A 113,302-nucleotide genomic window follows, 5' to 3' on the forward strand; every position below is an offset into this window, starting at 1 on the left:
TGAAACACCTTCCCCGGAAGCCTCCTCACGTGAGCCCTCTCCCTCTGAAACGACGGTGGGCAACGGAACATCGGGAACCAGTGCGGTCAATCCCGAGCTGCTGCGGTGGCTGGCGGAGGCGTATGGCGTTGGCACGTCCTACCAGGGGTGGGACGGGCAGCCGCATGACGTAGCGGCAGATACCCTGGTCCGGGTCCTGGCCGCACTGGGCGTCGAGGCCCACACGGACCAGCTCATCGAGCATGAACTTGCCGAGGTGGAACTGGCGCCGTGGCGCCGGATGCTGCCGCCCGCCGTCGTACTTCAGGAAGGGGCGCCGGGGCAGGTGAGCGTCCATGTTCCGCACGGTGCGCCAGTCCGGATGTGGGCCGTCACCGAGGACGGTCGAGAGCTGGAGGCTGTCCAGGAGGACGTCTGGGTGGAACCCCGTGAGGTGGACGGCACCCTGACCGGCCGGGCCACATTCGCCGTGCCCCAAAACACCGGCCTGGGGTGGCACACGCTGCGCGCCGAGGCAGCCGGAGTGGTTGCGGAGGCCACGCTGGTGGTGACTCCCGCCCGGCTGTCCACCGCGGCCGACCTTGAGCAGCGCAGGGGCTGGGGGCTGGCGACGCAGCTTTACTCTGTCCGTTCCAAGCGGTCCTGGGGTGTGGGCGATTTTGCCGACCTCGCCGAGCTCGCAGCGGTGGCCGGAGCACGCGGGGCCGACTACGTGCTGGTCAATCCGCTGCATGCGGCCGATCCCGTGCCGCCCCTGGAGCCGTCCCCCTATTCACCGTCGACCCGCCGGTTCTTCAACCCGCTGTACCTGCGGATCGAGGCCATTCCGGAACTGGCGTACCTGAAGCCGAAGAAGCAGTCCCTGGTCCACAGCCTCATGAAGCAGGCGCGGAAGCTGAACAAGGACGCCATCAGGCTTGACCGGGACAAGGTCTACTCCGCCAAGCTGGCCGCGCTGGAGCTGGTCTTTGGCGTCCCCCGTTCGCCGTCGCGGCAGCTCGCCTTTGAGGACTACTGCCGTCGGGCCGGCGCGGGGCTGGATGACTTTGCCCTTTGGTGCGCCATCCGCGAGGATCTCGACGCCGATGACCCGTTTTGGGCCGACCCCGCGGCTGCGCTCGGTTCACCTTTGGCGGAGAAGCTCAGGGGTGAGCTGGCCGAACGGATTGAGTTCCACCGCTGGCTGCAGTGGCTCTGTGACGAGCAGCTCGAATCCGCCCAGCAGGCTGCACGCAACGCCGGTATGCGCTTGGGTGTGGTGAACGACCTTGCCGTCGGCGTGGACCTCCAGAGTTCCGACGCCTGGACGCTGCAGGGCGTCCTCGCTCCCGGCGTAAGCGTCGGTGCGCCGCCGGACATGTACAACCAGCTGGGGCAGGACTGGCACCAGCCGCCGTGGCACCCCACCCGTCTTGCCGAGGCCGGCTACAAGCCGTTCCGGGAGATGCTGGCAACGGTCCTGCGGCATTCGGGCGGCATCCGGGTGGACCACATCCTCGGCTTCTTCAGGCTCTGGTGGGTGCCGGAAGGGAACTCGCCGGTGGACGGCGCCTACGTCCGGTTCGACTACGACGCCATGATCGGCATCCTCGCCTTGGAAGCGCACCGTGCCGGTGCCGTGGTGATCGGCGAGGACCTCGGCACCTTCGAGCCGTGGGTCCGGGACTACCTCGCCGCGCGGGGCATCCTGGGCACCTCGATCCTGTGGTTTGAGAACGACGGCGACGCTCCGCTGCCGCCCGAACGGTACCGGCTGCAGGCCCTCTCCAGCGTGAACACCCACGACCTGCCGCCTACCGCCGGCTACCTCGCCGGCGACCACGTGACGCTCCGCAACGCCTTGGGGCTGCTGGAGCGTTCTGCGGAGGAGGAGCGTCTGGAGCACAATGCCAAGCTGGAGAAAATGATGGACCTGCTCCGGCAGCGCGGCCTCCTTTCGTCCACCGACGCCGGCTCAGAACAGGAACGGATCGAAGCGCTGCACCGGCTGCTCGCGCAGACCCCGTCCGTCCTACTCGGGGTGGCCCTCGTGGACGCGGTCGGCGAACGGAGGGTCCAGAACCAGCCCGGAACCACCTCGGCCCAGTACCCCAACTGGCAGGTGCCGCTCGCCAACTCCGACGGGGACTCCGTATTGATCGATAGCCTTGAGGGCGACGAGAGGTTCAGTTCCCTGCTCGCTGCGGTCGAGGAGGCCATGCGGGCCTGAGCCCGGGCCTGGGCCAGGGCCGCCCTGCGGCGCGTGAGCCCGGGGCTACTGCCTGGCTGGCAGTACCCCGGGTTGCCTAGCCTGCCGTGATCACGTGCGTGGTGTGGCTGTAACGGAAGGTGACAGCTCCGCCGTCGTGATTCAGCACGATATTGGAACCGTTCGGCGCGCCGTCCTGGCCATAGTTTTCATCCCAGGAGCCGTTGATGGCTGCCTTGAATTCGTACTGCCCGGCTGGAAGGTCTGCCGTGAGTTTCCAGAGACGGTCAGCCGGATCAAAGGCCATGAACGCCGACTCGCACGCGGGCTGCCAGTCATCCGGGCAGCCCATCTCGCTGTTCAGGCTTCCCGCCACGGTGACCGAGTCGGGCTGGGCCGCAGCGCCCACCACCACTGTCCGGACGTTGCTCAGCACGTTCGATCCGTCGAGCTTTGCCCGGTAGCGTACCTCGGTGCCGTCGGCGAGATCCAGGGCGGCCAGGTCGTCCATCACCGTGTACGCCGGCGACGAATCATCGCCGGAGCCGATGGCTGTCCACGGCCCGCCCGCGACGCTGCGCTCAAACCGCACCACGCGGCTGGCCTTCTCCGGATCCGCGATGGCCACGACTTCCACATTCCCCTGGACGGTGCTGCCCTCACCCGGCTCCTGGACGGTCAGCACCGGGTCCGGCACCACCGCGGATCGGGAAGCGCTGACAGACGTGCGGCCGGCGTTGTTCAGGACGACGGCCCGGTACTCCAGGGCGGTGCCGGGAATCAGTGCCGAAACGTCGTGGAAGACCCGGTAGGGTGCGGTGTCATCGGTGCCCACGCGCGCCCACTTGCCGCCCGGCGTCCGGGCCTCAAAGGTGACCTCATAGAACGAGCTTCCGTCGACGTCGGCCGTCACCTGGATGCGGCCGTTATCCCCGGCGGAGGCGGCGGTGGCCGCAGCCGAAAGGGGGGCCTGCAGCGCGACGGCGGGTGCCGCCTTCTCGCGGGGAATCCGGCCGGAGGACTGGTAGACGACGGCGGACAGGGGCGGCACCGTAACGGTTAGCTCGCCGCCGGCTGAAGTCTTGGAGTTCTCGGCGGCGTCGCCGTAGATGAGGCTGTAATTGCGTTTGGCGATGTAGGTGGGAACGGTGGCGGTCTGCGGCTTCTCGCTGTTGTTCAGTGCCACCACGTACTCGCGCTGGTCCTTGGCGTCGGTGCGCGAAAACGCGTAGATGCCGGGCCCGTCTGAAGCGTACCGGTGCTGGTGGGCGCCGTCACGCAGGGCGGGGTGCTCCTTCGTCAGCTCCGCGAGTTCACGGATCTTGGAGTAGAGGGGATGCCCGGTGTTGAAATTGTCGGTGGCGTGGGTGGCGTCCGTGCCGAGCAGGTCGTCGTCGAGATAGTCGGCCACCTTGCTGGCGAACAGGGTCTGGCGGGCGTCCTGGTCCCCGCCGGGTCCGGTGAAGCCCTGCTCGTCACCGTAGTAGACCACGGGGTTTCCGCGGGAAAAATACATCAGCTCATGGGCGAGTTCGTCGCGTGTCACGCGTTCGGCGTCGTCCGCGCCCGGGTTGTCGGTGCTGATGAAGCTGCCGATCCGGCCCATGTCGTGGTTTCCCAGGAAGGTGGGCAGCTGGTAGACGTTCGAATCTGCGTCGGTGTACCAGTCGTCGGCGGCAAAGAAGGCTTCAAGCGCTTTGGCGTTCTGGCTCTTCGAGGCGAAACTGCGCGCCGCATCCTGGAACGGGAAGTCGAGGACGGCCTGCATTTTGTTGCGGGTGGTGAACTGGGAGGTGAAGCTCTTGGAGGTGTCGAAGACCTCGCCGAACATGAAGAACTCGTCTTTGCCGTGCTCCTTGGCGTAGGCGAGGACGTCCGGCCCGAACTGCTGCCAGAATTCGTCATTGACGTGCTTCATCGTGTCGATGCGGAACCCGTCCACGCCGAAGTCCCGGATCCACGTCTCGTAGATGTCCGTCATGCCGGCCACGACCGTCGGGTGTTCGGTGAACAGGTCGTCCAGGCCGAAGAAATCGCCGTAGAAGGAGTTCTCACCGGCGAAGGTGGTGTCGCCGCGGTTGTGGTAGAGCGTCGGGTCGTTGAGCCAGGCCGGAACCTTGAGGTTCTGTTCCGCCGGATCAAGCACCGGTGTGTACGGGAAGGAGGTCCCGGCGTCGAGCTTGGGAAAGTTTGCCTTGCCGGCGAAGTCACGGTCGTCGAAAGCGTTGCCCGACGCGGTGCGGTACGGCTCCTTGTCCTTGGAGACGTAGCCGGTGCGGGCGCCTTCCTTGTAACCGATGACGTCCGCGGTGTGGTTGGTGATGATGTCGAAGTACACCTTCATGCCGCGCGAGTGGGCCTCGTCGATCAGCGCTTTCAGTTCGGCGTTGGTGCCCAGATGCGGATCGATCTGGGTGAAGTCCGTGACCCAGTAGCCGTGGTAGCCAGCGGAGTTGTCTTCCGGCTGCACAGCCTTGTTCTTGAAGCTCGGCGTCAGCCAAATCGCCGTGGTCCCGAGCCCTTGGATGTAGTCGATCTTGTCCAGCAGGCCATTCAGGTCTCCGCCGTTGTAGAAGCCCTTGCGGGTGGGGTCGAAGCCGGAGACCATCGAGTCCGGTCCCAGGCCGCCCTGGTCGTTGCCGGCGTCGCCGTTGCTGAATCTGTCCGCCATGACGAAGTAGAAGTTCTCGCCGGTGACGGGAGTGCGGAGAGAGTGGGTCCCAATTCCCGGTTTGGTGTTCGACGGCGGGCCGGGGGTTTTGGTGGCCGCTGCGGCTTGGACGGGTGCCTTGGTTGGCAAGGCAGCCGTGGTTGGCATGGCCTGCGCGGGTACGGCCGACGCAGACAGCAGTACGAGCGCGCTCGCTGCCGCCAGAGTTGCTCGGGCGGACTTGGCGGGACCGCCGGCGCGGCGCAGGGAATTCAGGCGCAGGAAATTCCGGCGAGGGACGGTGAGCATGTTGGGCCTTCCGCGAAGCAACGCTGCTTGTCCGGGCGGGGATGCCCGGAATCCGTAGGATGCCGACTCGTCCAAGGCAAGCTCATTCACCCGTCACAGCTCCTGTAGTGAAGCGGTATTGGAAATGACTAATCTTGTATTGGTTTTGTCGATTGCGGTTTAGCTTGCCACAATCAGGGCCGTGGGGGAACCCGCAACGAGGCGGTCTATTGGGCCCTGCGGGAGGCCGGTTTGGGAGTCCAGGCGGAAGGTGGTGATGTCGTGGGAGCGTTCATGGGCTACGTGAAGCCATTCGCCGTGGACCAGATGGTGGCGGGGCCAGTCACCGCCACTGGAGAAGTCGCGGACCGGGGTAAGCAGGCTGCCCTCCGCCGACGCCGTCACCTCCAGCACGCTGATGCGGTTGGATCCCCGCACGCCGATATAGGCGAAGCGCCCATCCGATGACAAGGCAATTTCGGCCGCAGAGTCCCCGTCTTTCGCGCCGCCGGAGGTCGCGGGACCCTGGCCGACCAGTTCGAACTTTCCTGATGACGAGGCCGCCCGGGCCGCAAAGACCTCGATGGAATACTCCGAGACCACGAACACCGTTCCATCCGAGTGCTGCACCAGGTGACGGGGACCGCTGTCCTTCGGAAGCACCACCTCGTGGTCCAGGGCCAGGCCCGTCGCGGGGACGCGGTTCCACACGCGGAGGAGGTCGTGGCCGAGATCGGTGGTCATGATGCGGCCGTCTGCGAGTACCAGGCTGGCGTGGGCACGGCTGGAACGATCGTCCCGGTGCGGATCGCTGGATGGTGACGCCGGAAGGCGGCGGGTGATGCCGCCGTCGTCCGTCAGTTCGTACAGCAACACCTGGCCGTCGCCCCAGCAGGCAACGATCAGGAACTTGCCCCGCGGATCGACGGTGACGTGGCAGGCAGCTTCGCCTGCAGGCCAAGGCCTGCCGACGGCTTCGAGGCCAAACTCTCCCCGCCGCCGGTACGCCTGAACGGTTGTAGCGTTCTCCCCGACGGCGTAAACCATCGGGAGTTGCCGGTGCACAGCGACGAACGACGGCGAGTCCGCCTTTGCCGCCGTACCGCGCCAAGTGAGGGTCCCATCAGTGTTGGCCGAGACGGCCCCGATCCCTGCACCGTGGCCGCCGCTGTCTGCAGTGTAGGAGCCAGTCCAGATGAGCGTGTGGGCTTCGCTGTGGGTCATCGTCCCATCCTGCCAATAATTGCCGGCTTGGGTGTCAGATAGCATGGATTTTTGCAGAGCCAATTTCAGGACTGGGAACGTTTGAAATTACGGGAGGTGAGAACAATTCACGCAATTACAGCTTGGGTTCTTCCTGCCCGCCGCCTTACTGACCGCCAAGGCTAGTCGGACGTATGCACGGAGCGCCCATCATTCAACGGAAGGACGCATCCATGCCTGTTCAATCATTGCTCTCCCGCTCCACCGTCATCGGCAGGCTGCGTGCCGCCGGCTGTGTCTTTGCCGAAGATGAAGCGGACCTCCTCTTTGCCGCTGGCCTCGCCCCCAGCGAGTTGGCCAACGCCGTGGAGCGGCGGGTCGAGGGGTTTCCGCTCGAGCATATTCTCGGCTGGGCAGAGTTTTGCGGCCTGCGGATCAGGGTCGGGCCCGGAGTATTTGTGCCGCGACGCCGGACGGAACTGCTGGTCCGCGAGGCGGCTGCGCTCCTAGGTGCCGCGGGGGCAGGGGCCGCGGAGAGATCGCCATCGACCACGCCAGTTGTGGTTGACCTCTGCTGCGGCTCCGGAGCTGTAGGCGCCGCATTGGCGGCGCTGGTCCCGGGGATTGAGGTGCACGCGTCCGACGTCGACCCTGCCGCAGTGCGATGTGCCCGCCTTAACGTCCTGCCCGTGGGCGGTTTGGTCCATGAGGGGGACCTTTACTCGGCGCTGCCTGCACGCCTTCGGGGCGCAGTGGATATCCTTGCGGTCAATGCGCCGTACGTGCCGACAGCGTCAATCAGCAGCATGCCCCATGAAGCCCGCGTTCACGAGCCGCGAGTGTCGCTCGACGGAGGGCACGACGGCCTCGACGTCCAGCGCCGGGTGATCGCGGGAGCGGTTGCCTGGCTCAGGCAAGGCGGGCACCTGCTCATTGAAACGAGCCGGCTCCAGGCTCCCCATAGCGCAGCCGCTATGGCCCATGGAGGCCTGAACCCGCGGATCGCAATGTCGGCTGAATTGGACGCGACAGTGGTGATCGGGCAACTGCTGTAACCGAGGAGCTCTACCGGTTCATGTTTTGTGGTGGTGGTTTTGTCGGGGTTGTTGGCATGGGTCGATGTGGGGCGGGGGTATGAACCAGGGGATTCCGTTGTTGACGTGGATTTTCCACTGTTCTTTGTGGATCAGATGGTGGTGGTGGGTGCAGAGGAGGACGCCGTTGTCGGTGCTGGTGGGTCCGCCTCTGGACCAGTAGGTGATGTGGTGGGCTTCGCACCAGGAGGCGGGGATGGTGCAGTTGGGGAAGGCGCAGCCTTGGTCGCGGGCGTTGAGTGCTTTGCGGATGTGGGGCGGGAAGATGCGGGTGGTGCGGCCGATGTCGAGGATGCGTCCTTCGGAGCCGAGGAGGACGGGGATGATGTCGGCGTCGCAGGCGATTTTGCGGATGGTGGAGGCGGTGACGGGGCCGGTGTAGGTGAAGGTCCCGCTGCCGATAGGACCGCCTGCGGGGGCGCCGGGGAGGCGCGTGGCGAAGAGGTCGGTGTCTGACCAGTTGATGCCGGGGAGGGCAGTGCCTGCCAGGGGTTCGGGACTGCTGGCCTGCCGGATCGCTAGGTCGATGCCCGGTTCGGGGTGGGGTCCTCTGGTTTGCCAGGTGTTCGAGTCGGCGTCCGGCTCGGGCCAGGGCTCGCTGGTCTGCCAACTGCCCGGCAGTTCCGGACCGCTGGCCTGCCAAGCGTCTGTGCCCGTCGGCCGGTCGATGGTGGTCTGCCGCGTATCCGGGCTGGCATCAGCCGGTGGTTCCGTGTCGCTGCTCTGCCAGGTGCCCGGGCCTGTTGGCGGATTGATGGCGGCCTGCCAAGGGGCGGGCGTTCGCCGGGGGTTGCCTGTTTGCCGGGGGTTGGGTTGGTTTCTGTTGTAGCGGGGGCCGCGGCTGGCGGCGGTTTCGATGCTGTTGAGCAGGTCCCGGTAGCCGATGGTGACCATGACTTGGGGGCGGAGTCCTCCGGTGGTGGGCAGGGTACCGGCGGCGAGGGCTGCCTTGGAAGCGCCGACGAGGCCGTCGAGGCGTTGTTGGGCGAGGGTGCGGCGGTCCAGCTCCGGTTCCGGGGCAGGGGCGTTGAACGCCTGGTCCAGGTGGACAGCGGCGCTGTCACTGTTGGCAGCGTTGCCGTTGCCAGGGTTGGTGCGCTCATCGCTGCCGTCACTCCCGCAGTTGGTGGTGTCCGGGGTGGTGGTGCGCGGGTTGGTGGCGGTGTTCATGACGGTGGTGAGGACTTCGTATTGGTCGGTGGTGGCGCGGATTTCGAGGTAGTGGAGGCCGCCGCGTTTGTGGTGGAGGAAGACGCCTTGGCGGTGGCGGAGGTTTTCTTCGGACGGTTCGGTGCCGTCCTGGTCGAGCGCGTCGATCCAGCGGTGGGCGATGCGGGTGAGGAAGTCGTGGTCGTTTTCGATCGCGGTTTGGGTGAGGTTGTGTTCCATGTCGGCGATCAGGCCGGGGTCGGGGATGTGGCGGACTTTGTCCAGGGCGGTGGTGATGATGGTTCCGGCGCGGGAGGAGATGGTCCCGGCGGTGAGGGCTGCGGCGGTTTCCTCGCGTTCCGGTGGCATGGGGCGGCCGGCGAGTCCGGTGCGGGGGAGGGTGGCGTTGGCGAGGGCGAGTCGGCGTCGGGCTTCGGGGGTGCTGATCCGGAGCCGGGTGCGGAGGAACTCGGCGGTGTTGTGGGCCCCGTCATCGGCCGGGGACCAAGCCACCGCAGAGGCAGAGGTAGGGGCAGAAGCAGCGGGTGCCGGGTTTGCAGCCGCGGCGTCGTCGGCGGCGGTTGTGGTGCTGTGGGAGGTGGCGACAGCATCGGCAACGAAGAAGCCAGAGGCTCCAGCCGTGGCGGCGGCAGCCCCGGAGGGGTGAGCGTCGGGAGCCGAGACAGGCTCGGGTTCGGTGCCCCAGCCTGTTGTCCAGCCAGCCGCGCGACGGAAGGCCTCGGCGGCGTTTATTGCCTCGGTCCGCGTCCGGTCCACCGCGGCGGCAGCCTGCAGCTGGAGGTATTCGACGCGGCGGGAGAGTTTCTCGGTAAGTTCCGCGAAATCGGCTGCCTCAAGGAAGTTGGCCGCTGCCAACTCGTCCGGCGCCGCCGTGGTCGCGGTGTCCAGCAGCGCCAGGGCCGCCTTCAGATTGGACGTTGCCAGCGGTGGGGACGCCAGTTCAGTAGTTGCCGTGGCAACTGACTCCGGACCGTCCGTCCGTGGGCCCGGAATGGGAGAGCCGGAATCTGGGGCAGCACCGCCGTCGGACGCGTCCTTTACAAAGGAACCAGAACTGGAACCGGCAGCGGGAGCTTCAGAGGGAACGCTGCGAAGCCGGCGGCCGCGCATCAGAGCGGCAGCACCTAGGCCGGAGACGTCAGTCCCGCCCGTGATGTCCGCTCGATCCTCCCCAAAGGCTTCCATAGGAAAACTATCTCAACGGGGTCTGACATTTTTAGATGTGACCTGGGATGCTGCCGGCATCAAAGCCGGCGGCAGCACCGCCGTCGGACGATGACGTGTCCGCAACGGCGGTGCCGGATCCGGCAGAGGCCGGTCGCCCGGAAGCGGGGATGCAACCAAACAGGACAGCACGCAGGCCGGGCACTGCTGCCCGGCCTGACATACCGTCCGCGCCTCCCCAATGGCTTCCATAGGAAGACATTGTCAGAGGTCTCTGACATTTTTAGTTCTTACCCACACCGCCCAGGATGCAGGCTCCAGCGGCCAACCTTGAAGCTACCGCTTGTCCGGATTGACGTTCGTGGCAGCCCCGGCGGGAGTCGCTCCGCCCTCGTCGGACCAGTCCTGGCCCGTGCTGTCGTTGCGTGCCGGATCGGATTCAACATCGGAGGTTCCAAGGTTGACTGTTTCCGGATGCGTGCTGTGGGCGGGCACGTGCCCGCTGTCCGCCGATGTGCCCGTAGCAGACGCCGTGCCGGCAGAAGCGGTGCCAGCGTCATCCGGCTTCGGTGCCTCCCGGTGCATGGCCGACCCGAGCACGGTTCCTGCCCGGCGCGCGGCTTCAGCCAGTTGGTCAGTGACCTCAGGGGCTTTTTCCTTGACGGCTTCGGTTGCTGCCGTGACCTTGTCCTGGACCGGCTTGCTGTCCCAGATACCTGCGGCGCGTGCTTTGAGCTTGTCGTACGCTGCCCGGCCGGACCTGGATCCGAGCACATAGCCTGCAGCGATTCCGGCGCCGAAAAGAAGTTTGGATTTCATGGTGATCTCCTACTCTTGAGGGGGATCTGTACGATTTGGTTCGGCCCGGTAGGGCCGGGGGTAGGAAACCGGCCCCAGGAGGTTTCCCGGAGCCGGTTCCGGCGCTGCTTTATACAGGGCTCTGTCTAGCGGGCCGAGCGCTTTGTGATCATGCCGTAAACCAGCAGCACGATAAGTGCGCCTCCGATCGCCAGCAGCCAGGTGGACAGCGAGAAGAACTCGTTGATACCGACATTAAAGAGCGCGCTGCCGATAAAGCCGCCGAGAATTGCGCCAACCACGCCAAGCAGAAGCGTGATGAAAATGCCGCCGCCCTGCCGGCCGGGGAGGATTGCCTTGGCTATGGCTCCAGCAATGAGGCCAAGAATCAGAAATGCGAAAAAACCCATCTTTTATCGTTCCTTCTTCATCTAGAGGAGTTACCCGGATTGCCGGGTACGCTTCGTCCTTCTGCTCAATACTAAACATGCTTACTATTTATTTGCCAGTCGCTATCCCGTGAGGGGCTGCCGGCAGGGCATGCCGGGGGCCGGGCGCTAGTGGCCTTGGACGTCGGAATTAACCCCTGCCTCGGGGCCTTCATCGAGGGTGCTGATGGCAGTCAGGTCCTCCTCATCCAGAGCGAAGTCGAAGACGTCGATGTTCTCCTTCATCCGCTGGGGATCGGAGGACTTGGGGATGGCCACCAACCCCTGCTGTACGTGCCAGCGCAACACCACCTGGCTCACCGTTTTGCCGTGTTTGCCGGCGATCCGTGTCAGGACGGGGGCGGACAGCAGCCCCGATCCCGCACCGAGCGGGCTGTACGATTCTGTGGCGATCCCGTGCCGCTCGTTGTAGGCCCAGTCCGCGGAGCGGTTTACCGAGGGGTTGAGTTGGATCTGGTTGACGGCCGGCACCACGTCGGTCTCCCACATCAGCTGTTCAAGATGAGCGGGCTTGAAGTTCGATACGCCAATCGACCGGACCTTCCCTTCGCCCTGCAGCCGCTCGAATGTCTTCCACGTGGAGATGAATTCTCCGCGGCGGGGGAGCGGCCAGTGGATGAGCAGCAAGTCCACGTAGTCCAGGTTGAGCCGCCGCAGCGAGCCCTCAAGGCCTGCCACAGCCAGATCCCCACCCTGGAATTCGCCGTCCAGCTTGGTGGTGATGAAAAACTCCTCGCGGCCCAGGCCGCTGGCCCTGATCCCGGATCCGACGCCGGCCTCGTTCCCGTAGCGCACTGCGGTATCGATATGCCGGTACCCGGCTTCCGCAGCCCGTACGACGGCGTCACTCACCTCCCGGTCGTTCAGCGGCCAGGTGCCAAGGCCGATCTGAGGTATCCGGTTGCCGTCATTCAGCGTGATGACTGGTGCTTGTGCCATGCGGAAGAGTCTTTCTTATCGGGGGCAGTTTGCCCAGACCCCGTATGCTGCCTCGAGTGTCAGTTCTTGCATCTTCCGAGGTCAGCCCGGGGATGCTCCTGGGCCTCCTGTTGTTACGATGAGCGCAAGGAGGCATATGCAGGTCTTGCTCGCTAGGCGTGCTTTGGTGGACGTAGCCGTTGCCATGGCTGGTTTCCTTGTGTCCGGCAGTTGGTTCCTGGCCGCTGCAGGTGCTGAAGCAGCGTATTTCCTTACCGCCATGGGTGCAGGACTGGCGGTGGTGGGAAATGCCGCGGCCTCTGTCCTCGGCCGCAAGCCGCGGCTGACGACGGCTGCGGACCGCGTTACCCTGATTCGCGCTGTGTTGGTGGCATGCTGCGCGGCGGTGACGGTTCCAACGTTGTTCGGCGGAACCGGGCCCGGCGTGCCGGCGCTGGTGCTGGGTGCGGCGGCATTCCTTCTTGACGCGGTGGACGGGGCCGTTGCTCGGCGATTTGCCTGCGAGAGCCCGGCGGGAGGTCGGCTGGATGTCCAGACCGATGCCGCGCTGGTCCTCGTACTGTCGTGCGCGGCTGTGCCTATCGTCGGTCCTTGGGTGCTGGCTATCGGACTCATGTGGTACGCGTTCGTCGCCGCCGGATGGTTCCGGCCTCAGCTGAAACGAACGCTGCCTGTTAAGAGGGTGCGCAAGGTAATTGGCGCGTACCAGCCCTGCGCCTTGTTGCTGGCACTCACGCCGGGGGTGCCCGGTGGAATCGGCGCTACTGCCGTTGTCCTGGCGCTTGTGGCGCTGCTGGCTTCGTTTGGCCGGGACGTCGTCGAACTGGAGCGCGGCCACCGGATGTGGACCGGCCGGCACTCCCGCACCGAACTCGTGAACTGATAGCCTCGGCTGACTGATTCTTCCGCCGCTTCTCGCCGGGCTTGCTGCTCTGGACTAACCATGGCGGCGCTGGTAATCCTTGGAGTGCCCGGCAGGAGAAAAATCCTCGCCTTCCAACAGCTAAGGATCCAGACCATGAGCGAAACGCCCACCGATCCGGAGCAGAACCCGACGGACCAGCCCGAGGATACGGACCAGCCCAAGAGTGGTTCGCCCGAGGGATTCCCCTTCGACCCCAGTCAGGACCCGCCCGCGGACGAACCCGCTGTTCCTCGCCAGGACAACCCGGGGCCACCCACCGGACCGGACGGCGAACCTGACGAGCCGGCGCTGGAGGATCCCCAGCGGCCGCCGGCCCGATGAGAAACGCCCGGTAGAAACCGCAGGGCAGGAAGCCCTCATGATGCCGCCGGAATGGCTGCTCCAGGCCGGCGATGCTAGGCGGGCCGCCGGACCCAGTTGATGAGCGTCTCGCTCATATCCATGAATCCGTGGTCAACCACCTGGAGCTCCGGCTGAGAGCCGTGCCATTGCACCACCTCGCGCGCACCGGTAGAAAACGCCACGGTGGCCGCAAAAGTGGGCACCAGGGTCTTGATTTTGGAATCAAGCTCCACCGCGTGCGCCACTGTCGCGGCGCTGATCACGCGGGTCCGCCGATGAAAAGAAGGTCCAGCGCCGCAGCGCCCGGGGAGCATTCCTGGGCCAACATGGGGTCTTCCGCGCCGGTCACCAGGCGTAATCCTCGGGAGCGGTGCGGTGCCCTGGGAAGATCGCGTCTAGCCGCTTGAGGGCATCCTCGTTCAGCGGCACGTCCACGGCCCGGATGGCGGCGTCGAGCTGTTCCTGCGTGCGGGGGCCCACGATGGGGGCGGTCACGGCGGGCTGGTGAAGCAGCCATGCGAGAGCTACGTCTCCCGGCTCATGGCCCAGTTCCTCGGCGAAGTCCTCATACTCCCGGACCTTGTCGTGGTGTTTCTTCAGAGTTTCTGCCGCCCGCCCCTCAAGGCGCCGGACGCCGTCGCGCTCTTTTTTGAGCACCCCGCCAAGGAGCCCGCCGTGCAGCGGAGACCACGGGATGATCCCCAGCCCGTACTGCTGGGCGGCGGGAAGGACCTCCAGTTCCACGTTCCGGGTCAGCAGGTTGTAGATGGACTGCTCGCTTACCAGTCCGGTGTAGTTGCGGCGGGCGGCGGCTTCCTGCGCCTGCGCGATGTGCCAGCCGGCGAAGTTGCTGCTGCCCGAGTAGAGGATCTTGCCCTGCTGGACGGCCACTTCGATGGCCTGCCAGATTTCGTCCCACGGCGTGTTCCGGTCCACGTGGTGGAACTGGTAGATGTCGATGTAGTCGGTTTGCAGCCGCTTGAGGCTCGCATCCAGGGCGCGCCGGATGTTCAGGGCGGAAAGCTTGGACTCGTTGGGGCGGTCCGTCATGGTGCCGTAAAGCTTGGTGGCCAGCACGGTGCGCTCTCGGCGCTCGCCTCCTTTGGCGAACCAGCGGCCGATGATCTCCTCGGTCCAGCCGCGGTGTTCGGCTCCGCCGTAGACATTCGCGGTGTCAAAGAAATTGATCCCGGCGCCGAGGGCGGAGTCCATGATCGTGTGAGCGGCGGATTCCTCGGTTTGCGGGCCGAAGTTCATGGTGCCGAGGCAAAGCCGGGAAACCTTCAGGCCCGAACGGCCCAGATGTGTGTACTGCATGGTTGGTTGTCCTTTGGCTTAGAGCTGGGAAAAGGCGGCGACGGCGGGATCTGCGCCGATGCGTGACCCGGCCTCCAGTGCGTTGATGGACTCCACTTCAGCGGCGTTCAGTTGAATCGCCGCAGCCGCGAGATTTTCCCGCATGCGGGTGGAGTCCGCGGACTTGGGTATGACGATATTGCCGGAGGCCAGGTGCCAGGCCAGGACAATCTGCGCGGGTGTAACCCCGCGTTCCCTGGCAAGACTGGTGACAGCAGGCGCTTCCAGGTCCGCGCCTTGCCCCAGCGGGCTGTAGGCCTCTACTGCGATTCCGTGGGAGCGGCTTTTGGCGGCAAGAGGTACCTGCTGGAATGTGGGGTGGAGTTCGAACTGGTTCACCGCCGGCACCACCTCTGCGTCCGCCAGAACGGTATGCAGATGCTGCTCCAAAAAGTTCGAGACTCCGATCGCACGGGCCTGGCCGGCCGCGTAGATCTTTTCCAGTTCCTTCCAGGCCTCACCATAGAGTCCCTGCGACGGCACCGGCCAGTGAATCAGGTAAAGGTCAACGAAATCCAGCCCGAGGGCGTTGCGGCTGTTCTGGAACGCCTCGTGAGCGCTGCCCTGCTCACCGTTGCGGAGCTTCGTGGTGATGAAGAGTTCCTCGCGCGGGATGCCCGCGGCGGCGATGGCCGCGCCCACCCCGGCCTCGTTCCGGTAGGCCGCTGCGGTGTCAATGTGGCGGTATCCCGCTTCAAGGGCATCCTCGACGATCCGCTGCGTCTCCTCTGGCGGCACCTGGAACACGCCGAATCCCAATTGCGGGATGGAGACGCCGTTGTTGAGCGCGAGTTGCGGGATCTCCAGGTCCTGTGGCACGGAACGCTGCCGGGACGTGTGAGCGCTGGATTCCGGGGTCTGCGACATGTGATTCTCCTTGTTGCATTTGGGTGGCTGGTTACGAGCCTATGCATCCGGAGCCCCCGAGTCAGCAGCTGTGGCTGTCCCTGTTTTTCCTAGGTTTGCCAGTCCTACCATCGTTGTAGAAAACCAGGTCCCGAAGGCGTCAGAATGGAGTCCATGGGTCAGAGCGCCGAATTCGGCAAATTCCTTAAAGTAATGCGGTCGCGGCTGAAACCGGAAGTGGCCGGCATCACTGACGGCGCCGGGGCAAGGCGCGTCCCGGGGCTGCGGCGGGAGGAGATCGCCCGGCTGGCCGGTGTCAGCACGGACTACTACACCAGGCTGGAGCAGGGCCGGAACATCCACCCGTCGCGGGCTGTGCTGGATTCGGTGGGGCGGGCCCTCAGGCTCGACGCCGGAGAGCAGGCCCACATGATGGACCTCCTGGAACACTGCGCAGAATCGACGCGGTCGCCGCTGCCCGTCCAGGCGGTCCGGCCAGCGCTGCGCCAGCTGCTGGAAGCCGTGGGCGACGTGCCCGCGCTTGTCCTGGGGCGGCGCACGGACGTCCTGGCGGGTAACCGGATAGCCTTCCTGCTGTTTGCTGACTTTCCGGAGCTGTCGCAGGGGAAGCGGAACCTGACCCGCTGGCTCATCCTCGATCCGCGGGCCCGTGAGCTTTTCCGGGACTGGAAATCAGTGGCGGCGGAGGCCGCGGGGGCGCTTCGGGTCGACGTAGGGCGCCATCCCAATGACGCTCAGGCAAACCAGCTGGTGGGGGAGCTGGCCGTGCACAGTGAACATTTCCGCCAATGGTGGGCGGGCCACCGAGTGGCCACCCGTTCGTCGGGCAGCGTGCGGCTCCATCATCCTGCGGTTGGCGATCTGGAACTGAACTTTGAAAATCTGGTCCTACCGGACGACGCCGACCAGATGCTTCGCATTTATTCGGCCAGGCCCGGCTCGCCGTCCGCGGACGCCCTGATCCTGCTGGGCAGTCTCGGCGCGGGCACCACCGCTAACAACAGGGTTGGAAGCACGACGCCGGAGGAGGCTGCCGTTTTCGGCACGCCGGAGGCGGCGTCCAACGCTGACGTTAGGCCGAACCCCACCGGTCCTTGACCGGCTTCCCCGCCGGGCACGCTTCGCGGTCAGACCATCCGGGCTGGACGCCTGTGCTGATGCCCAGCCGGAGCCCAGTTTTCTATTCATTCGCCCATTGGGCCGATGTGGTGCGTTTCATAGCCTTGGAGGAGGAACCTCTACCAGCCCTCCGACCCAAGGATGACATTCGACGATGAAACGCATCGCACTGCTTCGGGAACGCCAGACACCTTCTGCTTCGACCGGTACTCACTGCCCGGCGTCGGGAATGTGGGCCCCGGCCGACTCGCCGGACGAGGCGCACGCCTTTTTTGAAGGACAGGTATTTCCGGCGTTCCGCGGGATTCCCACCGTGTGGCGCCGGAGTGCTGCCGGCCAAGATTAGGAACGTACGCGGGATTAAGCATGTAAGGCGGCGCCGGCTGAATGTCAGCCGGCGCCGCCTTACTTAAATCCGCTGCCGCGCGGTGAAATCTAGTCCCGCTCCAGGCGGAACCCGAGCTTCAGGGTGACCTGCCAGTCCGCCACCTGGCCGTTCTCGAGGTGGCCCCGGACCTCCTTGACTTCGAACCAGTCAAGGTTGCGCAGCGTCTTCGCGGCGTCGGAAATGCCGTTGCGGACGGCCGCGTCAATGCCTTCGGTCGAGGTTCCGACAATTTCAGAAATGCTGTAGGTGTTATTAGACAACTTCGCTCCTCGTGATCGCCATCGATACCCGGCTGCGGGCCGTTCCTGCAGAGTATCGGACGCGGCGCCCGGGGACTAGGCTTCCAGCACGTAGCTTCTGAGGTCGCTAAGAGTCTGCTGCATGTGGGCGTCCATGGCTTTGCGCGCCTGCTGGGGATCGCGGCCAGCCAGGGCCTCGTAGATGTTCTGGTGGTGCCCGATCGCATGCTCCTGGATATCCGGCACCTTCGACGTTTCGGTCCGTCCCTTTTCGAGAACGCGGTGCAGCGGTTCAAAGAGGACGGCCACAAAGACGTTTTCTGACGCCTGCAGTATCTGGTCATGGAACGCCAGGTCGGCGGCAACAAAGCTCGCCACGTCATTGTTCTGGTGCGCCTTGCGCATGTCCGCCACGCAGTCCCGAAGGCCTTCAAGCTCGGCGTCGGTAATGCGCTGTGCCGCGAGTTCGCAGGCACCCGTTTCCAGCATCCGCCGCAACTCGATCAGCTGGACCGCGGCGGCGGGGCCGTTCTGCCCCTCGGAGGTGGCCCGCAGCACTGCCTCGAGAGACGACCAGCGGTTCAGAGGGTTCACGAAGGTGCCGCGGCCCCGTTCCACACTAAGGATGCGCTGCGCCTCGAGGGTCTTCATCGCCTCACGCACCGTCATACGGCTGACGTCGTGCCGTGCGCTGAGTTCCAGTTCTCCCGGCACGCTGCTGCCCGGCGGAAACTCGCCGGCGATGATGCGGTCAAGGAGTTCGTCGGCGACGACGCCCACCAATGATTTGCGTGCCATTTGTTCCGTTCAGCGTGTGCGGCCTCTACAGCCGGAGATGTCTGCACAAAGTGTACTTGCGCACGTGCTGTGCGTTATGCCACACTAGCACCAAACAACAGATGTCTGACATCTGACAAGTCATCCTCAAGACAGTTTCGACACAACGGAGTGCACAGTGCCCCTCGAATCCGACGTTCTGGCCGCCTTTCCCGCCGAGCTCCAGATCCCTGCCCGGCAGGTGGCCGACGCTGTTGCGGCCACGGCTGCCACGTCTCCGCGCGTCCTTGTGGTGCTCGACGACGATCCCACCGGCACGCAGTCGGTGGCGGATCTCCCTGTGCTCACCCGCTGGGAAGTCGAGGACTTCCAGTGGGCCCTCCATCAGGGTAAGCCCGCCGTGTACGTGCTGACCAACACCCGCAGCCTCGACCCTGCAGAAGCGGCTGAGCGCAATGAAGAGGTGGTGCGCAACGCCCTTGCCGCTGCCCGCGACGGCGAAGGAGAGGTCAAGCTCGGCTTCGTGAGCCGCAGCGACTCGACCCTCCGAGGACACTTCCCCCTGGAACCGGACGTCATTGCCGCGACGGTGGCGGCCGAAAGCGGAGAGTCAACCGACGGCGTCGTGATGGTTCCGGCATTTCCCGACGCCGGCCGAATCACCATTGGCGGCGTGCACTACACGCGCGGCCCGGAGTCCGGCGAGCTGGTCCCCGTTGCGGAGACCGAATTCGCCAAGGACGCCACCTTCGGCTTCGTTAACTCCGAGATGGCCAAGTACGTGGAAGAGAAGTCGCAGGGGCGGTTCGCGGCCGACTCCGTGATTGTGCTGGACCTGAACATCATCCGCGCCGGTTCCGCCACCGGGCAGGCCGAGGTGTCTGCCAAGGCGATCGCCAACGCGGTCGAGCCGGCCACGCAGTCCACGCCCATCGTGGTGGACATCGTCACGGAAAACGACATGCGCGCCCTGGCCCTGGGCCTCGAGGAGGCGGAGCGCCGCGGCAAGAAGCTGCTGTACCGGGTTGGCCCGCCGTTCATGCGCGCCCGGATCGGCCAGAACATCAGGCCTGAACTCAGCGGCGAGGAAGCGTACGCGGGCAACACCCCCTCCGAAGCCGGCGGCCTGATCGTCGTCGGTTCCCACGTGGGCGTGACCACCCGGCAGCTCAAGGTGCTCACGGACCGGCACAGCAGTGCGCGCATTGTGGAGATCGACGTCGAAAAGCTCCTCGGTGAGCAGGCAGCCGCGTACCTCGACCAGACGGTGGACACCGTAGTGGAGGCCCTGCACGGCGGTGACGTCATCGTCCACACGAGCCGCCTGCTGATCAAGACCGACGACCCGGCCGAAAGCCTGCGGATCGCGCGCACCGTGTCCGCCGCCGTGGTCGCCGTGGTGAACCGGACGCTGAAAACCTTCCCGCCGCGGTTTGTCATAGCCAAGGGCGGCATCACGTCCTCCGATGTGGCGGCGCACGGGCTTGAGATCCGGCATGCGATCGTCCGCGGGCCGATGCTGCCGGGCATTGTCAGCCTGTGGGAGCCGGTTGACGGCCCTGCCAAGGGGATCCCTTACATCGTTTTTGCCGGCAACGTCGGTGATGACGAGTCGCTCGCCCAGGTCACCAGCAAGCTCAGCAACACCTTCTAGCAACCGCCGGCCGAGCTCGTCGAGACCGCGATTTCGACGAGCTCAAGCACCGGTCCCCTATGCCACTCTCACTGGAGAACATCATGACCTCGAATTACACAGTCACCGTCCTCGGACTGGGCGCCATGGGACTGCCCATGGCTACCCGCCTCGCCAGCCAGCTGACCGTCCACGGCTTCGACATCGCCGAACCGCGCCTGCGCCTCGCCGAGGAATCCGGCGTGAAGACCTTCGCTTCCGCCCGGGAAGCCGCCCAGGACACCGACGCCCTGCTCCTTGCCGTGCGCAACAGCGAACAGCTCGACGACGTCCTGTTCGGCGGGAACGGCGTGGCTTCCGTGCTGAAGCCTGGCGCCGTCGTCATCCTGACCAGCACCGTGGGCACGGAGGCCATCCCGTCCACCGTGGCCCGCTTGGCCGAGTTCGGGGTCGGGCTCGTGGACGCCCCGCTGTCCGGCGGTCCGAAGCGTGCAGGCGAGGGCGACCTGCTGATCGTCGTCGGAGCCGAACCCGCTGCCCTGGAATCGGCGCGGCCGGTTCTGGAGCTGCTCGCCTCCACCCTGACTGTCGTCGGAGACAAGCCCGGTGACGGGCAGGCGCTGAAGACCGTCAACCAGTTGCTGTGCGGCATCCACATCGCGGCGGCAGCCGAGGCCATGGCGCTGGCCGACGCGCTGGGCCTGGACCAGGCGAAGACCCTGGCCGCCCTCGAGGCCGGCGCCGCGGGCTCCTTCATGCTGTCCAACCGCGGCCCGCGCATCCTGGAGGCCTACACCGAGGACGGTGCCGAGGTGCTCAGCCGCCTGGACATCTTCGTCAAGGACATGGGCATCGTGGGCAAGGCCACGCGCACTGCTGGCCTGGCGACCCCCGTTGCCGCCGCCGCCGAGCAGCTGTACCTGCTGGGCCAGGCCCACGGGCTCGCCGCCGCTGACGACTCGGCCGTCATCAAGGTGGTTGCCCCCACCAAGCGCACGGCCGGGGAAGGCTGATGCGGGCACAGCTCGACGATCTGGTGGTTTCCGCCCTCAAACGGGGGTCGGCCGTGCCGGCGTTCACCTGCTACGACTTCACCACGGCCCTGGCCGTGGTGAGCGCCGCGGAGGAAGCAAAGCGCGGGGTGATCCTGCTGGTGGCACCCAAGACCGCCGCCACAGCCAATGGGCTGAGGCTCATTTCCGCGCTCCGGGGACTGGCCGACGCCGCTTCCGTGCCGGTTGCCGTGCAGCTCGACCACGCCTCAGACCTCGACGTCATCACTGCCGCCGTCGCTGCCGGTGCGGACTCCGTCCTGGCCGACGGTTCGGCGCTGCCGTACGAAGAGAACGTCGCCTTGGTGAATGCAGTGCGGTCCGCGCTCGAGGCCCAGGGCCATGCCGGCGTGGTCCTGGAAGCTGAACTGGGCGGCCTGGCCGGCGACGAGGACAAGGCGTTCGGTGCCGAACGGGAGGCCGCGGGCAACGAGGTTGCCGGGCTCACCGACTCCGCCCAGGTGGAGGACTTCGTGGCACGGACAGGCGCGCAGCTGCTCGCCGTGGCCGTGGGCAACGTCCACGGAAAGTACAACGGCGAGCCCCGGCTGCGCTGGGATGTCCTGCAGGACATTGCCGTGCGCACGCACATCCCGCTGGTGCTCCACGGCGCTTCCGGCATTCCGGCGGTCGACCTGGCCAAGGCCCCGGCCATGAACGTGGGCAAGGTCAACTTCAACACCGAACTCCGCACCGGCGTCCTCGCCACGCTCGAGGAGCAGATTCCCGCGCACCGGGCCGACGGCGAGAACCTGCAGGGGCTGCTGTCCCGCTGGAACGCTGCCGCGAAGGACTTCGGCGCGAGCACGCTGGCGATCCTCAGCCGCTGACGATGGAGTTTTTGTCCACGTATCGCGACTTCGGGGGCTCTTAGCGGCCAATATGTGGACAAAAACTCCAGACCTCACATGAGGGGCAAGTTGGCGCACAATGGAAGGTACAACGACGTAAGCGAGTTCCAGTGGTGGGGGCGCCATGAAGAATTCCACGGAGCCGGCGGCGGGGACGGACATCGCCGGGCCCGCCCGGGACCTGGCCATCGATTGCGCGCGCTTAGTCTGCCTCGCCCTGGTGGTGGTGGGGCACTGCATGATGACCAGCCCGGTGCTGCACCCCGACGGCACTGTCACCACGGAAAACACCCTGGCCGAGCAGGACTGGTTCGAGCCCGTCATCTGGGTCTTCATGGTGATGCCGCTGTTCTTCGTGGCCGGAGGCATCACCGGGGTGCAGTCCTGGCGGCGTATGCAGGCGCGCGGCGGCAGCGGCTTTGAGTTCGTCCAGTCACGGCTGCTGCGCCTGGTCCGTCCGGCGGCAGCCCTGCTGGCAGTCATGTTCGTCGGTTTGTGGGGCGCGCTGCTGGCCGGTGTGGATCCGCAGGTGGTGCAGCTGCTGGCCAGCGGGGCCGGCATGCCGCTGTGGTTCCTCGCGGCCTATCTGGCGGCCCAGCTGAACATTCCGCTCCTGGTGGGGCTGCACCGGCGTGCACCGTGGCTGACTCTGCTGGGCCTGGTGGCGCTGGTGGTGACGGTGGACTGCTTCCGCGGGGCTTTCCCGACGCTTGCTTACATCAACATGGTGTTCGTGTGGTGCGCCGCGCAGCAACTCGGGTTCTTTATGGCGGACGGCTGGCTGGACCGGTGGAGCAGGTCGCAGCTGGTGGGGCTTATCGCCGCGAGCAACCTGCTGATGCTCGTCCTGGTGGTGCTGGGCCTGTACCGGGACAACATGCTGGTGAACCTGAATCCGCCCAACCTCAGCCTGTTCCTGCTGGGTATCTCGCAGGCGGCGGTGCTGCAGCTTTCCCGGCCGCTGCTGAATGCACTGGCCGAGGTGCGCTGGATCCGTGCGGTGATGGTCGTCGTCGGCCGGCACGCCATGACGGTCTACCTTTGGCACCTGCCGCTGCTGGCTGCCATGACCGGCCTGCTCCTGCTGACCGACTTTCCCAAACCCGCCTCGGGCAGCGCGGGATGGTGGTGGTCACGCCCGCTCGTCTTCGTCGGAGTGGTCCTCCTCCTGCTGCCGGCGGTCCTCCTGTTCGGGCGGCTTGAGGAACGGCCGACGCCGGCCATGCACTCACGCGGCCGGCCGCCGGCCGCCGTGGTGACCGCCGTCGTCGTCGTTTTTGTCCCGGTGGCTGACGCCGCCGTCAACGGCCTGACGCTGGGACTCTTGGGCGGCGGTACCGCCTGCTTCGTCCTGGCCGTGCTGTTGCTGGGGCGCATTCCAGCGCGCGGAATTCGACCATTGCCAGCACAGCCATTAAGTGCCAATGTCGAACCATGACCGAGAACACGACAGCCGCCGAGGATCAATTCACCCCGGACGTCACCACCTTCCGGAATGATGCACTCCACCGCTACGAATTGCATGTGGGCGGGAAGCTGGCAGTGGAGGTCAGGTTCGAAGACAAGCCCGGGCACGTGGACTTCATCCACACCCAGACGTCCGAGCAGTTCCAGGGCCACGGTCTGGCCAAGGTGTTGATCCACTTTGCCCTCGACGACGTTGTGGCGGCGGGCAAGCGGATCATCCCGCACTGCCCGTTTACGGCCCGTTACCTGCGCAAACACGAGGTGTACACGCAGTGCATCGACTGGCCGGAGGCCGCCGCGCCCAAGCTTCTGGGCACCTGAAGCTCCCCACGCCGCTGGGTCCCACATGCCGTGAACCGGGGTACTTGTGACCGCGGGGACATTTCCGTACGATCGGGCGAGGGCTATGCAGTTGGCCTTCAGACTCGCTATTTTGGGGATCTCCTTGAAAAACAACTGCGTGTGCCGGGGCGATGACTGACGCCGTGATGAACGAAGAAGCCATGCCTGAAGACGCATCCGCCGGTCCCATGCCGGACGAGGAACTGCGCCGTCTTCTGGACGGACGCCTGAACGAGGCCGTGGACCCGGCTTTGGTCCTCGCATCGATGCCAGATGCCGAGTTGTCCCGGCTTGCTGACGGGCTGTACCGGCATTTGGACACGCCCAGCCCTGCTTTCGGCGCGCGTTTCTGGTACGTCCAGGTCACCGAGGAGCTCCGGCTGCGCCACCTTGGCTCGTACCAGTCGGCCGCCATTGTTCCGGGCGCCATCAATGCGGCTGACCCGGTGGCGAGCGAGGTCCCGGCCGGGTAGGTGCGGGTGCTTAACTGTCCGTTCGCGCTGGGCGGGGATTACGACGGCGGGGGCTGCTTTGCCCCGTTCCGTTGCCAACGCGTCCGCTGCCATTGCGCCGCGTGCCAGAAAATCAGGCCAAGGGCTCCGACGAGCCCGGCGAAAAGGATCTGCGGCGCGAACGTGATCCACATGTAGCTGACGGGCATGACCTGCGGCTCGGTGCCTGAATTCAGTGATTCCTGCGCGAGCGTGAAGACTCCGAAGGGCGACACCAGCAGGACCGCCACGAGAACCCACAACGCCGCGATGAACGGGTTCACGGCCAGGCGGCTCCGCTGCCCGAAGTCCGCCGCCTCGTAGGGTCCAGTGCCCGGTTGTGCCGGCCCAAAGCCCGGCTGCCCAAAGTCTTGCCTGCCATGGCCTGCCATCGAAGGGCCGAGTCGTCCGTCACCGGCGGGGATCATGCGCCCGTATCCGGTGGGATTTCCCTGCCGATCGACTTCCCGAAAATTTATCGGATCATGCTCAGTGCCGGACATGTCCCCCTGCTTCCTGCTGCGGTCGACGCCTCGTGCCAGAAACTCTACTCCGCTCGTCCCACCCTGTCCCCGGCGGCACCCGCCCTGTGTCCCGTGGGCATTATGTGCCGTTTCGTCGGGCCGGGAAAGTCAATGACCCCGGAAACGAAGAAATTACCCGGATCTGGGCAGCTCCGCGGAATTACATCACGGAAGTTTGACTAAAAGGTTTACCTAAGTAAGGCTGGCCTTGCTTGGTGCCCGTGCTGGTGCCGGGTGCATATCCCACCGAAAAAAGGATGAACTATGACGCTGCTGCCCGACGTGGACGAGCCATGCGCCGACTTGGAGGCCGCCACCGGAGTTGATGCCCAAAACCCGTACGCCCACGACGCCGGCCCGGCTGCTTCCAGCCTGGACTTCGGGTCCGGCGTCGAACTCGCCCTCGCCGCCAGCAACCAGCTGTTCAACGCCCGGAATGCCCCGCGCTACGTGGCCCAGGTGCTGCAGGGCGTCAACGCCGTGGCCACCAAACTCGAGCGGACCTCGCAGCCGTTCACCGGCGTCGGTCCGGCCGAGATGAAGCGCCGCGTGGCCGCGGTGGACCTGGAGCAGCCGCTGCCGGATACCGCGGCTGCCCTCGAGGAACTGCAGCACACCTACCTGCGGGACGCCGTGTACTTCCATGATGCGAAGTACGCCGCGCACCTGAACTGCCCGGTGGTCATTCCCGCCCTCGTGGGCGAGGCAGTGCTCTCGGCCGTGAACTCGTCCATGGACACGTGGGACCAGAGCGTCGGCGCCACCATGATCGAGCGCCGCCTCATCGACTGGACGGCAGAGCGGCTCGGACTGGGGAATGAGGCCGACGGCGTCTTCACATCCGGGGGCAGCCAGTCCAACCTGCAGGCACTGCTCATTGCCCGCAACCATGCGGTGGCCAGGCTGCGGCAGGATCCGGCGAACGAGGGGCTCCGCCTGCCGCTGCTGCTGGAGAAGCTGCGCATCTTCACGTCGGTGGACAGCCACTTCAGCATCCAGAAGTCGGCCTCCATGCTGGGACTGGGTTTCGATGCCGTCGTATCCGTACCCTGCGCGGCAGACCACCGGATGGATCCGGCAGCCCTGGCCAGCGCGCTGGCTACTGCCCACGATGGCGGCCTGATTCCCATGGCGGTGGTGGGCACGGCCGGGACCACGGACTTCGGCGCCGTGGATCCGCTGGCCGACCTCGCCGCCCTGGCGGGAGCCTACGGCGCCTGGTTCCATGTGGACGCCGCGTACGGCGGCGGGCTGATGGTCTCCAACCGCCACCGCCATCTCCTGGACGGCATCCGGCTGGCGGACTCCGTCACGGTGGACTTCCACAAGACCTTCTTCCAGCCGGTCAGCTCCAGCGCACTGCTGGTCCGCGATGGTGCAGTGCTGCGCCACGTCACCTACTACGCCGACTACCTCAACCCGGAAACCGCGGCCCGCGCCGAGATCCCCAACCAAGTGGACAAGAGCATCCAGACCACGCGCCGGTTCGACGCCCTCAAGCTGTGGCTTACGCTCCGGATCATGGGCGCCGATGCCGTGGGCGCGCTGCTCGACGAGGCGATCGACCTGGCGGCCCGCGTGGGCTCGGTACTTGCCGGCGACAATGACTTCGAGCTGGCGGCCGAACCACAGCTGAGCACGCTGGTTTTCCGGTACCGTCCCGTCCTGACGGATGGGACGCGGCTGTCCGAGGACGCGGCCGATGAACTGAATCCGGCCATCCGCGCGGCCGTGTTCGCGTCCGGACAGGCTGTCGTGGCGGGCACCAAGGTGGCCGGACGGCACTACCTGAAGTTCACGCTCCTCAACGCCGAGGCAACGCTCGAGGACATCGGCGAGATCATCGCCCTGCTTCGAAAGTCGGGCGAGAGACTGCTCGCCGGCTCCGACGCGAACACGGAGGCACCCGCATGAGTACCTCAAGCAAAGCCCGCGTTTACGACTTCGCCGGGATCGGCGTCGGGCCCTTCAACCTTGGGCTCGCGGCCTTGAGTGAACCCATCGACGGCCTGGATGGCGTCTTCCTCGAACGCCGCGACTCGTTCGACTGGCACCCCGGCATGATGCTGGAGCCGGCGCATCTGCAGGTGCCGTTCATGGCGGACCTCGTGACGCTGGCGGATCCGACCTCACCCTACTCGTTCCTGAACTTCCTCAAGGAGACCGGGCGGCTCTACCGCTTCTACATCCGCGAAAACTTCTACCCGCTGCGGGCCGAGTACAACCAGTACTGCCAGTGGGTCGCGGGCCAGTTGCATTCGGTCCGGTTTGGCGCGAATGTCACCGAGGTGACGTACGACGACGGCGTGTACACGCTTGCCGTGGACGGCCCGGCCGGGCCGGAGGTGCTTCGTGCGCGCCGCCTGGTGCTTGGCACGGGAACATCTCCGTACGTACCGGAGGCATGCCGCGGGATTATGGGGGCCGGGGGACCGGTTCTCCACAACGCGGAATACTTGGCGCGCAAGAGCGAACTCCAGCAGCGGCGAAGCATCACCATCGTGGGCAGCGGGCAAAGCGCGGCGGAGATCTACTACGAACTGCTTCAGGACATCGATGTGCACGGGTACCAGCTCAACTGGGTCACGCGCTCGGGCAGGTTCTTCCCGCTGGAATACACCAAGCTCACCCTGGAGATGACCTCGCCGGAGTACGTCGACTATTTCCACGGGCTCCCGCAGGACCGGCGCGACTCCGTGATCAGGAGCCAGAAGAACCTTTACAAGGGCATCAATTCGGAGCTCATCGATTCGATCTACGACCTCCTGTACACCAAGAGCCTCTCCGGCATGGTGGACACCCGGCTGCTCACGCATTCGACCGTGACGGGTGCCGCCTGGAACGCCTCCACCGGGTCCCACACCCTGGGGCTGTCCCACGGGGAGCAGGGCACCGACTATTCGCTGGCGACGGAGGCGGTGGTCCTGGCCACCGGATACGCGTACCGGGAGCCGGCGTTCCTGGCCGGGGTGCAGGAGCGCATTGCCCGGGACGGCGCTGGAAGGTTCGCCGTGCAGCGCAACTACGGCACCGGCGTCCACCCCGGCGAAATCTTCGTGCAGAACGCGGAACTCCACACCCACGGCTTCGTCACGCCGGACCTCGGCATGGCCGCCTACCGTAACTCGTGCATCCTCCGGGAAATCCTGGGCTGCGAGGTCTATCCGGTGGAGCGCAGCATCGCTTTCCAGGAGTTCGGTGCGCCCTCGGAGGCTGCGGCCGGTTCCGCTGTGCCTGCCGGAGTATCCACGAACACGCAGGTGCCGGCATGAGCTTCACCTTCCGGTGTCTCGACGCGGTTGCCGACGCGCCACTCGTCCACAGCTGGGTCACCCGCCAGTACGCCTCCTTCTGGGGAATGCTGAACGCGACGGTCGAGGACGTCGTGGAGGAGTATTCCAAAATCCAGTCCAGCGGACATCACCACGCGCTGCTGGGGATCGACGACGGCGTTCCCGCCTTCCTGATGGAGGAATACCTGCCGGGGTCGTCACCGCTCAACGGCGTCTACGCAGTCCAGCCCGGTGACATCGGCATGCACCTGCTGGTTGCTCCGCCGCAAGGGATGCCGCGCAGCGGGTTCACGGCCGACGTCATGGAGTCCGTCCTGGACCGGCTCTTCCAAAAGCCCGGCGTGGAGCGCGTGGTGGTGGAGCCCGACGCCCGCAACGCCAAAATCCACGTCCTCAACGCGCGGCTGGGCTTTGGGCCCGCCGGCGAGGTGACCCTGCCGGCCAAGCAGGCCCTCCTGAGTTTCTGCACGCGCGAGTCATTCCACTCCGCACGCGCCGCCCGTTCCTCCACCGCGATCAACCAGGGAGCATCACTGTGACCACCATTGAACTTGAAACTGCCGTCACCGCCGGAAATTCGGCAGTCCACCTCACGCCTGAACGCTGGGCGGCGGCCAACCGGCACCTTGTCCGCAAGGCGCTCGCCGAGTTCTCGCACGAGCGGATCCTGGTTCCGGAACGGGTCATTGACCGTGACAATAACCGTGACAGTTCCGGGTACGGCAGCTTCGGGTACCGGGTCCGGAGCGATGACGCCACCGTTGAATACCGTTTTTCCGCCCGGATCCTGCAGCTGGACCACTGGTCGGTCGACGCGGCTTCCATTACCTGCAGCCGCGGTGGCCAGGACGCCCCGCTGGACGCGCTGCGATTCATCACCGAGTTCTCCGGCACCCTCGGCATCCGCCAGGAGATGCTCCCGGTCTACCTTGAGGAGATCAGCAGCACGCTCTCCAGCCACGCATTCAAGCAATGGGTGGGCCAGCCGTCGTCGGCCGAACTGGCGGCCGGCGTGACCCGCGGAGCGGACGTTGCCACGGACTTCCAGACGATCGAACGCAGCATGACCGAGGGGCATCCGTGCTTTGTGGCCAACAACGGCCGGCTGGGCTTCGGAATCGGTGACTACCGTGCCTTCGCTCCGGAGGCAGGAGCCCCGGTGCAGCTGGAATGGATCGCGGTGCACCGCAGCAAGGCGGCTTTCAGCTCCAGCGCAGGCCTGGACTACGCCGCCCATCTTGAGGCCGAACTGGGGCCCGGCGCGCTGGCGTTCTTCGACGCCGAGCTCGGTGCCCTGGGCCTCGACCCGGCCGAGTACTTCCTGATGCCGGTGCATCCGTGGCAGTGGGAGAACAAGCTGACGGTCACGTTCGCGGCCGAGATCGCCCAGCGGCACATCGTCCACCTCGGGATCGGGGCCGACAGCTACCAGGCGCAGCAGTCCATCCGCACGTTCTTCAACACCACGGCGCCGGAGAAGACGTACGTGAAGACGGCCATGTCGGTCCTCAACATGGGGTTCATGCGCGGGCTGTCGCCCGAGTACATGAAGGCAACGCCGGCGATCAATGACTGGCTCCAGGACCTGATCGCCGGTGATGAGGCGCTCCAGGGCCGGGGGCTCGCCATGATCCGCGAAGTGGCGGCCATTGGCTATCACAACGGCTATTACGAGGCAGCCGCCGTGAAGGGCTCGCCGTACCGCAAGATGCTGTCCGCGCTGTGGCGGGAGAGCCCGCTGCCGCTGCTCAAAGACGGGCAGCAGCTGGCCACGATGGCCTCGCTCCTGCACGTCGACGCCGCCGGCAAACCCATGGTGTCCACGCTGATCGAGCAGTCGGGGCTGGCGCCTGGCGCGTGGCTGCGGCAGTACTTCGAGGCGTACCTCGTGCCGCTGGTGCACTGCCTGTACCGCTACGAGCTCGCGTTCATGCCCCACGGCGAGAACGTGATCCTGGTCCTCGAGAACGGCGTGCCGGTCCGCGCCGTCATGAAGGACATCGCCGAGGAGATTGTGGTGATGGGGGACAGGCTCGACCTGCCTGAAGAGGTGTCCCGGATCAAGGCGGACATACCCGACGGCGACAAGGTCCTGTCCATCTTCACCGATGTGTTCGACTGCATCTTCCGTTTCCTTGCCGCCCTCCTGGAGGAAGACGGCGTGCTCGGAGGCGAGGAGTTCTGGCGCACGGCGGCGGCAGCGGTTCGCGACTACCAGGGTGAGCACCCGGAACTGGCTGACCAGTTTGCCCGCCATGACCTGTTCGCCCCCGATTTCGAGCTGTCCTGCCTGAACCGGCTGCAGCTGCGCAACAACCAGCAGATGCTGGACCTGGCCGACCCGTCCGGGGGCCTGCAGAAGGCGGGCAGGCTAGCGAATCCGCTGGCCAACTTCGCCTGAACTCCGCCCACCCGGCGGGGCTGATATCAGCGGTGCGGCGGGCTTAGGCTGTTGGCATGACGTCCAACACCGCCAGACCCACTGTCCTCGTCACCGGCGCCACCGCGGGACTGGGCGCAGAATTCGCCCGCCAGCTTGCCGAACAGGGGAACAACCTCGTGCTCGTGGCCCGCGACACGGCTCGGCTGCAGGCCACCGCAGACGAACTGCAGAGGCGGTACGGAACCACGGCTGAGGTGCTGACCGCGGATCTGACCGACGACGGCGGCGTGGCCGCCGTCGTCGGACGCCTTTCCGACCCCTCACGGCCGGTGGACATGTTGGTGAACAACGCCGGGATCGGGCTGCTGCACAACTTCGACGAGAACCCGATCGAGGATGAGAAGAAGCACCTGAGGCTGCACGTGCAGACGGCCATGGAGCTCAGCCACGCCGCCCTCCAGGGCATGCTGGCCCGCGGTTCCGGCCGGATCATCAACGTTGCCAGCGTGGCGGCTTTCCTGCCCCGCGGTTCCTACTCGGCGGCGAAGGCGTGGCTGCTCAGCTTCAGCCGCTGGGCGAACCTCGCCTACTCGCCCCGCGGTGTGAAGGTGACCGCCGTCTGCCCCGGCTTTGTCCACACCGAGTTCCATGACCGGATGGGGATGGACAAGTCGGTGGCACCGGGCTGGACGTGGCTGCGGCCGGGCCGGGTGGTTCGCGAAGCACTGGCGGACAATGAGCGCGGGAAAGCTGTTTCCATCCCCACCAAGCGCTACAAGGTGCTGGCCGCCGTCGCCCGCGTGGTGCCGGACAGGTTTACGGCAGGGCCGCCGCGCCGGCCGCAGGAGCCGGGCGTCGGTTCCGCCGCGAGCGGATAAGCACCACCACAAGGATTCCGGTGCCGGCCCCGACCACGGTTTCGACGGCGCGTTCGACGATGAGCACTTGCGGGTCCGCCGGGGCCGCCAGCTGGGTCATCAGCAGGATGACCGGAGTGAACCAGACCATCGCCAGCCCGTAGTGCCGGGTCATGAACAGCTCCGTGCCGAACTGGCAGACGATCACCAGCAGCGCCAGCACCGCGGCCTCCGCTCCCGGGAAAAAATGCAGCGGAGCCCAGGGCCCCGGTAGAAGTACGACGGCGACCAGCACCAGCCCGAGGAACGTCCCCATCATCCTGTGGATGCCGCGGTGGACGCTGCTGGGCAGGTCCGCGCCGGCGAGCGGAACCGCGGCGGCCGCCATCGCCCAGTGCGGGTGGCCGCTTCCGGTCAGGACGCCAACGGTGCCGGCGGCCCCGACGGCCAGCACATAGCGGGCCGCGTGTATTGCCGCGTGGCGCCGGAAAGTTCCGTGGAGGCGGACTGCCGGACGGACCGCGCCGGGGTGCCAGGCCCTGCCGCGGACCCAGCCGCCGAATCCCACCAGCAAGGAGAACGCCGCGGCGCCGCCGGCGATGAGCAGCGCAACATACCAGGGCACGGCGGTGGGAACGGAGGCGCAGGCGCCCAGGGCGAGGATCCCGAAGAAGGGGCCGTTGGGCCGCAGGCGCACCTTGTCAGAATAGACAGACCCCACGCCCGCCAGCAGGGCCTCGATGCCCACGAGCCACCAGGAGTGCAGGCCGTTGACCGACAGGACCACGCCCACGGTCACCCCGGACAGCAGAACCAGTGCCGCCTGGAGCTGATGGGTGAGCCGGAGCTGGTGCGGCTCGGAACGGCCGTACATGCCGGTGAGCGCGCCGAACACGGCATAGATGGTGAGCTCCGGACTGCCGAGGAGCAGCAGGACCAGGGAGGGGACGGCCACGCTGATGGCAACGCGCCATGCCGAAAGATGGTCATTGTTGGCGGGGCCAAAGCTGTGCAGCTGCCGCAGGTGGTGCACTACAGACTGCACCGGCCCAACCCCTTTCATCCTACGAAATTAGCATTACAGCAAAGATCTCACCGCGTGCTGCGTCACAAAGTGAGACAGACAACAGGCTGCATCGACTGGGCAACTCTGGCGGCGCAACTCTGGCGGCGCGGGCGGCGTTGCAGCGCGAAGGCCCGCCGGGCGTGCCCCGTGGAAAGGGTCATGCCGGACGGGCCTTCAGTCGCGTCAGCCTTCAGCCGCAGCGGGCTGTAGCAGCATCAGGTGCGGGCGGGCACCTTGTTCAGTTCGTCGTCGAGTTCCTTGTCCAGACCGTTGGCCGGATCCTGTGACCTGTTCAGTTCATCGACGGTCTCGAACGGCAGTTCGTCGAGGTCGATCAGCGGGTTCTCGTCCTGGGTGGCCACCAGTTCACGGGCCTCGGCCGGGGTGTCCACGCTGGGCATGGAGCCGGGCAGCGGGCGCTGGGCGGATTCCTTGAGGAAGTAGATGGCCACGGCACCAACGGCCGAGGTGGCCATCAGGTAGTAGGCAGGCATCATGTCGTTGCCGGTGGCGCTAATGAGGGCAGCCACGATGAACGGGGTGGTGCCGCCGAAGATCGCCACGGAGAAGTTGTAGGCAATGCCCATGGCGCCGTAGCGGCTGGCCGTGGGGAACTGGGCCGGCAACGCCGAGGCGAGGTTTGCAACGTAGAAGGTCACCGGGAACGCGATCAGCGACAGGCCGGCCAGGGTTGACCAGACGCTGCCAATGCCGATCAGCATGAACGCCGGGGCAGCCAGGACCACGGTGCTGACAGCGCCGATCCAGAGAACCGGGCGGCGACCGATGCGGTCGGAGAGCTTGCCGGTCAGCGGAATGCAAAGGCTCATGACCACGAGCACCGGGATGGTGAGCAGCGTGCCGTGGACGGGGTCGTAACCCTTGGATTCCGTGAGGTACGTGGGCATGTAGGAAGTCAGCGCGTATCCGGCGGTGTTGGCCGCCGCCACGAGGATCATGGCAACGATGATGGAGCGCCAGTAGGCCTTGACGATGCCCACCGGGCCCTTTGCCGCGGCCTCATCACCGGAGGCAGCGTCCTTGGCGAGTTCCTCCTGAGCGTCCAGGGTGGCCTGGAACTGCGGGGACTCTTCAATCTTGCTTCGGAAGTACACGGCGATGAGGCCCAAAGGACCGGCGATCAGGAACGGCAGGCGCCAGCCCCAGTCCTCCATGGCGGCCTGGCCCAGCGTCAGCTGCAGCACGGACACCAGCGCGGCACCCAGGGCGAAGCCGAGGTAGCTGCCCATGTCCAGGAAGCTGGCGAAAAAGCCGCGGCGCTTGTCCGGCGAATACTCGCTCACGAAGGTGGTGGCACCGGCGTATTCGCCGCCGGTGGAGAAGCCCTGCACGAGTTTGAGCACCACCAGGAGGGCGGCTGCCCACATGCCAATCTGCGCGTAGCCGGGCAGCAGGCCGACGGCGAAGGTGCTCGCCGCCATGAGCATCAGCGTGGCCGCGAGGACCTTCTGGCGGCCGATCTTGTCGCCTAGCCAGCCGAACACGACGCCGCCGAGCGGGCGGGCGATGAAGGTGGCAGCGAACGTGCCCAGGAGGAACAGCGTCTGCACGCTCTTGTCGGCCTCCGGCAGGAACACCGGACCCATGGTGGTGATGAGATAGCCGAACACGCCGACGTCGTACCACTCCATGGTGTTGCCCACGATGGTGCCGCCGAGGGCCTTCTTGAGCATGGGCTGGTCTACGACGTTAACGTCGGATACCTTGAGCCGGCGCCGCGCGAGCAGCTTTGGTTTTTTCGCACTTTTGGGTGCGGCCTGGTTGTTTCCGCTGGCGTTCCTGGCGCCTGCTGAAGAGTCGGTCGTGCTTCGGTCTGTGGGCATTTGGGCAACTCCTGTGGAGGTCATTTGCTTGCGACTTATAGCTGCCCCGCTCCGGGCAGGCCTTCAATTTTACGGGATTTCCATGGATTTCGAGAGTTCGGTGCCGTATGATCACCCGGTTTAGGGGGCAAAACCGCGCTGAAGCCAGATTTGTTTTGGCGGATCTGGCCCCGCCATCCTGCGGATTTTCCGCCACAGGGGTGATCGTTATCAAACCTTTTTCTGGAACAGGGCTCTTCGGGTCCTAATCCGCGCCGAATCAGCGCCGAATCCACGCGCAATCCGGCCCTCCAGGGGCCCCAATTCCGGCCCAGCCGGGCAGGTGTAAGCGGCGGCGGAGGGGTGCTGATTGAACCGAACAGCGGCGGTACTCGTCTGATTGGTTAGATCCAGGTTCAGGACCCGGCACGGTGGACCGGGGAGGCCAGGACTGAGCGTTCATAACTTCCAGACGGTTTTACTTCCAGACAGGGTGTTCGCCATGGACTACGAGATCAGCGGTTTGCCGATGCATGTGTTGCTCGTCCACGCCACGGTGGTCTTCGTTCCGTTGGCGGCCCTTTGCACGCTGCTCAGCCTTCTCTGGCCCGCCGCCCGACGGCGTTTGGGAATCGTCACCCCGCTGGTCGCCCTGCTGGCTCTGATCCTGGTGCCGGTTACGTCCGCGGCTGGCGCGTGGCTCTTGGACCGTGTTGATGTCACACCGCGGATCAATGCCCACATGCAGCTCGCCGGGATGCTCCTGCCGTGGGTGGTGGGCGTGTTCCTCGTGGCCCTTGCCCAGTGGCTGTGGTTCCGCTACGGCACCTCGCAGGCAGAAGGGATGAGGCGGCGAATGGGCACCGCCGGGTCCCGTATCGCGGGGATTGTCGCCGTCGTGGTCGCCCTGGTGCTCTGCGGCGGTGCCGTAGCCTCTGTGGCGATCATCGGGGAAGCGGGATCCCGGGCGGTGTGGGAAGGGTCCTTCCGGACCGGGGCCGACGACTAGTACTGAGTCTCTTCCCGGACGGCGTGATTCTGCCTAAGGTGGAGCCATGGGAACACTGATCTTCGAGTAATGGACGCGCCATGACGGCCACAGTTCGCGGTTGACCCGCTCACTGCCAACCAGTCCGCTGTTGGCCGCCGTGCCCGGCATTCACCGCCGCAACCAACTCCGCCTTTCAGGTTTCTGCCTTCGCAGTGCTTCTTCGCGGGAGCCCGGCTTCTTTGCAATCCGGCGACGGCGGATTCACGGATCAAAATATGGGGAACAACTTCATTTCATCGCGGAAAGGAAGAACAAATGGCCGACTCCTACAACGGAAGCAGCATCAAGCCGGATGTCGCTGCGCATCTGGCGGAATCGATGGAAAGGCCGGCGCTGCCCACTCCCGAAACCCTGGCCGTCACCGCGGCCATGGGCGGGGCAAAGCAGTGGCCGGACGGCAACGGCAAACGGCGCCACCCCAAGGAACACGGCGCAAGCCCCGGACGCGCGGGACAGGGCGCTGCTGTGACGGCAATCCACCGGACCGGCCGGCCGCAGATACCGCACTCGTCCTGACCAACTGACAATACGAAACAGCCTGGCTTCGCCCAATATCGGGTGTCGCCAGGCTGTTTCTCTTTGGCTGGCGGGCAGGTTCTTCAGGGCTGGTTCATCAGGACGGCGGGGATTCCAGCACCACCTCCGCCGGTTCCTTGTCCAACCGCCAGCCGCGCCATACCGGGTGTCGAAGCTTGCCGCTCCCGGTCCACTCACCGAAGGTCACCTCACCCACCAGGGCGGGGTTCACCCAGCGCGCGTCCGCCGCATCCGCTGACGGAACATCATCGAACGGCGACGTCTTCTGCGCCAGCCCCTCCATCTTTTTCCGCAGCTCCTCCAGTTCACGCATGCTGAATCCGCTTCCCACACGGCCCACATACCGCAGCTTCTTGCCCTCCGGAATGCCCACCAGCAGGGACCCCACGGTGTTGGACCGGTCGCCCCTGCCCGGACGCCAGCCGCCCACTACCACTTCCTGCGTCTGTTCGATCTTGAGCTTGATCCACGTGTGCGTCCGTTGCCCGCTCACATAACGGCTGTCCGCGCGCTTGGCCATCACGCCTTCCAGGCCCAGCTCGCGGGCGCTTTCCAGGATGTGCTCCACCTTCTCGTCGAGGGTCTCCGACAGTTCCACTGGGCACCCGCCGGGCTCGAAGAAGTCGGCGAGGCGATCCCGCCGCTTCCTCAGGGGCAGCCTGCGGAGGTCATCGCCGTCGTCAGCCAGCAGGTCAAAGAGCATCATCCGCACCGGGATGGTGGCACGGGCCCGTTTCACGTCGCCCGGCCTGGTCAGCTTCATCCTTCCCTGCAGGAGCCCGAAGTCGGGCCGCCCGGAAGGCCCGACGGCGAAGATCTCGCCGTCCGCGATGAAGTCCTGCGGGGGCCAGCAGCTTCTGTCCGTGAATTCGGGATAGCTGGCCGACATGTCGTTGCCGTTCCGGCTCAGGAGCCTGATTCGATCGCCGTCCGCCACCACGAGCGCACGGATCCCGTCCCACTTCAGTTCAAAGAGCCACTCGCTGCCGTGCAGGTCCGCCGGGGTTCCGGCCGAGGCGAGCATGGGGGCTGGGTCCTCCTGGAGGGTCTCCTTTCGGGGTGCTGCCGGCCTGGAAGCAGCTGCGCGCGCCGGGCTGGAAGCGCCCGTGCGGGCCGGGCTCGCCGGTTCCTTGGATCTCACCGCTTCCTTGGTGCCGCCCGGCTTTTTCCGTGTTCCCGGGACCCTGTCCATCAGATGGATGAGCCACTGCGACTCCTCGCCGTGGCCCTTCCCGGTATGGATCAGGGCGATCCTCCTGGTGCCGCCAAGCCCGCCGCCCTCACGGCCCGTCAGTGTGGCAATGACTTCCTTGCCGTTCACCCATTTTTCGAGCTCATAGACACCCTTGTCCCAGATGCTGACGCTGCCCGCCCCGTACTCGCCCTTGGGGATGTCGCCCTCAAAATCGGCATAGTCCATGGGGTGGTCCTCGGTCTGTACCGCCAGGTGATTCTTGTCCCCCGACTCCGGCACGCCCTTTGGAAGCGCCCAGGAGACAAGCACGCCCTCATGCTCCAGCCGGAAGTCGAAGTGGAGCCGGCTGGCATGGTGCTCCTGGATGACGAAGATCTCCTTGCCCGCCTGCGACGCAACGCCGTTGGCCTTTGCCGCGTGGTGCTCTTCCGCAGTGAACGGCTCCGGTGTCTTGCGTTGGTCACGCAGGGAGCGGTATTTGTTCAGCCGGGAATCCGCGTGCCCGCCGCCCGGCGGTCCGGCGCTTCTAGTGGGGGCGTGGTCCGGGTGGGCTGTGTTCGCGTTGCCGGCGCCGTCAGGGCGGCCGGTGCCGGTATGGCCTGGGCCAGGGTGCCCGGTGGCGGAACTGACCGGGGCGAAGGGGTCCTTCCCGGCCGCCACCCGGCGCATGACCTCCTCGTAGTCAAGGTGCTTCAGCGACGGCGAACTCAACTCCCGCCAGGTCCGCGGAGCCGCCACAGTGGGGTGCAGGCGCCCGCGGAGTGAGTACGGAACGATGGTGGTCTTCGCGGCGTTGTTCTGGCTCCAGTCCACCAGGACCTTTCCCGTCCTGAGGGTCTTCTTCATGTCGCTGACGGCCAAGTCCGGGTGGTCGGCCTCCAGGGCCCGGGCCAGTTCACGGGCGAAGGCGGAGACCTCATCCGAGGTCTGTGTCCCGTTCAGGACAGCGTACAGATGGATCCCCTTGCTGCCGCTGGTCACCGGAACGGGGTCAAGCCCCACGTCCTGCAGGATGGTCCGCGCCAGCTTGGCCACCTCCACGCATTCGGGCAGTCCCGCGCCTTCGCCGGGATCGAGGTCCAGGACCAGCCGGTCGGGAGGCAGGGCACTGCCGTGGGAGTCCACCGTCCACTGCGGCACGTGGATCTCCAGCGAGGCGATCTGCGCCAGCCAGGTGAGGGTGGCCGGATCATTGACCAGCGGGTAGTAGTTGGTGTTGGTCTTGTGGGTGATGGCGGCGCGGGGCACCCAGCCCGGGGCAGAGTCGTCCAGGTTCTTCTGGAAAAACATCTCACCGGGCTGGGTTTCTGTTCCTACCCCGTGCACCCACCTCTTGCGGGTTGCCGGGCGGTTTCTGGCTGCCGGGATCAGCACCGGGGCCACAGCGGCGTAATACGCGATGATGTCCGCCTTGGTGGTGCCGGTGGCGGGATACATCACCTTGTCGAGGTTCGTCAGGGTCAATTCGCGGCCGCCGACCCGGACGCGTTCCTTACCGCCGGCCACGGGGCTTCACCTCCGGGCCTGCGTGCTGTTGACTTGTCCCATGAGAGCCATCTGGAAAGGCGCCATCGCGTTCGGGCTGGTCAACGTCCCGGTGAAGGTCTACAGCGCCACCGAGGACCATGACATCAGCCTCCATCAGGTGCACAACGCCGACGGCGGCCGGATCCGCTACCAGCGCCGCTGCGAGGTCTGCAGCGAGGTGGTTGACTACTCCGACATTGAGAAGGCCTACGAGGACGACGGCCGGACGGTGATCCTCACAAAGGAGGAGCTCAAGGCCATCCCCGCGGAGAACAGCCACGAGATCGAAGTGGTGCAGTTCGTGCCCTCCGACCAGCTCGACCCCATCATGTTCGAGAAGAGCTACTACCTGGAGCCGGACTCCAAGTCGCCCAAAGCCTACATGCTGCTGCGCAGGGCACTGGAGGACACAGAGCGTGTGGCCGTGGTGCAGTTCGCACTGCGGGACAAGACACGGCTGGGTGCCTTGCGGATCCGCGACGACGTCCTGATGCTCCAGGCGCTGCTGTGGGCGGACGAAGTCCGGGAAGCAGCGTTTCCCGCCCTGGATACATCCATCCGCATCTCCGCGCAGGAACGTGAGATGTCCGCCGCGCTGGTGGAGTCCATGGCCTCCGACTTCGAGCCCGAGCAGTTCACCGACGACTACCAGGCACAGCTTCGACAGCTCATCGAGGCGAAGCTGGAAAAGGGCGACGCGCTGGACACAGAGGAGACGTTCGGTGCCGAGGCCGAGGGCGGCAACGGCGAAGTAATCGACCTGATGGAGGCCCTGAAGCGCAGTCTGGACAAGAAGCGCGGGGGAGGGGCGGCCAAACAAGAGTCGTCTGAAGACGAATCGGATGAGGAAGAGCCGGCCCAACCAGCCAAGCGTGGCAGTGGTAGCCGCAGCGCCAGCGGCAGAGCCACCAGCAGCCGGAGCCGGACCAGCACCGCCAAAAAGGCCGACGGGGATTCCGACGCCGAGACTACCAAGAGCGGTACCTCCGGGACCCGCAGCAGGTCCGCCGCTTCTAAGTCGGGCGCTGCTGCTAAACCCAGCACGGCTTCGAAGACCAGCACGGCTTCGAAGACCAGCACGGCTTCGAAGACCGGGACGGCGTCGAAGACCGGCACCGCATCGAAAAGCGGCGCTGCGGCCAAGTCCACCACGAAGACCGCGTCCACGGCGAAGACCGCGCGAAAGGGCGCCTGAAAGGGCGGGCGCCCCGCCGCGCGGCTGCACGTGCACCCGCCTAGGAATTCCTGAGCGCAGAGACGAGTTCGCTCTTTTTCTTGCCTGAATACCCCTTGAGGCCGACTTCTTTGGCTTTCGCCTTGAGCTGATCAACGGTCCAGTCTTCGTAGTCGCCGGACTTGCCGCCCTTCCGGCCCACTTCGGAGCATCCTTTATTGGCTGCCGCGTTGGAGACGCGCGCCGCTTTCTGTTTCGATGCACCCTCGCCGCGGAGCTCTTCGTAGAGTTTGGGATCTTTCAGGCTGGGATTCTTCTTCTCTGGCATGGCTACCTCCCACTGTCCACTTCGCCTCGGGCCACAGCGGCACGCCAGGCGCCCGTCTCGATCCCGCGGGTTTCGATGAACTCCTTGAACCGCTCCAGGTCGGAGGATACCTGCTGCTCATCAACGTGGGCGGCGGCCCCGGCCCTTTCCAGCAGGCTCTCCGGCTCCCATTCGAGTTCCACGTTCACTCGGCAGAGGTCCTCGCCCAGGCTCTCGAAGGTGACCCGGCCGGCGTTGCGCGGCTTGTCCGTGCTGACCCAGGCGATGCACCGGTCCGGCGTCTGTTCCAGGATCTGCGCATCGTATTCGCGCTTGACGCCCGCCACGCTGGTGCGGAAATGGAGGGAGGTTTCGTCGATCTGCTCGACGGACTCGACCCCCTTCATGAAGCGGGGGAACGATTCGAACTGTGTCCACTGGTTGTAGGCGGTGCTGACTGGTACCTCGACGTCCACGCTTTCCTGCAAGGTTTCCACTCTGTCATTCTCCTTCAGTCCGGCAGTTCCGCCGGTCATTCAATGGCTGGCCACAGTTCCAAGCTAGTAGGGCGCAGAATCAAAAACAAGAAACTACTAAGGTTGCTTACTTAGGTGGGGCGGGCCCCTGATCAGGCACGATGTCCCCCCGGTCACGCACCGGCAGCAAAATCCATCCGGAAACGGCTACGGCCGGCCTCCGCCGGCCGTCCCCTGAGGGGACTGCGGCGGAAACCGGCCGTAAAGCGCGCGGTGCCTATTCGGCGTCGTGATCCGTTTCCAGGATCTGAACCAGACGCTCGAGCGCTGCATCAGCCCCGTCACCCTCGGCCCGGAGCACCACAACGTCGCCGTGCGATGCGCCAAGGCTCATGAGGGAAAGGATGCTGGCGGCGTCCATTGCTTCGTCGGCCGGCTCCCCTTCGCGGGCGATGGTGATGTCGAGGTCAAACTCGCCTGCGGCCTCGGCGAAGATGGCGGCGGGGCGGGCGTGCAGGCCTACGCGGCTGGCGACAGTTGCGTTACGTTCGGACATTTCTGCTCCTTGCAATTGCAGTGCGGGTTGGAATGCTGAAGGACAGCGGGGGTCAGACAGTTACAGGGACGGTCTCCACCGTATCAACGGCCTTGCGGGCAGCCCAGCGTTTGAGGGCCACCACGATGAGGGCTGTGACCACGGTTCCGGCCAGGATGGACACGATGAACATCAGCACGTTGCCGATGGCGAAGAACACGAAGATGCCGCCGTGGGGTGCCTGTGACGTGACGCCGAAGGCCATGGTGAGGGCACCTGTGACTGCGCCGCCGACCATGCTGGCGGGGATGACGCGGAGCGGGTCAGCTGCCGCGAACGGAATGGCGCCCTCGGAGATGAAGGAGGCGCCCAGCAGCCAGGCTGCCTTGCCGTTCTCGCGCTCGGCCAGGCTGAAGACCTTCTTGTCCAGGACGGTGGCCAGGGCCATGGCCAGCGGCGGCACCATGCCGGCGGCCATCACGGTGGCCATGATCTGCCAGGGTGCCTGGTTGGTTGCGCTGCCGGCGCCGAGGCCTGCGACGGCGAAGGCGTAGGCCACCTTGTTCACGGGGCCGCCGAGGTCGAAGCACATCATGAGGCCGAGGATGATGCCCAGGACGATGGCCGAGGCGCCGGACATGCCGGACAGCCAGGTGTTCAGGCCGACGGTGATGGCGGCAATCGGTCCACCCAGGAACAGGAACATCGCGCCGGAGGCGATGATTGAGGCCAGCAGCGGAATGATGACGACGGGCATCAGGCCACGGAGCCAGCGCGGCACTGACCATGTTCCGATCAGGTGGGCGATGTAGCCGGCGAGCAGGCCGCCGACGATGCCGCCGAGGAAGCCGGCGCCCATGAAGCCGGAGACAGCGCCGGCAACGAAGCCCGGTGCAATACCCGGGCGGTCGGCGATTGCGTACGCAATGTAGCCGGCGAGGGCGGGAACCAGGAAGCCCATGGACAGGGCACCGATCTTGAAGAATACGGTGCCGAGGTACAGGGCGAGGTTGCCGTCGGGAAGATTGACCAGGGAGTTGTTGGCCAGGATGTCATTGGCCTTGGTGCCCAGGGCGATGTCGAAACCCGCGAGCAGGAAGCCCAGCGCGATCAGCAGGCCGCCGCCGGCGACGAACGGGATCATGTAGCTGACGCCGGTGAGCAGTGCCTTCTTCAACTTCTGGCCGATGTGCTCACCCTTTTCGGCGGCCTCCCGCTCAGCCTGCTCCTCAGCACCGAAGTGCGGAACCCGGTGGGCGCGCGGGTTGTCTGCCGCGTCCAGCGCTTCCTGGACCATCTTGGCGGGCTCGTCGATGCCGCGCTTGACCGGCGCGTTGATGACCGGCTTGCCCGCGAAGCGCTCCTTGCCGCGAACGTCCACATCGACGGCGAAGATCACGGCGTCGGCAGCGGCGATGACTGCGGGGTCCAGCGGCTTGGCGCCCGAGGAGCCCTGGGTTTCGACCTGCAGGTCCACGCCCACTTCCTTGGCTGCGGCCACGAGGGAGTCTGCAGCCATATAGGTGTGCGCGATGCCGGTTGGGCAGGCAGTTACGGCGACGAGGCGCCGCGGTCCGCCGGAAGCGGCACCGCCAGCAGCAGCACCGGCAGCGGCGGCGCCGGTTGAAGCGGAAGCCGTGGCCGCAGCCGTTTCCGGTGCGGCAGCGGCAGCAGGCTTGTCCGCCAGCGCGTTGTCCACGAGCTCCACGATTTCTTCCCGGGAAGCAGCCGCACGGAGCGAGCCGGTGAAGTCCTTCTTGATCAGCGAGCGGGCGAGCTTGGACAGCAGCTTCAGGTGCTCCTGGTCGGCGCCGGCCGGTGCAGCGATGAAGAAGATGAGGTCGGCGGGGCCGTCCTTGGCGCCGAAATCGACGGGCTGGGACAGGCGTGCCATGGCGAGGGTGGGTTCGGTTACGGCGGCCGAGCGGCAGTGCGGGATGGCGATGCCGCCGGGCACGCCGGTGGCCGTCTTCTGCTCGCGGGCGAAGGCATCGGTGAAGAGGCCTTCAACTTCGCTCGCACGTCCGTTGGCGGCAACACGGCCGGCCAGGTGCCGGATCACGTCCTCGGGCGAATTGCCCAGGTTCTGGTCAAGCTCGACCAGGTCCGCGGTGATGAGCTGAGTCACTGTCAATCCTTCCGGAGGGCCGTGATGGTTACGGCGTCGGGGGTTGTTTGGTGGACTGCCGGAACGGTGGAGCCCGGCAGGGAAGCGGCGGCGGCGCCATGCGCCACAGCCTGGCGGAGGCAGTCAGCCGGGGCGGCGCCCTGGCTGGCGGCCAGCAGGTAGCCGGCCAGCGACGAGTCACCGGCGCCGACCGTACTGACTGCGGTGACCGGCGGATGCGTGGCCAGCCACGCGCCGTCGGCCGTCACGAGGACAGCGCCCTTGGAACCGAGCGTTGCCAACACGGCCCCCACACCGGAACGCACGACAGCGGCAGCTGCCGCGGCGGCAGCGTACGGATCCGCTTCGAGTTCCTCAGCCGTGCTTGCCGAGGAAAAACCTGCTGCTGCGGCCAGTTCCGCCAGCTCCTCGGCATTGGGTTTGAGCAGGTCCGGTTTTCCGGACGCAGCTTCTGTTGCGTCGCCGGCTACGGCCGCTGCCAGGGGAGCGCCGGAGGAGTCGACAGCAATCTTCGGAACGCCCGCCCCGGCGTCGGCATTGCGCAGCCGCCGGGTGACTGTGGCGTAGAAATCAGCGGGAACACCGGGCGGAAGCGAACCGGCCAGGACCACCCAGCTGGCTCCGCGCGAACGTTCCAGGAGCAGGCTGATCAGCGCCTCCTGGGCGTCCGCGGCGAGGACCGGGCCGGGCTCGTTGATCTTGGTGGTCACACCGCCCGGCTCCGTCAGGGCCACGTTGGTGCGCAGCGCTTCGTGGATGGCGAGCGACGCGAAGGGCACGCCTTCTTCCCGCAGGCCCGCCAGCACGGGATCGGATTCCGCGCCGGGCAGCACCGCAAGTGTCTCGAGGCCGGAGGTCACGAGGGCGCGGGAAACATTGACTCCCTTGCCGCCGGACTCCTGGCGGACGGAAACTGCGCGCTGGACTTCGCCCCGCTCGAGCGGGCCGGGCAGCGCCACCGTCCGGTCCAGGCTGGGATTGGCTGTGAGGGTGACAATCATGCGACTACCACCTCCACGCCGGCCTCGGCGAGGGCCGCTGCTAGTTCGGAGCCGGGTTTGCGGTCAGTGATCACGGTATCCAGATCTTTCAAAGAGGCGAACTGGACGAGCGTTTCCGCTTCCAGCTTGGACGAATCGGCGAGGACCACAATGCGGCGTGCCGAATGGACGAAGGCAGCCTTGACTGCGGCTTCTTCAGAATCTGGTGTGCTGAGGCCGAAGGTGGCGTGGATGCCGTTGGTCCCCACGAAAGCGATGTCCGGTCGCAGCCTGCCGGCCGCTTCCACAGTTCCTTGGCCCACGGCGGCCTGTGTGAGCCCGCGGACCCGGCCGCCCAGAATCTGCAGGGCGATGCCGGGTGTGCTGGCAAGCTTGGCGGCGATGGGGACGGCGTGGGTAATGACCAGGAGCTCCTGGGCGGGATCGGCCGGCTTGGCAGGACTTGATGCGCCGCGGCGGGCGAGGAGGTCAGCGAGGACTTCGGTGGTGGAACCGGCGTCCAGGAGGATGCTGCTGGAGGGGCCTTTCGGCAGGAAGCCGAGGGCGGCCTCGGCGATGCGCAGCTTCTGCGCCTGCCGCTGGATGGTCCGCTCGAGGATGCTCTCCTCCGTGGTGCTAAAGCGGTCTGCGGAGACGGCGCCGCCGTGGACGCGGCGCACCGTGCCGGCCGATTCCAGGGCAGCCAGGTCCCGGCGGACCGTTTCGGTGGTGATGCGGAAGCGCTCGGCGAGGTCGGTCACGCTGGCGCGGCCGCTGGCTGCAACGAGCCCGGCGATCTGCTGCTGACGCTCCTCGGCAAACACATACCCTCCATTGCGTACTGACAGCCCTGCATGTCCCGCAGCGCGTCTTTCCTGCATCCGTTGATTGCTTGGATCTGTTCCATCGTGACCGTTATCACAGATCTGCAAGTACTTGACTTTATCTTCGTTCATGTTGCTTTGTCAACGAAAAACCACAGAAAACCAAAAGCGCCGGACCTGACCCGAAGGTCCGGTCCGGCGCTGCCTGATGCGTTCACTGCTGCGCGCTAGTTTCCGCGCCGCGCTAAAGGCCGTTGTCGCGACTTTCGTTCCTGGTGATTCTCTCGCCCGTATTTGGATCCACGACTGAGCGCGTCTCGCTCACGCGGCGGCTCCTGCCCGGGGAAGCAATGACCAGCGAGACGATGAGGCCAATGACGCCGACGGCCATCAGGATGTAACCGATCAGTGTCAGATCCACATTTGGGATAAGGCCCGGCGTGATGGCCCAGGCGAGAATGGCGCCGAGGGCAATAAGGAAGATGGAGGAACCGATTCTCATGACTTGCTCCTTGCGTTCGCGGCTTCCCGCAACTCTGGTTCGTGCGGTTTGCCGGCCTCATTTGCTAAGCATGCTGTCAAGCGTCAGGCTACATCCCGGTAACCCCGGTTTCAATCAAATCCGCAGGTCAGCGAGGGTCCGGCTTTCCGGGGACTCGCTAGGCTGATCGGATGGAGACGGTTGTATGGTCCAAGCCGGAAGAGGAGCGTGCCGGCACCCCGCTGCTGGTAATGATGCACGGTTACGGCACCGACGAATCCAGGATGGTCAATCTCTTCGATTATTTGCCCCAGGATTTCACTTGCGCCGCGCTCCGGGCGCCCATGCCAATCGCGAACGGTTACGGCTGGTTCCTGCTGGATTATTTCCTGACCAACGATTTTGCCGACGTCATCGCGGCCGCCAATTCCGTGTTCTCCTGGATCGACTCGGCCAGGCCGCTCCACACCAGCGTGAGCCTGCTGGGCTATTCCCAGGGGATGGCCATGGCGAGCACCCTTCTGCGCCTGCGGCCCCAGGATTTCCCCGCGGTGGTGGGGCTTTCCGGGTTCGTCCTGAACAACGACCTGCTGGCGCTCAGCGAGTCCCTCGATGAGCGGCCCCCATTCTTCTGGGGGAGGGATAAAGCGGACCTCGTCATCAATGGAGACGCAACGGCCTTCACGGAGGAATGGCTGAACACGCACACCCGGCTCACGGCGCGCACTTATCCCGGCATGGGCCACGCCATGTCCAAGGCCGAGATGGTGGACGTCAGTGCGTTCCTGCGGCATTACGTACTGCGCTGAGTCCGGGCGCCGGCCAAGGGGGCGCCTCACGGAATCAGCAGCGGAAATAAAAACAGTTGCAGGTTAAATCTGCAAGCGCTTACACTCTTCTTCGGCCGGGATCCGGCCATCAGTCGTCCGCCCGGCGGTGGGCGGCTGGCAGTGCACGACTCAAGAGTGTTCGAAAGGGCAGGCCCGCGCCATGCATCCTTGCGCCACCCATCCCGCGGGGATGTTCAGCTGGCTTGCCCTGAACCGCCCGCGCCCCCATCATGGACGTAGGCCAAAAGTCGTGCGCCCGCGCATGCAAGCGTTCTGCCTGGCCCGCAACGCCGCGGTGCAAGCGGCCGAACCGGGCGAATTCACGCGCCGGACATAACCCGGCCGGAACCCAACCAGACCGGCCGCGCAAGCAGCGGGACGCCGCCGTTTGCGGCCAGGGCAACGCAGCCCGGTCCGCGCGAAACGCCGGCCTTTCCTTCAAATTGCAGAATCACCACAACGGAACTTTCCGGGCCGCCGGCGCCCTGGATGAAAGGTTCCGAGCGGCAGGTCCTGCACGCATATCCCTTTGGTCACTGGCGACCACGTTTCCTGGTAATCCCCGACATATTGCTGTCCGACCCCGAAAGGACACGGAACTAAGCATGACCGAAATCCTGAATACCAGCGCTGGCAGCCGGCCGAACAGCTGGACCGGCGCCGCCGCCATCCTCTTTGACTTGGACGGCGTGCTCACGCCCACGGCCGTGGTCCACGAGCGCGCCTGGCAGGAGCTGTTCGACGGGTACCTCGAAACCGTCCCCGAAAAGGTCGGGTACCGGGAGAGCGATTACTTCGACCACATCGACGGCAAGCCAAGGTTCGACGGCGTCCGGGACTTTCTGACGTCCCGCGGCATCACCCTTCCCGAGGGCCCCGCCGATGACGATCCGGACAACACCACGGTCCAGGGCCTCGGCAACCGGAAGAACAGGATCTTCAACGACATTGTCAGCGCCGGGGTGGAGCCCTATGCGGGATCGGTGCGTTTCCTGGAAGCCGCACTCGACCGCGGACTGAAGGTCGCCGTCGTCTCCTCCTCAAGGAACGCCCCTTCGGTGCTGCGTTCGGCGGGGCTGGCGGACCGGTTCCCGGTGGTCGTGGACGGCGTCGTGGCCGCTGAGGAAGGGCTGCCCGGCAAGCCGGACCCGGCAACCTACGAGTACGCCGCCCGGCTCCTGGAGCTGCCCAGCGAGCAGTGCGTCGTCGTTGAGGACGCAGTGTCCGGCGTGCAGGCGGGCAGCGCCGGCAGTTTCCATTCAGTCATCGGCGTGGACCGCGGTGCCGGACGGCAGACGCTGCTCGACGCCGGCGCCACCCTTGTGGTCAGCGACCTCGAGGAACTTCTCTAGTCCCGCAGTCCCGCAGCCCGAGCCCCGCAGCACCGCAGCCCCAGGGTCGCAACCGGGGTACCGCCAGCCTCGTCAGAACTTCCAGCACCATTTTCGACCGCCTAAGGAACGCCTCTCATGGCACTCATCAACGCTGACCGCGTCCGCTTCCCCAATGATCCCTGGAAGCTCGTGGAAACGAGCCACGCACCCGGCGACGCCGGAACGCTCGAAACGCTTTTTGCGCTCGGCAACGGCCACCTCGGTGTCCGGGGTGCCCACTGGGCCGCGGCGGATGCTGCGCTGCCCGGCAGCTTCATCAACGGGTTCCACGAGATCTGGGACATCAAGCACGCCGAGAATGCCTTTGGTTTCGCGCGCACGGGCCAGCGCATCCTTTACATTCCGGATGCCAACAACTTCACCGTGGTCATCGACGGCGAAATGCTCAGCCTTTCCGAGTCGACCGTCCTGGACTACCGCAGGTCCGTGGACTTCGCCACCGGCATCTACGAGTGCTGCATCGTGTGGCAGTGCCGTTCCGGTGCCACAGTGACTACGGTGGAGCGCCGGGCCGTCGGCTTCGAAGCGCGCGGCAGCCTGGGCATCTCCCTGGAGGTCTCGGCCGACCGAGCCGTCTCAGCGGACGTCACCTCGTCCGTCATCAACCGGCAGGACCAACCCGTGGAGGACCACTCCACTCATGATCCGCGCCGCGCGGGCCGGCACGCAGGCCGGGTCCTGCTGCCACTCAGGATGGAGGGCGGAGACGGTTCGCTGCGCCTGTCGTGGGAGGCCGCGGAGTCGAAGCAGCGCGTGGGGATCGCCGTCGACCACTGGACGTCCGCCGGCCACCAGCCGTTCGACACCCTCGTGGACCAGGACGACAGCAGCGTCCGTTATGTGTTGGCGATTGCTGCTGAGGAGCCGTTCCGGCTCGAAAAGAGCGTCAGCTACGCGGTGGCCCGGGGTACCCGGACCGGTCTGCCCGGCGCCGCCGACGCGGAAGCGGGAGAGGACCCGGCGGACGCGGCTGAAGCCGGGCTGAAGCCGGTAGGCGACGTCTTCGCCGAAAGCGAGGCGCACTACCGCAGCTACTGGGCCGACGCCGACATCCAGGTGGGCGGGCAGCCCGAACTCCAGCAGGCCATCCGCTGGAACCTTTTCCAGCTTGCGCAGGCCACCGCAAGGGCCGGCGTCGCCGGTATCCCGGCCAAGGGCGTCACCGGCTCCGGCTACGACGGGCACTACTTCTGGGACCAGGAGGTTTACCTCCTGCCGTACCTGACGTATTCAAACCCCGACGGCGCGCGCCAGGTTTTGGAGTTCCGTCACGAGATGCTCCCGGACGCCAAGATCCGTGCCAAGGAGCTGAGCGTGGACGGCGCGCTGTTCCCCTGGCGCACCATTAACGGACTGGAAGCGAGCGCGTACTACGCTGCCGGCACTGCGCAGTTCCACATCGCCGCCGCCGTTGCCTTCGCCACCAACAGGTACGTCTGGGCCAGCGGCGACTCCGAGTTCAGGGCCGGGATGGGAGCCGACCTGCTCATCGAAACCGCCCGCATGTGGGTTTCGCTGGGCTTCTTCGGCAAGGACGGCGCGTTCCACATCCACGGCGTGACCGGCCCGGACGAGTACACCGCGGTGGTGAACGACAATCTCTATACGAACGTCATGGCACGGTTTAACCTGCGGGCCGCCGCCGCGCTGGACCACCCGGCAGTGGACGACGCCGAGCGGGAGTTGTGGGAGGCGGCTGCGGAGCGCATCCAGCTTCCGTTCGATGAGCACTTCCAGGTGTACTCGCAGGACAACGACTTCATGACCCTCGAGCCGTGGGACTGGACGACGCCGCGCTCCAAGTACCCGCTGCTGCTGAACTTCCATCCGCTGGTGATCTACCGCCACCAGGTGCTGAAGCAGGCGGACACGGTGCTGGCCATGTTCCTGCAGTGGCAGGAGTTCACCGCCGAGGAAAAGCGCCGGGCCTTCGATTTCTACGATCCCATCACCACGGGAGACTCCACGCTCTCAGCGTGCGTCCAGGGGATCATGGCCGCCGAGGTGGGTTACCGGAAGGCTGCCCTGGAGCACTTCACCAATGCCGCGTTCATCGACCTGGACAATACCCACGGGAACACGATCGACGGCGTCCACATCGCCTCCACCGGCGGAGTGTGGAGCTCACTCGTGTGCGGCTTTGCCGGGCTCCGCGACCAGGGACCCGTGCCGTTCTTTGATCCGCGGCTGCCTGGGGAATGGGACACCCTGCGCTTTCAGCTGAGGCTGCAGGGCCGCCCGCTCCTGGTGGAACTCGATCAGGACGCAATCACTCTGACGGTCCTCGAGGGCGAAGCGTTGGACGTGGACGTACGCGGGGTTCGGTTCGCGGTGGCTTCCCAGCCGGTGCGCGTTCCCCTGGATCCTGTGCACGTCCCGGAGCCATCGGTATTCCCGAGCGGGCCGCCGACCGCGAGCCTCCCGGTGGTGCGCGCACGCGCGTGACGCGGGGCTAGTAATGCGGGGCTTGTGAACCGGGCTAGATGGTGGCCTCGGCTCCTGCCGGCAGGTGGCCCAGGCGGTCCAGCGGATGGGCGATTTCATCCGTTGACATCCGGGCCACCAGCAGGGCCGTCACCGCCATGACCGGGCACACCCCGCCCGCCACCAGGAAGATGAGCCAGATCGGGAGCACGGAGGCGGCGGGACCGGCCAACGCCATGGACACCGGCATCAGCGCGAGGGACACGAAGAAGTCCAGACTGGAAACCCGCCCCAGCAGGTGCGGCGGCACGCGCCGCTGCAGCAGTGTTCCCCAGATGACCATGCCCACGCTTCCGGTGGCGCCGGAAATGAAAAGCGCCAGCGCCAGCAGCCAGAAGTTATCCATGAGCCCCACCGCCGCCAGCGGCAAGGTGCCCGCTCCCCAGCACACCATCATGACTGTCAGGTAGCGGCGCGGGAGCCGGACGGACGCCGTGACCAGCGAGGCGACGGCGCTGCCCACTCCCATGACGGCCAGCAGGAAACCGAACATGCGGCTGTCGCCGCCCAGCTGGTCCCGGATTACGAAGGGCAGGAGCACATCGATGGGCCCGATGAGGAACAGCACCGAAATGCAGGCCCAGAGCAGGGTCCAGAGGAGCCAGGGCGTCCTGACGGTGTAGCTGACGCCCTCGCGGAGGTCGGAGAAGAAAGAGGTCTTGGCGGGTACCTTGGCGGCGCCGTCCTCCGGGGTCACTGTGTCTGAATGCTCCGGACCGTCCCCGGGAGCCCGCAGGGCGTGCTGGCCGAGGAAGTTCAGGATGATGAACGCCAGCAGGTGGCATACGGCCACGCCGGTCACGGCGTGCGACGGGGACAGTGAGGCCGCGACGACGCCTGCCGCGGCAGGACCCGCCGCCTGCTGAAGCGTGGGACGCAGGGTCCCTTCCATGCCGTTGGCCGCCAGCAGGTCCTCCGGCGGCAGGATCCGCGGCAGAATCGCGGAGTAGGCCGGGAAGAAGAACGCGGCCCCCACGCCAAGGATGAAGGCACCGGCCGCCAGGTGCCAGAGCTGTAGCCAGCCTGCCATCGCCAGCCCGCTGACGGTTGCGATTACGGCAAGGTTGGTTCCCTCGACGGCGATGATCAGCAGCCGCTGCGGAACGCGGTCCGCCGCGATGCCGCCGGCAAGAACGAACGCCACGAGTCCCACGCTGCCTGCGGCGGCCACGAGGGACAGTTCAAGCGGACCGCCGCCGATGTGGATGACCTGGTAGACCATGGCCACGGCCCACATGCCCGAGCCGAAGATGGATATGGCAAGGGCGCCGATCAGCACACGGTATTCGCGGTGGGAAAAGGGTCGAAGCGCGCGGGGGAGGGCCACACGGCAATCTTAGGCCGAGCCTCTGCCGGGTGGAACGTGTGCCGGCGGGATAGGCTCTAGCCATGGGGAACACACCGGCCAGGCCGGGGCGGCGCAATGTGGCACTGATCGGCGCAAACTTTGGCCTTGCCCTGCATCCGGTGGATAGGAAGGGCATCCATATTCCTGGCGAACCCGCCAGCTGCTTTGCTTCGTTCTGGGTGGCTGACTGGTCCCGTTGGGGAACCGGAACAGTCCTCATGGTGGCCACGCTTCAGGGCTGGCGCAGCTACGGCTCCAACGAATTCTTCGCCTCCTCCCTCGCCACCGAACTGACGCGCTTTTTCCCGGAGGCCGCACGTTTTCCGCTTGCCGGGGTCAGCCATACCCAGGACGAGTTCGACGTCGAACTGGACCTTGAACGCGGGTTCCGGGCCACCGGGCGGCGGGCCGCCCTCGAAATCTCCGGGGTGCTGGACCGGCGGCGGTTCTCCGCACCCGACTTCCAGCTAGGGCCCGCCAGCGCCTCGATGAGCAACATCTACCATCCGTGCAGCACGGGAAAACTCGCAGAGTTCGGCGTCGAATGGCCCGGCGCCCCCACTGTCTACCCCGGCCCGCGCGGTCCCTCCTCCTCCGCGTACATGGCGGTGGCAGAGTCCTGGGCGATGTGACGGCCTGGTTCAGCGGCAGGGTGATCAGCATGCTTGGTATGTTGGTGAGTGGCCTAGTGTTAAGGCTAGACGGCGGCATCCGCTGCCGGTTATTCCGAGGTAGAGGTGATGATGGCCACGCGACGTAACCCCGCGATGAGAATCGCGCAGGAAACAGCCCACAACGCCGTGTTCGACGCTCACGGCAATCCTAAGCCCGGCGTCCATAACGTGCTGCTGCGGGCCGTGGAGATCCAGCGCCCGCTGGTGGTCGCATACATCCGCCGGCTCCAACGCCGCAATCCGCGGGCATCCGCCGCCCAGCTCGCGGACATCCTTGAGCGCGACTATCTCCGGGCCGTGACCGGTGGGGGTGCGCTGGTGGGGGCCACCGCCGTCGTTCCCGGAGTCGGCACTGTGGCGTCGCTGGGCCTCTCCGCGGCCGCCACAGTTGGCTTCCTTGAAGCGACAGCCCTCTACGCCACCTCGCTGGCCGAACTTCACGGGATCCGGATGATCGACCCGGAGAAGGCCAGCACCCTGGTAATGGCCGTCATGCTCGGCGAAGAGGGGACCGCGCTGCTTGGTTCGCTCAGCGGCCAGGCCATGGGCCGGGGCAAGGGTGCCAGCCAGGCCTGGGGAAACGTGCTGGCAGGCCGGATGTCGCAGTCCGGGGCCGGTTTCATCCGCGAGCGCATCCAGAAGGCCTTCCTGCGGAACCTGCTAAGGAGGCAGGGAACCGCCCTGTTCGGACGTGCGCTGCCGTTCGGCATCGGAGCGGTGGTGGGGGGCGCGGGAAACCTGATGATGGGCCGCACCGTCGTGGCGAACGCCAAAGAGGCCTTTGGGCCGATGCCGGACACTGTTCCGGGGGAGCTCAAGCCTTCGGCGGAAGCGGCAGGCCCCTCGTTGGAATCCGGCAAAACGGAACCCGGCAAAACGGACCCTGGCACAACGGAAGGTGGTACCGGTGGATTTGAACGCTGACCTCGGGGAGTCCTTCGGCTCCTGGACCATGGGGGATGACGCGGCCATGTTCGAGCTCATCACGAGTGCCAACGTGGCTTGCGGCTTCCATGCCGGGGACCCCGTGACGATGCTGGACAGCTGCCGCGCCGCCTATGAACTGGACGTCACGGTCGGCGCCCACGTCGGCTACCGGGACCTCGCCGGCTTTGGACGCCGCTCCCTGGACATGTCCTTCGACGAGCTGTTCGGCGACGTCCTGTACCAACTCGGTGCACTGGACGGGGTTGCGCACGCGGTGGGCGCCACGGTGGACTACGTCAAGCCGCATGGCGCCCTTTACAACCGGGCATTCCACGACGCCGACCAGGCTGCCGCGCTGGTGGCAGCCATCCAGGCCTACGATCCCGGCCTGCCCATACTGGGACTTCCGGGGTCCGAGCTGCTGAAGCAGGCCCAGGACGCGGGGCATCCTGTTTTCCGGGAGGCGTTTGTGGACCGCGCCTACCTGCCGGACGGCACACTGGTGCCGCGGTCGCAGGAAGGTGCCGTGCTGCACGACGTCGGCCCGATCGTTGAGCGGGCAGTTCGCCTGGCGCTCAAGGGCGACGTAGTGGCGGTGGACGGGACCGTGGTCCGGGTCGACCCCGATTCGCTGTGCATCCATGGCGACACCCCCGGCGCCGTGGAAATGGCCGCCGCCGTCCGGACAGGTCTTGAGGAAAACGGAGTCGAACTGGCGCCGTTCGCCTAACGCGCCCTTGATCTACCGCGCTTCCCGGCGTGCTTCGATCCGCCGCTCGAGGAGCCGTGCTGTCACCGGCGGATCCAGGGCCGGTGCCACAACGCTGCGCAGGGCGGGCACCAGTCCGGCCGGTTTGGCGGGGGTAAAGAGCCAGGCGTTGAAGAAGCTCCCCAGGTCCTGGCCGGACAGCTCCTGTGCCAGGCCAATAAAGTCTGCACTGGAGACATTGCCGCCGGCATGGGCATCCGTCCACTCGCGGAGGATGTCGAAAAACACGTCATCGCCCACGAGGACACGCAGCGCCTGAAGGGTCATCGCCCCGCGGACGTACACCGGGGGGTCGAACAGTGCCGCGGTGCCGGGATCGCTGATCTTCATGGCCCAGAACGGTGCCTCAGCCGGGATCCTGGCCGCGTAGAAGTCAAACAGCTGCTGGGGCGTTTCCCGGCCCTCGTGTTCACTCCAGAGCCACTCGGTGTAGCTCGCAAATCCCTCATTGAGCCAGATGTCCCGCCAGCCCTTGACCGCCATGTCATCGCCCACCCACTGGTGCGCCAGTTCATGGACTACCACTGAGTCACCTCCCTGCCGGTCCTTGAAGAAGTCTTTGGAGTAGATGGGCCGGGTCTGGTTCTCCAACGCGAAGCCAAGGCCACTCAGGTCATCCACAACTCCGCCGGACGCGCTGAAGGGATACCGGCCGAAGTATCCCGACAGGAAGTCGATGATCTCGGGCTGCCTCTTGAAGGACGCCTCGACACGCTCCCCCAGCGGCGGAGGACCGTCTGCGCCAGCTGACCACCGGACCGTGTTGGGCGGACTTCCCAGGGGCGGCGCCGCAGCAGTCCACCCATCCAATGTGTTCCCGTCATCCTCAAAGGATGTGGTGCCCTGTCCGGTCGAGACGGTGATGTCGTCAACGAACACGCCGTCGAACGGCCCGACCTTGTCACTCATGTAGGTGATGGCTACGTCCACGCTCTTCCCGGCGAAGCGGCCCAGATCGAACGCCCACGGTTCCCAGCCTGCGCTTGACCCGGTCGCGGCCCACCACTGTCCCGTACTCCCGGATGATGTGCACGTCCCGTCGCCCTTGTCGGTCAGATAGTGTTTCAGGAACGGGTGGAGCGCCAGCCGGTCGGGGCAGGCAATTCCCGGGCTGTCCGTGGTGTGTCCGTTGCCGTCCCGCAGGGTGGTCCAGCTTGCCGCGCCAGTCAGCCGTGCTTCAACGAAGGCGAAGTCGAACTGCGGTTCTATATCCCGCTGGAGCCCGAACGAGAGGGTGGCGCCAGACGGCGGCACGTTGATGGTTCTCGTGAGGCGCGTGTAGGAGTTCACGCTGCTGTGGGACCATGCGAAGTTTCGACCCGTTTTGGCCGTCACCACCGGCTTAAGAGGTCGGGATCTATGGCATCAACGTAGCGGATCCGGTCCTTCTTGTAGTGGTTCAGCTGGAACTTGCCGACGCTCGCGGTGGCCAGGTAGGTGGCCATGGGTTCGGCCGCCTGCCAGGTCCACGTCGCTTTGCCATCCTCGGACTCCTCGTCGCGCAGCACGCCGTTGGCTACCACCTCCAGCCCGTCCGGAACAGTGATTTTGAAGGTGAAGGACGCCTTGTCCAACGGATGGTCATTGGCGGGGAACCAGGTGGCCGCCACGTGTGGCTGGCCGATCACCAGGGCGCCGTCGTCGGTCCGAAGGAATCCCGACACCCCGAACTGGTCAACGATCGGTTTCGGTATGCCGTCGTAGTGCACCACGGCCTCGAAGTCCCGGCCGTTCCTGATTCCCTTCCGGGGAGTCACTGTGAGCTCCGCACCGCTGCGGCTGAAGGCGGCGCTCCGGTGGTTGACCTCGATTTCGCGGACAGTCAGCCCCTCCAGGTCCAGGTTGAATGACGAGAGGTTCTGGGTGGCCCGGGCGCGTATGGTGGCGGAGCCTGCGAGGAGCCCGCTGGCAGGGTCGTAGCTGAGCTCCAGCAGGTAATGCCCGACGTCGTAGCCGCCGTTGCCGTCCCACGGATAGTACGGATCACCCAAGCCCGGCGCGCCCGGTCCGAAACCCGTGTCCCCGGTCTCCGCAATGACCCGTGTCGCGCCGCCGGTTGCCGCGCCGGCAGGCGCAGGCAGGGCAAGTTGCGACGGGAGGAGGGCGGTGAGGGCGAGGGCACAAGGGAAAAGGGCGGAACGGAAACGACGGGCAGTTAACAGGCTCATGGCGCCTCATCCGAATATCCCCAATAATCGCCGCGATGCCGGATCCGTGGGCTCCATCAGGTGGGCCGAACGGATGGGACGGGCAGGAGACCCGGCGGCGCGATTGACACCAAAGGTGGCCCGGGGAGATCAGGCCTGTCAAGAGCCTTTTGGTGCACCCGGCGGATGTACGTTCGGGCGCAGCCCGTCAGCCGAAGGTCAGGTGGGCCACCGTGAAGATGGCGAGCCCTGCAAGCGAGCCCACCACTGTGCCGTTGATCCGGATGAACTGCAGGTCCTTGCCCACCTGGAGTTCGATCTTCTGCGACGTTTCCTCGGCGTCCCAGCGGGCCACCGTATCCGTGATCACCCCGGCAATGTCCGACCGATAGGTGCGGACCAGATAGCCGGCCGCATCCCCGATCCAGGCGTTGACCTTGCCTGCCAGCTCTTCGTCGTTGACCAGGCGGGTGCCGAAATCGCGGACGGCCGCCTTGAACTTCACCGTCAGTTCGCTGTCCGGATCGTCGACGGCGGAGAGCAGCGCGCCCTTGATGGTCGCCCAGGTCCGGGACGCCAATTCCCGGACCTCCGGGTCGCCGAGCACCTGCGCCTTGATGCCCTCCGCGCGGGCGATCATGGCGGGGTCGTGCTGCAGATCCTGGGCCAGGTCCGTCAGGTACTTGTCGATGGACAGCCGGACCTGGTGCTGCTGGTCGTCCTGGACCGCGCGGGTGAATTTCAGCAGCTCGATGTAGACCTTGTCGCCCACGAGGCCGTCCACGAAGCTTGGCACCCACTGCGGGGAGCGCTCCGTGACGAGCCGGCTGACCATCTGGTGGTTGGCTGCCACCCAATCCGCTGCCCGGTCCACGAGGAGGTCCACCAGCTTGTGGTGGTGCCCGTCGGCGAAGATCCGCTCAGCCATGCGTCCCACGGGCGGTCCCCACGGCGGAGCCAGGAGGTGCTTGCGGACCATTCCCTCGATGACGGCCTGGACGTCGTCGTCGTTCAGTACTTTGAACGTGCCGCGGATGACCGCGGCGCCCTCCTTGGCCACCCGCTCGGCGCCGCCAGGGCCGGACAGCCAGCCGCCCGCCTTGGCGGAGATGTTGATGCTGGCCAGCTTGTCCTGGACCACCTGTTCGGAGAGGAAGTTGGTCTCCACGAACTCGCCCAGGGACGCGCCGATCTGGTCCTTGCGGCGCGGGATGATGGCGGTGTGCGGGATTTTCAGCCCCATGGGGTAGCGGAACAGGGCCGTCACTGCGAACCAGTCGGCCAGGGCGCCCACCATGCCGCCTTCCGCCGCGGCCCGGACGTACTGCAACCACGGGTACTGCTTTTGCAGCGCGAACGCGACGACGAACACCACAGCCATGGCAATGAGGAGGCACAACGCCACCAGTTTCATCTTCCGAAGGGCAGCCGCCTTTTCGGCGTCGCCGGCTGTGAGCTGCCGTACGACGGCGGAACGCGCCGGGGCGCGCCCGTCCCCTCCCGGACGGTCACGGGTGGCCTCGCCCGGGGGAGACGCCAGCTGGGTGGTTGGCTCAGAGTTCACCTGCATGTGCCAAGCCTAGCCCCGCTTTGGCGGCCGCGGTCCGCTAACGTGTGACCATGACAGCCGACGAGTCAGCCGCAACCCGTCCCCTGGTCTACGCTCACCGGGGTGCCAGCGCGGATTTCGCCGAGCACACCAGGGCGGCCTATCTCCGGGCGCTCGCCGACGGCGCCGACGGTGTGGAGTGCGATGTGCACCTCACCCGCGATCAGCACGTTGTCCTGCTGCATGATTCCAACCTGGACCGGACCTCGGACGGCACCGGTCCTGTGGCCGAACGGACCGTGGACCAGCTTCGGTTGCTGGATTTTTCGGCTTGGAAGGGCGTGCGGATCCCCGAGGCCTACGGACCCAGGTCCGAGCAGTTCCTCACCCTGCCGGATCTGCTGGACCTGCTCCGGGCCGCCGGGCGGGACGTCGGGCTGGCCATCGAGCTGAAGCATCCCAGCCCTTACCAGCTGAAGCTGGAGGACAGGGTGCTGCAGGTGCTGCGGGCAGAGGGATGGGACGCGGGGACATCCATGCTGGACAACATCCGCGTGACCTTCATGAGCTTCAGCCCCGACTCGGTCAGGCACCTGCGCAAGGCCGTGCCCGCGGAGTTCATCTGCCAGCTCGTGGAGGACGTGAACGTCACCGGAATCCGAGAGGAACTGGGCCTGGGGCCCTTTACGGGCAGCGCCGTCGCCAACGTGATGAAAGCCGCACAGCTGGAGGGGGAACGGATCCTCGACGGCGGCGAAGCGGGCATGGCCGGGCCGGGCATCGACTACGTGCGCCGGCATCCCGAGACCGTCCGGCGCTGGCGGGATGCCGGCCGCCGCTTCCGGGTCTGGACTGTGGACGCTGAGGCCGACGTGGCGCTGTGCCGGGGGCTGGGCATCCAAGAGATCACCACCAACCGGCCGGCGCAGGTGCTGGCCCAGCTCCAGCAGCCGGCCCTGGCGGCAAGCTCCGGAGCGACTCGATCACGGCCTCCGCTGTGATTGAGTGGTGGCATGCCCATCACTTGGCCCCCGAAACTCCTGCGTTCTCCTGCGGTCCGTGTTGGCCTGTCCATCAGCATCGCCACTGGCCTGTACGGCGTGTCCTTCGGTGCACTCTCCGTGACCTCGGGCCTGGACTTCTGGCAGACCATGGCACTGAGTTTCCTGCTTTTTAGCGGCGGCTCCCAGTTTGCGTTCATCGGCGTGGTCGCCGGCGGCGGCTCGGGGCTGGCGGCTATGGGAGCAGGCACCCTGCTGGGAATGCGCAACGGCATCTACGGGATGCAGCTCAACGTGCTGCTCCGGCCGCGGGGGTGGCGCCGGTATGCGGCCGCCCAGTTGACCATCGACGAGTCCACGGCCACAAGCACCGGGCAGACGGATCCTGCCGAGCAGCAAAGGGGCTTCTGGGCCGCGGGCATCGGGATCTTCGTGCTTTGGAACCTCTTCACCGCGGTGGGTGCCCTGGCCGGAAGCGCGCTGGGCGATCCCAAGCAGTGGGGGCTCGACGGCGCAGCCGTCGCAGCGTTCCTCGGCCTGCTGTGGCCGCGACTGAAGGGCCGGGAGCCGGTGGCGATCGCCGTCGTCTGCGCACTGGCAACCGTGCTGGCCGTCCCGTTCGTCCCGGCGGGCGTGCCCATCCTGATTGCCGCGGTGGTTGCCGCCGTTATCGGCTGGCTCAGCCATGGCCGCAAGGACGAAGGGCTTGAGCCGGACATCGACCCCTACACCGAGCGCCATCCCGGCCATCACAGTGGCAATGGCACGAACGCCGGCAACGGCATCAACGGCACCAACGCCGGAGGTGCCAAATGAGTCTGTGGGTGTGGTTGCTGCTGGCCTGCCTCTTCGCCTATGCATGGAAGCTGGTGGGCTACCTTGTGCCGGCCAGCCTGCTGCAGAACCCCAGAATGTCCCGGATCGCAGGAACCATGACCATCGGGTTGCTGGCGTCCCTGACAATCGTCAACACCCTGGCTACCGGGCAGGCGCTGGTGCTCGATGCCCGGCTGGGCGCCCTGGCTGCCGCCGCTGCAGCCCTGTTCCTCCGGGCGCCCTTCCTGGTCGTTGTGCTGGCGGGGGCCGGAGCCGCTGCATTGCTCCGGCTGGCCGGCTGGAACTGAAACAGCGAGTAACTCCCTGCGGGCAGGCGGAGCCCCAGCCTTCGCCGACCACACAGACGTCCACCCAGGCACTGCCCGTTTTGCCAAAAAAGGACGCCCAGCCGCACGTTGAGCGGCCCTTCTTGGTAAATCGCCGGACCGGTCGGCCCCGAAGCGGCCCTTTTTGGTAAATCAACGAGCTCAAGTAGATGTGTGACACCCCAGCCAAAGCCAAGCGCAGGGTTCTAAGTGGTGCGCATCACAGCCGTTGTATGCTCTAAAGGTAGAGGAGTTGCAAATATGAAGGCCGTCAGCAGACTGTCCCGCACCCGTGCCACGGACGCGCCGTTCGAAATGAAGGCGCCGGTGGACGTCGTCCTCGAGCACTTGCGGCAGGTGGGGCCCGCAGTGGCCTGCCTGCGGAACGAATCCTCGCGTCTGGCCGGCTGGGGCGAGGAACTTGCCCGCCGCCTGGTTTCCGGGAACCGTCTGGTTACGGCCGGAAGTGCCGGTTCGGCGGCCGAGGTGCAGCAATTTACCGCGGAACTGTTGGGGCGCCATGCCAGTGAACGCCAGCCGTTTTCGGTGATCGCCCTGCGCCCGGGAGCGGCAGCAGCAGGGGCTGCCTCCGTCAGTGCCGTCGAGATCGCCCAAGGGCACGCGGAAGAGGTCGCCAACCAGGTGCGGGCCCACATCCGTTCCGACGACGTTCTCCTGGCGGTCTCGGCCAGCGGGCACCGGCATGCGCTGCTGGAGGCGACAGCGGCGGCGCGGGCCGCCGGAGCCACCGTGTGGGCTGTCACGGGCGCTGCCCCGAACCCGCTGGCCCAGGCCGCGGACGAGGCAATTTGCATCAACGCCCCCAAGCCCCAGGTGCGGGAAGCGCAACTGATCGCGCTGCAGGCGATGAGCGAATGCCTGGCTGCCGCCCTCCACGCACTGTCCGCCCGGCCCGAGCCGCGCCGGTGATCCCGAAGTCCGGGTGAGCGGGATTTAAGCGCCGGGAAGGGGGCCCCTCTAGCAGGGGTGGGCTCAGGTAACGGGTTTGGGCTTAGGCAACTCCGCGGGCGTCCGGGGCAGCCGGCACGGACCTCCTGGCGAGCTCTTCGGTGGCGAGGTCATACCAGTCCTGCGCGCCGTACACAGGAGTCGGCGTGTCGAGGTTGCGGTAGAGCGCGTCAACGAGGATGCCGAGTTCGTCGGTGGTAGCAGCGGTCAAAGTTGTTTCGGGATCCGTTGAGTGCCTCATGAAATGCGAGAGCTGTGAGCGGTTCATGATGACGCGACCGGACTGAGTTGAACACATGCAAGGAATGACATGGCGTGCTCCGTATATGGAAATGCCCGAGGCTGACTTCCTAACCCACCGGTGTGCATAGCTTACTGTGCTGGCCGGGTGTACGGAATACGCCGGTCGCTCTCCCGGCGCTTCCGGCTACTCGAACTGTGACGCCGGGAGCGGCACCTGCGGAGGCAGCGGCCTGGCGGGACGCTCCGCGCGGATGGCGTCCTCGACAAGGGCGGCCGGCCGGCGCCAGGCGTCGGATCCGGGTTCCATGGTGTCGACCACTCCGATCAGCATTGCCAGCAGCCGCACCATGTCTGTCAGGGAGATGTCCACCCGCAGCGTGCCCTGGTCTTGGCCGCGGTCCAGGAGCACGCCAACGGACTCAATAAGGCTTCCGGTAATGCCGGTGAGTAGATCCCGCCGCCCGGCGACGGCGCCGAGCAGGTTGGCGTTGTCACTGGCGGCGGTCATCACGGCGTCGATGACCCGGAACAGGCCCTCGGCCGCATCGGTGCCCGCAAGGGCGACGTCGATAACCGGGTCCACGTTGAGCCTCAGCTGGCGGTTGAGGGCCGCCAAAACCAGCTGCTCCTTGTCGGAGAAATTCCGGAACAGCGTCGCCGGACCCACTCCCGCGGTGGCGGCGATGGTCTGCAGCGGAACATCGGGGCCGTACTGCCGGAAACACTCGCGGGCTGCATTAATGATCTTGTCCACATTGCGTGCAGCGTCAGCACGAAGGGGCTTGCGCTCTACTGCGAGGTTCATGAAATCAAGGTTAGCAACGCAGTGTCAGCCTGACTCCGTTACCCGTTGGTAGCGCCGAATATGACACAGCACACTCTCCGGGCGGCAGATTCCGCCATGACAGACTGGATGCATGTTGCTTGCATTTTCAGTCGCCCCTTCCGGAATTCCCGCTGATCCCGCCTACGCCGCGGCGGGTGCCGGGGACGCCTCCGTGCACGACGCCGTGGCTGCCGCCGTCAAGGTTGTTCGGGAATCCGGGCTGCCCAATAAGACGGACTCGATGTTCACCACCGTCGAGGGTGAATGGGACGAGGTGTTCGACGTGGTCAGGCGTGCCACCGAGGCCGTGGGGAAATTCGGCAGCAGGGTGTCCCTGGTGATCAAGGCCGACATCCGGCCCGGCTATTCCGGCGAGCTCACCGCGAAGGTCGAGCGCCTGGAGGATGCCCTGATCCAGGGCGACTGACGGCCAGAACGCTTGGCCAGGGCAGCCTAGCCCGGCCGGGCGCTTGCTGGAAGACTGTGCCCATGTTTGAGCACAAGCCGCGGCCCGAGTGGGCGGCCGTAGAAGAGTACCTGTCAGACGTCGTCGTCCACCCCGACGATGCCGTCCAACGCGCCGTCAGGTCCGCCGAAGAGGCCGGGATGCCCCCGATCGAGGTGACACCGAACGCCGGAAAGCTGCTAAAGCTGCTGGTGAAGGCGTCCGGTGCCCGCAGGGTGCTGGAGATCGGCACCCTGGCTGGCTTCAGCACCATCTGGATGGCCCAAGGCATGCCCGACGACGGCCGGCTGGTGACGTGCGAATACGTCCCCAAACACGCCGAAGTGGCCCGGGCCAACGTGGACGCGGCCGGCCTGGGCCACAAGGTGGAGATCCGGACAGGCGCGGCGCTGGACACTCTCGCGGCCCTCAAAGACGAAGGAGCCGAACCGTTCGACTTCGTCTTCATCGATGCGGACAAGGAAAACAACCCGCAGTACCTGGAGTGGGCAGTGCGGCTGGGCAGGGCCGGAACCAGCATCGTGATGGACAACGTCGTGTGGGAGGGGGTGGCGCTGGACCCGTCCCTGGATGAAGTCAACGCCCCCGGAATCATCGGCGCGCTAACGATGATGGGGGAAGACAGCCGGCTGGACGCCACTGTCATCCAGACCGTGGGGTCCAAGGGCTGGGACGGCTTCGCGCTGGCTGTGGTGCGTTAGGGCCTACACAAATAGGCACCGCCCTCGCACTGGATGTACGAGGGCGGTGCCTATTTTGGTGCGGTACTTCAGCAGCTAGCTGAGTGCGCTCATGATGTTCCAGCCACCGCCGACCCTGACGCGGTTCGGGAACGTTCCGGCGCCGTTACCCATGTAGGACCAGAGAACTCCGCTGGTGTCCCGGGCTACGAGGTCGTCGCGTCCGTCTCCGTTGAGGTCTGCGGCGCCACTGATGGCGTTCATGGCGTTCCAGCCTGCACCAGCGCTGACCCGCGTCGGGAACGCGCCGGCAGCGTTGCCCAGGTAGGACCACAGAATCCCCCGGGAGTCCCGGGCAACCAGGTCAGCCTTGCCGTCACGGTTGAGGTCGCCAGCAGCGCTGATGGCCATGCCGTTCCAACCCGCGCCGGCCCTGATTCGGGACGGGAAGGTGCCCGCATTGTTGCCGGCGTAGCTCCAGAGGACGCCGCCGGCGTCGACTGCCAGCAGGTCATTCCGCCCGTCGCCGTTGAGGTCAGCGGCGGCGCTGATGTTCTTCATGGAGTTCCAGCCTGTTCCGACCCGAATCCGCGTCGGGAAAGTGCCGGAGCCGCTTCCGCGGTAGGTCCAGAGGACTCCACTGGAGTCGCGGGCCACCAGGTCAGCACGCCCGTCACCGGTGAGGTCCCCGGTGGCGCTGATAGAGTTCATGGAGTTCCAACCGGCACCGACCCTGGTGCGGGTCGGGAAGGTACCCGAGCCGTTGCCGAGGTAGGTCCAGAGGACGCCGCTGGAGTCCCGTGTAACCAGGTCGGCCCGTCCGTCGCCGTTGAAGTCCTGCGGGACGCTTGTGACACCGGTGCCCGTACCGATGCGCACGTTACGGCTGGTGATAGCCACGTTGCCCGCCGCATCCGTGGCGCGGACGCCGAAGGTGTAGAACCCGTTGACCTGTGCGTCCCAGGTCTTCGGCGACGCGCAGGTGGTGTCCCAGGCCTGGTTGGTGGGCTGCAGCCGGCATTCGAACCTGGCTTGGGGGTCACTGCTGCTGAAGCTAAGCGACGGCGTGTTGTCCAGACTGGGCGTGGACGGGAACGGTGCCGTTACCGCAACAGCCGGGGCGGTGGTGTCCACGGTGAAGTTGAGGGTCCCGGAGTTGAGTCCGCCCGCAACAGCCTGCACAGTGTGGGGGCCCTGGGCCAGCGGCGCCAGCTTCAGGGAGTACGTGGAACCGGTGAGGGTGGTAGCCCTCGGAGCGCCGTTGTCCACGATCAGCTGAACAGGACCCGCGGTCCCCGCGGGCAGCGTGCCCGTGATGGTGGGCGCGGTCACGTTAGTGATGTTGTCGGAGTTGGAGCGGCCACTGTCGCTGGCTGCAGCCAGATCGGGGGTATTGGGACCTCCGACGGAGTCGGTCGCGATGAGGCCCTGGACGGCAAAATTGCTCTGGGTGACGGTATTGATGCCCGGCCCGCCGGCGTCAGGGCCGGCGACCGTCACGGAGTTGATGCCCGAGGGGGCGCCGGTGACAGGCCGCGCGGTGTTGATGTCGCCGAGTGTGCCGGCCGGGGCGCCAACCTGCGTGAGGAATGTTGCCGTGGTCCCCCGGCCGAAGTCGCCCAGGAAGGCTGTACCGACGCCGGCCCAGTCGCAGGCAACCGTGTCGGTGGGTGCGCAAGCGCCGGCGTCGGTCGTCTGGTTGATGCTCCCGTCAGCGTCAGCCGTGATCGTCTCAACGCCGTAGGGGTGGGTGATGGTGTACTGCGCGTTGGGCCGCAGGCCATCAAAACGGAACCGCAGGCGGGCAAAGCCCATCTGCTCGCCCGGCACGACCGGACCGTTGACGTGTGCAGCTTCCAAGGCGGCCTCATAGCTGCCAATTGTGCCGACGTCCGCGGTCGCGGCAAACCAAAAAGCTTCCTCGGGGAAGTTGCCCGGGTAGGAGGCGGGCTGGTCCGGGTTCGGAGGTTCGGAGAGGCAGCCCTTGCCGGCCTCGTAGCAAAGCTGGAGCCGGACGCTGCCGTCCGAATACCAGGTGGGGAACCCGGTGGAGTCGACGGGACCCATCCCGCCGGTTGCGGCGTTCGCCGGCATAGCGCCAAGGGGTGACAGGGCGGCGGCGAGCAGGGCGCCGGCAACGGCCGGGGCAAAGCGGCCGAGAGTGGTGGTGGACTTGCGGTGCGCTGACCCGGAGCGGTTGGCTCCGTCGGGCATCTTGGGTCGTACAGATTGCGAGAACATTGAGACTCCTTGTGGACACTCGATTTGTGGCCCCCAGTACCTTCAAGGCCAGGCCGGAAAGTCGATTCCCAACCACGACAACAGTGGATGCTCCACCTTGGATAAAAGTCGGATAAAACAGATGGGATGCAGGGGCTGCGCGGGCCAAAGCTCCCGTCCAGCCCGGGCACTGGCCGGGATGGTGCGCACTTCCGGTGGAGTAGCCGAGTTAGACCATCGATTTGAGGGGGCCCAATTGGGGGTGCCCCCTTGGAACCCCCACCCATCCCAGCCCGGTCCGGTTTTTTCCAACCACGCCGGGACATCCTTGAAGCATCCCAATCGGTCTCGAACCCAATCGGAAGGAGGCCCGGTAATGACCGTGTCCAGACGAAATGTTTTGCTGCTGGGTGGCCTCGGCGCCGTCGGAGCGGGTGTGTTTTCGCTCCCGCGGGGCGAGGTGGAGGCCAAGTCTGTCAGCCGGCTGAGCAGCGCAGAGATGCCCAAGCCGTTCCAGGCGGCTTTCGTGAAGCCTCCGGAGCTGGCGCCGGACTCTACGGGGGTGGACCCCGCTGACGGCAAACCCGTCAATTACTACACCGTGACCGAGAAGGCCGAAATGGCGTCTATTCTGCCGCGGCTCAAGACCCCGATCCTGGGCTACAACGGGATTTTCCCGGGCCCCACGATCAGCCTGGACCAGGGCACCAAGGCAGTGGTGCGGGTCAGGAACAAGCTGCCCGCAACCCACCCGAATGATGGCCACGTGCTCGCCACGTCCACGCACCTGCACGGGTCAGCCTCGCTGCCACAGTTCGACGGGTACGCGAGTGACGTTACGCATCCCGGGTTCTTCAAGGACTACCACTACCCGAACTTCCAGCCTGCCCGCACGCTCTGGTACCACGATCACGGCGTGCACTTCACGGCGCAGAACGCGTACTCCGGCCTGGCCGGGCAGTACCACATGCACGACCCGATGGAGCGGCAGCTGCTCCCGCAGGGCGACTTCGACGTGCCCCTCATCATTTCCGACGCGATGTTCGCGGCCAATGGCGCTTTGGGATATGACGACAACACCCACTCAGGCCTGTGGGGGGACGTCATCCTGGTCAACGGCAAGCCGTGGCCCGTCATGAAGGTCCGGAAGCGCATATACCGCTTCCGGGTGCTGAACTGCAGCATTTCCCGCTCAGTACGGCTGACGCTGAGCACCGGCGATCCGCTGATCATCGTGGGCACGGACGGCGGTCTGGTCCCCACACCGCAGAGAGTGGCCAACTACCGACATGCCGGGGCAGAGCGTTACGAGGTGCTCATCGATTTCCGCAAGTACAAGACCGGCCAGCGGATCGAGCTGCGCAACCTGTCCAACCCGAACAACGTTGACTACGACTTCACCAACAAGGTGATGGCCTTCGACGTCATTGAGGACGCGGTTAACACCAGCGACCCCACCTGGAACACGATACCTACACAGCTGGCACCCGGGAACGAGGTCATGGCAATGACCGAGAAGCATGCCACCAAGGTCCGGAAGTTCCGGGTCAAGCGGAACGACGTCACCAACATGTGGACCATCGACGACGACAGCTGGCAGGACGTCATAGCCAGCGGCTATAAGAAGGTCGCCGCGGACGTTGACCTGGACGCCGTCGAGGTGTGGGAAATCGAGAACAAGTCCGGCGGCTGGTTCCACCCGGTTCACATACACCTCGTGGATTTCAAGATCCTCAGCCGCAACGGCCGGGCGCCGTTTCCCCAGGAGCTCGGGCCCAAGGACGTCGTTTACGTGGGCGAGGGCGAGACGGTCCGGCTGCTCATGAAGTTCGGTCCCCACCGGGGCCGCTACATGGTGCACTGCCATAACCTGCCGCATGAGGACCACGACATGATGGTGCAGTTCCGGGTGGGGCTGAAGGAAGATGACAACGATCCTAACGATCCCATGACGGCGGCGCTGCCCCAATGGGACGGCTAGCGGCGCACCGGGCCGACCCGCGGTCTCAGGCGGCCCCCGAAAGCGTTGCCGCCACCCACAGTCCTGCCGGATCCGCCCGGCAGGGCTTTCGGGGGAGGACAATCACGACGGCGGTGCTGCTCGCCGCTGTCCTTCTGGCCTCGCGCCTCTGGCTGGTGGAGCCCGTGACGGTCAGTTCGGAAAGCATGGAGCCGGCACTGCCCAAGGGCAGCACGGTGCTGATGTTCAAACCCGGGCCTGCGCTTGGTTCGCCCAAGGCCGGAGACCTGGTGGTGTTCACAAGTCCGGAGGACGGGAGCCCTGCTGTCAAACGGGCAATTGCCTTCGGGGGCCAGACCGTAGCCATCGAGGATTCGGTGCTCGTGGTGGACGGGGTTCCGCAGGCCGAGCCGGGCATCGATCACAGCCGCATCGACGGCACCTACTTTGGTCCGGTCACCGTGCCGGCCGGGCACGTCTTCGTCCTGGGTGACAACCGGGCGGGCTCCATCGATTCGCGGGCCTACGGAAGCGTGCCATTGGAAGCGCTGCAGGCAACCGTACTCTGGCCCTCCGGCCGCTAGGGCACATCCCCGTGCCGCGAAGACCCCTGCCCGAAAGGTAAGTATGCTGGGAATCATCCTGGCCGGCTGCCCAGCCGGCCAGGATGATCATGCATAGGCGACGGCAGCGGAGGAAAACATGAAAGCATCTGAGACTCTGGCCGGCAATCTTCAGAAGGTGCTCACTGACCTGATCGAGCTGCATGTCCAAGGCAAGCAGGCGCACTGGAACCTGGTGGGCACCAACTTCCGCGACCTGCATCTGCAGCTGGACGAAATCGTGGACAGCGCCCGGCTGCTTGCCGACCAGACGGCCGAGCGCATGCGTTCGCTGCATGCACTTCCGGACGGCCGGAGCGCCGCCGTCTCGTCGGGCACCCGGCTGGAGCAGTTCCCTGCCGGCCTGACCGTCACGAAGGACACCGTCAAGCTCATCACCGCGAGGCTTGAACAAACGGTCAGGACCATCCGCGATGTCCATGATGACGTGGATGAAGAAGATCCAACAAGCGCGGACCTCCTGCACGAGGCCATCACCCGGCTGGAGCAGCTGGCCTGGATGGTGAATGCGGAAGTGATGCCGGCTTCCGCATCGGTGACCGCACCGGAACGGGATTAGAGGCGACATGACCCGGTGCCCCCAACCGTCAGCGGACGATACATGAACGCTCCGCACCGCCAATGGCAGCCTGTCCGCTTCAGCCCGGCGCCGTCCCGGGAAGTCGCCGTCGAAGCTGCGCCTGAAGCCCAAGCTGCGCCTGAAGCGGGACATCGGCCGGAATCCGAACCTGAACTGGACGTTGAGCGACTGCTGGACAGGGTTGCTTCGGCAGTGGGGGACGTCCCTGCCCTGCTGGCCATCGCCCAGCAGGCCGGCCGTTCAGCGCCGAAGCCCGGTGACGGGCGGACAGCCCGGCTCTGGGAACTGCTGGCTTCCGTGGCCGCGGTGGACGTGGCGGCCGCGCGGATTCTGGAGCCCCACCTGGACGCCGGCGCCATCCTGTCCCAGGCGGGAATGCCGGGATCCTTCACCGGATCGTGGGGTGTCTATGCAGCCGAGGGCCCGGGTACGCGGCTGACGGCCGCGCCGGCTTCGGCGACAGCTGACGGGCAAGCCCCCGCAGGGACAGAACCCGCCGGGCAAGCCCCCGCCGGGACAGCACATGCCGAGCCAGAGTCCAGTGGGACATCCGGCAGCGTACAGCTGACCGGCTCCAAGCCCTGGTGCTCGCTGGCCCAGTTCGTCGACCACGCCGTGGTGACAGCGCACACCGCCACGGGCGGCCGGGCCGCCTTTGCCGTAGATCTCAGGGCCGCCGGCGTCACGTGCGATGTGCCGGAATGGACCAGCCGCGGACTGCGCGAGATCCCCAGCGGAACTGTCCACTTTGACGGGGTGCCGGCCGTGCCGCTCGGCGGTGACGGCTGGTACTTCCAGCGCCCCGGTTTTGCGTGGGGCGGCATGGGCGTTGCCGCGTGCTGGCTGGGCGGCGCCGTGGCGCTCGGCCGGCACTTCGAGGCCGCGCTCCAGCGGGGAGCGAGGTCCCAGCGCGAGCCCGACCAGGTTGCACTCGCCGCCCTGGGCGAAGTGGACCGGATTCTGACCTCAACCGTCCAGTACCTCGCACGCGCAGCTGAGGCCGTGGATGCCGCGATGGCTGGCGCCCCTAAGGCGCACCCGGAATCCGGTGCCGCCCAGGTGGGCACGGAGTCCGCCGCGGAACCGGCCGACGGCGGCACCGTTGGCGGGCAGGGCGGGGGCACAACCAGGGCCGTTGGCGGGTGGAGCGAGGCGCTCCGTGTCCGGGGGACTGTTGCGGCCGCCGTCGAACGCGTCCAGCTCCTGGTGAGCCAGAACCTGGGGCCCGGGCCCCTTGCCTTCGATGAACGGTACGGCAAGTGCATGGCGGACCTGTCCCTCTACGTGCGGCAGCACCACGCAACGCGTGACGACGCCCAATTGGGCGCACTTACCCTCCAAGGGGAACACGCATGGTGACGTTCTCGCACGTGGATGCCGGCACGGACGAAGCGGACTGGGAAGGCAGCGGGTTGGACACGATCGGCGAACTCCCGCTGGACTCGGCCGAGCTGGCTCGAATGGAGTTCGTCGTCCTCGTTGCCCACCCGGACGACGAATCCCTCGGCGCCGGAGGGCTGCTGGCCCGGCTCACGTCCGCCGGTGCGCACGTTGAGGTGCTGCTGTGTTCGGCGGGGGAGGCGTCCCACCCCGGTTCGCCCACCACCACGCCGGAGCAGCTGGCCGCGGTCCGCCGTGAGGAGTTCGCGGCTGCCATGGGCGCGTTCGGGCTGGCGGACCAGTGGGAGTTCCTGGACCTCCCGGACAGCGGGCTGGCTCAACACCGGGATGTCATCGCTAAACGCCTCGCGGACGTTATTGGGCGCCGTGATGCTGGAAGGCCAGATGCCGCCGGCGGGCTGGTCATTGTTGCCCCGTACCGCGGAGACGGGCACCTCGACCACGACACCCTGGGGGTCCTGGCGGCTGAGACCGCCGAAGCCGGAGGCCACGGGCTGCTGGAGTACCCCATCTGGTACTGGCTGTGGGCCACGCCTGAGGACACCGCCTGGCGGAACTGGGTCAGGCTGCCCCTGGGCCCCGCTGAGCAGCTGACCAAACGCGAGGCCCTGCGCACCCATGCCTCCCAGCTGCAGCCGCTCTCTGACCTGCCGGGCGACGAGGTCCTGCTATCGGAGCAGTTTCTTGCGCACTTCTCCCGGCCCTTCGAGGTGTTCGCCTGGTGGCCGCCGGTCACCGGCAGGCGGAGCGCCCGGGACGCCGAGGCCGTCTTTGACGCCCTGCACCGCGGCGCCGAGGACCCGTGGAGGTACCAGGACAGCTGGTACGAGCAGCGCAAGCGCAGCCTGACGCTCGCCGCGCTCCCTGAACAGAAGTACGACGCCGGCCTGGAGGCCGGCTGCTCGATCGGCACCCTGAGTGAGGAGCTGGCCAAGCGGTGCGCCCGGCTCCTGGCCGTGGACGCCAGCGGCACCGCCGTGGGGCGGGCCGCCAAACGGCTCGCCCGGTATCCGGGAGCTGAAGCCCGGCAGCTGACCCTCCCTGAACAGTGGCCGGAGGGCAGCTTCGACCTGATCGTGGTATCGGAGATGGGCTACTACCTTGCGGCCGCGGAATTGGCGGAGCTGTTCACCAGGATCTCCGCGTCCCTGGCCCCGGGCGGAACGCTGCTGCTCTGCCACTGGCGGCATCCGGTTTCCGGGTGGGAGCTCGACGGCGACGCCGTCCACTCGCTGGCCCGGAGCCAGCTGCGGTGGCCGACTGCGGGCATTTACCGGGAGCGGGACTTTGTCCTCGAAACCTTCATCGTGCCCGAGGCTGCCGGTGACCCGTGGCGGGAGGCCGCGCATGACGCCGGATAGTTCCCGACCGGTCATCAGCCGGGTGGAGGTGGTGATACCAGTCCACGACGAGGAGCACCACCTGGGCCCCGCGCTTGCCGCGCTCCGGCCCGCGGCTGAAACCCTGGTGCAACAGCGCCCCTGGGCAGCTGTGGGAATCACTGTGGTCCTGGACCACTGCACCGACCGTTCACCGGAGATCGCCGCACGCTTCGCCGAGTCAACCGACGGATTGAACACCGGTGTGCGGGTATTACGCCGACGGTTCCGCAATGCGGGCGCCAGCCGCGCGGCTGGGGTAGCAGCAGCGTTGCTGGACGCTGACAATTCTGAAAGCACCTGGCTGGCAAATACGGACGCCGATTCCCGCGTTCCGGCGGACTGGCTCGTGCGCCAGCTGGAGTTTGCGGACGCCGGCTGGGATGTGGTGCTGGGTTCCGTGGAGCCTGACTCCGCGGGGATGGATCCGGAGCTTCTGCGCAGGTGGCGCCTGCGGCATCCGCTGGAGGAACGGCACGGCCATGTCTATGGGGCCAACCTCGGCGTGCGCGCCTCGGCATACCGCCAGGCTGGCGGGTTCCCGCCGCTTCGCTCCTCCGAGGACAGTGCCCTGGTCGACCAGTTGCGGAGGAGGGGCTTCGCCGTCATGGCAACGGACAGCACACGCGTGCTGACTTCCGGACGGACCGAGGCCCGGGCGCCGCATGGTTTTGGTGCCTACCTCCTTGCCCTGGGCGTGGAAACGGCTGCCGCGCTCCGGAGCAGCTAAGAGCTTCGCCTCGTCCCGGGCAGCAACCTCTGGCGGCAGCTGCCCGGGGTTCCCCTCAGGTCATTCAGTGGCTGCTGCCATTGCCCCTGCTGGCGGTGGCTCCGCCGCTGCCGTTCCGGCCGTCGCCGTCCTCGCCGCCGTGGCGGCCGCTGCCGTCCTGGCCGCTGCCGTGCTGGTTGCTGTTCTCCTTGCCGTTGCCCTGCTCGCTGTACTTCTCGCGCAGTTCGCGTCCCAGGCGGATGTCTTCCTCTTCCTTCTCCTGGAGCTTGTCGCTCTTCTTCGTATCGCGGGGCGGGAGCTGGAGCGTGTCCTCGGCCTCAATGCCGGCCTGCAGCTGCCGGCCACGCTCCATCTCGGCGTCGAACTCGGCGCCAAAAAGCAGGGACATGTTAAGGATCCAGAGCCACAGCAGCATGACGATCACGCCGCCGATGGCGCCGTACGTCTTGTTGTAGTTGCTGAAGTTACCCACGTAGAAGCCAAAACCCACCGAGGCCAGCACGAAGATGACCAGGGCGATGAGGCTACCAAGGCTCATCCAGCGGAACTTTGGCTGGCGAACGTTTGGAGTGAAGTAAAAAAGGATGGCGATGACCACGATCACCAGCGCGACGATGACCGGCCACTTCGCGATGTTCCACACGGTCAGGAACACTCCGCCCAGCCCCATGGCATTGCCGACGGCCTCAGCCACCGGGCCGCTGATAACCAGCATTGCGGCGAGCAGCGCAACGATGATCAGGGAGACCACCGTGACGCCGAGCATGGTGCCGCGAAGCTTCACGAAGCCCCGGCCCTCATCTATTTCATAAATCCGGTTCATCGCCCGGCCGAACGCGGTTACATACCCCGAGGCGGACCAGATGGCGGTCGCGAGACCGATGACCAGTGTGAAGCCGGCTGCCGGTGAGGTGGTCAGCTCCTGGATAGGCTCCCGGATCATCTCCACGGCCTGCCCGGGAGCGACGCCCTGGACGATTTCCAGGAGCGCCGACGTCGTCTTTTCCGCCTGTCCAAAGATGCCGAGCAGCGAAACGAGGGCGAGCAGGGCGGGGAAGAGCGAGAAGATCGCATAGTAGGTAAGTCCGGCGGCGAGGTCGGGGCATTGGTCCGCAGTAAATTCACGCAGGGTCTTGCGGGCAATGTACTTCCACGATGGCTTGTCCACATCGGTGGGGCTGTCCGGCTTTCGCGCGTCATCCGGGGCAGGCGCGCTGCCCGCCTTTGCTGTGCTGGTTTCCGGGGCTTCTTTCGTAGCCATGGGGCATCCTTTCGTTCGCGGGCGGGGCCATGTTCCGGAACTCGCGGAACGTTCCCTGCCCGCTGTCAGGGGTTTGGGCTCGTGGGTTTAGCAACGGGTCGCATCGGTCGCCAGCCGCTACTGTCCGGGCGCTCTGGGTGGGGTGCGGCGGTCCAGGGTTAGCGGGTCGGCGCCCAGCGGATCGTCGGCCGGCTGCTTTCCGTCCAGCGGATCGTCCGCCATCCGGGTGTCTGACTGGGGGGACTCCGCCAACTGGCCAGAGGCCAGCGGGTTGGGATCCTGGCCCGGGCCGCCGCTGCGCGGACCGCCGCCGGCCCTTTCGGGACCTGTGCTTTCCGCGTCGCCGGGATGGAGTGCCCCTTCGTCCGGAGGCCCTTGGTTCTCGGTCATGGTTGGTACCTCTCCAGCATCTCGGGTTGAGTACAACCGGCAATCACTCGCCATAAAATAGTAAGCATGATTACTATTAGATAGTAAGTACCCTGATGGCCGCTAGTTCAACCGGCCGCCCGCTTCGGTGTTGGGTCGACGTGGGTGACCTGGCCCTGCCGGATAGTCACGTGCTGGATAAGAAGAGAGGTGGATCCACTGTGGACCCAAGTGCCTGGATTTGGATCGTCGTTGTAATCGTTGTCATCGCACTCGTTGCGGTGCTTCTGATGTCCAGCCGCAAGCGCAGGGAGGCGTTCCGGCAGAAGCGCGATGAGCAGAACCGCCAGCACGCAGCGGAGATCCGCAGGAAAGCGGAGAACGCTGACCTTGAGGCGCGCGAAAACGAGGCGCGGGCCATGCATGCCAAGGCTGACGCCGAGAAAGCGCAGGTAGAGGCTGCCCGGCTTCGCCAGGAGGCCGAGCAAAAGCAGGCGGCTGCCCAGGACCTCCGGACGGATGCCGAGAAGCACCAGTACAAGGCGAACGCCCTTGACCCGGACGTGGACGAGGACGGCAACCGTCGCGACGATGCTCGGGCGGATGCCGGAACTGGTGACGCGCGGGCAGACGGCAGGAGGACCGACGACGCGCGAATGAATGAAGGAGGCATGGGCGTGCGGGACACCGTTGATCGGGACGCCGGCAGTCGCGCCGATGACCTGCGTGACGCTGACGCACGCAATGCTGATGGCCGCCCGGATGCCGACGCCGCCACGGACACCCGGCGGAATACCCCGCACGAGTAGCCGTCGTCGGGCCGTTTTCCGGCGAGCAGACGTTCGGTCCCGCCGTCGGCCAGTCCGACGTCGGCTGTTGACGCCCGCCGTAACGAGCAGCCGGGGAGCTAGCGCCGGCGGGTGAGGCCGAGGAGGCTGCGCCGCGGTTTGAGCGGCGGAGAGGCCGGCACGCCGGCCCCCTTGCCCATGCCGTCAATCACCTCTTGGATGGCCTTGAGTGACGGAGTGTGCGGCTCCCAGCCGAGCTCGTTCCGGATCCGCCCGGTGTCCATGATCGGTGCGCCCGCAGCCATCTCCACCCATCCCGAGTCCGTCTGCTGCAGCCGCAGCCGCCAGGTGCCGCCGACAAAGGCGTGCAGCGCGCGGACCGGGATGGGAAGAATTCTCCGGGCCGAAAAAGCCGGGCCAGGTTTTGTGGTGTGACCACCGGTTCGGCCGCCACGTTGAAGGCCCCGCGGGCCCTGCGCTCAAGCACGCGCCAGTACGCGTCCGCGACGTCGTCGGCGTGCACCGCCTGGAAGATCAGTTGCTCGGGAATAGGCAATATGGGCAAGGCCGGCCGGCGCGGGACGAACCTCGGGTGCACCCACCCCAGGAAGTACCTGCCGATTTCGCTTCCGGCTTCCGCCTGGAAGATGAGCCCGGGGCGCAGCCTGGCCACGGCAATCGAGGGGTTGTCCGCCGCGAACCGGTCCAGCAGCTTTTCCTGCTCTGCCTTGTGGCGGCTGTAGTGTGAGCCATCCATGCCCCCCGCAGGCCAGGATTCGTCCACGCGGCGGTCCTTGGCCGACTTGCTGTACGCGCCCACCGAGGAGGCGCACACCACGTGATGCACGTCTGCGTCCCGGGCGGCCGCCAGCACGTTCGCTGTCCCGGCGACATTCGTGCGGTGCAGCAGTGGGAGATCTCGGTTCGGTTGGATCTGCCAGGCAAGATGCACCACTGCGTCTGCGCCGGCAAAGGCCTTGGCCAGTTTCTGTACCGCACCGTCACCGCCGACGTCCAGGGTGTGCCACTCCACGCCCGCGTAAGGCGGCTGTGAAGTGTCCGGTGTGCGGCGGCTGATGCCTGCCAGTTCCAGCCCGCCGGGGTGTTCCTGCCGAACCTTCTGAAGCCTGCGCAGGAGTGCTGTCCCTGCGTTGCCGCTGGCCCCCGTGATGGCGATACGCATGAAATCCGCTCCGTCCTTTGCTGTGGAAACGTGACGGCCAGGCCGCCTGGTAACGGTGCCGTGGCCCTGGTACTTCTTTCGAGCCTAGCGCGTCGGGCCATTGTGTAATAAGCACGCTTATGATTTCCTTCTTCTAAGTCTTGCCGCAGGCTTTCTCGAGCACCCGATCGAAGGAACCCACGACAATGCCAGAAACTCCGCCCTCCTTGTCCGCGTCCTTCCCCGCCCACACAGCACCCCGGCCAGCGACTCCGGCGGCGCCCCAGACGGGGCGGCTGCACGATGCTTTCCAGAATCAGCTGGTGCTCAATTACCTGGATCTGGCCGAATCCCTCGCCTCGCGGTTTGCAGCCCGCGGACGCGAGCGCTCAGACCTGGTCCAGGTGGCCTATCTGGGGCTGATCAAGGCCGCCCGCGGCTTCGATGAGGAGAAGGGCGAAAGCTTTCCTGCGTACGCGGCGCCCACCATCAGCGGCGAACTCAAACGCTTCTTGCGGGACCGGTGTTGGACCGTCCGGCCGCCACGCCGCATCCAGGACGTCCGGACGCAGCTCCTGCACACTGCCCCTGACCTGGCCCAGTCGCTGGGCCGTGTTCCCTCGGCGCGGGAACTGGCCAGCGAACTGGGCGTCACGCCGGCTGAAGTCCGCGAAGCGCAGGCAGCCGGCAGCAGCATGCATCCCGACTCGCTGGACAGCCCGGATCCCTGGGGCGGGCCAACCATGGGCGAGGGGCTGGTCTCTCCGGACCAGCCGATAGAGCACCTCGAAGAACTCGTGTGCCTCCACGAGGCAATCCAGGAGCTGGACCCTGACGATCGGGAGATGCTGTACCGGCGCTACTTCCGCGAGGAGACCCAGATGGAACTCGGCAAACGGTTCGGCATCTCGCAGATGCAGGTGTCCCGGCGGCTGTCCCGGATCCTGGTCTGGCTCCAGCGCCGGCTGCTCGATGAGGAGGACCGCAGTGGCGAGGGCGGCAGCGGGGACCGGAACGGCGGCAGCGCCCGCAGCGCCACGGCGGTCAGCGGCCGGGCCGGGGCAGATCAAATGAGCCGGAGCTGCCCCACAGCCGCCATGACATCCTCCACTGAAACTGCCAGCAGGGCCGGATCAGGAGTGGCCGCGAAGGTGTCGCCGCGGCGCACCTGAGCGTCAGTCAGCACGATGTGCGGTCCCGGCGGCGGTCCCCAGACCTCGGCCGGGGCCGGACCGAAAAGAACCACCGAAGGCCGTGAATACGCTGAGGCGAGGTGCGCGGCACCTGTGTCTGCGGACACCACCAGCTGCGACCCGGCAATGGCGGCCATGAATTCTGCCAGCCGCAGCCGCCCCGCCAGGACCTGGCTTTCCGGGAGCCCGGCGAGCCGTGCAACATCCAGCGCCCGCGGCCGTTCGGACGAGCTGCCGGTGAACACCACCTGATGGCCGTCCGCTGAGAGCGCGCGGGCCACTTCGGCAAAGCGGTCCTCGGGCCACAGCCGGCTGCCGTAGGCGGCCCCCACGTGCAGCACCGCGGCCCCGGGGCTGGGGCTGGGAACGGCGGGCGGGAGGAGCCGGAAATCGTCCGGTTCCGCCTCGATGCCGTGCCACTGCAGAAGCCTGGTCCACCGCTCCCGCTCATGGATCTCCTCGAGCCAGGCAGGACCCGGCCGCTCCGGGGTCCGGTGGCCGACGACGGTCCGGGGCCGGACGGCGGCGAGCCGGGCTTCGCTTTCCGGTCCGCTGCCGTGCAGGTTCACGGCAATGTCGACCTTTCCGGCCTCGATGGGAATCGGAACATCGAGGCCGTGGGTCGGAAGCAGATCGTAGCCGCCCACCAGCTCCAGTGCATCCTCCAGCCAGTGCTGGGCCGCATAGAGCAGTCGGTGTTCCGGATAGGCGCGCCGCAGGGCGCGGAGCGCCGGTACAGCAACCAGCAGGTCGCCGAGCTTCAGTGCCCGCAGAACCAGCAGGACAGGTCGTTCGTGATTGCCGTTCGGTGCTTCCACTGCCGTCCTACTTCTCCTCGGGTTGGCTCTGCGCGGCTGCCTGTCGAGGAGTCTAGCCGAGAAGAAGTGAGCGGCCGGTTGTTTAGGTCTCTGCCGGTAGGGGAACGGAGGGGGTATGGCAACTAACGCTTTGACGCTCAAGGCTGTGCTGTTCGACCGGGACGGGACGCTCGTGGTTGACGTGCCGTACAACGGCGATCCGCAGAAGGTCGAGCCGTATCCCGGTGCACGGAGGGTCCTCGAGGGACTCCGCAGCCGCGGCGTGGCCACCGGCGTTCTGAGCAACCAGTCGGGCATTGCCCGCGGCCTCCTGACGGAGGCGGAGGTGGACAGCGTGAACGCGCGGGTGGAGGACCTGCTGGGCCCCTTTGACGTCTGGGAGATCTGCCCCCATGGAGCTGGCGACGGCTGCGTGTGCCGGAAACCCGCGCCGGGCATGATCCACAGCGCCTGCCGGCGCCTTGGCATCGATCCGTCGGAGGCGGCCTTCATCGGCGATATCGGCAGCGACGTCGAGGCGGCCGCAGCCGCCGGCGCACGGGGTGTCCTGGTTCCCACTCCGCAGACCAGAACCGAAGAAGTCGATGCCGCCGCCGAGGTAGCCGCGGACCTCGAACAGGCCGTCGCGCTGCTGTTCGGGGAGCTGCCGCTTCAGGAACCGGCACTTCAGGTTCCGGCCCTTCGGGGACCGGCATGAGCAAGGTCCTCGTGGCCCGGCTGGACAGCGTCGGTGACGTCCTCCTGGCCGGCCCGGCAGTCCGGGCCGTGGCGAACGGACGACGGGCCGACGGCGGCAGCCCCAACGACGTCGTCGTGCTTTGCGGACCGCAGGGCCAGTCGGCGGCCTCGCTGCTGCCCCGCGTGGCCGACGTTTTTGCCTGGGATGCCCCGTGGATCAGCAACCCTGCTCCGGCGGTCACTGGACCGCACCTGGATTCGCTGGTGGGCTACGTCCGGAATTCCCGCATCACCGAGGCCGTCATCCTCACCTCGTTCCACCAGTCGCCGCTTCCGCTGGCACTCCTCCTGCGGCTGGCCGGTGTGGAGCGCATCACTGGTGCGTCCACCGACTATGCGGGCTCCCTCCTGGACGTCAGGCTGAAACCCGGCGAGGACTTTCCCGAGGACCAGCCGGAGTCCGTGCGGGCGCTCGGCATCGCCAGGGCGGCGGGTTTCCAGCTCAAAACAGGTGACGACGGAAAACTCATGGTCAAGGACCCTCCCGGCGTCCGGCATCTGGTGGGGAGGGCCCCTACGTGGTGGTCCACCCGGGGGCAACGGTGCCCGCCCGGGCCTGGCCCCCGCTGCACCACGCTGCCGCCGTTGAGCTGCTGGAGGGCGCCGGCCACCGGGTGGTGGTGACCGGAGGCCCCGGCGAGACGGCCCTCACTGCAACCGTTGCCGGCCCGTCAGCCATTGACCTGGGTGGCCGGACCGACCTTTCCACACTGTCCGGCGTCCTCGCCAATGCGGACGTCGTGGTCACCGGGAACACGGGCCCCGCCCACCTGGCCGCTGCCGTCGGAACCCCCGTGGTCAGCCTTTTTTCGCCGGTTGTGCCGGCCGTGAGGTGGGCGCCGTACGGCGTTCCGCTGGAGCTGCTGGGAGACCAGAACGCGCCGTGCCGGCTCAGCCGCGCGCGGGATTGTCCGGTACCGGGACATCCCTGCCTCAGCTCGGTTTCGCCGGAGCAGGTGGTGGACGCGGTGGAACGCCTGCTGAGCGGGGTCTCCTCGCTCAGCACACGGAGAAAGGTCCGGAAACAATGAAAATCCTGCTCTGGCACGTACACGGGTCGTGGACGGACGCCTTTGTCCGCGGCCGGCACGAGTACCTGCTGCCGGTACTGCCCGGCGGCGGCCCCTGGGGACTGGGCCGGGCGGACCGGCCCTGGCCCGCTTCTGTGCGGGAGGTTGCGCTGGCGGATCTGGATGCCGGCAGTATAGACGCCGTCGTGCTTCAGCGTCCGGAGGAAGCCGCGGAGGTGACCCGCGTCCTGGGCCGCCGGGCCGGCGTCGACCTCCCCGCCGTCTACGTGGAGCACAACACTCCCAAGGGTGACGTTCCCTTCACCGTCCATCCGCTCGGGGATCAGAACGGTATCCCGATCGTCCACGTGACCCATTTCAACGAGTTGTTCTGGGACAGCGGCCGCGCTCCGACCAAGGTCATAGAGCATGGCATCGCGGACCCGGGCTACCTTTACACCGGCGAGGTTCCGGAGTTGGGCGTGGTAGTCAACGAACCGGTGCGCCGCGGACGGGTCACGGGCACGGACCTGCTGCCGCGCTTCGCCGCCGCAGCCCCGCTGCAGGTCTTCGGCATGGGCGGCGACGGACTGGCAGAGGCCACAGGAATTCCTGCGCCGCACCTCACCGTCCGCGGCGATCTGAAAACCGCGGAGCTGCACCGTGAACTGGCGCGCTGCCGGGCATACCTGCACCCACTGCGCTGGACCTCCCTCGGGCTGGCGCTGCTGGAGGCGATGCACCTCGGCATGCCGGTCCTGGCGCTGGCCACCACCGAGGCGGCACGGGCCGTCCCGCCGGAGGCAGGCTGCATCTCCACTGACGTGGAGGAGCTGCGCCGGTGTGCCCGGCAGCTGGTCAACGATCCGGAGGAGGCCCGACGGCGGGGCAAAGTTGCCCGGGAGGCGGCGCTGGAGCGCTACGGGCTGGAACGTTTCCTGGCCGACTGGGATGGGCTGCTGGCGGACCTGGTGCCGGCCGGCGGCGGAGGGAAAGTACAGGGGGAGGGGCGGCAGCAGGGGTCTTTGGAGGGGGCGCCATCCGGCGATGCAGCTCTGAAGGGGTCCGGACCGGATGCCCTCACCGCGGGGCGAGAAGGGAATATCCATTGAAGATCTCAATGATTTCGGAACACGCCAGTCCTTTGGCAGCGCTTGGCGGAGTGGATGCCGGCGGCCAGAACGTCCACGTGGCGGCCCTTTCGTCGGCACTGGCCCGTCGGGGCCACCGGGTAACTGTCTACACGAGGCGTGACTCGCCGGATCTGCCCACGAGGGTTCGGGTGCATCCCCGGCTGGAGGTGGTGCACGTGGACGCAGGGCCGGCCGAACATGTGCCCAAGGATGAGCTGCTGCCCTTCATGGGTGCCCTGGCGGACGGCGTGGTCCAGGACTGGGGCGACTCGCCACCGCACGTGGTGCATGGCCACTTCTGGATGTCCGGCGTCGCCGCGCTGGACGCCGCACGCCGTGAGCCGGGCGGCTTCCGGGTGCCCGTGGTGCAGACCTTCCACGCGTTGGGCACGGTCAAGCGCCGCCACCAGGGCGCCGCCGACACGAGCCCGGCCGAGCGGCGTTTCCTCGAGCCGTCCGTGGGCCGGTCGGCGGACCGGATCCTCGCCACGTGCTCCGACGAAGTGTTCGAGCTGAGGGCGATGGGGATCGATACCCGCCGGGTTTCCATCGCCCCCTGCGGCGTGGACCTGGAACTCTTCTCCAGCGAGGGGCCGGCCGACCATCCCTCCCGCTCGCACCGGATCCTGTCCGTGGGCCGACTGGTCCCGCGCAAGGGCATGGACCTGGTGATCCGGGCGCTGCCGCATCTGCTGCAGGCCGGATTCGACGACGTCGAGCTGCTCATTGTGGGCGGCGACGCGGACGCGGGCGGGCAGGATCCGGAGGCGCGCAGGCTGCTGGACCTTGCCCGCGACCTCGGGGTGGCGGGCCATGTGGAGCTCCGGGGCCAGGTGCCACGTGAGGCCATGCCCGGAGTCTTCCGAAGTGCGGACGCTGTGGTCTGCACACCATGGTACGAGCCCTTCGGAATTGTTCCCCTGGAGGCCATGGCCTGCGGCGTTCCGGTGGTCGCCGCTGCGGTAGGCGGCCTGACGGACACCGTGGTGGACCGGGGGACCGGCCTGCACGTGCCGCCGAAGGACCCGGAAGCCATCGCCGAAGCCATCGGCACGTTGTTGGCCAGCCCGGATCTTCGCGCCAAACTGGGGCGCGCCGGCGAGCGGCGGGCCAAAGCCCGCTACTCCTGGAGCAGAGTCGCCGCCGAAACCGAGAAGGCCTACCAACTGGCTATTGCAGGCTCTGCGGATGCAGGCAGCCTGGAACCGATGGAAGGAGCGGCACTGTGACTCCGGAATCCCTGCGGGAGGCTGAGCTTCCTGCCCTGCACCGTGTCGGCACACCGGGTTTCCCCCCTCCGCCCGCGGTCTCCGCCCCGGAAGACGCCGGGCACGACGACGACCGGCACCACGACGCCCGGCACGAGGCCAGTCCAGGCCCGCGCGAGGCCGTGCGGACCCACTTGGAAAACGTCCTGCCCGCCCTGCGGTCCCTGGAAAGCCAGGCAGACAGGCTGGCCGACTGGGGCGTGGAGCTGGCCCAGCGCCTGCTGAGCGGGCAGAAACTGCTTGCCGCCGGGAATGGCGGGTCCGCCGCCGAGGCGCAGCACCTGACCGCGGAACTTGTGGGCAGGTTCGACGGCGAGCGGATGCCCTTTTCCGCGATCTCCCTGCACGCGGAGAGTTCGGCCGTCACGGCGATTGCCAATGACTACGGCTACGAAGAGCTCTTCGCCCGGCAGGTCCGCGCCCACGGCCGGTCGGGGGACATCCTGGTGCTGCTGTCCACCAGCGGCCAGAGCCCCAACCTGCTCCGTGCAGCAGAGGCTGCCTCCAGGCTGAACGTGACCACGTGGGCCCTGACCGGGCCGGCGCCCAACCCGCTGGCATCCTGCTGCGATGACGCCGTGGCCATTGATGCGATCTCGGCCAACGCCCAGGAGGGGCACCTGATTGCGCTGCACGCCATTTGCCGGGCCTTCGAAGCCGAAGTGGCCCGCAAAGGCCGGGGCGTTCCCGGGCCGGAGGATGATCGCCGATGAGGATCACCGTGGTGGGCGACGTTTTGCTGGACGTGGACCTTTCCGGCGAGGCAACCCGGTTGTGCCCTGACGCGCCGGTGCCGGTGGTGGACGTCTCCGAGGTGCGGCGGCGGGCCGGCGGTGCCGGGCTCGTGGCCAGGATGCTGGCCCGTGACGGCCACCGCGTCACTCTCGTAACAGTGCTTTCCGACGACGACGCCTCCCTTGAGCTGGAAGGCGCCCTCGCCGGGGTGCACGTCGTCTCCGGGCCCTCCGGTGCCAGGACCCCTGTAAAGACACGGGTCCGGGCGGGCCGGCAGCCAGTGGTGCGGGTGGATGAGGGATGCGGGCGGCCGGAGGTGCCGGCGGCGACGGCGGGCATGCTTAGGGCGCTGGAGCGCGCCGAAGCGATTGTAGTGGCCGATTATGGTCGGGGTGTTGCCGCGAACCAGGAGATTCGCGACCTCCTCGCCGCTCGTAGCGGCGACATTCCGATCGTGTGGGATCCGCACCCCTCCGGCGCCGCACCCGTGCCGGGGGTGGCCGTGGTGACCCCGAACTTGTCCGAGGCCGCCAAGGCCGCTGGTTCCGGCAGCGCGGACTTGGGAGCCGGAAGGCCTGCGGCGGTTGCCGCCGTCGGCAGCGTCATCGGCAATACGCTGCTGGACCGCTGGCAAAGCCAGGCGGTCCTCGTGACCGTGGGGGAGCAGGGCGGCGTTTTGTCCCAGCGCGGCACTTCGCCCCTCGCCATTCCGGCCCCGGCCACCGAAGTGACTGATCCCTGCGGCGCCGGCGACCGGCTCGCGGCCAGCTTGGCCGTGCACCTGGCAGAGGGCTGCAGCCTCAGTGACGCCGCGGAACGTGCGATCAACGAGGCGGCGGCCTTCCTCGGGGCCGGCGGGGTGGCGTCCCTGCCGGACCGCCACCGGCCGGTCTGGCACCACAGCCGCGAGGAAGACGCCCTCGGCCTTGCCCGGAGGGTGCGCGCCAACGGGGGAACCGTCGTAGCCACGGGAGGCTGCTTCGACCTGCTGCACGCCGGCCACGCCCGCACGCTGGCGGCCGCCCGGGACCTGGGCGACTGCCTGATTGTGTGCCTGAACTCGGACGCGTCCGTGCGCCGGATCAAAGGTGAGCAGCGGCCCATTGTGAGCCAGCAGGACCGGGCCGAGCTCCTGCTGGCACTCGAGTGCGTGGACGCCGTCCTGGTTTTCGGGGAGGACACTCCGGAGGCCTGCCTGGAAGCGCTGCGGCCGGACGTCTGGGTGAAGGGCGGGGACTACCGTGCGTCGGAGCTTCCCGAGACCGGCCTGGTCGAGAGCTGGGGAGGGCACTGCGTGACGGTGCCGTTCCACCAGGCCCGGTCCACGTCCGTCCTCGCGGACGCCCTGGCGAAGGTCAGCTGACCTGCACAACCAATCTTGAACTAGTCCCAAGCGAAAGGAACACCATGACTGAATCGACTTTCAAGCCCGGCCGTGTGCTGGTGACAGGCGGTGCCTCCGGACTGGGGGCCGCCGTCGTCGACGCCGTACTGAAAGCCGGCGGAACGCCGGTGGTGCTGGACCGGGACATCCGGAACGTGTCCGCGGTGAAGGCATTTGAAGTGGACGTCTCGGACCGCATCGCGGTGACCGAGGCAGTGCAGCAGGCCGCGGAAACCCTGGACGGGCTGGACGCCGTGGTCACTGCGGCCGGCATCGACCGGTGCGGCAAGCTGGAGGACGTGGCCGCGGACGAATGGGAACGCGTCATCGGGGTCAACCTGATGGGCACGGTCTCCGTTGTCCGGGCTGCCCTTCCGTACCTCAAGGAGTCCCGCGGCCGGGTGGTCACCATCGCATCCACGCTGGGCAAGCGGGCACTGCCGGAGGCCTCCGCGTACTGCGCCTCAAAATTCGGCGTCGTGGGCTTCAGCCATTCCCTGGCGGCCGAGACGGGCGGCGAGATCGGCGTGACCACCATGATTCCCGGCGGCATGAAGACGCGCTTCTTCGACGACCGGGCCGAGCAATACAAGCCGCAGGACGACTCACGCCTCAACGACCCCGGCAACGTGGCGCAGGCAATTCTGTTTGTCCTCTCCCAGCCCACCGGTTGCGAGGTCCGTGAAATGCTTATCTGCCATGAGGAAGAGGGCTCGTGGCCGTGAGCTGGAGTACATCCTCGTAAACCTCTGAGGGTTCGACGGCCTTCACGGTGGACTCGTCATGCGGGCACCGTGGGGCCGTCCACCCCACCTGGGTGACGTCCACCCCGCACACCGGGCAGCGCGTGACCCAGCCGAGGCGGAGGCGGTGCTTGCTGCGGCCCAGCGGGGCGGCGTTGATGGCATTGCCCGCCCAGTAGATGCCCACCGTGGAAGTACCGAGGGCCTGGGCGAGGTGGCGCGGTCCACTGTCGTTCGCCACCACGACGGCGCTGCCCGCCAGCAGGGCGGCAAGCTCACCGAGGCCGAGGTTGCCGGCCAGTGACTCTACGGCGGGGCGGGGGGCACCGGACTCGCCGGCAGGAGATTCGGTGCTGGGTTGGCTCGTGCTGGGTTGTTCGACGGCGAGTTCCACCACCGTCTCGGCAAGTTCCTTTTCGCTGCTGTCGCCCACCACGTAGACCCGGAAGCCGTCGTCGGCGGCCTTCCGTGCCACCGCGGCGAAGCGTTCTGCCGGCCAGCGCCGGCGCGGATCCGTGGCACCCGGATGGATCACCAGCACGCGGCCCTGCCCGGGCCCGTGATTGCCTTGCCCCGGCTCGTCGTTGCCCTGCCCGGGCCCGGAGTTACCCAACGGCAGGTCCTGGGCGAGCTGCTGGCCAAACTCGGGCAGCGCCTCGAGCCTCGCTTCCAGCTCACGGGGTGGGGCCCCGGCGAATCCCGCCACCTCGAGGGCGCGGAGCGGCTCGTGCTGGTAGTACACGTAGGGCACGGTCCGCTCCAGCGGAGCGGCGTCCGGGGTTCTGGTGCCCACGGTGTGCCGGGCGCCGAGGCGCAGCAGGAAAGGATTCGAGTAGCGGCCGCCGCCGTGCAACTGGACGGCCAGGTCAAAGTTCCTGGCGCGCATCGCTGCAAAGAACCGCTCCGTTTCGTCGTCGTCTTCCGGCCCCGGGCGGACCCCTTCGGCGAACGGCAGAATCACCGTCTCATCCACCGGTCCCACCGTCTGCGCCAGCAGTTCAGCGTGCACCGGCGTTCCCAGCAGGGTGATGCTGGCCCCCGGGTAGGCGGCCTTCAGGGCGGCCACCGACGGCAGGGCAAACATCAGGTCGCCCAGCCCGCCGCCACGGAGAACGGCGATGCGGGAGACACCGCTGAAGGGTTCCAAAACCGGGCCGATTCCGTGCCCTGTGATGCGTGCTCCGCCGAAGTCGGCGTTGAAGAGTTCCATGGTGTCAGCCCTCTCGGCTCCGGATCGTTGGTCGGGATGCGTTCAGGTCGGGGATCGGATCAGTGGGCCCACCCTACGGTGCATCGGGCCTGTTTTGCCAGCTCAGAAAACCCGGCATGCCAGCTCAGTCAGACCTGGCCTGCCAGCTCTCAAAACTCCTGCCGGAGCCGCGTGTAAACCGCCCGGCGCCGGGGTACGGATCACCGCAGAGAGGGCGGGAACGGACGCCCGGCAACACTGAGCAGCATGCCTAAAGACCAGAGTCTTGAGACCAGTGCCTTGGAGACCGAAAATCGAAGGACCAGCGTCTGGAGATCCAGCGCCTGCAGCCCCGGGGGCACAGGCCAAGCCCCAGTGAGGAGCCACATGCAATCCACCATCACCAGCGAGCTGGCGAATGCGGAAGACACGCTCACCATCCTGAACCCGCGAACCGGGGAAGCCGTCGGCAACCTTTCCGTCGCCGGCGCAGATGATGTGGCAGGAGCCGTGGCGGCGGCCCGCGCGGCCCAACCCGCCTGGGCTGCCACGCCTCCCGGGGAGCGGGGCCGGCTGCTGCGCGAGGCCGCCCGGGCGCTGGAGGCGGCCGCTGCCGAACTTGCGGATCTGAACGCACAGGAGACCGGCCGTCCTGTGGAGGAGGCCCTTGCCGGTATTGCCGCCGGGGTTTCCACGCTGGAGCAGTATGCGGAGCTCGGTCCCGTACACCGCGGCCACAGCCTTCGCGGCAACGCGCTTGCGGCGGACTACACCGTCGCCGAGCCGCGCGGCGTGACCGTGCTGCTTACGCCGTGGAACGATCCCGTCGCCGTGGCCTGCGGGCTCATCGGGGCCGCCCTGGTTACCGGCAACACGGCCATTCACAAACCGAGCGAGCGCTGCCCCCACGTGGGAGAAGCGTTGGGGAAGGCGCTGGCGCCGGTATTTCCGCCCAACGTGCTGGTCACGCTGACCGGAGGGGCCGACGTCGGGACCCTCCTCACGCAGCAGTCCGGTGTTGACATGTTCGCCCACGTCGGGTCCAGCGCGACCGGTGACCGGATTGCGCGGGCGGCCGTGCTGACGGGTGCCTACGTCATCAGGGAAAACGGCGGGAACGATCCGCTGCTGGTGGATGCGGACGTGGATCCCGGCTGGGCCGCGGAGCAGGCGGCGATCGGGGCCTTCAGCAACAGCGGGCAGATTTGCACGTCGGTGGAGCGGATCTACGTCCACCGGTCCATCGCCGAACCGTTCTGCGAGGCGCTCGCCGGACAAGCCCGGGACCGGAACGCCGAAAGCCGGCTCGCGCCGCTCGTGGACACCCGGATGCGGGACGCGGTCCACCGGCACGTGGCCGAAGCGCTGCAGCTGGGTGCCCGGGCCGTGGAGGGCGGCACTTTCCCGGACGGGCCGGGCGCCTTCTACCCGGCCACGGTCCTGTTGGACTGCACCGACACCATGGACGTCATGGCCGAGGAAACGTTCGGCCCCGTCGCCCCGGTGCGTGTGGTGGAAAGCTTCGAGGAAGGGCTCACACTCGCCGCGGCCGGCCGGTACGGACTCGCCGCCACCGTTCTGACCGGCAGCATCGCCCACGCCCAGCAGGCCGTCGCTTCGCTGCCGGTAGGGACCGTCAAGGTCAACGAGGTGTTCGGGGGCGCACCCGGCGGAGCCGCCCAGCCACGGGGCGAAAGCGGGCACGGGTTCGGCTACGGACCCGAACTCCTGGACGAATTCAGCCGGGTCAAGGTGGTGCACATCGCTGCGCCGCCGGCGCCGGCAGCTCAGGAAACCAATGGGGCAGCGTCATGACCGCCGGGCCGGTGCTTTCCGAACAGCGCGGCCTTGCGGCGTGGCTTCCCCGAAGGCTGGCCCAGGAGCATCCTGCCGTCACCGTCGTGGGCGACTTCATGCTCGACGGCTGGTGGACCGGCACGATCGACAGGATGTGCCGCGAGGCCCCGGCACCCGTGGTGGACATCGCCCGGCGTGACTTTGCCCCCGGCGGTGCCGCCAACACGGCCATGAACCTGGCCGCACTCGGCGCCCGGGTCAGCGTGGCAGGAATCATCGGAGCGGACGACGCCGGCGCGGAACTTCGGCGCCAACTGATCGCCGCCGGGGTGGACACCACGCTGCTCACCGAACACCCGGACATGGCCACCCCTACCAAGATCCGGATCAGCAGCGGCGGCCAGGTCCTCCTGCGCCTCGACGACACCGCGGCAACTGTCCCAGCCGACGCCCTGGCGGCGTTCGAGGCTGCGGTTCCCGCCGCCGTCGGACACCAGAACGCGGTGGTGATCTGCGACTACGGAACGGGCGTCCTCGCCGAACCGGTCCGCGGGCGGCTCATCGAATCCCTGTCCGGGCGCGCTCAGGACACGCTTGTGGTGGTGGACGCACACGATCCGCGCCCGTGGGCCGGACTTGAGCCGGACCTGGTCACGCCCAACGCGCAGGAGGCCGCCCGGATGCTTGACCTCCGGCTGGGCAGCGGACCCGAGCGCGCGGCGGTGGTGACCGAGCACGCCGGCGAGCTGCTGCAGGCGACCGGAGCACGCGCCGTCGTGGTAACGCTGGACCGGGACGGGACGGTCCTCATCCCAGCCGCCGGAAACCCGCACCGGACGTGGGCACGGCCTGCCACCGAAAAGCAGGCCTCCGGCGCAGGCGATACATTCGTGGCCGCCCTGACCCTCGCACGTGCGGCGTCGCTGCCGCTGACGGCCAGCCTGGACCTGGCGCAGGCCGCTGCGGACGTGGTGGTCCACCATCCCGGGACGTCCGTGTGCGGCACCGACGAGCTGGGCCGCTACCTGGAAAGCTTCGGGGACGCCGCCCTGGCGGCAGAAGAACTGGAGCGGCACATCCGGGCCCACCGCAACGACGGCCAGCGCGTGGTGCTGACCAACGGCTGTTTCGACGTCCTGCACCGCGGGCACACCCGTTACCTGAACCAGGCCAAGCAGCTCGGCGACATCCTGGTGGTGGCGCTCAACAGTGACGACTCAGTCCGGAAGCTCAAGGGGCCGGGCCGTCCCATCAACAGCGTGGCGGACCGGGCAGCCGTGATCGCCGCCCTGAGCTGCGTGGACTACGTGACCGTCTTCGACACCCCGACTCCGATTCCCCTGATCGAACAGCTGCGTCCGGAAATCTACGCCAAAGGCGGGGACTACACGCCGGAGATGCTGGCCGAAACCGAGGCCGTGGAGGAATACGGCGGCACGGTCACCATCCTCGATTATGTGGCCGAGCGTTCCACCACGGCGATGGTCCAGCGCATCCGCAACGGCGAGGGCGCCCCTGTCCCGGAGGGGTAAAACCGCTGGCGGGCCCTGACGCCGCCCGCCGGCGAGCAAGCTCTGACCCGGCAGGCCCCACCACCCCCGTCAACTAGGCTTGAACCATGACGGAAGCGGCGGAAAACTGATGGCACGGCGCACCAGGTCAGGCGGGAAGCCAAGTTCCAACGCAGGCAGCAAAACAGGCGGCAGAAGAGGCGCGGCAGCGGCCTCCGACGTGCTGGAAGTTCCCAAGGGAGCGCGTGCAGACGGGCCGGTTGAAGGCGTCTACTACATCGACACCGGCGACTGCGAGCTCATCGCCGACCAGGACAACTCTACGGGCTGGCTCCTGCGCATCAACGGCGTGATGAGTTCCCACATAGACCTTGCCGATCCGCTGTTCCTCGACTTCGAGTACATGCGCTGGATGTCCGCCCTCATCGAATCCCGCTGGAAACCTGAGACCAAGCCCAGGCTGCGGGGTCTGCACCTGGGCGGCGGCGCCTGCTCGCTGGCCCGCTACTTCCACGCGGCCTACCCGGACGCCCGCCAGGTGGTGGTGGAACTGGACGGAAAACTCGCCGAGTACGTCCGCGGCTGGTTCGACCTGCCCAAGGCCCCGCTGCTGCGGCTGCGCGTCGGTGAGGCCCGCGCTGTAACCGAGACCCTCACCCCGGACACACGCGACTTCATCATCCGGGACGTCTTCGCCGGCGCCGTGACCCCGGTTGCGCTGACCACGGCCGAATTCAACGAACATGTCCGCCGGGTGCTCGCGCCCGGGGGTATTTACGTGGTCAATTCGGGCGACGGTCCGGACCTGAAGAATGCCCGGGAGGACGCGGCCACCATCGCGGCCGCCTTCGAACACACCATCATCATCGCGGACCCCGCCATGCTGAAAGGGCGCCGCTACGGCAACATGGTGATGGCCGGCAGCGACCAGCCGTTCGACGACGATCCGCAGCTCGCACGGCGGCTCCTGGGCGGGGCGGTGCCCGCGCACATCTGGGACGACGCGAAGGTGCGGGCCTTCGCCGCCGGAGCCCAGGTGCGCCACGACCCTGCGGCGCCGCCGGCTGCTGAGTAACAGCCCTTATGGCCGCCCAAAACGGCGCCTACTCAGCAGCCGATGAAGCCCGTCCCTGCCCGAGCAGCCACTCCCGGTGCGCGGCCGTTTGTTCGCGCAGCGCCGTCACCACGGCAGCGACCGCCGGCCGCCGCATCGACTCCGGGCGCAGGACCATCCAGTAGGGCAGCCGTTCGGCGATGTCCCCGGGCAGCAGGCGCACCAGGTCCTCATGCCTGTCGGCCATGAAACAGGGGAGGAACCCCACCCCAGCTCCTGCCCGGGTGGCCTCGACGTGCACAAACACGTTGGTGGAGCTGACGCCGTCGCGCATTGCCGGCACCAGCCGCCGCGGTGCATCAAGATCGTCCACCTGCAGCATGGAGTCCACGAAGTACACGAGCGGATGGGCGGTCAGGGCCTCCACCGACCCCGGCGTTCCGTTGGCCTCGATGTACGGGCGGGACGCGTACATCCCGAGCTCGTACTCGCCCAGCCGGAACGCTTCGGCGCGGTGCACCTGCGGCTCGCCCACCACCACCTCGATGTCCAGTCCCGAGCGCTGCTGGAGTGCCCGGCGGGTGACGGTGACGATCTCGACGCTGAGCCCCGGGTGGTCCCTCCTCAGCCGGGCCACCGCCGGAGCGGCGATGTAAGCGCTGAAGCCGTCGGTCGCCGTCATGCGTACGACGCCGGTAACCGGGTCAGGCGCGCGGCCTGACGGTCCCAGGGCACGCACCGCCGTTTCCACCTGCTCAGCCACCAGCACGGCCTGGGCGCCGAGTTCGGTCAGCTCCCAGCCACCGGAGGCCCGGGAGAGAACACGGCCGCCCAGGGCCTTCTCCAGTGCGGCGATCCGGCGTGAAACGGTGGTGTGGTTCAGGCCCAGGACCTGGGCCGCCGTCGTGAATTTTGCAGAGCGGGAGACGGCGAGCAGCACCAGCAGGTCGTCCGGGTTGGCATCCATATCTGCAATTTTGCACGAATCCAGTGCCTGATTAGTCATTGAACCACGTTCCATCTGCAGGAATACTCGGGTAAATCGGAAGTGCTGCAAGTATTGGAAGTGAACGCGTGCGGCACGTGTCAACGTGGACACTTGGAGGAGCAGACTGTGGACGCACAAGGTCCGGACGTGGAAAAAAACCTGAACGGCCGCAAGGCGCTGGTCACCGGCGGTGCCAGCGGTATCGGTGCGGCGTGCGTGAGGGAACTCGCCGCCAGGGGAGCCAAGGTGGTGGTGGCCGACGTCGACGAAGCCGGCGCCGCGGCCCTCGCCGATGAGGTGGGCGGCACGTCCTGGGCTGTCGATCTCCTGGACGTTGAGGCGCTTGCCGCGCTGAGCCTGGACTGCGACATCCTGGTGAACAACGCCGGCATCCAGCGCATCAGCCCCATCGAGGACTTCGACCCCGTGGCGTTCCGGCGGATCCTGGCGCTCATGCTCGAGGCGCCCTTCCTGCTGATCCGTGCCGCTTTGCCGCACATGTACGCCAACGGCTTTGGGCGCATCATCAACCTGTCGTCCGTGCACGGTCTCCGGGCCTCCCCGTTCAAGAGCGCCTACGTCTCGGCCAAGCACGGGCTTGAGGGGCTGAGCAAGGTGACGGCACTTGAAGGCGGCGAGCACGGCGTCACGTCCAACTGCATCAATCCAGGGTATGTGCGGACGCCGCTGGTGGAGAAGCAGATCGCGGACCAGGCGCGCGTCCACGGGATTCCGGAGTCCGAGGTCCTGGCGAAGGTGATGCTTACAGAGTCCGCTGTGAAACGGCTGGTGGAACCCGAGGAGGTGGCGTCCTTGGTCGCCTGGCTGTCCTCCGACGCCGCCGGAATGGTCACCGGGGCCAGTTACACCATGGACGGCGGCTGGTCGGCCCGGTAGTCCCGGTGTCGCGGGCGGCGCAGACATGTTCCGCGTGCTCGCTCGTTCCTCGCTTAGACGCACGCTTCCACATGCCCGACGCCGCCCGCCGAGACCTGCAGGCGGCCCAAGTTAGCTCTTGGAACCGGTCAGTGCGAGGGTGCCGCCGAGCCCGATCATCATCACGCCGCCGGTTGTAGTGACAGCTGCTACCCGGCGGGGTGAGCGGGCGAACCACTGCCGTGCCGTGCCGGCGGCCAGCGCCCAGACGCTGTCCGAAACCAGCGCGATGGCCAGGAACGTGGCACCAAGCAGGGCGAGCTGGGCGGGAATGGCGCCGGCAGAATGGTCCACGAACTGGGGGAGGACCGCCACGAAGAACACCACGGATTTGGGATTCGTGGCCCCGACAATGAAGCCTTCACGCAGAATCCGCCGGGTGGTCGCCGGCCTGGACGGACCCGGGCTCGCGGGGCCGCCCCGGCGGTGGAGCACCGCCTGGATTCCCAGATAGATGAGGTAGGCCGCGCCGGCAAACTTCACCACCGTGAACAACAGCACCGACTCAGCCAGTACCACGCCGAGCCCAAACGCTACGGCTGCGATCTGCAGCAGTTCCCCGGCCGCATTGCCGAGGACACTCAGCAGTCCGCCCCGCCGCCCCAGCGCCAGCGACCGTCCGATGACGAACAGGACGCTGGGACCCGGCACGGCGATCAGCAACGCGGAGACCAAGGCAAAGGCCAGGAGATTCTGCAGCGGCAGCATGCCTGATGGTAACGCCGGCGCCGTACACCAAGCCAGCACCGGTGTGCTCGAACAGACGGGCAATTGGACCACGGCGCTCAACGGGTGGGCTGTGCCGCGGGAACCCTACGAATCCTCAGCCAGTCGGGTTGCCGGACGCCCTGATGTACTCCTCCACCGCCGACTCGGGCACGCGGTAGGACTTGCCGAACCGGTCCGCCGCAAGCGTTCCGGCGCGGACCATCCGGTAGACGGTCATTTTGGAAAGGCGCAGGGCCGCGGCCACCTCGGCAATAGTGAGATAGGCAGTCGGCAGGTTGGCGATGGACATGGAATCGGCTCCTGTTGGTCGTCGGCTGGACTGGCGGGATGACCCGCTCAGTCCGGCCGCCTCAGTTGCCGGTGGTCGTAGAAGTACACCCGGTCCGAGGACCGGATCCCGATCGACCGGCCGTTCTTGACCACCACGGTGCCTTCCCGCCTGCCGTTGAACGGATCGTCGCCCAGCAGAACGTCGCCGATCCGGTAGGGAACAGCGGCCGTGCGCGCCCGCTGCAGCGTCTGGGCCAGGAAGCCGGACAACCGCCCGGACTGAATATTGTCTGCCGGCGCCCCGGCCTGGATTTCCAACATGAGGACCACTCCTTCACAGTGTGACCAATCGTCGAATCACTGGTGGCGCGGGGCCGGCACATCGTGCAGGGCCTCTACCCCAGCCGGCTGGCACCGTGTAGTCCACTCTAGGGAGCAATCACATGCGTCACACGGGTAACATCTACCTCATTTATCACTCCGTGCACTCGCGTAACAGGCGCTGAGTACCTGTCTTTTCACATTCTTACTACTTGTTTTCGCGAATTCCAGCCCGGCGCGACATTTCCGCGGAAATCCTACTCAGTTTTGGCAACCACGGGCAGCGGTGAGGTCTCGTCCTCAAGGTGGGCCCGGCGTCGTCCGTTGCCCCTGACCCAAAGCCGGTAGGCGGCCACCAGCAGTCCCAGCCACACGGCTCCCACGTACAGCGCGACGCGCGTGTCCTCAAAGAAGCCAAGCACCGCGATCACCAGCATCATGAAGCCGATGGTGAGAACGGACGCCGTCGGCCACCACGGGGAGGGGAAGTCCGACGCCGGCAGGCCCTTCCGGAAGATCTCGCGTTTCATGGCCACATGGGAGGCGAGAATCATGACCCACACCCAGACTGTGGCGAACGTGGCGATCGAGGCGATGAGCAGGAAGACATCTTCCGGAATGAGCGCATTCAGCACCACTCCCACCAGCAGGATTCCGGTCATCATCACCACGGTCATCCACGGCACGCCATGCCGCGAAACCCGTCCGAAGCTCTGCGGGGCGTGGCCCTGCTTGGCCAGGCCGAAGAGGATCCGCCCGGCGCCGAAGATGTCACTGTTGATGGCGGACAGCGCGGCGGTTATCACCACGGCGTTGAGGATGTGGGGTGCGGCCGGAATGCCGAGGCCGCTGAAGATCTGGACGAACGGACTGCCGTTGCTGCCGATCTCGTTCCAGGGGAAGAGGCTCATCAGCACTCCGAGGGTCAGCACATAGAACAGCAGGACGCGGACCGGCACGGTGTTGACGGCCTTCGGGATGACCTTCTTGGGGTCCGCTGCCTCGCCGGCCGTGATGCCGATGGTTTCAATCCCGCCGAAGGCGAACATGACGACGGCGAACGAGGCCAGGAGCCCCTCGAAGCCGGTCGGGAACAGGCCGCCGTGCTCCACGAGGTTGCCCAGGCCCGGGGCAGCCGAGGCGTCGCCGGTCTGGAAGCCGAACGCGAGGATGGCCGCTCCGCCCGCGATCATGGCGATAATTGCTGCGACCTTGACCAGCGTGAACCAGAATTCGAGTTCGCCGAAGACCTTCACGCTCAGCAGGTTCAGCGCCGCGAGAAGGAAAATGATGGCCAGGATCCAGACCCACCGCTCCACGGAAGGGAACCAGAAGCCCATGTAGATGCTGAAGGCGGTGACGTCGGCGATGGCCACGATCGCCATTTCGAAGACGTAGGTCCAGCCCGTCACGAATCCAGCCAGCGGGCCAAGGTAGCGGCTGGCGTACTGCCCGAAGGACCCCGAGACCGGATGCCGCACGGCCATTTCCCCCAGTGCGCGCATCACCATGAACACTGCGGCGCCGCCGATCATGTAGGCGAACAGCACGGCGGGACCGGCTTTTTGGATGGCCGAGGCCGAACCGTAGAACAGGCCTGTGCCGATGGCGGAGCCCAGCGCCATGAAGCGGATGTGGCGGACGTTGAGCCCGCGGTTCAGAACGGTTTCGACGGCGGTTCCGACGGCGGTGCGCGCCGTTCCGGTCCCGCTTACGGGCGCCATTTCTTCTCTTGTTTGGGCTTGTTGCATGCCAATACCTTCTCGTCATTGGGAGGGGGATCGCTATCCAGCAGACCATGGTCGGAGGAGCTGTGATGAGGCTCACGGGGTCTTGGTGTCTTCGATTTCAGACTGTTCGGCTTCAGGCCGGCGCTCGGAATTTTCGGCGCTAACTGGCAGGTAATGCCCTCAAATCCCGGTTTTGGGGGCGTTACCTGCCAGTTCGCACGCCGCTGAGAAGCGCCGCGCCCTGGAGTGCCTCAGCGGTAGCCGGTGGCGTCCGCCGGCAGCCCGGCTTCCTGGATCTCGTCCAGGTAGCGCCAGCAGTCTGGCCGGGAGCCGTCGACGTCGGTAAAGCCGTATTCCTGCGCAAGCCCGCCGGAGGAGAAGGAGCCGCCGGTCCGCCGGTGCACGTGAGGGTCGGCGGCGAGGGCGGCGACCGCCCGGCCCACAAAGCGCGGGCTTTCCGAGATGGCGGCGAAGTGCGGGTTCGTCGCCGCTGCCTCGCGCCAATTGGCTTCGGTCACAGCGTAGTGTTCGAGCATCATTTCCGAGCGCATCCAGCCCGGCGTCAGCGCCACGGCCGTGCACCCGAACGCCTTCAGCTCCTCGGCCTGGCTGAAGGCGAGCCGCAGGACGGCGGACTTGGCGAGATCGTAAAACGCGGAGAGCCGGTAATGCGCCGCGTTGTACGCTCGAGTTCCGTCCGTCATTTCCACCACTAGACCTCCGGGCCGGCGGATGAGGAGCGGCAGCGCGAAGTGGCTGGTGATCAGGTGCGTGTCGACGGCGCCGTGCAGCATCCGCAAGCCGCCGTCAAGGTCGTGTTCCCACAGGGGTGTGTTCCACTGGATGAGATTCTCGCCGCCCCAAATGTCGTTCACCAGGATGTCCAGCCGGCCGTGCTCGTGGTCGATGCGGCGGACCAGAGCGTCGACCTCCGAAGCGTGGAGATGGTCCACGGCCACTACGATGCCGCTTCCGCCGGCCGCGCTCACCATGGCTGCCGTTTCATCAATGGTTTCGGGGCGACGGTAGTCGGAAGCCTGGGCTTTCGTGGTTCGCCCGGTGCAGTAGACCACCGCTCCAGCCTCACCCAGGGCCACGGCGGTACCGCGACCTGCCCCTCGTGTGGCTCCGGCGACCAGAGCTACCTTGCCCTTGAGCGGAGATTCCATGGACAAACGCTACCCCCTGCGCGGGAAGCGGGATGATGGGCGGGCGGTGAATACGTGCGTCGGGGGCTGTCCGGTATTCCAGACAGTTGCGCTTCTGAAGGGGGTCTGTAGTCAGCGGGCTGGGCGCAAACTTAAGTACGGGATACCGGACACCTTTCGGTGATGCCTGAAGAACGGATAGACAGCTCAGTGGCGAGACCCGGAGGACACATGGCAGGCACGATGGCCGCAACGGCGGCAACGGCGGCAACGGCGGCAACACGACCGGAATCAGCACTCAAGGCGAAAGTTCCAGCCGCCGAAAATACCTTGCGGATCCTCAAACTGTTGGGTTCCAAGCGGGGGCCGATGGCGGCGTCGAACATTGCCACGGCATTGGGACTGCCCCGCTCAAGTGTGTACCACCTCCTTGGCGTCATGGAGGCGAACGGCTTTGTCCTGCACCTGCACGAGGAGCAGCGGTACGGCCTCGGCATCAGCGCCTTTGAGCTCAGTTCCGCGTACTCGCGGCAGGAACCGCTGTCTCGGCTGGGGCGGCCCATGCTGGCCTCCCTCGTTGATGTCCTCGGCGAAAGCGCTCACCTGGCAGTCCTGCACGGCCGGGACGTGCTCTACATCGTGGAGGAGCGCGCCAAGAACCGGCCGTCCCTCGTGACGGACGTCGGCGTCCGGCTGCCGAGCCACCTCACCGCAAGCGGCCGCGCCATCCTTGCCGCGCTGCCGAAGTCCCAGGTCCGCGCGCTCTATCCGAACGCCGCCGCCTTCAGTGCCCGGCACGAGGTGGAGGGCGCCATCATGAAGTACTCCGCCTTGTCGTCGCACCTTGACCAGGTGAGGCAGCGTGGCTACGCCACGGAGCACGGTGAGGTGACACCCGGCTTTGGCTCCATTGCCGCCGCCGTCACGGATCATCTTGGATGGCCGACGGCGGCAGTAGCCGTCACGTTCCTCGAGGACAAGCTGCCGGAGGACCAGTGGCCGGTGCTCGCCGCCCGCGTGCAGAAAGTCGCCGATGAACTCTCGGTGCGCATCCACGGCCGCCCGGCGCAGGGGTGACCCCAACTAGGTAGCAGCACCGGGCGTTCTCAATGCTGGCAACGCCCTCAACTGCTACCCAGTTGGGTCTGGAATACCGGACAGCACCCGCCGGAAACCACTGTTTGGCCCGCCACGGAGGGGCTTTAGTTGATACAGAAGCACTTTCGCTCGAACCACGATTTGCCGAAAAACACAGCATTCCGCAACACGCAACAGTGATACAACACATTCCCGCGATACGAAGGAGCCATCATGGCACCCGCCGATTTCACCACCGGTGCCCGCCCGGTCAAAGCAGCCCGAGGCACCGAGCTCACCGCCAAGTCCTGGCAGACCGAGGCGCCCCTGCGCATGCTCATGAACAACCTTGACCCCGAGGTCGCCGAACGCCCGGATGACCTGGTGGTCTACGGCGGCACCGGCCGGGCCGTGCGCTCCTGGGCCGCATTCGATGCCATTACCCGCACCCTGGAAACCATGGAAAAGGACGAGACCCTGCTGGTCCAGTCCGGCAAGCCGGTGGGCGTCTTCCGCACCAACGAATGGGCGCCGCGCGTGCTGCTGGCCAACTCCAACCTCGTCGGCGACTGGGCAACGTGGCCCGAATTCCGCCGGCTCGAGGCCGAGGGCCTGATGATGTACGGGCAGATGACGGCCGGCTCCTGGATCTACATCGGCACGCAGGGCATCCTGCAGGGCACGTTCGAAACCTTCGCAGCAATCGCCCGGAAGCTCACCGGGGACAGCAATGGCACGCTCGCCGGCACGCTGACACTGACCGGCGGCTGCGGCGGCATGGGCGGCGCCCAGCCGCTCGCCGTCACCCTGAACGAGGGCGCCTGCCTGATTGTCGACGTCGACGAGACCCGCCTGCGCCGCCGCGCCGGCAAGCGCTACCTGGACGAGGTGGAGACCGACCTCGACGCCGCGATCGCCAAGGTCCTGAAGGCCAAGGAGGAGCGCCGCGGCTGGTCCGTGGGCTACGTGGGCAACGCCGCCGAGGTCTTCCCCGAACTGCTTCGCCGGCACAAGGCCGGCGAGCTGACCATCGACATCGTCACGGACCAGACCTCCGCGCACGACCCCCTGAGCTACCTGCCGGAAGGCATCTCCGTGGACGAATGGCACCGCGAGGCCGAGGCTGATCCGGAGGGCTTCACCAAGAAGGCCCAAGCGTCGATGGCCAAGCACGTCCAGGCCATGGTCGAATTCCGGGACGCCGGCGCCGAGGTGTTCGACTACGGGAACTCCATCCGCGACGAGGCCCGCAAGGGCGGCTACAGCCGGGCATTCGAATTCCCCGGCTTCGTCCCGGCCTACATCCGCCCGCTGTTCTGCGAGGGCCTGGGCCCGTTCCGCTGGGTTGCCCTCTCCGGGGATCCCGAGGACATCGCCGTCACCGACAAAGCCATCAAGGAGCTCTTCCCGGAGAACCAGCACCTTCACCGCTGGATCGACGCCGCCGCGGAGCGCGTCGAATTCGAAGGCCTGCCGGCTCGCATTTGCTGGCTGGGCTACGGTGAACGCGCCAAGGCCGGGCTGCTCTTCAACCAGCTGGTCAAGGAAGGCAAGGTCAAGGCTCCCATCGTGATCGGCCGGGACCACCTGGACTCCGGCTCCGTCGCCTCCCCGTACCGGGAAACGGAGGCCATGGCCGACGGCTCAGACGCCATCGCCGACTGGCCAATGCTCAACGCCCTCCTCAACACCGCCTCCGGCGCCACCTGGGTCTCGCTCCACCACGGCGGGGGAGTAGGCATCGGCCGCTCCATCCACGCCGGCCAGGTCTCCGTTGCCGACGGCACCGATCTCGCAGCGCAGAAGCTTGAGCGGCTCCTCACCAACGATCCCGGCATGGGCGTGATCCGGCATGTCGACGCCGGCTATGACCGCGCCGTCGACGTCGCCAAGGAACGCGGAGTCCGCATCCCGATGAACGAGTCGCGCTAACCAACGCCCACCCCCGCATCGACTGCTCCGTAACCGCCGTTTCGAGCTCCCAGAAGGGCGGTTACGGAGCAATCGATCAGAAGCAAAGTAGGAACCACAAAGTGACCATCCCCACGAACTCCCTAACCTCGCACGCTCGGCCAGGGAACCCTGTTCGCGTGGCCCCAACCCACGAACCGCTCACTGTTACCCTCGGTGCCAGCGGTGCCACGCCTGAGGACCTCGTTGCCGTCGCACGCCATGACGCCAGGGTGACCATCTCCCAGGAAGCACTGGACACCGTCGCCAAGGTCCGCGCGCACATTGACGAACTGGCCCACAGCGATGTGCCCGCGTACGGCATTTCCACGGGCTTCGGCGCGCTGGCCAACCGCCACATTCCCGGCGAGCTGCGGACCCAGCTGCAGAAGTCGCTGATCCGCAGCCACGCCGCAGGCATGGGCCCCGCGGTGGAACGCGAAGTGGTCCGCGGCATCATGTTCCTGCGCGCCAAGACCCTCGCCTCGGGCCGCACCGGCGTCCGCCCCGTGGTCCTGCAGACCATGGTGGACGTGCTCAACGCCGGCATCACCCCGGTGGTCCGGGAGTTCGGTTCGCTGGGCTGCTCCGGCGACCTCGCGCCGCTGTCCCACTGCGCCCTGGTCCTCATGGGCGAAGGCGAAGCGGCCGGACCCGACGGCGAACTGTACGGCGGCGCCGGCCAACCCACGGTTGCTGAGCTGCTCGCCGCACACGGCATCGAACCGGTGACACTTGCCGAGAAGGAAGGTCTGGCGCTGGTCAACGGCACCGAGGGCATGCTGGGCATGCTCCTGATGGCCATTGCGGACCTGCGGCAGTTGCTGACGACGGCGGACATCACCGCTGCGCTCAGCGTCGAGGCGCTGCTGGGCACTGACCAGGTGTTCCTGCCCGAGCTGCACGCCGCCTTGCGGCCGCACCCCGGTCAGGCGGCCTCCGCGGACAATATGCTCCGGGTCCTGTCCGACTCGGCCATCGTGGCCTCGCACCGCGTGGGCGATTCGCGTGTTCAGGACGCGTACTCGCTGCGCTGCGCACCCCAGGTTGCGGGCGCCGTCCGGGACACGGTCGACCACGCCGAGCTGGTGGCTTCCCGTGAACTCGCGGCCGCCATCGACAACCCCGTGGTTCTGCCCGACGGCCGGGTCAGCTCCAACGGCAACTTCCATGGCGCCCCGGTGGCGTACGTGCTCGACTACCTGGCCATCGCGGTCGCGGACCTCAGCTCCATCGCCGAACGGCGCACGGACCGCATGCTTGACCCTGCCCGTTCGCACGGCCTCCCGGCGTTCCTGGCAGCGGATCCGGGCGTGGACTCGGGCCTCATGATCGCCCAGTACACCCAGGCCGGGCTGGTCTCGGACAACAAGCGGCTCGCGGTGCCCGCCTCCGTCGACTCCATTCCGAGCTCCGCCATGCAGGAGGACCACGTGTCCATGGGCTGGCACGCTGCCCGCAAGCTCCGGAAGGCAGTGGAGAACCTCCGCCGCGTTCTCGCGATCGAACTCGTGACCTCGGCACGGGCGATAGACATGCGCACGCAGCTCTCCGATGGCCAGCTGACCCCGGGTCCTGCGGGGGCCGCCGTCCTCGAATCGCTGCGGACCGTCGTCGGCGGACCGGGCACGGACAGGTTCCTTTCACCGGAGCTCGAGGCCGCCGACCGGCTGGTCGGCTCCGGTGCGGTGCGGGCGGCCGCCGAATCCGCCGTCGGAAATCTCGCCTGACGGTGAACAAAGTGCACCGCCGGCAAACATTTGCCGGCGGTGCCGAAATACTCTGCAACGCGCCGCACACAGCCCGGCGAGTGTAGTAGAACTAAAGATGTAGTAAAAGTCACATCAAAGAGGCTGTGGCGGAAAAGAACATCCACAAAGGGGTAGAAGTTCAAATGAAAGCACGCGGGACAGTCCTGTCCAGACGCATCGCACACGCAGCTACGGTTTCCAACTGGGGATCGCTGCACGTGGGCGAGCGGGTCGAGATCATCAAACATGCTCATGTCATTGCGGCAGGCGAGGTGGAGGAAGTCTCACGGAGCGGAAACGTGCTGTGGGTTGTCTGCGGCGGAGCGGCGGAATCGCAGCTCTTCATGAAGTCCGACGGCGTGCAGGTGCGCCGGATGTAGTCCGGCTGAAGCCGAGCGCGGCAGGCCGCGCACCGGAAAACAAAAAGCCCCCGACCTTGGATCATTTGGCTGTTCGGCCAGAATGAGTCCAGGATCGGGGGCTTTTTTCGCGTGCTAGGCCGCGATGTCCTCGTGTGTTTCACCGAAGGGAACAGACTCGTCGAGGGCCACCGTGTAGCGGCCTGGCTCAAGGCGCGTGACCTTGATGCCGCAGGTGCCTTCCTGGGCAGCCGCTTCGATCAGCGTCTCCACCGCGCTTTCCAGGCCGTCGTGGACCTGGGCGGCACTCGTAAATGCCAGGTGGATGGACCGGGCACCCGCAGAGGGAGACGCGCTCGTAGGAGCGGTTGGGCGCTCCATGGTTGCTGTGCTCAATGTACTGACTTTCTGTGGTTCCTGCCGGGGGGGCAGTAGACCATTCTACCGGGAATCCGCACAAAGGTAAGATGACTGTCGTTTGACAACGATGTTGACGGTGGTTGTCTTATCAACCATTCCTCGACGCCAGCGCGGGTAAAACGCCCCTTCGCGTCCTCCAAAAAGCCCACACTCGTGGCGCTCCGGCCGCTAGTGTTGGTCAGGTCCGAGAGGCCGACGGCGCAGGAGGCGACCGTGTTTGAAGGTGCCAGCATCATGTTCGCCGCGGCGGGCGTAGCCGTCTTTGTTGCTGCCATCCTGCCCAAGGCGCTGCGCAACGCTCCGATCTCCATGCCCATGGTGTTCCTGGGCGCCGGCGCGGCCGCCTTCGGCCTGCTTCCCAACCTTCCGGACCCGAACCCGGTCCAGCACCCCGAGCTGACGCTGCATCTGACCGAAATCTGCGTAATCATCTCGCTGATGGGAGCCGGCCTGGCGCTCGACCGTTCGGTGGGGCGGCGGAGCTGGGCGACCACCTGGCGGATGCTCGGCATTGCCATGCCCCTGTGCATGCTGGGCCTGACGCTCCTCGGACTGTGGCTGCTTGGCCTGGGACTCGCCGCCGCGCTCCTTGTGGCCGCCGCACTGGCCCCCACCGACCCGGTCCTGGCATCCGAGGTGCAGGTGGGCGAGCCGGCCGACGAGGAGGAGGGCACCGACCAGGAGGACGAGGTCAGGTTTGCGCTGACCTCGGAGGCGGGACTGAATGACGGGCTGGCCTTTCCCTTTGTGTACCTGGCCATTGCCATGAGCCTTGTGGGGACGGCGCCGTCGGCCTGGTTTCCGGAGTGGTTCGGCGTGGACGTCCTGTGGCGCATCGGTATGGGCGTGCTGCTGGGCTACGGCACGGGCAAGGCGCTGGCACGGCTTTTCTTCTCCGCCCGGCACGACAGCATCCGGCTGTCCAACCACTCCGAGGGCTTCGTTGCGCTGGCCGCCACCTTCCTGGCCTACGGCGTCACCGAAATGATCGAGGGCTACGGCTTCATCGCGGTGTTCGTCTGTGCCGTGACCATCAGGGCGGCGGAGCGCACCCACGGTTACCACCGCATTCTTCACTCCTACGTGGAACAGCTGGAGCGGCTGCTGACAGTGGTCATCCTGGTCCTCCTGGGCGGAGCGATCGCCCGTGGCCTGCTGGCCGACGTCGGCTGGGCCGAGGTGGGCGTTGCGCTGGCCTTCCTGGTCCTGGTGCGTCCGCTGTCCGGCTGGCTGGCACTGGCCCGCGGCAAGACAGGTCCCCGGGAACGGATCGCCATTTCCTTCTTCGGCATCCGGGGCATCGGGTCCCTGTATTACCTGGCTTACGCACTGGGCCAGGGCGGCTTCGGGGACCGGGCGGAGTACCTCTGGAGCATCGTCGGACTTGTCGTGGCCATGTCCGTGCTGCTGCACGGCGCCACCACGGCGCCGGTCATGAAACGCCTGGACCGGCTGCGCGAACGCAGGGCCGCGGAGAAATTCGGCGACGAGGGAAAGGCACCGCACACGCCGGTCTGATGCCTGGGAACGAATCACGGTCCCGGGCCGTGAATATTCTGTATTCACTCCGGTGGTGTGGTGAGCTTGGATCATGGCAGGCAAAAGGTTGATATCCCGTATGGCTCTCGGCTTGGCAAAGTTGCTGGGGTTCGTGCTTGTCAGCTGCCTCTGCGGGGTCCTCGCGGCCAGCTTCCTGGTGCCCGGGGCCGCCCTCGCCGGCACCTCGGTCAGCAGGTCCATTTCCTACTTCAACAGCCTGCCCACCGAGCTCGCGGTTCCCGCACCGTCGCAAACCACCCGGATGCTGACCGCGGACGGCAAACTCATCGCCACGTTCTATTCCGAGAACCGCGTCCGCGTGCCCCTGAAACAGATGTCCCCGTTCATCCGGAAGGCCGCCGTCGCCATCGAGGACAGCCGCTTTTATGAACACAGCGGCGTCGACACGCAGGGTATCCTGCGCGCGCTGACCAGCAACCTGACCCGCGGCGACCGGCAGGGCGCCTCCACCCTCACCCAGCAGTACGTCACCAACATTGTGAACGAGTCCCTGATCTCCGAGGGACGTGAGGACCAGGTGGTCCTCAGCGGGCAGAAGACCATGGGGGACAAGCTGCGCGAGATGCGGCTTGCGATGGCACTGGAAAAAAAGTTCACGAAGGACCAGATCCTCGAGGGCTACCTCAACATCGTGTTCTTCAACCGTAACGCCTACGGCATTGAGGCGGCGTCCCAGTATTTCTTCAGCGTCCCGGCCAGCAAGCTGACCCTGCCCCAGTCGGCGCTGCTCGCGGGCCTGGTCAACAGCCCCAGCTTCTACGATCCGGTCACCAACCCCAAAAACTCGCTGCAACGCCGCAACCAGGTCCTGGGCGAGATGCTCAAGCAGAAGATGATCTCCAAGAAGGAGCATGACGCCGCCGTGGTCTCCGGCGTTGGGCTGAAGGTGCGGCCCTCGCGGCAGGGATGCGCCGCTGCCACCATGGCCCCGTACTTTTGTGACTACGTGACCCGGCTCTTCCTCAACAACCCGGCCTATGGCGCGGACACCGAGGCGCGCGAAAAGCGGCTCTTCCGCGGTGGGCTGACCATCACCACCACCCTGGACAGCCGACTGCAGGCCAAAGCCCAGGCGCAGGTGAACGCCACCGCCGGTGCCAATCCGGACAGGTGGGGCGCCTCGCTGGTCACGGTCCAGCCGGGCACCGGCCGGGTCCTTGCGATGGCGCAAAACACGGTGTACCTGCCCGGGCCCGGAAAGTTCGACACCCAGCTGAACTTCAACGTGGACTCCAAGGACGCCAACGGCAACGATCTCAACGGCGCCGGCGGGTTCCAGCCGGGCTCCACCATGAAGCCCTTCACCTTCGCCGAGTGGCTGCACCAGGGCAAGACGATGACCACGGTGGTGGACGCCTCGAAGCGCGAGTACCCGCTGGGCTTCCGCTGGCGGTCCTCCTGCGGCAAGGTGGCGGGCGGCTACAGCACGAAGCAGCGCCGGGCAGGACTCGAAACGGCTGACGACCTGCAGAACGCGTCGGAGGGCTACTACCGCAAAATGCCGGCCGACTACGGGCTCTACAACTCCATTAACACGGCCACTTTCGCCGAGGCCGCGCAACTGGATTTCTGCGGGATCCAGAACATGGTCAACGCCGTCGGACTCCGCAGCGGGCTCGACGGGACGCCGGTGAACATGCACCAGCTGGGCAACCTCCTGGGCGGCACCGGGGTGGCGCCCCTGACCATGGCCAACGCCTTTGCCACCTTCGCCGCTGACGGCCGGCATTGCGTGCCGGTGGCCCTGGCCGGGGTGGCGGACATGGCGGGTAAGAAGCTTCCGGCGGAGGCCCAGCAATGCAGCGACACCGTGGACAAGAATGTGGTCCGCGGCGTGAACAAGGCGCTCCAGGACATGCTTAACAAGGGCTCCGGCATTTACATCAACCCCAAGGTGCAGAAGAGTGTGCCGGTGGCGGCCAAAACGGGCACCAACAACAGCAACAGCGCCACCTGGGTGCTGGGCTACACCACCGGCCTGGCAACTGCCTCGTTCTTCGGGGATGCACTGGAGGGCCAGCAGCGACCGGGCCGGAACCTCACCGTCAACGGCAAGTACTACGACCGCATTGACGGTTACATGATCGCGGGCCCGCAGTGGGCGAACTACATGCTCCAGGTGGCGCGGCTCTATCCGGCGGCCGCCTTCCCCAAGCCGCCGGCGTCGATCGTCAGCAAGCCTGCGGCCAAGCCCAAGGCGCCGGCCCGGCCAGCCCCGAAGCCCAAGCCCAAGGATTAGCCGGGCACCGATTACCCCGCCCCGGATTAGCCGGGCGGAACAGGCAGCTGCTTAGCCCAGCAGGACGTTGACCAGCCGCGCCGCTACCCGGGCCGTCCGGTTGTCGATGTCGAAGGCAGGGTTCAGCTCGGCGACATCCGCGTGCAGCAGCTTGCCGCTGGCCACCACCTGGCGGCAGACGGCACTGATCACCGGCAGCGGAACGCCGTACGAGGCCGGAGCACTGACTCCGGGAGCCACCGCCGCCGGCAGCACGTCAAGGTCGATGGTCAGGTACAGCACGTCAATCCCGGTGAGGAAATCCGCCACGAAGGCCTCCGTGGCCCCGGCTGTGCAGTCCTCATCCAGCAGGTACTTCACCCCCAGCTCCTCGGCGGTGCTGAACAGCGCCCGTGTGTTGTTGGGTTCGGAAATTCCGACGACGGCGTACTTCAGTTCGCGTCCTGCGGCCGCTTCGGCGCGGGCCATCTGGAGGAACGGAGTCCCGGAACTGGGGGCAGCCTCATCGCGGAGGTCGAAGTGGGCATCGAGGTTGAGCACGCCCAGCCGCCGGCCGTCGCGGACCGCCCGGGACCCTGCCACGCCGAGGTAGCTGGCGTACGCGGTTTCGTGGCCGCCGCCCAGCAGCAGGGTGAGGTGGCCGCCGTCGAGCAGCGCGGACACGGCGAGGCCTGCGCGGGCCTGGCCGGCCTCCAGTTCGCCGTCCCGGACCACCACGTCGCCGGCGTCGGTGACGGGCCGGTCCGAGTGGTGCGCCAGCGGGCCGAGCGCACTGCGGATGGCTGCAGGGGCGGCCGCGGCCCCGGTCCTGCCCTTGTTCCGGCGCACGCCCTCATCGCTGCAGAAGCCGAGGAGCACGGCAGGGCGTCCGGCGGTGCCGGGAACGTGCGGGGCCGAAGTGCTCTCGTCCGCCGGTGTCACGGCCTGCCACCATCTGCGGTGCGCTTCACCGTCGCCGTCGTAACGGCCTGTCCAGGGGCGGGGTGCAGCGTCAACTGAGAGCGCGGGAAAGTCCATGCTTCAAGCTCACCGCACGGACACAGCGAAAGCCAGCAGCGCCGCCGTCGTGATGTCTGGAATACCGGAACCCGCTTAAGCGCGAGATGGCATTTGGCGGCAGTGTCAGTGAGGAACACCGCCGCCAAACGCCATCTCGGCGGCGGAAAGCGGAGGCTGCTACATGCCCAGTGCCTGTTCGATCGGGCCAATGGCGAAGAACAGGACGAAGGCTGCCGCGACGGCCCACATCAGCGGGTGCACTTCGCGGGCGCGGCCTTGGAAGGTGCGGATGAGGACGTAGGAGATGAAGCCGGCGCCCAAGCCGTTGGCGATCGAATAGGTGAACGGCATCAGCGTAAACGTGAGGAAGGCGGGCAGGGCGATGCCCCAGTCCTGCCAATGGATCTTTCCGATCTGGGCCACCATCATGAAGCCGACCACCACCAGAGCCGGGGCCACAGCCTCGAACGGCACAAGGTTGATCAGCGGGGTGAAGAACATGGCCACCAGGAACAGCAGGCCGGTCACGATCGAGGCCAGGCCGGTCCGCGCCCCCTCGCCGATGCCCGCGCCGGACTCGACGTAGATCTGGTTGGAGGACACGGAGGCGCCGCCGCCGACGATGGCGCCCAGGGCGTCCACCTGCAGCACGCGGTCAACGTTGGGGATGTTGCCGTCCTTGTCCACGGTTCCGGCCTCGTTGGCCAGGCCCACCATGGTGCCCATCGCGTCGAAAGAAGATGCTGAGCAGGATCACGAAGGCGAGCAGCGCGGCGGCCACAACGCCGAGATGTCCGAAAGCGCCGATGGGGTTGGCCTTGCCGATCAGGGAGAGGTCGGGGGCCGCCCATTCGGTGAACTTGGGGGCAACCAGGGACCAGCCCTGCGGGTTGAAGTTCTTGCCGTCGAAGCTGGGGCCGATGTGCAGCGTGAACTCAAGGATGACGGCCAGGATCGTGGAGGCGACGATGCCGATCAGGATGGCACCCTTGACGTTGCGCACCAGCAGGGCGATGGTCAGGATCAGGCCGAAGACGAACACCAGGGTCGGCCAGCCCAGGAGCTTGCCGTCAAAGCCTAGGCCCACTGGGACGGTGGTCCCGGCCGCGTCCGGAACGCGCCGGACGAAGCCGGCGTTGACCAGGCCGATGAGGGCGATGAACAGGCCGATGCCCACCACGATTGCGGTCTTGAGCCCGTCGGGAACGGCCCGGAACACGGCGGTGCGGAATCCGGTCAGGACCAGGATCATCATGGTGACGCCGGAAAGTACCACGAGTCCCATCATGTCCGGCCAGGTCAGCCCCGGGTTGGTGGCCACCGTCACGGCCACGAAGGCGTTGACGCCCAGGCCTGTGGCCATGGCAAACGGGTGCTTGGCCCACGCGCCCATGAGGATGGTCAGGATGCCGGCAACAAAGGCGGTGACCGCGGCAACGGCCTGGAAACCGAGTGTGGCGCCGGAGGAGTCCGCAACGGACAGGATCAGGGGGTTCAGCACCACGATGTAACTCATGGCAAAGAAGGTGGCAAAACCGCCCCGGATCTCGCGGGAGAGGTTGGACCCCCGTTCGGATATCTTGAAGTACCGGTCCAGTGCAGAGCCCTGCTTGAGCATTAGTCCTCCGGTGAGAGTGTGGGGGTTACTTGAATCCTAGTAGGTTGCCGGGTGCCCTCCCAGCAAATTCGCCTAGTCTGTAAGGAAGTCAACACTAGGAGTAGTCCGCCCATGCGTTTCACCCGCCAGTTGCTGTCCGCCCTCCTTGGTGCGCTCACGCTCGTCGCCATGCTCCTGACGGCCGGTCCCGCTTCCGCGCACGACGCCGCCGAATCCAGCAGCCCGGCCGACGGCACCACCGTGGCGACCCCGCCCGCCAAGGTCTCGATAACCTTCAACAACACCCCGTTGGGGCTCGGTTCCCAGGTCAAGGTGACGGATGCCGCCGGAACCGACTGGGCCGACGGCAAGGTGGAGATCGTGGACAACGTGGCCTCGCAGAAACTGCGGGAAGGTGCCCCTGCCGGGAAGTATTCGGTCGTGTGGCGGGTGGTGAGTTCGGACTCCCATCCGATCGAGGGCACGTTCTCCTTTACTGCCACGGCAGCTGCGGCGGGGGCAACAGCGGTGCCGGTTCCTACTGTCGGCACGCCGCAGCCCGGGGCAACCCAGGCAACGGGGACAGCGCCGGATTCCTCGGAACCTTTCCCGTGGAGCATCGTAATATTCGCAGCCGTGGCCCTCGGCCTGCTCATCACCCTGGGTGTGCTGGCCCGCCGGCGGCTCGGCGTCAGTGACGAGCCTGACGGCGACGGGACTAACCGCTTCAGATAGCCGCGGCGTCAGAGCGTCGCGGCTTTCAGGGAGCGTGACCTCAGGGTGCCGTAGCCTCAGATCGCGGGCAGCGCCGGGAAACTTCCGGTCAGCACCGACGGCACGCTGTCCGGGTAGACCTTCGCGGAGATGGCCTGGCCCACCACCTTGGCCTGGCGCAGGACTTCCTTCGGCGTGGGCGTGATGAGCTCGCCGACGCCCACCAGGTAAATGCCGATGGCACGCATGGTTGCGACGAGGTTGGCGCCAATGGAGATGCCAAGGTCAGTGAGCATGCGCCGCAGCTGGCTGTGGGCACAGCGGGTGAGCACGATGTGGTCGGCCAGCAGCACGCCGTCCGGGGTATGTACGGCCCAGCGGTGGAGCGAGGCCTCCGCCCCCGGACCCATCTTGTCGAGCAACAGGGCAGACGTGTCGCTGCGGATGTCCAGCTGGTGGCTTGACGCGTAGTTGCGGAGGTGCCGGAGGATTTCGTTCCGCTCCTGGAGCGACGCTGCCTCGGCATCGTCGCACCGTTGCGGCGCGGTTTTCTGGAACGACTGGCCGCCCCTCGGGGATTCGAGCCTGCTGACGATGATTGAATCAACGCCCCGTCGGCGGAGTTCCGTGGCGATTGCCAAACCGGGAAGTCCGGTGCCGATGACCACAGTGGTGGTCCGTTCTGCGCCGCTGAGACCAGGCATGCGTGACACTACAACTTCCTCCTCGAGAATTTCGAAGCGCAGGGCATCATCGCCGTGCACCGTCCACTGCCCCAGCAAGCAGACACAACCCACCCCCGGGTGTGCGGTGGAGCACAATCCGGATCGATAGTGCCTCGACATTACAGAATTTTTTGGTCGCTGGATACCCCACCCGAAACATTGGTTTGCGGGGCCTTGCGCGGCGTTACCGGCGCGCCTGGAGCAGCGCCGAAAGGGCGCCCGGAGTGGTCCCGGAAGAGCCCTCGGAACAGGCTGGAAACTGCCTTCCGAAAGGCCCAGAAAAGCCGCGGGGGCCCGCTTGCTAAGAGATCGCGGACCGAGAATAGTTGGACTTAAGCGCAGGCTGTACGTAACCGGGAACCGGACGGCCTGCCGGTGCCGGCTAGGGACGCTGCTTCTGGCAGAATAGCCGCATCATCAGGCAGTATCGCGAGGAGGCGGACCACATGGACGCACACGAATTGCATCCCGACCCGGCACGGGATGGCGGTGCCCGGCACGCGAGACCCGAAGGAATCGTGGTTGGCGTCGATGGTTCGGACCACGGCCAGTGCGCCCTCGTGTGGGCTGCCCGTGAAGCCGAACGCCGCCGTAGTCCGCTCCACATTGTCACCGCCTACTCGGTACCCATCTTTGCCGCCTCCGGGCTCGACGGCGGCTATGCCACGGTGGACGACTCGGTGATCCGCGAGGGCGCGGAGTCCATCCTGCAGCACGCAGTGGACAAGGTGGCCGGCTACAACATCAGCGTTAGCTCCTCGGTCGAGAACGGGGACGCTTCGGGCGTACTGCTCGACCTGTCCGAAACCGCCGAGCTGCTGGTCTTCGGCACACGCGGGCGGGGTGGCTTTGTTGGGCGGCTCCTCGGCTCCGTGAGCAGCGCGCTTCCCGCCCACTCCAAATGCCCCACTGTGACGGTTCCGCTGATCTGCTCCGACCGCTTGGGCGAGACCACCCAGGACAAGCACATCCGCGCGGAACAGGCGAAGGCCGGCCACGGCCCCGTGGAAAAAGCTGTCGTGGTAGGTGTTGACGGGTCCGAGCAGGCCCGCGTCGCCGTACTGGAAGCCGCCGAGGAGGCCGAACGGCTGGGTGCGCCGCTGCGCGTGATCTGCGCCGTGCCGCAGTACAGCGGCTCCCTTGCCTGGGTTCCGGCCCCGCTGGACCGCGAAGCGCTGTTCGCCGATATCCAGGTCCAGCTGAAGGCCGGGGTGGCCTGGCTGCAGAGCCATTTCCCGCGGCTGGCCATTGAGACCCGGCTGCTGGATGGGTCGCCCGTGGATGTGCTGGTGGAGGCCAGCCGGCACGTTGAGCTGATAGTCGTGGGCACCCGCGGCCGCGGCGGCTTCACCGGCATGCTTTTGGGATCGACGTCGGACGGCGTCCTGCACCATGCCAAGAGCCCTGTGATGGTGGTGCCGGACCGCGAGGACCCCCGGCTCGCCGACCGCGCCAGCTTCGGACCGATGCTCGGCGCCTCTTAGCGTATGAGCGGCCTGGTGCTCGGCCTCGGGGACCTCAGCGCCTCCATGCTGCCGGAGGTTGGCGGCAAGGCTGCCAACCTCGGCGAGCTGATTGCCGCCGGCCTCTCGGTGCCGGACGGGTTCTGCCTCACGACCCAGGCCTACGTCCAGGCCGTGGAGCCACTGGGCCTCGCAGACGTGCACCGCGCCCTCCAGGACACCCCGGCCGATGATCTCGAAGCCCTCGCCAGCCTGGCTGCCAGGGCCCGCAGCCTGATCACCTCGGCAGAATTGCCGACGGCGATCGCCGGGGAGGTGCTGACGGCCTACCGGGCGCTGGACGGCGTTCCGGTCGCTGTGAGGTCCTCGGCCACGGCCGAGGACCTTCCTTTCGCCAGCTTTGCCGGCCAGCAGGACACACACCTGAACGTCATAGACGCTGTGGCGTTGCTGGACGCCGTCCGGAAGTGTTGGGCCTCGCTGTGGACTGACCGGGCGGTGGCATACCGCGCCAGCCGGAACATTGATCCCGCAACGGTGGCCCTCGCCGTCGTCGTCCAACGGATGGTGGACGCCGAGGCGGCGGGCGTGATGTTCACCGCGAACCCGGTGACCGGCAGGCGCCGGGAGGCTGTGATTGACGCCAGCCCCGGGCTTGGCGAGGCAGTGGTGTCGGGGGCCGTCAATCCGGATCATTTCGTGGTGGACACCGCATCCGGTTCCATCCTGCAGCGCCGGCTGGGGGACAAACGGACGGCTGTCCGGGCGCTGCCCGCGGGCGGCACAGAATTCGTCGAGCAGACGGCGCGCGGGCCGGGCGGGCAAAACCAGCCATGCCTGACCGACGCGCAGATCCGGGAACTCACGGCGCTGGGCAGCAAGGCCGAGGCCCACTACGGCGCCCCGCAGGACACCGAGTGGGCGCTCGACGTCGACGGAAGAATTTGGCTGACCCAGTCGCGGCCCATCACCACGCTTTATCCGCTGCCGGAGAAGGTCACCCTCCAGAAGAAAGAGCAGGCACGGCCCGGCCCGGGGGAGGACCTGCGTGTCTACCTGTGCTTCAGCCTCGCCCAGGGCCTTACCCGGCCGCTGACCCCGATGGGACTTGCCGCCCTCCGCCGGCTCGGCTCATCAGTTGCTGCCGCGGCGGGCTTCGACGTTCCGGACCCCCGCAGCGGGCCGCCGCCGTATGTCGAAGCCGGACAGCGCATCTTCATCGACCTGACCGCCGCTGCCCGGAGCACGGTGGGCCGCCGGATCATTCCCAGGGTCTTTGACGTCATGGAGGCGCGCTCCGCAAAAGTCCTGCGCAGCGTGTTCGACGACCCTCGCCTGTCCATCACCCGCCGCACACCCTGGGCGCTCCTCAAGCACGTGCTTCCCATAGCTGCCCGGGCGCGCGTGCCGGAAGCAGCGATCCGGGCGCTGGTCCGTCCCGAGGCGGCGCTCAAACGCCTGGAGCGGTTCACCAAAGAGTTCAACGCGACGCTGGAACTGCCCCAGGGCGCTTCCCCGCGCGCGCGGCTTAACCATGCCGAGGGCGTACTGTCGCGGCTCTTTCCCAACCTGCCGGCCGTGCTCCCGCTGGCCGGCCTCGGCTTCGCCATGCTCGGCCTCGCCGGGAGACTCCTTGGCGCCGGCAGACTTTTTGGTGCCCGTGAGGGTGGGGCCGGCCAGGACGGTGCCGCGGGAAGCGGAAACACAGACCTGCAGCCCGTACTCCGCGGCCTGCCCAACAATGTGACCACCGAGATGGACCTCGAGCTGTGGCGGGTCGCAACGGCGATCAAGTCCGACGCGGAATCGCTGGCCGTACTTACGGGGCATCCCCCCACGGTGCTGGCGCAGCGCTTCGCCGAAGGCGGATTGCCGGCCGCGGCCCAGACCGGCGTGGCAGGGTTCCTGGCGCGGTACGGGCATCGGGCCGTCGCCGAGATCGACGTCGGCATGCCCCGCTGGCGGGACGACCCCACCCATATTCTTGGTGTCCTTGCCAACTACCTCCGGCTGGAGGACCCGGAACGGGCCCCTGACCGCCAGTTCAGCAAGGCAGCAGCGGAAGCGGATGCACAGATTGAGCGGCTGGTGGCCGAGGCCCGCTTAAGGGACGCCTTCGCGCCGTGGCCGTCCGCGCGGCGTTGCGGCGGGCGCGGCTCTTCGCCGGGCTGCGTGAACTTCCCAAGTTCCAGATCGTGCTGGCGCTGGCGGAGGTCCGGAAGCAGCTGGCGGCAGTCGGCGCCGTGCTGGCGGAACAGAAACGGCTCGGCCGGGCAGAGGACATTTTCTTCCTGGACCTCGCCGAGGCCCACCGGGCGCTGGATGGAGAGGACATGCAGGATCTCGTGGCGCAGCGGCAGGGGGCCTACTACCTGGAACTGGAGCGGCGCCACATTCCGCGGATGCTGCTCTCAGACGGAACGGAACCGGAAACGCTGCTTACCGCCGTCGGAACCGCCGCCGGGGCGCTGTCTGGAAGCCCGGCGTCGGCGGGGACGGTGACGGCGCCCGCACGCGTCATCCTTGACCCCGTGGGCGCCCACCTGGAACCGGGCGAAATCCTCGTGGCGCCCTCCACCGATCCGGGCTGGACGCCGCTGTTCCTCACGGCGGGCGGCCTGGTGATGGAGATGGGCGGCCCCAACTCCCATGGCGCCGTGGTGGCACGGGAGTACGGCATCCCCGCCGTGGTGGGCGTCGCTGACGCCACCTCGCTGCTCAGGACTGGCCAGGAAGTGACGGTCGACGGCGGCGCGGGCACCGTGGTGCCCGGCGCCTGAGGGCAGCGGCTACTGCAGTTCGGGGTTGCTGAGGCAAGTTCGGGGTCGCTGAGGCGCTGCCTTAAGGTCGGGGGCTACCGCCGGTCCTTCGCCGGCCT

Annotated in this window: 100 protein-coding genes and 4 pseudogenes (2 of these 104 running past the window's edge); 59 read left to right on the forward strand and 45 right to left on the reverse strand. The window is 66.8% G+C overall.

All coding sequences use genetic code 11. The features are described 5' to 3' along the window. Positions 1-2,209, forward strand: the 3' portion of a protein-coding gene (gene malQ / locus ACHMXB_RS19325) for a 4-alpha-glucanotransferase (protein ID WP_395401042.1). The gene continues 35 nt to the left of window position 1, outside the view; the window shows 2,209 of its 2,244 coding nt (coding positions 36-2,244); its start codon lies beyond the left edge, outside the window; its stop codon occupies positions 2,207-2,209. 76 nt (positions 2,210-2,285) lie between these two features. On the opposite strand, the gene ACHMXB_RS19330 is transcribed toward malQ, so the two are convergent. Continuing rightward, complete coding sequence (locus ACHMXB_RS19330) at positions 2,286-5,147, reverse strand: alpha-amylase family glycosyl hydrolase (RefSeq protein ID WP_395401044.1); 2,862 nt, start codon at positions 5,145-5,147, stop codon at positions 2,286-2,288. 159 nt (positions 5,148-5,306) lie between these two features. Then, a complete protein-coding gene (locus tag ACHMXB_RS19335; protein WP_395401046.1) occupies positions 5,307-6,350 on the reverse strand; it encodes a lactonase family protein in 1,044 nt (347 codons plus the stop codon). 212 nt (positions 6,351-6,562) lie between these two features. Between ACHMXB_RS19335 and ACHMXB_RS19340 the strand changes: the two genes are divergently transcribed. Beyond that, complete coding sequence (locus ACHMXB_RS19340) at positions 6,563-7,384, forward strand: putative protein N(5)-glutamine methyltransferase (RefSeq protein ID WP_395401048.1); 822 nt, start codon at positions 6,563-6,565, stop codon at positions 7,382-7,384. An 18-nt stretch (positions 7,385-7,402) separates the two neighbouring features. On the opposite strand, the gene ACHMXB_RS19345 is transcribed toward ACHMXB_RS19340, so the two are convergent. From ACHMXB_RS19345 to ACHMXB_RS19360, 4 genes are all read right to left on the reverse strand, one after another. Further along, a complete protein-coding gene (locus ACHMXB_RS19345; RefSeq protein WP_395401050.1) occupies positions 7,403-9,778 on the reverse strand; it encodes a DUF222 domain-containing protein in 2,376 nt (791 codons plus the stop codon). Between the two features lie 315 nt (positions 9,779-10,093). Beyond that, entirely contained in the window at positions 10,094-10,576 is a 483-nt protein-coding gene (locus ACHMXB_RS19350) for a hypothetical protein (RefSeq protein WP_395401052.1), read from the reverse strand. Between the two features lie 125 nt (positions 10,577-10,701). Further along, positions 10,702-10,965 carry a GlsB/YeaQ/YmgE family stress response membrane protein gene (locus tag ACHMXB_RS19355; protein ID WP_102972847.1) on the reverse strand — a complete coding sequence of 88 codons (264 nt, stop codon included), beginning with the start codon at positions 10,963-10,965 and terminating at the stop codon, positions 10,702-10,704. Between the two features lie 147 nt (positions 10,966-11,112). After that, positions 11,113-11,943: an aldo/keto reductase gene (locus ACHMXB_RS19360; RefSeq protein ID WP_395401054.1), complete on the reverse strand. Its 831-nt coding sequence runs from the start codon at positions 11,941-11,943 to the stop codon at positions 11,113-11,115. 166 nt (positions 11,944-12,109) lie between these two features. On the opposite strand from ACHMXB_RS19360, the gene ACHMXB_RS19365 reads away from it, so the two are divergent. Both ACHMXB_RS19365 and ACHMXB_RS19370 read left to right on the forward strand, forming a co-directional pair. Continuing rightward, positions 12,110-12,826 carry a CDP-alcohol phosphatidyltransferase family protein gene (locus tag ACHMXB_RS19365; RefSeq protein WP_395401056.1) on the forward strand — a complete coding sequence of 239 codons (717 nt, stop codon included), beginning with the start codon at positions 12,110-12,112 and terminating at the stop codon, positions 12,824-12,826. A 135-nt stretch (positions 12,827-12,961) separates the two neighbouring features. After that, positions 12,962-13,189 carry a hypothetical protein gene (locus tag ACHMXB_RS19370; protein ID WP_395401058.1) on the forward strand — a complete coding sequence of 76 codons (228 nt, stop codon included), beginning with the start codon at positions 12,962-12,964 and terminating at the stop codon, positions 13,187-13,189. 74 nt (positions 13,190-13,263) lie between these two features. On the opposite strand, the gene ACHMXB_RS19375 is transcribed toward ACHMXB_RS19370, so the two are convergent. The 3 genes from ACHMXB_RS19375 to ACHMXB_RS19385 form a co-directional block, all read right to left on the reverse strand. Further along, positions 13,264-13,473, reverse strand: a complete 210-nt coding sequence (locus ACHMXB_RS19375) for a hypothetical protein (protein ID WP_395401060.1) — start codon at positions 13,471-13,473, stop codon at positions 13,264-13,266. An 82-nt stretch (positions 13,474-13,555) separates the two neighbouring features. Next, positions 13,556-14,527 carry an aldo/keto reductase gene (locus tag ACHMXB_RS19380; RefSeq protein WP_395401062.1) on the reverse strand — a complete coding sequence of 324 codons (972 nt, stop codon included), beginning with the start codon at positions 14,525-14,527 and terminating at the stop codon, positions 13,556-13,558. A gap of 18 nt (positions 14,528-14,545) precedes the next feature. After that, entirely contained in the window at positions 14,546-15,367 is an 822-nt protein-coding gene (locus ACHMXB_RS19385) for an aldo/keto reductase (protein ID WP_395405354.1), read from the reverse strand. Between the two features lie 219 nt (positions 15,368-15,586). On the opposite strand from ACHMXB_RS19385, the gene ACHMXB_RS19390 reads away from it, so the two are divergent. Further along, positions 15,587-16,531, forward strand: a complete 945-nt coding sequence (locus ACHMXB_RS19390; protein ID WP_395401064.1) for a helix-turn-helix transcriptional regulator — start codon at positions 15,587-15,589, stop codon at positions 16,529-16,531. A gap of 456 nt (positions 16,532-16,987) precedes the next feature. Here the strand turns inward: ACHMXB_RS19390 and ACHMXB_RS19395 are convergent, their stop codons facing one another. Together ACHMXB_RS19395 and ACHMXB_RS19400 are read right to left on the reverse strand one after the other, a co-directional pair. Continuing rightward, positions 16,988-17,200: a dodecin gene (locus ACHMXB_RS19395; RefSeq protein WP_111903282.1), complete on the reverse strand. Its 213-nt coding sequence runs from the start codon at positions 17,198-17,200 to the stop codon at positions 16,988-16,990. Between the two features lie 75 nt (positions 17,201-17,275). Beyond that, positions 17,276-17,977, reverse strand: coding sequence for a FadR/GntR family transcriptional regulator (locus ACHMXB_RS19400; protein WP_395401067.1), 702 nt, complete (start codon positions 17,975-17,977; stop codon positions 17,276-17,278). A gap of 157 nt (positions 17,978-18,134) precedes the next feature. Between ACHMXB_RS19400 and ACHMXB_RS19405 the strand changes: the two genes are divergently transcribed. The 6 genes from ACHMXB_RS19405 to ACHMXB_RS19430 all read left to right on the forward strand — a co-directional run bounded on the left by ACHMXB_RS19405 (position 18,135) and on the right by ACHMXB_RS19430 (position 23,774). Beyond that, on the forward strand, positions 18,135-19,610 hold the full coding sequence (locus ACHMXB_RS19405; RefSeq protein WP_395401069.1) for a four-carbon acid sugar kinase family protein: 1,476 nt from the start codon (positions 18,135-18,137) through the stop codon (positions 19,608-19,610). 83 nt (positions 19,611-19,693) lie between these two features. After that, the gene (locus ACHMXB_RS19410; RefSeq protein WP_395401071.1) at positions 19,694-20,602 is read left to right on the forward strand and encodes an NAD(P)-dependent oxidoreductase; all 909 of its coding nucleotides are present in this window, start codon (positions 19,694-19,696) and stop codon (positions 20,600-20,602) included. Further along, positions 20,602-21,471: a class II fructose-bisphosphate aldolase gene (locus ACHMXB_RS19415; RefSeq protein ID WP_395401073.1), complete on the forward strand. Its 870-nt coding sequence runs from the start codon at positions 20,602-20,604 to the stop codon at positions 21,469-21,471. The genes ACHMXB_RS19410 and ACHMXB_RS19415 overlap by 1 nt, the downstream gene beginning before the upstream one ends. Before the next feature lie 145 nt (positions 21,472-21,616). After that, positions 21,617-22,930: an acyltransferase gene (locus ACHMXB_RS19420; RefSeq protein ID WP_395401075.1), complete on the forward strand. Its 1,314-nt coding sequence runs from the start codon at positions 21,617-21,619 to the stop codon at positions 22,928-22,930. Further along, a complete protein-coding gene (locus ACHMXB_RS19425) occupies positions 22,927-23,280 on the forward strand; it encodes a GNAT family N-acetyltransferase (protein WP_236806335.1) in 354 nt (117 codons plus the stop codon). The genes ACHMXB_RS19420 and ACHMXB_RS19425 overlap by 4 nt, the downstream gene beginning before the upstream one ends. A gap of 182 nt (positions 23,281-23,462) precedes the next feature. Further along, positions 23,463-23,774 (forward strand): hypothetical protein, encoded by a 312-nt coding sequence (locus ACHMXB_RS19430; protein ID WP_395401077.1) that lies wholly within the window; start codon positions 23,463-23,465, stop codon positions 23,772-23,774. Positions 23,775-23,812: 38 nt separating this feature from the next. Here ACHMXB_RS19430 and ACHMXB_RS19435 read toward each other — a convergent pair whose 3' ends face one another. Continuing rightward, complete coding sequence (locus ACHMXB_RS19435; RefSeq protein ID WP_395401079.1) at positions 23,813-24,295, reverse strand: hypothetical protein; 483 nt, start codon at positions 24,293-24,295, stop codon at positions 23,813-23,815. Between the two features lie 285 nt (positions 24,296-24,580). Between ACHMXB_RS19435 and ACHMXB_RS19440 the strand changes: the two genes are divergently transcribed. From ACHMXB_RS19440 to ACHMXB_RS19460, 5 genes are read left to right on the forward strand one after another with little or no spacing between them, the layout of a single operon-like run. After that, positions 24,581-26,230: a pyridoxal phosphate-dependent decarboxylase family protein gene (locus tag ACHMXB_RS19440; RefSeq protein ID WP_395401081.1), complete on the forward strand. Its 1,650-nt coding sequence runs from the start codon at positions 24,581-24,583 to the stop codon at positions 26,228-26,230. After that, a complete protein-coding gene (locus ACHMXB_RS19445) occupies positions 26,227-27,588 on the forward strand; it encodes a lysine N(6)-hydroxylase/L-ornithine N(5)-oxygenase family protein (RefSeq protein ID WP_395401083.1) in 1,362 nt (453 codons plus the stop codon). Before ACHMXB_RS19440 ends, ACHMXB_RS19445 begins: the two co-directional genes overlap by 4 nt. Further along, positions 27,585-28,148, forward strand: coding sequence for a GNAT family N-acetyltransferase (locus ACHMXB_RS19450; protein ID WP_395401085.1), 564 nt, complete (start codon positions 27,585-27,587; stop codon positions 28,146-28,148). Before ACHMXB_RS19445 ends, ACHMXB_RS19450 begins: the two co-directional genes overlap by 4 nt. Next, complete coding sequence (locus tag ACHMXB_RS19455; RefSeq protein WP_395401087.1) at positions 28,145-30,010, forward strand: IucA/IucC family protein; 1,866 nt, start codon at positions 28,145-28,147, stop codon at positions 30,008-30,010. The genes ACHMXB_RS19450 and ACHMXB_RS19455 overlap by 4 nt, the downstream gene beginning before the upstream one ends. 56 nt (positions 30,011-30,066) lie before the next feature. Then, on the forward strand, positions 30,067-30,870 hold the full coding sequence (locus ACHMXB_RS19460) for an SDR family NAD(P)-dependent oxidoreductase (RefSeq protein WP_395401089.1): 804 nt from the start codon (positions 30,067-30,069) through the stop codon (positions 30,868-30,870). On the opposite strand, the gene ACHMXB_RS19465 is transcribed toward ACHMXB_RS19460, so the two are convergent. Together ACHMXB_RS19465 and ACHMXB_RS19470 are read right to left on the reverse strand one after the other, a co-directional pair. Then, positions 30,809-31,894, reverse strand: a complete 1,086-nt coding sequence (locus ACHMXB_RS19465) for an FUSC family protein (RefSeq protein ID WP_395401091.1) — start codon at positions 31,892-31,894, stop codon at positions 30,809-30,811. The two genes, ACHMXB_RS19460 and ACHMXB_RS19465, sit on opposite strands and share 62 nt — an antisense overlap. Before the next feature lie 236 nt (positions 31,895-32,130). Beyond that, positions 32,131-33,759 (reverse strand): MFS transporter, encoded by a 1,629-nt coding sequence (locus ACHMXB_RS19470; RefSeq protein WP_395401093.1) that lies wholly within the window; start codon positions 33,757-33,759, stop codon positions 32,131-32,133. Between the two features lie 481 nt (positions 33,760-34,240). Here ACHMXB_RS19470 and ACHMXB_RS19475 point away from each other — a divergent pair, with 481 nt between their 5' ends. Beyond that, entirely contained in the window at positions 34,241-34,747 is a 507-nt protein-coding gene (locus ACHMXB_RS19475) for a hypothetical protein (RefSeq protein WP_395401095.1), read from the forward strand. A gap of 297 nt (positions 34,748-35,044) precedes the next feature. Further along, on the forward strand, positions 35,045-35,305 hold the full coding sequence (locus tag ACHMXB_RS19480; RefSeq protein ID WP_395401097.1) for a hypothetical protein: 261 nt from the start codon (positions 35,045-35,047) through the stop codon (positions 35,303-35,305). A 97-nt stretch (positions 35,306-35,402) separates the two neighbouring features. Here ACHMXB_RS19480 and ACHMXB_RS19485 read toward each other — a convergent pair whose 3' ends face one another. Next, a complete protein-coding gene (locus ACHMXB_RS19485; protein ID WP_395401099.1) occupies positions 35,403-38,027 on the reverse strand; it encodes an ATP-dependent DNA ligase in 2,625 nt (874 codons plus the stop codon). Positions 38,028-38,067: 40 nt separating this feature from the next. Between ACHMXB_RS19485 and ACHMXB_RS19490 the strand changes: the two genes are divergently transcribed. Beyond that, positions 38,068-39,243, forward strand: a complete 1,176-nt coding sequence (locus tag ACHMXB_RS19490) for a Ku protein (protein WP_395401101.1) — start codon at positions 38,068-38,070, stop codon at positions 39,241-39,243. A 40-nt stretch (positions 39,244-39,283) separates the two neighbouring features. On the opposite strand, the gene ACHMXB_RS19495 is transcribed toward ACHMXB_RS19490, so the two are convergent. From ACHMXB_RS19495 to ACHMXB_RS19525, 7 genes are all read right to left on the reverse strand, one after another. Further along, complete coding sequence (locus ACHMXB_RS19495) at positions 39,284-39,550, reverse strand: Rho termination factor N-terminal domain-containing protein (RefSeq protein WP_395401103.1); 267 nt, start codon at positions 39,548-39,550, stop codon at positions 39,284-39,286. A 2-nt stretch (positions 39,551-39,552) separates the two neighbouring features. Continuing rightward, entirely contained in the window at positions 39,553-40,026 is a 474-nt protein-coding gene (locus tag ACHMXB_RS19500; RefSeq protein ID WP_395401105.1) for an SRPBCC family protein, read from the reverse strand. A gap of 256 nt (positions 40,027-40,282) precedes the next feature. Then, complete coding sequence (locus ACHMXB_RS19505; protein ID WP_102972873.1) at positions 40,283-40,561, reverse strand: HPr family phosphocarrier protein; 279 nt, start codon at positions 40,559-40,561, stop codon at positions 40,283-40,285. 52 nt (positions 40,562-40,613) lie between these two features. Then, on the reverse strand, positions 40,614-42,668 hold the full coding sequence (locus ACHMXB_RS19510) for a fructose-specific PTS transporter subunit EIIC (RefSeq protein WP_395401107.1): 2,055 nt from the start codon (positions 42,666-42,668) through the stop codon (positions 40,614-40,616). 2 nt (positions 42,669-42,670) lie between these two features. Beyond that, positions 42,671-43,669, reverse strand: coding sequence for a 1-phosphofructokinase family hexose kinase (locus tag ACHMXB_RS19515; RefSeq protein ID WP_395401109.1), 999 nt, complete (start codon positions 43,667-43,669; stop codon positions 42,671-42,673). Further along, positions 43,666-44,472: a DeoR/GlpR family DNA-binding transcription regulator gene (locus ACHMXB_RS19520; RefSeq protein WP_395401111.1), complete on the reverse strand. Its 807-nt coding sequence runs from the start codon at positions 44,470-44,472 to the stop codon at positions 43,666-43,668. Before ACHMXB_RS19520 ends, ACHMXB_RS19515 begins: the two co-directional genes overlap by 4 nt. Positions 44,473-44,716: 244 nt before the next feature. After that, positions 44,717-44,974, reverse strand: coding sequence for a DUF6458 family protein (locus tag ACHMXB_RS19525; RefSeq protein ID WP_395401113.1), 258 nt, complete (start codon positions 44,972-44,974; stop codon positions 44,717-44,719). Positions 44,975-45,144: 170 nt separating this feature from the next. Here ACHMXB_RS19525 and ACHMXB_RS19530 point away from each other — a divergent pair, with 170 nt between their 5' ends. The 3 genes from ACHMXB_RS19530 to ACHMXB_RS19540 all read left to right on the forward strand — a co-directional run bounded on the left by ACHMXB_RS19530 (position 45,145) and on the right by ACHMXB_RS19540 (position 49,622). Continuing rightward, entirely contained in the window at positions 45,145-45,762 is a 618-nt protein-coding gene (locus tag ACHMXB_RS19530; protein ID WP_395401115.1) for an alpha/beta hydrolase, read from the forward strand. Between the two features lie 626 nt (positions 45,763-46,388). Continuing rightward, complete coding sequence (locus tag ACHMXB_RS19535; RefSeq protein ID WP_395401117.1) at positions 46,389-47,135, forward strand: HAD family hydrolase; 747 nt, start codon at positions 46,389-46,391, stop codon at positions 47,133-47,135. Between the two features lie 117 nt (positions 47,136-47,252). Beyond that, positions 47,253-49,622, forward strand: a complete 2,370-nt coding sequence (locus ACHMXB_RS19540; RefSeq protein ID WP_395401119.1) for a glycoside hydrolase family 65 protein — start codon at positions 47,253-47,255, stop codon at positions 49,620-49,622. 34 nt (positions 49,623-49,656) lie between these two features. On the opposite strand, the gene ACHMXB_RS19545 is transcribed toward ACHMXB_RS19540, so the two are convergent. After that, positions 49,657-50,988, reverse strand: a complete 1,332-nt coding sequence (locus tag ACHMXB_RS19545) for an MFS transporter (protein ID WP_395401121.1) — start codon at positions 50,986-50,988, stop codon at positions 49,657-49,659. 62 nt (positions 50,989-51,050) lie between these two features. Between ACHMXB_RS19545 and ACHMXB_RS19550 the strand changes: the two genes are divergently transcribed. The 3 genes from ACHMXB_RS19550 (at position 51,051) to ACHMXB_RS19560 (ending at position 53,340) form a co-directional block, all read left to right on the forward strand. Next, entirely contained in the window at positions 51,051-51,641 is a 591-nt protein-coding gene (locus ACHMXB_RS19550) for a hypothetical protein (RefSeq protein ID WP_395401123.1), read from the forward strand. Positions 51,642-51,752: 111 nt separating this feature from the next. Further along, entirely contained in the window at positions 51,753-52,607 is an 855-nt protein-coding gene (locus ACHMXB_RS19555) for a hypothetical protein (RefSeq protein WP_395405356.1), read from the forward strand. Next, positions 52,591-53,340, forward strand: a complete 750-nt coding sequence (locus ACHMXB_RS19560) for a LamB/YcsF family protein (protein ID WP_395401125.1) — start codon at positions 52,591-52,593, stop codon at positions 53,338-53,340. Before ACHMXB_RS19555 ends, ACHMXB_RS19560 begins: the two co-directional genes overlap by 17 nt. Before the next feature lie 12 nt (positions 53,341-53,352). On the opposite strand, the gene ACHMXB_RS19565 is transcribed toward ACHMXB_RS19560, so the two are convergent. From ACHMXB_RS19565 to ACHMXB_RS19575, 3 genes are all read right to left on the reverse strand, one after another. Beyond that, positions 53,353-54,669 (reverse strand): M1 family aminopeptidase, encoded by a 1,317-nt coding sequence (locus tag ACHMXB_RS19565; protein WP_395401127.1) that lies wholly within the window; start codon positions 54,667-54,669, stop codon positions 53,353-53,355. A 41-nt stretch (positions 54,670-54,710) separates the two neighbouring features. Further along, entirely contained in the window at positions 54,711-55,547 is an 837-nt protein-coding gene (locus ACHMXB_RS19570; protein WP_395401129.1) for a hypothetical protein, read from the reverse strand. A 187-nt stretch (positions 55,548-55,734) separates the two neighbouring features. Beyond that, positions 55,735-57,096 (reverse strand): DUF445 domain-containing protein, encoded by a 1,362-nt coding sequence (locus ACHMXB_RS19575; protein ID WP_395401131.1) that lies wholly within the window; start codon positions 57,094-57,096, stop codon positions 55,735-55,737. A 50-nt stretch (positions 57,097-57,146) separates the two neighbouring features. On the opposite strand from ACHMXB_RS19575, the gene ACHMXB_RS19580 reads away from it, so the two are divergent. The 4 genes from ACHMXB_RS19580 to ACHMXB_RS19595 all read left to right on the forward strand — a co-directional run bounded on the left by ACHMXB_RS19580 (position 57,147) and on the right by ACHMXB_RS19595 (position 60,148). Then, entirely contained in the window at positions 57,147-58,076 is a 930-nt protein-coding gene (locus ACHMXB_RS19580) for a glycerophosphodiester phosphodiesterase (protein ID WP_395401133.1), read from the forward strand. A 12-nt stretch (positions 58,077-58,088) separates the two neighbouring features. Then, the gene (locus ACHMXB_RS19585) at positions 58,089-58,892 is read left to right on the forward strand and encodes an AzlC family ABC transporter permease (RefSeq protein WP_395401135.1); all 804 of its coding nucleotides are present in this window, start codon (positions 58,089-58,091) and stop codon (positions 58,890-58,892) included. Beyond that, the gene (locus ACHMXB_RS19590) at positions 58,889-59,200 is read left to right on the forward strand and encodes an AzlD domain-containing protein (protein WP_395401137.1); all 312 of its coding nucleotides are present in this window, start codon (positions 58,889-58,891) and stop codon (positions 59,198-59,200) included. The genes ACHMXB_RS19585 and ACHMXB_RS19590 overlap by 4 nt, the downstream gene beginning before the upstream one ends. Before the next feature lie 279 nt (positions 59,201-59,479). Further along, positions 59,480-60,148, forward strand: a complete 669-nt coding sequence (locus ACHMXB_RS19595; protein ID WP_395401139.1) for an SIS domain-containing protein — start codon at positions 59,480-59,482, stop codon at positions 60,146-60,148. An 82-nt stretch (positions 60,149-60,230) separates the two neighbouring features. Here ACHMXB_RS19595 and ACHMXB_RS19600 read toward each other — a convergent pair whose 3' ends face one another. After that, on the reverse strand, positions 60,231-60,398 hold the full coding sequence (locus tag ACHMXB_RS19600) for a hypothetical protein (RefSeq protein ID WP_395401141.1): 168 nt from the start codon (positions 60,396-60,398) through the stop codon (positions 60,231-60,233). A 216-nt stretch (positions 60,399-60,614) separates the two neighbouring features. Continuing rightward, positions 60,615-61,235, reverse strand: a complete 621-nt coding sequence (locus ACHMXB_RS19605; protein WP_395401143.1) for a TetR/AcrR family transcriptional regulator — start codon at positions 61,233-61,235, stop codon at positions 60,615-60,617. A gap of 112 nt (positions 61,236-61,347) precedes the next feature. Between ACHMXB_RS19605 and ACHMXB_RS19610 the strand changes: the two genes are divergently transcribed. Together ACHMXB_RS19610 and ACHMXB_RS19615 are read left to right on the forward strand one after the other, a co-directional pair. Continuing rightward, the gene (locus tag ACHMXB_RS19610) at positions 61,348-61,683 is read left to right on the forward strand and encodes an MTH1187 family thiamine-binding protein (protein ID WP_395401145.1); all 336 of its coding nucleotides are present in this window, start codon (positions 61,348-61,350) and stop codon (positions 61,681-61,683) included. 62 nt (positions 61,684-61,745) lie between these two features. Continuing rightward, positions 61,746-62,423 carry an O-methyltransferase gene (locus ACHMXB_RS19615; protein ID WP_395401147.1) on the forward strand — a complete coding sequence of 226 codons (678 nt, stop codon included), beginning with the start codon at positions 61,746-61,748 and terminating at the stop codon, positions 62,421-62,423. Positions 62,424-62,498: 75 nt separating this feature from the next. On the opposite strand, the gene ACHMXB_RS19620 is transcribed toward ACHMXB_RS19615, so the two are convergent. After that, positions 62,499-64,643: an FG-GAP-like repeat-containing protein gene (locus ACHMXB_RS19620; protein ID WP_395401149.1), complete on the reverse strand. Its 2,145-nt coding sequence runs from the start codon at positions 64,641-64,643 to the stop codon at positions 62,499-62,501. Between the two features lie 355 nt (positions 64,644-64,998). Between ACHMXB_RS19620 and ACHMXB_RS19625 the strand changes: the two genes are divergently transcribed. From ACHMXB_RS19625 to ACHMXB_RS19650, 6 genes are all read left to right on the forward strand, one after another. Beyond that, positions 64,999-66,603, forward strand: a complete 1,605-nt coding sequence (locus ACHMXB_RS19625) for a multicopper oxidase family protein (RefSeq protein WP_395401151.1) — start codon at positions 64,999-65,001, stop codon at positions 66,601-66,603. Further along, entirely contained in the window at positions 66,591-67,166 is a 576-nt protein-coding gene (gene lepB, locus ACHMXB_RS19630; RefSeq protein ID WP_395401153.1) for a signal peptidase I, read from the forward strand. Before ACHMXB_RS19625 ends, lepB begins: the two co-directional genes overlap by 13 nt. A 118-nt stretch (positions 67,167-67,284) precedes the next feature. Then, complete coding sequence (locus ACHMXB_RS19635) at positions 67,285-67,764, forward strand: Dps family protein (RefSeq protein ID WP_395401155.1); 480 nt, start codon at positions 67,285-67,287, stop codon at positions 67,762-67,764. 42 nt (positions 67,765-67,806) lie between these two features. After that, complete coding sequence (locus ACHMXB_RS19640; RefSeq protein WP_395401157.1) at positions 67,807-69,144, forward strand: hypothetical protein; 1,338 nt, start codon at positions 67,807-67,809, stop codon at positions 69,142-69,144. Next, on the forward strand, positions 69,138-70,547 hold the full coding sequence (locus ACHMXB_RS19645) for a PIG-L family deacetylase (protein WP_395401159.1): 1,410 nt from the start codon (positions 69,138-69,140) through the stop codon (positions 70,545-70,547). Before ACHMXB_RS19640 ends, ACHMXB_RS19645 begins: the two co-directional genes overlap by 7 nt. Next, positions 70,534-71,295, forward strand: coding sequence for a glycosyltransferase (locus tag ACHMXB_RS19650; RefSeq protein ID WP_395401161.1), 762 nt, complete (start codon positions 70,534-70,536; stop codon positions 71,293-71,295). Before ACHMXB_RS19645 ends, ACHMXB_RS19650 begins: the two co-directional genes overlap by 14 nt. 64 nt (positions 71,296-71,359) lie before the next feature. Here the strand turns inward: ACHMXB_RS19650 and ACHMXB_RS19655 are convergent, their stop codons facing one another. Beyond that, a complete protein-coding gene (locus ACHMXB_RS19655; RefSeq protein WP_395401163.1) occupies positions 71,360-72,556 on the reverse strand; it encodes a YhjD/YihY/BrkB family envelope integrity protein in 1,197 nt (398 codons plus the stop codon). A 117-nt stretch (positions 72,557-72,673) separates the two neighbouring features. Then, positions 72,674-72,946, reverse strand: a complete 273-nt coding sequence (locus ACHMXB_RS19660) for a hypothetical protein (RefSeq protein ID WP_395401165.1) — start codon at positions 72,944-72,946, stop codon at positions 72,674-72,676. Positions 72,947-73,146: 200 nt separating this feature from the next. On the opposite strand from ACHMXB_RS19660, the gene ACHMXB_RS19665 reads away from it, so the two are divergent. Then, positions 73,147-73,734, forward strand: coding sequence for a hypothetical protein (locus ACHMXB_RS19665; protein ID WP_395401167.1), 588 nt, complete (start codon positions 73,147-73,149; stop codon positions 73,732-73,734). A 98-nt stretch (positions 73,735-73,832) separates the two neighbouring features. On the opposite strand, the pseudogene ACHMXB_RS19670 reads toward ACHMXB_RS19665, so the two are convergent. Next, positions 73,833-74,896 (reverse strand): annotated as a pseudogene (locus ACHMXB_RS19670) (NAD-dependent epimerase/dehydratase family protein). A 302-nt stretch (positions 74,897-75,198) separates the two neighbouring features. On the opposite strand from ACHMXB_RS19670, the gene ACHMXB_RS19675 reads away from it, so the two are divergent. Continuing rightward, positions 75,199-76,047 carry a sigma-70 family RNA polymerase sigma factor gene (locus tag ACHMXB_RS19675; RefSeq protein ID WP_395401169.1) on the forward strand — a complete coding sequence of 283 codons (849 nt, stop codon included), beginning with the start codon at positions 75,199-75,201 and terminating at the stop codon, positions 76,045-76,047. Here ACHMXB_RS19675 and ACHMXB_RS19680 read toward each other — a convergent pair. Beyond that, positions 75,942-76,886 (reverse strand): glycosyltransferase family 9 protein, encoded by a 945-nt coding sequence (locus ACHMXB_RS19680; RefSeq protein WP_395401171.1) that lies wholly within the window; start codon positions 76,884-76,886, stop codon positions 75,942-75,944. The two genes, ACHMXB_RS19675 and ACHMXB_RS19680, sit on opposite strands and share 106 nt — an antisense overlap. Before the next feature lie 115 nt (positions 76,887-77,001). Here ACHMXB_RS19680 and ACHMXB_RS19685 point away from each other — a divergent pair, with 115 nt between their 5' ends. The 7 genes and pseudogenes from ACHMXB_RS19685 (at position 77,002) to ACHMXB_RS19715 (ending at position 83,879) form a co-directional block, all read left to right on the forward strand. Then, the gene (locus tag ACHMXB_RS19685) at positions 77,002-77,583 is read left to right on the forward strand and encodes a D-glycero-alpha-D-manno-heptose-1,7-bisphosphate 7-phosphatase (protein ID WP_395401173.1); all 582 of its coding nucleotides are present in this window, start codon (positions 77,002-77,004) and stop codon (positions 77,581-77,583) included. After that, positions 77,580-78,655, forward strand: a pseudogene (locus ACHMXB_RS19690) (glycosyltransferase family 9 protein). Before ACHMXB_RS19685 ends, ACHMXB_RS19690 begins: the two are co-directional and overlap by 4 nt. After that, positions 78,652-79,746, forward strand: a complete 1,095-nt coding sequence (locus ACHMXB_RS19695) for a glycosyltransferase (RefSeq protein ID WP_395401175.1) — start codon at positions 78,652-78,654, stop codon at positions 79,744-79,746. Before ACHMXB_RS19690 ends, ACHMXB_RS19695 begins: the two are co-directional and overlap by 4 nt. Then, the gene (locus tag ACHMXB_RS19700) at positions 79,743-80,996 is read left to right on the forward strand and encodes a glycosyltransferase (protein ID WP_395401177.1); all 1,254 of its coding nucleotides are present in this window, start codon (positions 79,743-79,745) and stop codon (positions 80,994-80,996) included. Before ACHMXB_RS19695 ends, ACHMXB_RS19700 begins: the two co-directional genes overlap by 4 nt. A gap of 161 nt (positions 80,997-81,157) precedes the next feature. After that, positions 81,158-81,748, forward strand: coding sequence for an SIS domain-containing protein (locus ACHMXB_RS19705; protein ID WP_395405358.1), 591 nt, complete (start codon positions 81,158-81,160; stop codon positions 81,746-81,748). Then, positions 81,745-83,133, forward strand: coding sequence for a D-glycero-beta-D-manno-heptose 1-phosphate adenylyltransferase (rfaE2, locus tag ACHMXB_RS19710; protein WP_395401179.1), 1,389 nt, complete (start codon positions 81,745-81,747; stop codon positions 83,131-83,133). The genes ACHMXB_RS19705 and rfaE2 (ACHMXB_RS19710) overlap by 4 nt, the downstream gene beginning before the upstream one ends. 44 nt (positions 83,134-83,177) lie before the next feature. Beyond that, complete coding sequence (locus tag ACHMXB_RS19715) at positions 83,178-83,879, forward strand: SDR family oxidoreductase (protein ID WP_395401181.1); 702 nt, start codon at positions 83,178-83,180, stop codon at positions 83,877-83,879. Here ACHMXB_RS19715 and ACHMXB_RS19720 read toward each other — a convergent pair. After that, on the reverse strand, positions 83,845-85,107 hold the full coding sequence (locus ACHMXB_RS19720) for a glycosyltransferase family 9 protein (RefSeq protein WP_395401183.1): 1,263 nt from the start codon (positions 85,105-85,107) through the stop codon (positions 83,845-83,847). The two genes, ACHMXB_RS19715 and ACHMXB_RS19720, sit on opposite strands and share 35 nt — an antisense overlap. Positions 85,108-85,473: 366 nt before the next feature. Here ACHMXB_RS19720 and ACHMXB_RS19725 point away from each other — a divergent pair, with 366 nt between their 5' ends. The 3 genes from ACHMXB_RS19725 (at position 85,474) to ACHMXB_RS19735 (ending at position 89,469) form a co-directional block, all read left to right on the forward strand. Then, on the forward strand, positions 85,474-86,901 hold the full coding sequence (locus ACHMXB_RS19725; protein WP_395401185.1) for an aldehyde dehydrogenase family protein: 1,428 nt from the start codon (positions 85,474-85,476) through the stop codon (positions 86,899-86,901). Beyond that, complete coding sequence (gene rfaE2, locus ACHMXB_RS19730; RefSeq protein WP_395401187.1) at positions 86,898-88,415, forward strand: D-glycero-beta-D-manno-heptose 1-phosphate adenylyltransferase; 1,518 nt, start codon at positions 86,898-86,900, stop codon at positions 88,413-88,415. Before ACHMXB_RS19725 ends, rfaE2 (ACHMXB_RS19730) begins: the two co-directional genes overlap by 4 nt. A 109-nt stretch (positions 88,416-88,524) precedes the next feature. Further along, positions 88,525-89,469, forward strand: a complete 945-nt coding sequence (locus ACHMXB_RS19735; RefSeq protein WP_395401189.1) for a spermidine synthase — start codon at positions 88,525-88,527, stop codon at positions 89,467-89,469. Between the two features lie 28 nt (positions 89,470-89,497). On the opposite strand, the gene ACHMXB_RS19740 is transcribed toward ACHMXB_RS19735, so the two are convergent. Next, positions 89,498-90,415, reverse strand: a complete 918-nt coding sequence (locus ACHMXB_RS19740) for a LysR family transcriptional regulator (protein WP_395405360.1) — start codon at positions 90,413-90,415, stop codon at positions 89,498-89,500. A 168-nt stretch (positions 90,416-90,583) separates the two neighbouring features. Here ACHMXB_RS19740 and ACHMXB_RS19745 point away from each other — a divergent pair, with 168 nt between their 5' ends. Next, complete coding sequence (locus tag ACHMXB_RS19745) at positions 90,584-91,333, forward strand: 3-hydroxybutyrate dehydrogenase (RefSeq protein WP_102972999.1); 750 nt, start codon at positions 90,584-90,586, stop codon at positions 91,331-91,333. A gap of 111 nt (positions 91,334-91,444) precedes the next feature. On the opposite strand, the gene ACHMXB_RS19750 is transcribed toward ACHMXB_RS19745, so the two are convergent. The 5 genes from ACHMXB_RS19750 to ACHMXB_RS19770 all read right to left on the reverse strand — a co-directional run bounded on the left by ACHMXB_RS19750 (position 91,445) and on the right by ACHMXB_RS19770 (position 95,591). Next, positions 91,445-92,080, reverse strand: coding sequence for a LysE family translocator (locus ACHMXB_RS19750; protein WP_395401191.1), 636 nt, complete (start codon positions 92,078-92,080; stop codon positions 91,445-91,447). Positions 92,081-92,195: 115 nt separating this feature from the next. Continuing rightward, complete coding sequence (locus ACHMXB_RS19755) at positions 92,196-92,390, reverse strand: helix-turn-helix domain-containing protein (protein WP_102972918.1); 195 nt, start codon at positions 92,388-92,390, stop codon at positions 92,196-92,198. A gap of 47 nt (positions 92,391-92,437) precedes the next feature. Continuing rightward, positions 92,438-92,692, reverse strand: a complete 255-nt coding sequence (locus ACHMXB_RS19760; RefSeq protein WP_395401194.1) for a hypothetical protein — start codon at positions 92,690-92,692, stop codon at positions 92,438-92,440. A 257-nt stretch (positions 92,693-92,949) separates the two neighbouring features. Beyond that, positions 92,950-94,416: an amino acid permease gene (locus ACHMXB_RS19765; protein WP_395401196.1), complete on the reverse strand. Its 1,467-nt coding sequence runs from the start codon at positions 94,414-94,416 to the stop codon at positions 92,950-92,952. 257 nt (positions 94,417-94,673) lie between these two features. Then, positions 94,674-95,591, reverse strand: coding sequence for an SDR family oxidoreductase (locus ACHMXB_RS19770; RefSeq protein WP_395401198.1), 918 nt, complete (start codon positions 95,589-95,591; stop codon positions 94,674-94,676). A gap of 222 nt (positions 95,592-95,813) precedes the next feature. On the opposite strand from ACHMXB_RS19770, the gene ACHMXB_RS19775 reads away from it, so the two are divergent. The 4 genes from ACHMXB_RS19775 to ACHMXB_RS19790 all read left to right on the forward strand — a co-directional run bounded on the left by ACHMXB_RS19775 (position 95,814) and on the right by ACHMXB_RS19790 (position 100,728). After that, the gene (locus tag ACHMXB_RS19775; protein ID WP_395405362.1) at positions 95,814-96,647 is read left to right on the forward strand and encodes an IclR family transcriptional regulator; all 834 of its coding nucleotides are present in this window, start codon (positions 95,814-95,816) and stop codon (positions 96,645-96,647) included. A 234-nt stretch (positions 96,648-96,881) separates the two neighbouring features. Continuing rightward, on the forward strand, positions 96,882-98,579 hold the full coding sequence (gene hutU, locus ACHMXB_RS19780; RefSeq protein WP_395401200.1) for a urocanate hydratase: 1,698 nt from the start codon (positions 96,882-96,884) through the stop codon (positions 98,577-98,579). 158 nt (positions 98,580-98,737) lie between these two features. Next, positions 98,738-100,327, forward strand: coding sequence for a histidine ammonia-lyase (gene hutH / locus ACHMXB_RS19785; RefSeq protein WP_395401202.1), 1,590 nt, complete (start codon positions 98,738-98,740; stop codon positions 100,325-100,327). A 164-nt stretch (positions 100,328-100,491) separates the two neighbouring features. After that, positions 100,492-100,728, forward strand: a complete 237-nt coding sequence (locus ACHMXB_RS19790; RefSeq protein ID WP_395401204.1) for a hypothetical protein — start codon at positions 100,492-100,494, stop codon at positions 100,726-100,728. Positions 100,729-100,842: 114 nt separating this feature from the next. On the opposite strand, the gene ACHMXB_RS19795 is transcribed toward ACHMXB_RS19790, so the two are convergent. Beyond that, positions 100,843-101,103: a hypothetical protein gene (locus ACHMXB_RS19795; RefSeq protein ID WP_395401205.1), complete on the reverse strand. Its 261-nt coding sequence runs from the start codon at positions 101,101-101,103 to the stop codon at positions 100,843-100,845. A 237-nt stretch (positions 101,104-101,340) separates the two neighbouring features. Here ACHMXB_RS19795 and ACHMXB_RS19800 point away from each other — a divergent pair, with 237 nt between their 5' ends. Both ACHMXB_RS19800 and ACHMXB_RS19805 read left to right on the forward strand, forming a co-directional pair. After that, positions 101,341-102,645 carry a cation:proton antiporter gene (locus tag ACHMXB_RS19800; protein ID WP_395401207.1) on the forward strand — a complete coding sequence of 435 codons (1,305 nt, stop codon included), beginning with the start codon at positions 101,341-101,343 and terminating at the stop codon, positions 102,643-102,645. Between the two features lie 100 nt (positions 102,646-102,745). Then, positions 102,746-104,926: a transglycosylase domain-containing protein gene (locus tag ACHMXB_RS19805; RefSeq protein ID WP_395401209.1), complete on the forward strand. Its 2,181-nt coding sequence runs from the start codon at positions 102,746-102,748 to the stop codon at positions 104,924-104,926. A 51-nt stretch (positions 104,927-104,977) separates the two neighbouring features. Here the strand turns inward: ACHMXB_RS19805 and hutG are convergent, their stop codons facing one another. Together hutG and ACHMXB_RS19815 are read right to left on the reverse strand one after the other, a co-directional pair. Beyond that, positions 104,978-105,943 (reverse strand): formimidoylglutamase, encoded by a 966-nt coding sequence (hutG, locus tag ACHMXB_RS19810; protein WP_395401211.1) that lies wholly within the window; start codon positions 105,941-105,943, stop codon positions 104,978-104,980. A 159-nt stretch (positions 105,944-106,102) separates the two neighbouring features. Beyond that, positions 106,103-107,543, reverse strand: a pseudogene (locus tag ACHMXB_RS19815) (NCS2 family permease). Positions 107,544-107,654: 111 nt separating this feature from the next. On the opposite strand from ACHMXB_RS19815, the gene ACHMXB_RS19820 reads away from it, so the two are divergent. After that, entirely contained in the window at positions 107,655-108,257 is a 603-nt protein-coding gene (locus ACHMXB_RS19820) for a copper resistance protein CopC (protein ID WP_395401213.1), read from the forward strand. A 56-nt stretch (positions 108,258-108,313) separates the two neighbouring features. Here ACHMXB_RS19820 and ACHMXB_RS19825 read toward each other — a convergent pair whose 3' ends face one another. Further along, complete coding sequence (locus tag ACHMXB_RS19825) at positions 108,314-108,940, reverse strand: FAD-dependent monooxygenase (protein WP_395405364.1); 627 nt, start codon at positions 108,938-108,940, stop codon at positions 108,314-108,316. Positions 108,941-109,407: 467 nt separating this feature from the next. Between ACHMXB_RS19825 and ACHMXB_RS19830 the strand changes: the two genes are divergently transcribed. Next, positions 109,408-110,445 (forward strand): universal stress protein, encoded by a 1,038-nt coding sequence (locus tag ACHMXB_RS19830; protein WP_395401215.1) that lies wholly within the window; start codon positions 109,408-109,410, stop codon positions 110,443-110,445. A 3-nt stretch (positions 110,446-110,448) separates the two neighbouring features. Then, a pseudogene (locus ACHMXB_RS19835) lies at positions 110,449-113,204 on the forward strand (PEP/pyruvate-binding domain-containing protein). Positions 113,205-113,278: 74 nt separating this feature from the next. Here the strand turns inward: ACHMXB_RS19835 and ACHMXB_RS19840 are convergent. After that, positions 113,279-113,302, reverse strand: partial view of a DedA family protein gene (locus ACHMXB_RS19840; RefSeq protein ID WP_395401217.1) — the 3' end only. 636 nt of this gene lie beyond the right edge of the window; 24 of the gene's 660 nt are visible here — the last part of the coding sequence; its start codon lies beyond the right edge, outside the window; its stop codon occupies positions 113,279-113,281.

The sequence above is a fragment of the Arthrobacter sp. UC242_113 genome, from assembly GCF_044054585.1.
GTDB lineage: Bacteria > Actinomycetota > Actinomycetes > Actinomycetales > Micrococcaceae > Arthrobacter.

What these genes read in the sequence shown, in the direction of transcription:
- ACHMXB_RS19490 (WP_395401101.1), top strand. Translation starts at nt 38,068, where the DNA reads ATGAGAGCCATCTGGAAAGGCGCCATCGCGTTCGGGCTGGTCAACGTC.
- ACHMXB_RS19830 (WP_395401215.1), top strand. Translation starts at nt 109,408, where the DNA reads ATGGACGCACACGAATTGCATCCCGACCCGGCACGGGATGGCGGTGCC.
- ACHMXB_RS19595 (WP_395401139.1), top strand. Translation starts at nt 59,480, where the DNA reads ATGAAGGCCGTCAGCAGACTGTCCCGCACCCGTGCCACGGACGCGCCG.
- ACHMXB_RS19430 (WP_395401077.1), top strand. Translation starts at nt 23,463, where the DNA reads ATGCCTGAAGACGCATCCGCCGGTCCCATGCCGGACGAGGAACTGCGC.
- ACHMXB_RS19335 (WP_395401046.1), bottom strand. Translation starts at nt 6,350, where the DNA reads ATGACCCACAGCGAAGCCCACACGCTCATCTGGACTGGCTCCTACACT.
- ACHMXB_RS19535 (WP_395401117.1), top strand. Translation starts at nt 46,389, where the DNA reads ATGACCGAAATCCTGAATACCAGCGCTGGCAGCCGGCCGAACAGCTGG.
- rfaE2 (WP_395401179.1), top strand. Translation starts at nt 81,745, where the DNA reads ATGAGGATCACCGTGGTGGGCGACGTTTTGCTGGACGTGGACCTTTCC.
- ACHMXB_RS19750 (WP_395401191.1), bottom strand. Translation starts at nt 92,080, where the DNA reads ATGCTGCCGCTGCAGAATCTCCTGGCCTTTGCCTTGGTCTCCGCGTTG.
- hutU (WP_395401200.1), top strand. Translation starts at nt 96,882, where the DNA reads ATGGCACCCGCCGATTTCACCACCGGTGCCCGCCCGGTCAAAGCAGCC.
- ACHMXB_RS19695 (WP_395401175.1), top strand. Translation starts at nt 78,652, where the DNA reads ATGAAAATCCTGCTCTGGCACGTACACGGGTCGTGGACGGACGCCTTT.
- ACHMXB_RS19390 (WP_395401064.1), top strand. Translation starts at nt 15,587, where the DNA reads ATGGGTCAGAGCGCCGAATTCGGCAAATTCCTTAAAGTAATGCGGTCG.
- ACHMXB_RS19475 (WP_395401095.1), top strand. Translation starts at nt 34,241, where the DNA reads ATGGACTACGAGATCAGCGGTTTGCCGATGCATGTGTTGCTCGTCCAC.
- ACHMXB_RS19415 (WP_395401073.1), top strand. Translation starts at nt 20,602, where the DNA reads ATGCGGGCACAGCTCGACGATCTGGTGGTTTCCGCCCTCAAACGGGGG.
- ACHMXB_RS19770 (WP_395401198.1), bottom strand. Translation starts at nt 95,591, where the DNA reads ATGGAATCTCCGCTCAAGGGCAAGGTAGCTCTGGTCGCCGGAGCCACA.
- ACHMXB_RS19360 (WP_395401054.1), bottom strand. Translation starts at nt 11,943, where the DNA reads ATGGCACAAGCACCAGTCATCACGCTGAATGACGGCAACCGGATACCT.
- ACHMXB_RS19775 (WP_395405362.1), top strand. Translation starts at nt 95,814, where the DNA reads ATGGCCGCAACGGCGGCAACGGCGGCAACGGCGGCAACACGACCGGAA.
- ACHMXB_RS19435 (WP_395401079.1), bottom strand. Translation starts at nt 24,295, where the DNA reads ATGTCCGGCACTGAGCATGATCCGATAAATTTTCGGGAAGTCGATCGG.
- ACHMXB_RS19480 (WP_395401097.1), top strand. Translation starts at nt 35,045, where the DNA reads ATGGCCGACTCCTACAACGGAAGCAGCATCAAGCCGGATGTCGCTGCG.
- ACHMXB_RS19635 (WP_395401155.1), top strand. Translation starts at nt 67,285, where the DNA reads ATGAAAGCATCTGAGACTCTGGCCGGCAATCTTCAGAAGGTGCTCACT.
- ACHMXB_RS19610 (WP_395401145.1), top strand. Translation starts at nt 61,348, where the DNA reads ATGTTGCTTGCATTTTCAGTCGCCCCTTCCGGAATTCCCGCTGATCCC.
- ACHMXB_RS19685 (WP_395401173.1), top strand. Translation starts at nt 77,002, where the DNA reads ATGGCAACTAACGCTTTGACGCTCAAGGCTGTGCTGTTCGACCGGGAC.
- ACHMXB_RS19640 (WP_395401157.1), top strand. Translation starts at nt 67,807, where the DNA reads ATGAACGCTCCGCACCGCCAATGGCAGCCTGTCCGCTTCAGCCCGGCG.
- ACHMXB_RS19620 (WP_395401149.1), bottom strand. Translation starts at nt 64,643, where the DNA reads ATGTTCTCGCAATCTGTACGACCCAAGATGCCCGACGGAGCCAACCGC.
- lepB (WP_395401153.1), top strand. Translation starts at nt 66,591, where the DNA reads ATGGGACGGCTAGCGGCGCACCGGGCCGACCCGCGGTCTCAGGCGGCC.
- ACHMXB_RS19470 (WP_395401093.1), bottom strand. Translation starts at nt 33,759, where the DNA reads ATGCCCACAGACCGAAGCACGACCGACTCTTCAGCAGGCGCCAGGAAC.
- ACHMXB_RS19525 (WP_395401113.1), bottom strand. Translation starts at nt 44,974, where the DNA reads ATGAGAATCGGTTCCTCCATCTTCCTTATTGCCCTCGGCGCCATTCTC.
- ACHMXB_RS19735 (WP_395401189.1), top strand. Translation starts at nt 88,525, where the DNA reads ATGGCACGGCGCACCAGGTCAGGCGGGAAGCCAAGTTCCAACGCAGGC.
- ACHMXB_RS19805 (WP_395401209.1), top strand. Translation starts at nt 102,746, where the DNA reads ATGGCTCTCGGCTTGGCAAAGTTGCTGGGGTTCGTGCTTGTCAGCTGC.
- ACHMXB_RS19655 (WP_395401163.1), bottom strand. Translation starts at nt 72,556, where the DNA reads ATGGCTACGAAAGAAGCCCCGGAAACCAGCACAGCAAAGGCGGGCAGC.
- ACHMXB_RS19450 (WP_395401085.1), top strand. Translation starts at nt 27,585, where the DNA reads ATGAGCTTCACCTTCCGGTGTCTCGACGCGGTTGCCGACGCGCCACTC.
- hutG (WP_395401211.1), bottom strand. Translation starts at nt 105,943, where the DNA reads ATGGACTTTCCCGCGCTCTCAGTTGACGCTGCACCCCGCCCCTGGACA.
- ACHMXB_RS19460 (WP_395401089.1), top strand. Translation starts at nt 30,067, where the DNA reads ATGACGTCCAACACCGCCAGACCCACTGTCCTCGTCACCGGCGCCACC.
- ACHMXB_RS19330 (WP_395401044.1), bottom strand. Translation starts at nt 5,147, where the DNA reads ATGCTCACCGTCCCTCGCCGGAATTTCCTGCGCCTGAATTCCCTGCGC.
- ACHMXB_RS19515 (WP_395401109.1), bottom strand. Translation starts at nt 43,669, where the DNA reads ATGATTGTCACCCTCACAGCCAATCCCAGCCTGGACCGGACGGTGGCG.
- ACHMXB_RS19765 (WP_395401196.1), bottom strand. Translation starts at nt 94,416, where the DNA reads ATGGCGCCCGTAAGCGGGACCGGAACGGCGCGCACCGCCGTCGGAACC.
- ACHMXB_RS19445 (WP_395401083.1), top strand. Translation starts at nt 26,227, where the DNA reads ATGAGTACCTCAAGCAAAGCCCGCGTTTACGACTTCGCCGGGATCGGC.
- ACHMXB_RS19410 (WP_395401071.1), top strand. Translation starts at nt 19,694, where the DNA reads ATGACCTCGAATTACACAGTCACCGTCCTCGGACTGGGCGCCATGGGA.
- ACHMXB_RS19355 (WP_102972847.1), bottom strand. Translation starts at nt 10,965, where the DNA reads ATGGGTTTTTTCGCATTTCTGATTCTTGGCCTCATTGCTGGAGCCATA.
- ACHMXB_RS19605 (WP_395401143.1), bottom strand. Translation starts at nt 61,235, where the DNA reads ATGAACCTCGCAGTAGAGCGCAAGCCCCTTCGTGCTGACGCTGCACGC.
- ACHMXB_RS19440 (WP_395401081.1), top strand. Translation starts at nt 24,581, where the DNA reads ATGACGCTGCTGCCCGACGTGGACGAGCCATGCGCCGACTTGGAGGCC.
- ACHMXB_RS19505 (WP_102972873.1), bottom strand. Translation starts at nt 40,561, where the DNA reads ATGTCCGAACGTAACGCAACTGTCGCCAGCCGCGTAGGCCTGCACGCC.
- ACHMXB_RS19540 (WP_395401119.1), top strand. Translation starts at nt 47,253, where the DNA reads ATGGCACTCATCAACGCTGACCGCGTCCGCTTCCCCAATGATCCCTGG.
- ACHMXB_RS19755 (WP_102972918.1), bottom strand. Translation starts at nt 92,390, where the DNA reads ATGTCCATCGCCAACCTGCCGACTGCCTATCTCACTATTGCCGAGGTG.
- ACHMXB_RS19350 (WP_395401052.1), bottom strand. Translation starts at nt 10,576, where the DNA reads ATGAAATCCAAACTTCTTTTCGGCGCCGGAATCGCTGCAGGCTATGTG.
- ACHMXB_RS19740 (WP_395405360.1), bottom strand. Translation starts at nt 90,415, where the DNA reads ATGGATGCCAACCCGGACGACCTGCTGGTGCTGCTCGCCGTCTCCCGC.
- ACHMXB_RS19495 (WP_395401103.1), bottom strand. Translation starts at nt 39,550, where the DNA reads ATGCCAGAGAAGAAGAATCCCAGCCTGAAAGATCCCAAACTCTACGAA.
- ACHMXB_RS19660 (WP_395401165.1), bottom strand. Translation starts at nt 72,946, where the DNA reads ATGACCGAGAACCAAGGGCCTCCGGACGAAGGGGCACTCCATCCCGGC.
- ACHMXB_RS19580 (WP_395401133.1), top strand. Translation starts at nt 57,147, where the DNA reads ATGACAGCCGACGAGTCAGCCGCAACCCGTCCCCTGGTCTACGCTCAC.
- ACHMXB_RS19585 (WP_395401135.1), top strand. Translation starts at nt 58,089, where the DNA reads ATGCCCATCACTTGGCCCCCGAAACTCCTGCGTTCTCCTGCGGTCCGT.
- ACHMXB_RS19550 (WP_395401123.1), top strand. Translation starts at nt 51,051, where the DNA reads ATGGGGAACACACCGGCCAGGCCGGGGCGGCGCAATGTGGCACTGATC.
- ACHMXB_RS19650 (WP_395401161.1), top strand. Translation starts at nt 70,534, where the DNA reads ATGACGCCGGATAGTTCCCGACCGGTCATCAGCCGGGTGGAGGTGGTG.
- ACHMXB_RS19820 (WP_395401213.1), top strand. Translation starts at nt 107,655, where the DNA reads ATGCGTTTCACCCGCCAGTTGCTGTCCGCCCTCCTTGGTGCGCTCACG.
- rfaE2 (WP_395401187.1), top strand. Translation starts at nt 86,898, where the DNA reads ATGACCGCCGGGCCGGTGCTTTCCGAACAGCGCGGCCTTGCGGCGTGG.
- ACHMXB_RS19825 (WP_395405364.1), bottom strand. Translation starts at nt 108,940, where the DNA reads ATGCCTGGTCTCAGCGGCGCAGAACGGACCACCACTGTGGTCATCGGC.
- ACHMXB_RS19370 (WP_395401058.1), top strand. Translation starts at nt 12,962, where the DNA reads ATGAGCGAAACGCCCACCGATCCGGAGCAGAACCCGACGGACCAGCCC.
- ACHMXB_RS19645 (WP_395401159.1), top strand. Translation starts at nt 69,138, where the DNA reads ATGGTGACGTTCTCGCACGTGGATGCCGGCACGGACGAAGCGGACTGG.
- ACHMXB_RS19555 (WP_395405356.1), top strand. Translation starts at nt 51,753, where the DNA reads ATGGCCACGCGACGTAACCCCGCGATGAGAATCGCGCAGGAAACAGCC.
- ACHMXB_RS19530 (WP_395401115.1), top strand. Translation starts at nt 45,145, where the DNA reads ATGGAGACGGTTGTATGGTCCAAGCCGGAAGAGGAGCGTGCCGGCACC.
- ACHMXB_RS19570 (WP_395401129.1), bottom strand. Translation starts at nt 55,547, where the DNA reads ATGAGCCTGTTAACTGCCCGTCGTTTCCGTTCCGCCCTTTTCCCTTGT.
- ACHMXB_RS19345 (WP_395401050.1), bottom strand. Translation starts at nt 9,778, where the DNA reads ATGGAAGCCTTTGGGGAGGATCGAGCGGACATCACGGGCGGGACTGAC.
- ACHMXB_RS19575 (WP_395401131.1), bottom strand. Translation starts at nt 57,096, where the DNA reads ATGCAGGTGAACTCTGAGCCAACCACCCAGCTGGCGTCTCCCCCGGGC.
- ACHMXB_RS19425 (WP_236806335.1), top strand. Translation starts at nt 22,927, where the DNA reads ATGACCGAGAACACGACAGCCGCCGAGGATCAATTCACCCCGGACGTC.
- ACHMXB_RS19420 (WP_395401075.1), top strand. Translation starts at nt 21,617, where the DNA reads ATGAAGAATTCCACGGAGCCGGCGGCGGGGACGGACATCGCCGGGCCC.
- ACHMXB_RS19590 (WP_395401137.1), top strand. Translation starts at nt 58,889, where the DNA reads ATGAGTCTGTGGGTGTGGTTGCTGCTGGCCTGCCTCTTCGCCTATGCA.
- ACHMXB_RS19720 (WP_395401183.1), bottom strand. Translation starts at nt 85,107, where the DNA reads ATGGAACTCTTCAACGCCGACTTCGGCGGAGCACGCATCACAGGGCAC.
- ACHMXB_RS19715 (WP_395401181.1), top strand. Translation starts at nt 83,178, where the DNA reads ATGACTGAATCGACTTTCAAGCCCGGCCGTGTGCTGGTGACAGGCGGT.
- ACHMXB_RS19760 (WP_395401194.1), bottom strand. Translation starts at nt 92,692, where the DNA reads ATGTTGGAAATCCAGGCCGGGGCGCCGGCAGACAATATTCAGTCCGGG.
- ACHMXB_RS19380 (WP_395401062.1), bottom strand. Translation starts at nt 14,527, where the DNA reads ATGCAGTACACACATCTGGGCCGTTCGGGCCTGAAGGTTTCCCGGCTT.
- ACHMXB_RS19790 (WP_395401204.1), top strand. Translation starts at nt 100,492, where the DNA reads ATGAAAGCACGCGGGACAGTCCTGTCCAGACGCATCGCACACGCAGCT.
- ACHMXB_RS19400 (WP_395401067.1), bottom strand. Translation starts at nt 17,977, where the DNA reads ATGGCACGCAAATCATTGGTGGGCGTCGTCGCCGACGAACTCCTTGAC.
- ACHMXB_RS19615 (WP_395401147.1), top strand. Translation starts at nt 61,746, where the DNA reads ATGTTTGAGCACAAGCCGCGGCCCGAGTGGGCGGCCGTAGAAGAGTAC.
- ACHMXB_RS19625 (WP_395401151.1), top strand. Translation starts at nt 64,999, where the DNA reads ATGACCGTGTCCAGACGAAATGTTTTGCTGCTGGGTGGCCTCGGCGCC.
- ACHMXB_RS19340 (WP_395401048.1), top strand. Translation starts at nt 6,563, where the DNA reads ATGCCTGTTCAATCATTGCTCTCCCGCTCCACCGTCATCGGCAGGCTG.
- ACHMXB_RS19725 (WP_395401185.1), top strand. Translation starts at nt 85,474, where the DNA reads ATGCAATCCACCATCACCAGCGAGCTGGCGAATGCGGAAGACACGCTC.